This is a genomic window from Devosia sp. YIM 151766 (assembly GCF_030285925.1).
Lineage (GTDB): Bacteria > Pseudomonadota > Alphaproteobacteria > Rhizobiales > Devosiaceae > Devosia.
The window spans coordinates 1,137,120-1,250,367 of record NZ_CP127251.1 but is presented as its reverse complement, the minus strand read 5'-3'; the positions used below and the strand labels follow the sequence as shown (position 1 = coordinate 1,250,367).

The following is a 113,248-nucleotide window of genomic DNA, read 5'->3' as shown; positions in this document are numbered from 1 at the left end:
TGAATTTTACGGCATGACCGAGGTCAATCATCTGATCGGCAATTGCGCAGCGCTCTATCCGCGCCGGCCGGGCTCGATGGGAGTGGCCTATCCGGGGCACGATGTACGGCTGGTTGACGAAAACGGTGTCGAAGTCGAGCGTGGCTGCGAAGGCGAAATCGTCACGCGCATGGAGGCCCCGACGCGCTATCTTGGCTACCTCAACAATGCCGAGAAGGAAGCCGAACTGCGGCTGGGCGACTGGATGCGGACCTATGATCTGGCCGTGCGCGATGAAGATGGCTATTTCTGGTACAAGGGCCGCAGCGACGATCTAATCAAATCCTCCGGCTTCCGAATCGGACCAGCCGAAATCGAGGAATGCCTGATCGCCCATCCGGCAATTGCCGAGGCGGCGGTGATCGGCAAGCCCGACAAGGATCGCGGCAGCGTGGTTAAGGCCTTCGTGCAGCTGGCAAAGGGCTTCACCCCTTCCGATGCGCTGACCGAACAATTGCGCGAGCATGTGAAGAGTCGCCTGGCCCCCTACAAGGCACCGCGCGAGATCGCCTATGTCGAGGGCTTTGCCATGACATCGTCGGGAAAGATCAACCGCAAAGCGCTCCGATTGGCCGAAATCGCCGACCAAGAGCATTGACGCATCCAATTAGTACATACTAATATGTATGCATCAATTTGTGAGGGAGGACGCCATGAAGTTCGGCATCCACGCCGGCCTTTGGCAGCGCGCCTGGAGCGATGATCCTGCCCCTATCATGCGCCAGGCGGCCGAGCTTGGTTTTGATGGGGTGGAACTGTCCCTGCTCGGGGTCCGGCCAGAGGATGCAGCGGCGCATGCTGCCTTGGCGCGCGACCTCGGCCTGAGCCTGACCTGCTCCACCGGCCTGGGGCGCGGCGAAGATCCGGGCGCGGCTGACGCCGCGCAGCGGAAGGCCGCGGAAACGGCGCTTGTAGCGGCAATCTGGACCGCTGCGGCCATGGGCGCGCGCAATCTGTCCGGCGTCGTAGCCAGTCCCTGGGGCTATTTCGAGCCGTTGGAAAAGGCTGACCGCGCCAGGCGCGCCGCCGAAACGCTGGCGCGGCTTGATCCGGTGCTGCGCGATGAGGGTGTGGTGCTGGGCATCGAGGCGCTGAACCGCTTCGAATCCGACCTGACCAATACGGCTGCCGAAACGCGGGCCATCGCCCTGGACACGGGAAGCCCCCATATCGGCGTGCTGCTCGACACCTTTCACATGAACATCGAAGAAAAATCGCCGCCGCAGGCCATCGCTGCGACCGGCTCGGCGCTGGTGCATTTCCACATTTCGGAAAACGACCGTGGCGTGCCGGGCTCCGGCCAGCATGATTTTGCCGCCGATGCTCAGGCGCTGAAGCAGATCGGCTATCGCGGCTGGGTGGTGGCCGAAATGTTCGTCACTGCCGGCCATGCGGCCAGCGCCGATGTGAACATCTGGCGCAACATCGAATCCGATCCCACCGAGGCCGCACGGGCCACGCTGTCGTTCATGCGAAGGACTTTTGCCCAATGAGTGTGACCCAGGACTATTTTTCCCGGCTGCTGGCCGTCATCGGAACGCGCAAGGACGAGTTGAACGCGCTGGATGCCGCGCTGGGTGATGGCGATCACGGCACCACCATGCTGCGGGGCCTCACCAGGGCGGCCGCTGCCGCGCCGGGACTGGGCGCAAAAGCGTTCATGAGGGCCTCCGGCGGTGCAGCCGGCACGCTGTTTGGTCTCGTCCTGGTGGCGATTGAGCGCCATCTGGGCGATGGCGCCGATCTGGCGACTGAATTGCAGCTGGCAGAAACCCGAATTCGTGAGCTCGGTCAGGTGACATTGGGCGACAAGAGCATGGTCGACGCCCTCGCCCCTGCCGTGGCGGCGCTTGGCGCTGGCGGCAACCTCACCGACGCAGTCGCTGCTGCCGCAAGGGGTTGCCTTGCCACGCAGGCGCTGGAGGCCCGGCGCGGTCGTGCCCAATATGTCGAGAACAAGGGGCTCGGCCATCAGGATCCGGGCGCCACGTCCATCGTAATCTTGTTCGAAGTTCTTCGTGAAATTCAGGAAAATCAATGACCAAGCTCTTCAACTCACAGGAGACCATGGTCGACGACATGGTGGATGGCTTCGTCACGGCCTATCCCCAGGTCATGCGCGGCCAGAACGATCCCCGCATCGTCGTGCGCAGCACGGCACGTAAGAATCCGGATCAGAAGGTCACTGTGCTGATCGGCAATGGCTCCGGCCATGAGCCCATAGCCATGGGCTTTGTTGGGCAGGGGCTGCTCGACGCAAATGTGGTGGGCGATGTGTTTGCCGCGCCGTCTGCCGATCTCATTCTCGATGGCATCCGCGAAGTGAATGGGGCGGCCGGCACGCTGCTGCTGATTTCCCAGCATTCCGGCGACGTCATCAATGGCCGCGCCGCCATCATGCTGGCGGAGGATGAAAAGCTCAACGCCAAGGCGTTGTTAATGTATGACGATGTCGCCTCGGCGCCCCCCGAGCGGCGGCAGGATCGCCGTGGCGCCCCCGGCACCATGTTCATTTACAAGATCCTTGGCGCCGCGGCCGAACTGGGGCTGGACCTCGATGGTCTGATCGCCTTGGGCGAAAACGTGCGCGACCGCACGGTCAGCCTCTCGGCCGCTATTTCGCCGGGCGTCTCGCCGCTGACCGGCAAGCCGATGTTCAGCCTGCCCGAGGGCGAGATCTTTATCGGCATGGGCGTGCATGGCGAGCCCGGCGCCGGCCGCATGCCGCACGGTCCGGTCGACAAGCTCGTTGAAGTCATCGTTGAAAAACTGCTGCTGGATCGCCCGATCGCCACAGGTGGGCGGGCCGCGGTCATCATCAACGGCATGGGGGGCACCACCATGATGGAGTTGCTGACCATCTGGCGGGAAACCCGCCTGGCCCTGTCGCGGCGCGGCATTACTGCCATTGCGCCGATGATTGGCAGCTTTGTCACCACCCAGGAAATGGGCGGCTTCTCGATCTCCCTGCTGGAGCCCACCCAGCAGATGCTGGACTATTGGTGCGCGCCATCGGACAGCCCTGCCTTCCCAAAAATCTCACTTCTGACCCAGGAGGCAGTGTCGTGATCCCCGCTCCCTTTTCTGCGCACGAACTCATTCGCGGCGTGGCTGTCGACCAGGGCAGCGGCCTTGCTGCCGCCATTGCGGCGGCGCGCGGGGCCGCTGCCCGCGATGACGACCTGCATGTCTTCAAGCGCATCGTGGTGGAAACCGTCAGCCCGCTGGCGACGACCCTGCTGGTCGATTCCAGCCATGGCCCCGGGCTGATCGGCAAGATGGCGAAATCCTGCATTCCGATGCTGGCCTTCGAGGCCGACGTCTATCATATCGCCGACGAAGACCGCATCACGCGGCTGCCCGACGATCTGCAGATCGAGCAGTTTCCGCAGCTGGGCGCGCCGGTACTGAAGTTCTTTCTATATTATGGTCCCAATGACCCAGCCGAGCTGAACCAGCGTAAATTCGATCTGGTGCGCTCGATCGGCGAGCGCTGCCGGGCGCATGGCACGACCTTCCTGTTCGAGCCGATCGTTTATGATCGCGCTATTGCCGATGGCAATTCGACTGAGTTCGCTCGGCTGAAGCCGACGCTGGTGCGCCGCGCGGTCGAGGATTTTGTCGACCCCAGCTACAAGATCGATATCCTCAAGATCGAAATCCCGGTCACGCTGGATTTTGTCGAAGGCTTTGGCGCGCCGGTGTTGAGCCGGAGCGAGGCCGAGGCAGCAGTGGTCGATGTGGCCACTGCCGCCGGCGATATGCCCTACCTCTATCTGAGTGCCGGGGTGACCTTCGAGCGCTTCATCGACGGGCTGTCCTTCTGCAAGGCTGCCTCGGGCACTGCCGCCGGCTTCATGTGCGGCCGGGCATTGTGGAGCGATGCCGTCGGCATTTTTGGAGCCGGAGGCGCCGGGGAGATGGAACGCTGGATGCTGACCACGGGGCGTGAGCGTCTGGCGCGCATGGCCGAGGCCATCGCATGAGCATGATCGAATTCCTGCCTGAAGTAGCCGATTTCCTGAATGCGGTTCAGGGCCTGCGAATCGATGGCCAGCGCGTGGCTGCGCCCGAGACCATCGCGGTCATCAATCCGTCCACCGAGGCGGAAATCGCACGGGTCGCCAGCGCTGATGCTGCCCATGTCGATATGGCTGTTGCCGCAGCCCGCCAGGCCCTGTCGGGGCCGTGGGGCACCATGTCCGGCCATGACCGCGGCGTGCTGCTCTGGCGTCTGGCCGACGCCATCGAGGCAAGGAAAGACATCTTCGGCCAGCTCGACGCACTCGACAATGGCAAGCCCTTTTACAAGGCGCGCGATGTCGACGCCGTCTATTCGGCCCGCCATTTCCGCTATTTCGCCGGCTGGGCTAGCAAGATCGAGGGGCGCACCATTCCAGTATCGGAGCCGGGACGCTTCAACTATACCAGCGTCGAGCCGGTCGGCGTTTGCGGCCTGATCACGCCATGGAACTACCCTACGCTGATGGTTGCCTGGAAGCTGGCGCCCGCGCTGGCGGCCGGCAATACCATCGTGCTCAAGCCCGCCGAACAGACCCCGCTCAGTGCGTTGTATCTAGCCGATCTGGCACTGGAGATCGGCTTTCCGCCTGGCGTGCTCAATGTGGTGCCCGGCCTCGGGGGAACCGCCGGTGCGGCGCTGGCGGCGCACAAGGGCGTCGACAAAATCGGTTTCACCGGCTCGACCGAAACCGGCCGTCGCATCGTCGCGGCCTCCACCGGCAACCTCAAAAAGGTCTCGCTGGAACTGGGCGGCAAAGCGGCCAATATCATCTTCCCCGACGCCGACCTGGCGAGCGCAACCGACGGCGCATTCTGGGCGCTGTTCGGCAATAACGGTCAGTCCTGCACCGCAGGCGCGCGGCTTTTCGTGCATGCCTCGATCCGCGAACAGGTGCTCGCCGGACTGATCCAACGCGCCAATGCGCTTTCGGTCGGGCCGGGCATGGCTCGTGCAGCGCATGATCTGGGGCCGATTATTTCGCAGCCGCAGATGGATAAGGTGTTGTCCTACGTGGCCCAGGGAGAGGCAGAAGGCGCCCGGCGTGTGGCCGGTGGACACCGTCTCGATCAGCCGGGCTACTTCGTGGCGCCGACCATTCTCGATGGTGTCAGCGATGCGATGGCGGTCGCCCGCGAAGAGATTTTTGGACCGGTGCTGGCGGTGCTGTCCTTCGAGGACGAGAGCGAAGTGCTGGCCCGTGCCAATGCCACCGAATTCGGTCTGGCGGCGGGCCTGTGGACCAATGATCTGTCGCGCGCTCATCGCATGGCCGCGCGGCTGCAGGCCGGCACCATCTGGATCAACACCTGGGGCGACACCGATGCGGCCTCCCCCTTCGGGGGCATGAAGCAAAGCGGCTATGGCCGCGAAATGGGACAGGAAGCCATCGCGCTCTATTCGCAAACCAAGAGCGTCTGGCTCGGGATCAAGGAATCTGATTTGATCTAATCAATTTGTTTCTATTGAACGGGTGATCGGATGGACAGCAAAGCTCTACCCAAATACCAGGCCGTGCATGACGAGGTGTTGAACCGGCTGGAAGCTGGCATGTATTCGGTCGGCACGCGATTGCCGACCGAAGATGCGCTGGCCAAGGCGTTCGACGTCAGCCGGGTGACCGTGCGCAAGGCGCTCGATATGCTGGTGCAGACCGGCTATGTCACGGCCCGGCAGGGTAGCGGCTATGTGGTCTCGACGCTGTCGCCGCCCTCCACGACCTGCCTGGTCTCCTTCACCGATCAGGTGATCCGCGAAGGGCGGATGCCGGGAGCAAAATTGCTGGGCATCGAAGCGCCAGCCAAAATGCTGCCGCCCGATGTTGCAGCCTTGTTTGACGGCGACGTCACGCTCATCCGCCGCCTGCGTACCGTGGATGGCAAGCCGGTGATGCTGGTGCGCACCTGGGTGCCGAGCCATCTGGTTGCCGGCATCAACGCCGCCGACCTTCCCGAAAGCGGTCAGGATCAGTCCATTCTGCGCATTTTGGTGCGCCGCTTCAAAATGCAGTGGTCGCGGGCCTGCGAGGTTATCAGCTCGCTCATTGCCGATGCTGAAGTGGCCGAACTGCTGGCCGTACAGCCCAACACCCCCATTCTGTCACAGGCCTGCACGGCCTTTGATGAGCAACAAAAGCCGGTCTTTTACGACCAAGTCTATCGGCAGTCGCCGATCACCTACAATCTCGACAAGGCGGCGCCCAATCGCTCCGCCGGTCAAACGGCAGGATAAGTATAGAATGACCTTCACCATCGGCCTGATCACAGCGTCGCTGCCTACCTATTTCCCGGATCAGCATGGCGTATACGATCAGGCTGTGGCGGGGTTGGAGCAGCTGGCAAGGGCCGAGAATGCGCGCTTGGTGGTGGCGCCGACGGTTCCCATGGATGCCCGGCAGGCTCGGGACACGATGGCATATTTGCAGGCCGAAGGGGCCGATTTCGTGCTGCTGCTGCATGGCGGTTTCACCATGGGCGACGTGGCGCGCGCGCTAGCGGCCTACGACATGCCCCTGGGCTTCTGGGCGACCCCCGAACCGGTGCATGAAGGCGATATCCAGCTCAACAATTTCGTGTCGCTCAATATGAGCATGTCGATTGCGCGCGGCGTGCGCGATGTCGAACGCCATCCTGTGCGGTGGTATTTCGGCGCGCCTGACAGCCCTGCCCTGGTGGCGGAATTGCGCGAGACTATTCGTGCGCTGACCATGCGCAAAGCGCTGCGCGGCGCACGAATTGGTGTCGTCGGCGGGCTGGCGCCTACCTTCTACAACATGGCCGTGCGCGAGGACGAATTGTTCAGCCGGCTCGGCGTGGAAGTAGAGCAGATCGACATGCATCTGCTGACCCGGGCGATGGCCGCATTCGCCGACGATGCGGTCGCCGAGGAATGCGCTGCGATGGCGACGGCGGCGGCGGTCGATGGCGTGTCAGACGAGCACATGGCGCTGAGCGCCCGCATGGTTCTGGCGCTGCGCAGCCTAGCGGCCTCTGGTGATTATGATGCCCTGGCCGTGTCGGACTGGCCAGCGCTGCAACAGGATCCCGGCTTTTATCCGGGTGCGGCATTCAGCTGGCTGGAGGAGCGAGACCGGATGCCCGTTGCTTCCGAAGGCGATGTCATGGGCGCGGTGACGCAACTGGTCGCCAAGACGCTGACCGGCAAGGTGGGGTGCCTGCTTGACATGACTTCGCCGCAACTGGCCGAGGACCGGATACTGATGTGGCATGGCGGTGGCGGGCCGCTCTATCTGGCCGACGGCCCGGCGCGCTGGATCAATCATCCCATGATGGGTCGCGGCTCGGCTGAGGGGCCCGTATTCGGCGCCATTGCGGACTATCGTTTTGCGCCCGGCCCGGTGACTATCCTGCGGGTGGGGGGCAGCGGCTCCAGCCAGTTTGCCTTTGAAGCCCAGGTGGTCGCCGCACCTGAATCGGGCTTCTCCGGCTGCCGCGGCTGGGTCGCCAATTTTGTCGCGGATGGACAGTCGCGCAGTGCCGGCGACATTGTCGGCGCGGTGCTCGGTCACGGTGTCGAGCATCACTTCATCCTGATCCCGGGCCACTGGCAGCAGACACTGAACGAATTCGCCAGCTGGGCCAATCTCGCCCCGCTGGAGATTGTCCCGCGTGGCGGCAGTTTCGCTCGACCCAACCTCTAAATCTGCGTTTTGAGTTGACAGGGTCAAACCTTCAGCATTAATTTGTACTATCGAATTGGATGCAACCAATTCGTCGTTATTGGAGGGCGCGCGTGACCGAAGTTCGGCTCAAGGCGATTCGCAAACAGTTCGGCGGCTTCACGGCAATCGAAACCATTGACCTCGACATCCAATCCGGTGAGTTGGTGGCTCTGCTGGGGCCGTCGGGCTGTGGCAAGACCACGACGCTCCGCATGATTGCCGGACTCGAGACGCCCAGCGCAGGCGAGGTTCTGTTCGACGGCAGGGACGTGTCCGATGTTGCCGTGCAGAAGCGCAATGTTGGCATGGTGTTCCAACGCTACGCGCTGTTTCCCCACATGACGGTCGAGCGCAACGTCACTTTCGGCCTGGATGTGCGCAAGCTGCCGCGCAAGGAAATCAACGAGCGCCTCGAAGAGATTCTTGAGGTCGTTCAGCTCACCCAGTTCCGCAAGCGTTTCCCGGCCCAGCTCTCGGGCGGGCAGATGCAGCGCGTCGCCATCGCCCGCACCCTGATCACCAAGCCGTCCGTGCTGATGATGGATGAGCCGCTGGCGAACCTCGACACCAAGCTGCGCGGCGAGATGCGTCGCTTCATCCGCGAGCTGCAGCAGCGTCTCGGCATCACCACCATCTTTGTGACCCACGACCAGGTGGAGGCAATGGAACTGGCGGACCGTGTCGCGGTCATTTTTAATGGGCGTCTGGCGCAATACGGGCCGCCGCAGGAGCTGTATCAGCAGCCCAGTTCCACCGATGTCGCCGATTTCATGGGCGCCAGCAATATCTATTCAGCCAAGCTCACCGCCGCTGATCGCGCCGAGACATCGTTCGGTAACATCGCCATCGCGCCGCAACCCGGTCTGACTGTGGGTGCTGCGGTGCATGTGATGCTGCGCAGTGAGGGAATTGATCTGTTCCCTCAGAGCGAAGCGCCCAAGGACATTCGAAACCCCATCAGCGGTCAGATTACGGCGCGCGAGTTCTTTGGGGCTTCGGTGCAGTACGTGGTGGCAGTTGGTGGCGCTGAAATTGCCGTCGCCGAACAGTCGCGGCGGCTGCTGGACGTCGGTCAGTCAGTTGTTCTCTCGGTCCAGCCGGAACGAGTGTGGACGATCGCCCGCTAGCCGGGCGAACGAGATTTCAAGTTTTTCACGAGGAGGAAAACCAAAATGCATAAACTAGTCCTAGGTGTTTCAATCGCTGCGCTGCTGGCCGTCGGGGCTGTGCAGGCCCAGGATCAGTCGGCCGCCGAGTTCCGTGACAGCTTCATCGCTGGCACAGTTGACTGGAACGCCGTCTCCACCCGCGCCAAGACTGAGGGCAAGGTCAACCTCTACTACTATGGTGGCAACGACCCGCTCAACGTCTGGATGGACAGCATCGTTACCCCGGCCATGGCCGAGTTGGGTGTCACCCTTAATCCGGTGCGCATCACCGGCACTAAGGACGCCGTGGATCTCGTTCTTGCCGAACTGGGTGCCGGTAAGACTATTGGCGAAGGCAGCGTCGACGCCATCTGGCTGAACGGCGAGAACTTCTCCACGCTGAAGAGGCAGGACGCCCTGTTTGGCGCCTTTGCGCCACTGCTGCCCAATGCCAAGAACATCGAGTGGAATCCCGAGGATCCCCGCTCACTTCTCAATCTACGCGACTTCGGTGTGCTCACGGATGGAGCCGAGATGCCGTGGTCGGGCGAGCAATATGTCTGCGCAGTCAATACTGATCGCGTGGCTGCCGAGCAGGTGCCGCACACCTTCGAGGAATTGCAGACCTATCTGACGGCAAATCCGGGCAAGTTCATTTACGTCAAGCCGCCTCACTATATCGGCAACACCTTCGTCCAGCAGGCCATCTACGCACACAACCCCGATGGTACCGGCGCAACTCCATTCCAGCAATCCCTCGATGAGCTTGGTGCAGCGGAACTGGCTCGCCTGATTACTCCGGGCCTGGAATATCTCAAGGCTATTGAACCGCTGCTGCTGGGCGGGCAGAGTGGTTCGCCGCGCTATCCGGAGGATCAAGCTGCTCTTGATGGCTTGTTCCTCAACGGCGAGATAAACTTCAACTGCAAGTTCGGTCTTTATGCCGTGGCCACCGGTCTGGCACAGGGCACCTATCCCGAGGGGGCGCAGGAGTTTATTTTCCCCGAAGGGAACATGATCAAGAACAAGAACTACATCGCCATTCCGGCCAATGCCCCCAATCCGGCAGCGGCCTTGGTGCTGGCGGACTACATGACCACGGTCCCGGCTCAAGTCACCAAGCTGCAGATCACCGGCATGCCGGCAGGTATTGATCCGTGGCTGCTGAGCGACGAAGACGCGGCGGCGCTGGCGGCGGCCTCTCCGGGCCACACTGGCGTCACCGGCGAGGAACTGGACGCCAATATCGCGCCCGACACCAACGCCACACTGGTCGACGTCATCGAAGCCACCTGGCTTGAATATATCGAGCGCCGCAGCACCGACTCGATTGAAGCCATCGTTGCCCGCGCTGCGGAAAACCTGAGCAAGTAGGTTGTCCATCGGGTGGCCCGGCAATCGCCGGGCCCCTCCTCCCACATTGTCCCGGATTGTCTGATATGGCGCGCTCTTCCGACAGTGCACTCAAGGAAAGGCTGTGGCTTTGGCTACAACTCTCCCCGGTGCTGCTCATTCTCACCGTGCTGTTCGGTGGTGCACTCGTCCTGGCCGTCGTGCAGTCGCTCGGCTTTGCGCCGTGGTTCGGCGTCAACAGCTTTCCGGACTTCCAGTATTTCGGCGCACTTTGGGGCTCGTCGTCGTTTTGGGCGTCGCTGTGGCTGACGCTATACTATGCCACGGTTTCGACGTTGATCGCCCTGGTCATGGGCATTGCCCTAGCTCTGGCGCTGGTGCGCACATTTCCCGGCAAGCAGCTCTATAAATACATCTACAAGCTGCCGCTGATGATCCCTTATACGGTCGGCATCGCCTTGGCGGTGATCATGCTGGGCAATGGCGGGATGATTTCGCGCCTGGCCGCATTTTTCGGCCTTATCAGCGATCCTTCCCAGTTTCCGCAAATCCTCAAGACCCATGCCGGGTGGGGCATCATCGCAGTTTATGTCTGGAAGCAGATCCCCTTCATCACCTTGTCGATCTATGCGGTGATGCTCGGCGTGGGCCGGGAGACAGAAGAGGCCGCCGCCATCTTGGGTGCCAATCGCTGGCAGATCCTGTTTAAGGTGACCTTGCCGCAGATCATGCCCGGCGTGGTGTCATCGACGCTTATCTGCTTTGCCTTCAATGTCGGTGCCTTCGAAGCCCCCTTCATCCTGGGCGGCGGCTTCCCCGATACGCTGCCGGTCGTCGCCTGGCGCTTTTTCAACGATGCCGACTACACCCTGCAGCTTCAGGGCATGGCCACGGTGGTCTCCATCGGGCTGGTCGCTGGCGTGATCCTGTTTTGCTACCTCGCCATTTATCGGCGCTTCGAACGTCGGATCGGGAGGAACTGATGGCATCCAAGGCTTCCAACACTGCAGCGAGCACTCGGCTTTCGCCTTTCCAGATAGCCTATCTGCTGCTGATCGCCGGCTTCATCATCGGGCCGTTTCTGCCGCTGATCATCCAGAGCCTGGCCTTTCGCTGGGCGTGGCCGGATCTGCTGCCCGGCACCTGGTGGATGGAGCAGCGCGCCAAATCGCCCTTGCCCCTGGCCTGGGACTATGTGCTTTCGCCCTATAGCCGCATCTGGGAGGCAACCCTCAATACAGTGCTGATCGGCTCCATCGTCACCGTCATCTGCCTCGCCATCTGTTTGCCCGCCGCCCGCGTGCTGGCGCGGCAGAAGTTTCGCGGCAAGTCGGGATTTGAGTTTTTCCTGTCGCTGCCGCTCATCGTGCCCGAGGCGGCCATCGGCATCGCCCTGCTGATGATCTTCATCCGCCTGGGCATTGCCGGGAGCTATACGGGCGTCATCATCGCCCACCTCATCCCGACCATCCCCTACATGATCCGCATGCTGACGGCGGTCTATCAGGGGCTGGGCAAGGATTTTGAAGAACAGGCCATGATCTTGGGCGCCAGCCGGTGGCAGGTGCTGCGCCTGGTAACGCTCCCCATGCTGCTGCCGGGTGTGGTGGCGGGCGCATTGTTCACCTTTCTGGTCTCCACCAACATATTCCTGCTCACCTTCTTTTTGGGCCAGGGCAAGATCATCACCCTGCCGACCCTGCTCTTTTCCAAGATTTCGGGCGGCACGCTGGACGCTTCTGCAGCCGGTATCACGCTGGTGGTCACGCTGCCCGGGATCATTCTGCTCATCATCTCCGAGCGCTTCATCAAGGAAGAAGCGTTTGGCAAGGGCTTCGGCAATTAGGAGTTTTTCATGTCAGATCACGCCACGCTTGCTCGCTTCCCCCAGCTCTCCGCCGAACTCTACCAGAGCCGCCTGGCCCATCCGGGGCACGGCGCGCGGGTCATTATCGATACCGATACCGCCAATGAGATTGATGACCAATATGCGCTGGCCTGGGCGTTGCTGTCGCCGGAGCGCATGCGCCTTGAGGGCGTCACGGCGGTGCCGTTTTCGTTTGCGCATCACCGCGACGGCCTGATCCGGTCGGTCCAAATTCTCAAGCAGGGCGGCCCAGCCAATCCCGAAGAAAAAAACTTCATGGGTGGGCTGGCCGGCTGGGCGCAGCGCATGGTCGATACCGGCCGCGACCCGGCTAAAACCCTGTTCACCCTGCCCGCGGAAGGAGTCGAGCTGTCCTATCAGGAAATCCTGCGTGTCTTTGAGAAATGCGGGGTGAATCCGGAAGGCAAGGTATTCCGGGGTTCGGCCGGCTATCTGGAGTCGCTCGATACGCCGCTCGATACGCCGGCAGCGCGCTTCATCATCGACCGCGCCCGGCGTCGGGACGAAGGGCCGGTCTATGTGCTGGCCATGGGTGCGCTGACCAATCTCGCCTCGGCGCTGCTGCTGGCGCCTGATATCATCGACAATCTGGTCGTGGTCTGGACGGCGGGCTTCCCCAGCTATGCCCCCTTCTCCAATCTGCCATCGCTCAATCTGGTTCAGGACAAGCTGGCTTCCCGGCTGCTGTTTGATTGCGGGGTGCCGCACATCTACCTGCCCGGCTATCACGTCGGCGCGCAACTCAAGCTGTCGCTGCCGGAAATGGAGGCCTTTGTGAAAGGCCAAGGCGCCATCGGTGACTATCTGCATCACCTTTACACCCACAATCCGCTGCATGAGATGTTCGCCATCACCGGCGCCGAATCCAAGACCTGGGTGATCTGGGACATGATCAACGTCGCCTGGCTGCTGGACCCCACTTATGTGTCCACCTTCGCCACCACCTCGCCCCGGCTGGATGAGGGGCTGTACTGGCGGCAGGATGCCACGCGCCATCCCATGATTGAAGCCTATGATCTGAACCGCGACGCAATTTTTGAAGATTTCTACGCCTGCCTGGCAAGCCAGGACAGCAAGCAGGCTTAGAACCTGTCAGGGAAAAGCGGGTACCGGCTTTTGTGGCGCGGAAACGCGACTAAACATCCACTTGGGTCTTTTCGGTGTTTCGACTTAACACTGAAATGACCTAGCCCGGAGTGAGGGCGGCAAGGTGGCGTTCTATCTCCGACACCTTGTGTCGCACCAGATCACTGGTCAGTTCAGCCTTTAACACGTTGCGCGTCGACGTGCCCAGGAGCGGCCTCAGCACGCCCAGCGCCCGCGGTGGCGCCACGATAATGACATGGCGGCTGCCGTGGTTCTCGGCCATTTTTCCAGCAAAACCGCTATGTCCTGAAGAAAGCTCGCCTCCTCCGGGGAATGAAGATCTTTCTCCCCTGCCCCGCTGCGCGCGGTGCTGTGACTTTCGTAGACCCTGGCGGGCCTCTCCTCGCCAAGCTGTCGCGTCGTACTCTTAGGCGCATGCCTATGCCTTGCCGGCTATGCCGTCTGTACGGTCAAAATGGAGCGCGCTCCACTGGCACAGGCATGCCGCCGGAGGCCATGACAATTCGACTGATGCGCATATTCGACTCCTTGGCGCGAGGTACGCCAAGGCTGCGATATAGGCATGAACAAAAAAGAGAACAAAAATCACATTGGTCAGGCCAGCCGACTGTCCTGCAGGTCTCGCATCGCTACATATGATGTGACCGACGAACGCATCGTGATCTGCGGGTCAGCGTCGGTCGCGGATTCAGTTTTCCTGACCTCCTCGACATGATCCCGTGCCAGCTTTTCGGCGCGTGCAAAACTTAGCTTCCCTTCTTTCATAACGTCGTCCGCCGGTCCGATTTCAGCTTGACGATATCCAGCGCCATGACGCCAGCGTGAGATGGACCCCGGCATCGATTTGGCGCCAGTGTTCCCTCAACCAATCTGCCCCGTGCAGCCGGGGTGGTGATCGCAGTTCAGTGAGGGTTTTGGCCACCTCAGACTCCAAACAGTCAAATATCAGTAAAATATACAGCCCTGCACAACGGCGCACGGCGTAGCACAAATTTCCTTTCATCTATTGATATATAACTAATTTTCTTGTGAATGCCAATGAAGACATCAAGCCATTTTTCAGCCCTCTCACGGCGGGAACAGGGTTCGATTCCCCTTGGGCGTACCATTCAACTTTCCCTGTATTCAATACATTGCGCCGCTGCTCCGTGTCCGGGCGGGCGGGCATGGTCAATGCAGGGTCGTCGGCGGGATGGTGGCGCCGAGGGCGCTGACGCAATAAATCTGGTTGGTGGCGCGTTCGACCAGGCCGAGATTGAGCAATTGTTCGCCCAGATCGGCAGGAAGCGAGCAAGGGCCGTCCTGGCAGAGAATGGCGAGTGCCTGTCTTTGGGCGAGAGTCAGTCCGGTCCAGATGAGATTCATTGCAGCCTCCCTATGCCTGTGGAAACGCGAAAGAATTCCGGAGGTTCCGGGAAAATCGGCTGGCGCTCCTATGGAGGATGGGTGGGGTCTTTTTTCTTGGATCGTCACAGAGCCCTCGCGTCAAGCGCGAGGGTGACGAGGGGGTGTTTTTTAGACGCGGGGGGATTTTGGGCGCGCGGGTGACGAGAGGGGGCGGCTTGCTATGGCTCCCCGCCGGAAAAGAAAGGAAACGGAGTTTCCTGCGGTCGCGGGAATGACCTTGTGGGGAAAGCTGGCTGACGGGCGAGGCCGCCGGATGTGCAGAAACCGCAGCACCCCCACCCCGGCCTTCCCCTCAAGGGGGAGGGGGCGAAGGGGCTCACGTCCTGAGGCAGACTCTCGAAGTGCCCGATATAGGCACTGCCCCTCAAGGGGGTGCTGAGGGGCGGGTTTAGGCGTCGGTTTTTTCTATGTGGTGCCGGCCGATGGGGACGATCATGGGGGTATTGGAGACCGGATCGACCATGATCCTTGAGGTCATGCCGAAGACGTCCTTGACCACGCGTTCGGTGACGACGTCCACCGGGCGGCCTTCGGCGACGATCTCGCCGGCTTTCATGGCGACGATGTGATCGGCGTAGCGGCAGGCGAGATTGAGGTCGTGCAGCACCACGACCACGGTGCGGCCGCTGTTTCTCACCAGGTCGGTCAGCAGATCCAGCACTTCGACCTGATGGTTGATGTCGAGGAAGGTGGTGGGCTCGTCGAGCAGCAGCAGATCGGTTTCCTGCGCCAGGGCCATGGCGATCCAGACGCGCTGGCGCTGGCCGCCGGACAATTCGTCCACCGGGCGCTCGGCCAGTTCGAGCGTGTCGGTGGCCATTAGCGCCTGGGCGACGGCTTCGTCGTCCTGTGGGGTCCAGCGGCGGAACCAGCCCTGATGCGGATAGCGGCCGCGGCCGACCAGATCGGTGACGGTGATGGCGTCGGGGGCGATGGGGCTTTGCGGCAGCACGCCGAGAATGGCGGCGACTTCGCGGGTCGGCATCTGGTGGATGGGCTTGCCGTCGAGATAGACGGCGCCGCGCGTCGGGGTTAGCAGCCGCGCCAGGCCGCGCAACAGGGTGGACTTGCCGCAGGCATTGGCGCCGACAATGACGGTGAGCTTGCCGGCGGGCAAGGTGAGATCGAGCGCCGAGACGATCCGGCGTTCGCCGTATCCGAGATCGAGGCCGGCAGCGAGCAATTGGTGACTGGCGGACATGGGTTCAATGCGCTCCGATCAGTTGACGCGGCCGGACCGGCCCGAGGCCATCAACAGCCATAGCAGGAACAGCGCGCCGCAGGCACCGGTGACGACGCCGACCGGCAATTGGGTGGCGGGCAGCAGGTGCTGGGCGACGAGGTCCGATACCAGCATGACCAGCGACCCGACCAGGGCGGCTTGTGGAAAGCCCCGCCCTGCCCCCTTGAGCAGCGCGCGCGCCAGGGGGCCGGAGACGAAGGCGACGAAACCGACCGGGCCGACGACCGAGGTGGCGAAGGCGGCAAAGCCCACGGCGACCAGCATCAGGCCGAGGCGGGTGAATTCGACCCGGGCGCCGAGCGAGCGGGCGGTGTCATCGCCCAATTCCATGGCATCGAGGCTGCGCAGCAGCGTCACCATCAACGGCACCAAAACGGCCAAGGCCAGGCCGAGAACCAGAATGTCGCCCGGACGCGCCGCGTTGAGGCTGCCGACGAGCCAGCCCATGGCCTGTTGCACATCGTTGAGGCGGGCGCGGGTGAAGAGATAGGAAATCACCGCAGCAAGCATGGCGGCCATGCCGATACCGATCAGCACGACACGATAGGCGGTGACGCCGTTGCGCCAGGCGAGCAGGTAAATGGCCAGAGCGGTGAGCACCGCGCCGCCAAAGGCGCCGAGGGACACGGCCAGACCGGTCCAGCCCAGGATGATGATGCAGAACACCGCCGCGGCGCTGGCGCCATGGGCGATGCCGATAATATCGGGGCTGGCCAAGGGGTTACGCAAAAGTGTTTGGAAAATGATTCCGGCCCAGGCAAAGGCAGCGCCGGACAGGACGGCGAGAATGGCGCGCGGCAGCCGCACTTGCAGGACGATGAAATCGACGCCGCGATCGGTCAGCCCGGTAAAGGGCGACAGGAGCGAGCGGATCACCCCGTCCACTGGCACCGGATAATCGCCAAGGTTCAGCGCCAGCGCGAAAGCGACGAGCAGCGCCGCAAGCAGGCCGACGGAGACGGTGCGCCGGCGGCTGGCCGCGCGGGCGCGGGTGGCGACAATGCGGCCGGTATCCAGGGCGAGGGTCATAGCGCGGCCAGCTTGCGGCGCCGGACCAGCGCGATGAAGAAAGGCGCGCCGATAAAGGCGGTGACGATGCCGACCTGGACTTCGCCGGGCGGGGAAACGACGCGGCCGATCACATCGGCGCCGAGCAGCAGGATCGGAGCCATCAGCATGGAATAGGGCAGGATCCAGCGATAGGAGGGGCCGGTCACGGCGCGGGCGACATGGGGCACGGTGAGGCCGATAAAGGCGATGGGCCCGGCAGCGGCAGTGCCGGCGCCGGCGAGGATGACGGCGGCGAGGCCGGCCAGGCCGCGCGACAGGCCGATGCGCTGGCCCAGGGCCCTGGCCACGTCGTCGCCCATGGACAGACCATCCAGCAGGCGGGCGGTGGCCAAGGCGAGAACGATGCCCAGCCCGAGAAAGGGCGCGACCTGAAGGAGGATATCGATGGAGCGGCCGGCAAGCGAGCCGACCTGCCAGAAACGCACTTCATCGAGAGTGCGCGGGCTGGTGAGCAGGATGGCATTGATGATCGATTGCAGCACGGCGGTGATGGCGGCGCCGGCCAAGGCGAGCTTGACGGGGGTGGCGCCTTCGCGGCCGAGCGCGGCGACCGAATAGACCACCAGCATGGCGGCGCCGGAGCCGACAAAGGCCAGCCAGACATAGGCGGAGAGCTGGGTCATGCCGAAAAAGGCGACGCCGAGCACCACGGCCAGGGCCGCGCCGGCATTGATGCCGAGAATGGAGGGATCGGCGAGCGGATTGCGAGTAGCGCCCTGCAAGACGGCGCCGGCCAGGCCAAGGGCGCTGCCGACCAGCAGACCCACCAGCGTACGCGGCAGGCGCAGGTCCCAGATGATGCGGTGCTCGGTGATGCCGGCATCGAAGGCGGTGAGCGCCTGCCAGACCAGGTCATAGGGAATGGGGCGCGCGCCAATGGCGAGCGAGAGGGCGGCAATGGCGCCCAGGCCGAAGGCGAGCATGAGCAGTCCGAGCGAGAGCCGGGCTGCCTTGTGCGCGCGATGGGAAACCGGAGCCGCCATTGCCGGCGCGATCAGGGCGCGACGTCGGGATCGGCAGCGTCGATCGCCGCGGTCAGCTCTTCGAGAGCCTTGGCGAAGGCATGGCTGTTGCGAATCCAGAAGGCCGGCCAATCGGCGACCTGGCCGGCGGCGGCGGCGGGATTGAGCGTCCAGGTGGGCTGGGCGAGAGCGGCCTGCAAGGTGGAGGCGGAGCGATTGTCGACCAGGATCAGGTCCGCCGGGTATTTATCGGCATTTTCCCAAGAGACGGTCTCGAAATAATTATTGCCGGTGGCGTCGACGCCTTCGGGCGACACCAGATCGAGGCCCCAGGACTGGAGATCGAGCAATTCGGCGGCGCCGGCCGGATCGGCCACATAGAGCGCGTCGGAGCCGGCATAGACGGCCAGGACGGTCAGACCCGGCTTGGCGGCGACGGCCGCCTTGAAGGCGTCGCGGGCGGCGTCGAAATTCGCCCGGTCGGCGGCGATGTCGGCCTGGGTGAGATCGGCGCCGAGGCGCTCGGCCAGCACTTCGTAATCCTCGATCATGCCGACGATGGAATCGGTGGCGGCAATGCCGGTAATGGGAGCGATCCGGGTCAGAAGGGCCGTCAGATCCTGGCCGCCAGACCAGGCTTCGTTGCGGTCCCACCACTCGCCGACGATCAGATCGGGCTGGAGGGCGGCGACCTTTTCGATGTCGACCTCCGACCAGGTCTGGCCGACAATCTCGATACCGGTGAGGTCGAGGCCTTCAAGGGCCTTGGCGTCGGCCACGGCGCTATCGGCGAAGATGCCGACGGGACGGATGCCAAGGGGGATCAGGCCGGCAGCGGCGTCCTGGTGGGCGACGATGCGCGCGGGCATCGCGTCCAGGGTCACGGTCTGGCCGTCGGCGCCGGTAAAGCTCCAGCTTTCAGCAAAAGCCGGCAGGGCCGTGGCAGCGAGAAGGGAGAGGGTGAGGGCGCAGATGCGGAACATGGCTTTTACCATCCGGTTCGGGTGGCCGTTCCCTAAACCCCGTAAGATGAGCGGTCAAGTCATGTTATAGAATATGGGGCGCGGCCGGGACGGCGGATGGCAAGTCGAATCCGTCGCCCCCCCTCGCCCCCTGCTCCCTCATGGGAGGGGCGGAATGCTATGCCGGCCGGCGATATTGATAGATGCCGACATCGATGGTGCCTTCGGTGAAGCCGGCCTCGCAATAGGAGAGGTAATATACCCATTTGCGCTTGAAATGCTCGTCATAGCCCAGCGGGGCGATCATCGGCCAGCGCTCGAGGAAGCGTTCGCGCCACAGCCGCAGGGTACGGGCATAGGACAGGCCGAAGGTTTCGACCTTTTCGAGCGCGAGACCATAGCGCTCGCCAAATTCCCGCATCACCTTCTTGGTGAGCAGCATGCCGCCCGGAAAGATGTAGCGCTGGATGAAATCGGGGCCGGAGCGATAGTGCTCGAAATCGTCTTCCTGAATGGTGATGGCCTGAATGGCGGCGGTGCCGCCGGGCTTCAACCTGTCATGGAGGGTCTGGAAATAGCTGGGCCAATTGTCCTCGCCCACCGCCTCGATCATCTCGATGGAGCCGATATGATCGAACTGGCCTTCGGTGTGCCGATAATCCTCGAAGACGAGAGTGGCATATCGATCGAGGCCCTGGCGCTTGAGACGTTCAAGCCCGAATTTGAGCTGTTCGGCGGACAGGGTGATGCCGCGCAGCTTGGCCTTGTAATCGCGGGCGACGGTCTCGGCGAAACCGCCCCAGCCACAGCCGATTTCCAGCACCGACGAGCCTTCGGTGACGCCGGCCATATCGGCGACGCGCCGATATTTGGCCAATTGCGCTTCCTCCAGGCTCTGGTCGCCTGAGGTGAATACGGCCGAGGAATAGGTCATCGAAGGATCGAGCCATTGCCCATAGAAGTCGTTTCCGAGATCGTAATGCTCGGCAATGTTCTTCTTCGAGCCTTCCAGAGTGTTGCGGCGCGAGACGTGGAAATGCAGGTCCGACGCCGCCTTGTGGAAGAAGCCCTTATTGGCATTGTCGAACATGTCCTGGTTCTGCAGGAAAAACCGGAACAGCGCCGTCAGATCGTCGACGTCGATATCGCCATTCATATAGGCGGCGGAAAATCCCACCGTGCCGCGCTTCATGGCCTCGGCGATGACCTGGAAATTGTTGAGGCGCAACGTGGCGTGCTCGCCGCTATTGCCATGGCCCACCGTGCGGGTGCGGCCGTTCGGAAAAACAACCGTCAGCGAGCCATGGGCCGGCCGGCCAATCAGCCGCATGCCGATGGCCTCGACAAGCCATGAGGTAAAATGCGTCCATAGGGAAACGCCGGATTCAGTATGGTCTACGGCAGTTTTGGTCATTGCGCCGCCTGGTCCAATTATCGCGTTAACGCGGCGACGGGCCTCATGCTGTCGCCAAATCTACAGCGTCAGGGGCATTGCGGGCCGGGCGAGGCACCCCTCCCAATGACGCCGTACCAATAGTTTAGCGGCCACATTCTCAGATGCAAGCGGCAGTTCATATGAGCTGGGTGGGTTGAGGGAACAATGTTTTCCGGCTTGGAGCAGATCCCGAATACGTCACCTCTCGTCTCTCTAGCGCTTGACCCGAGGGTTGTGTGCTTGTGGGGTTTGCCGCGAGAGCCCTCGCGTCAAGCGCGAGGGCGACGAGCCGAGAGGGAAGGTGAAGAGCCGGGAGGGAGGCGCCATCGCGGCGTTTGACCACGGTGCCATCGCCGCGAAATACCCGCTTTACCGGGCCGGGCGGGCGATGTCGGTCAGGCGGAACTGGACCTGTTCGCGGCCCTGGTAATGGTCGAGCGAAAGCGAGCCGGCGAAGTGCAGCGGCTGGTCGGCATCGCGCAGCAGCGTGTCGCCAAGCGGCGTGCCGGCGGCGCGGAAGGCGATGGCCTTGAGCCGGGCGCCATCGTCGGAGGCGAGGCTGAAGCTGATATGGCCGCCCTTGCCGACGATTTGCGGATAGCGGGCGCGGTGGGCGGGAAACACGAAGAGCGGCGAAGGATTGCCGGAGCCGAAGGGTCCGGCTTTTTCGATGCGGTGCAGCAGGTCGAGCGTGGCGCCGCGCGCCGTCAGAGCGGCATCGACCTTGAGGGCGGAGGCGGCGCGAGCGGATTTGACGCTGGAGCCGAGCCTGTCGGCGAGAAAGGCGCGCAAGGGGCCGATTTCTCCGGGGCGCAGGGAGATTCCGGCCGCCATGGCGTGGCCCCCGCCCTTGGCAATCAGGCCGGCTTCCACTGCCTGGATGACGGCAGAACCGAGATCGACCCCGGGCATGGAGCGGCCCGAGCCGGTGCCGGCGCCATCGGGATGCAGCGCAATGGCGAAGCTGGGGCGCTCGAAACGCTCGCGCAGGCGGGCCGCGACCAGGCCGACCACACCGGGATGCCAATTGGCGGAGGCGAGGACCAGAACCGGCGGCCCCTCCCCTGCCCCGATTTCGGCTTCGGCGGTGGCGCAGGCTTCTTCCACCGCCTCGACTTCGATGCGTTGCCGCTCGGTATTCAGCTCATCGAGCTGGGCGGCGATGATCATGGCCTGATGCTCGTCGTCCAGGGCGAGGAGGCGCGTACCGAGGGCCGCGTCGCCGATGCGGCCGCCGGCATTGATGCGCGGGCCGATGAGAAAGCCGAGATGATAGGGATTGAGCGGACCGTTGATGCGGGCGGCCAGGCCTAGGGCGGCAAGGCCGGGCTTGTCGCCGCGACGGGCAATTTCGAGGCCGCGCAGGACGAAGGCGCGGTTGAGGCCGACCAGCGGCACCACATCGCAAATGGTGGCGAGGGCGACCAGATCGAGCAATTGCAGCAGGTCCGGCAGGCCTGTATCGCCGCGCTGGCGCAGAAGGCGGTTGACCGCGACCAGCACCATGAAGGTAACACCGGCGGCGCAGAGATAGGAGAGGCCGGAAATATCGTCGGGCCGATTGGGATTCACCAGGGCGGTGGCCGGCGGCAGGTCGTGGTCGGAAAGGTGATGGTCGATGACCAGCACGTCGACGCCGCGCTGGCGGGCATGGGCGATGGGGCCATCGCTGGTGGTGCCGCAATCGAGGGTGACGATGAGGCTGGCGCCGGCATCGATCAGCTTGTCCATGGCGGCGATATTGGGGCCGTAGCCTTCGAAGATGCGGTCGGGGATATGGACCTGCGGCTCCAGGCCGAAATGGCGGAGAAAACGGGTCATCAGCGCGCAGGAACAGGCGCCGTCGACGTCATAATCGCCGAAAAGGGCGATGGATTCGTTGTCGGTGATGGCCTGGCTGAGGCGGGCGGCCAGATCGTCCATGGCGGCGAGCGTGGAGGGATCGGGCATCAGGGCGCGAATAGTGGGATCGAGCCAGGTATCGGCCTCATCGATGCCGACGCCGCGCCCGGCAATGATACGGGCGAGGATGTCCGGAATGCCGGCGCGCTGGCCGATGGCGGCGGCATTGCGCGATGCGGCGGCGTCAAGGCGATCCACCCAGGCGCGGCCGGTGACCGATTGGGCAATATCGAGGAAGAGACGCGGGGTTTCGGGCATGGGTGAGGGTTAGGAGATTTTGACCGGCCTGGGAAGGCCCCCCTCACCCGTCTCGCGCTCCGCGCGATCCACCTTCTCCCCAAGGGGAGAGGAACAAGAGGGGGGGCGGCTGAGGAAGCTTCTTTATCTGGCGTGGCGGGCCCTGATCCATCTGGTGGTCTGGCTCCAGCTGCGCATGACGATGGTGCTGGTTTCGACGGTATTGCGGCGCAGCCTGACGCCGTCGACCAGCGAGCCATCGGTGATGCCGGTGGCGGAAAACAGCACGTCGCCGGCGGCGAGATCGGTGACATCGTAGATGCGGTTGGGGTCCTCGATGCCCATTTCCTTGGCGCGGAGGCGCTTTTCCGGGCTGTCGAGGATGAGCTTGCCCTGCATCTGGCCGCCGATGCAGCGCAGGGCGGCGGCGGCCAGCACGCCTTCCGGGGCACCGCCGGAACCGAGATAGATGTCGATGCCGGTATCCTCGGTATTGACCGAATGGATGACGCCGGCAATGTCGCCATCGCTGAGCAGTTTTACCGAGACGCCGGCGGTGCGCAGCTCTTCGAGCAGCCCGGCATGGCGGGGGCGATCGAGGACGATGGCGGTGATTTCGGAAACCGGCACGCCCTTGGCCTTGGCGAGCGATTTCACGTTTTCGGTCGCCGACCAGTCGATATGGACCGTTTCGGGGCCGTAATCGGCGCCGATGGCAATCTTGTGCATATAGACATTGCGGGCGACGTTGAGCAGGAATCCGCGCTCGGCCATAGCCAGGACGACGATGGAATCGGGCTGATTCTTGGCGCAGAGGGTAACGCCTTCCAGCGGATCGACGGCGATATCGACTTCCGGCCCCTGCCCGCCGCCCACCTTCTGGCCGACAAAGAGCTCGGCGCATTCGAACTGCTCGCCCTCCCCGATGACGATGCGGCCGGAAATGGCGACGCGGTCGAGTTCGGCCTTCATGGCGGCGACGGCGGCGTCGTCGGCGGCCTTTTCATCGCCCTTGCCGCGCCATTGCGCGGCGGCGATGGCGGCGCGCTCGGTGACCCGGACCATTTCGAGGGCCAGGGTCCGGTGCAGATTGGACGAATCGCGGCTGTCTTCGACTTTGCTCAGCTTCATCATTCCCCCGAGGCCGGCAGATTGCGGTCAGAGCTTTTCGATACGGATCAGCTGCGGCTCGCCGATTATGAACCCATCGGCGGCGATCTGCGCAAGCGCATCGCGCACCGAGGATTCCAAAGTCTGTTGCGTGATCATCACCACGGTGCGGCTCGACGTACCGTCGGGCGCGATGGTCTTGGCCCCCAGATCCGAGCGCTGGATGACGGAATCGATGGAAATCGACTTGTCCCCCATGCGCGTGGTGATGGCCGCCAGCGCGCCGGGTACATCCCTGGCATTGAGGCGCAGATAGAAGCCGCCCTCATGGGGGCGCATCGGCGCTTCAGAAAAGGGCAGCAATTCGGCGCTGGGGACGCCAAGCGGCGGCACGCGGGTGCCGCGGGCAATGTCGAGAATGTCGGACAGCACCGAGGAAGCGGTGGGCGGGCCGCCGGCGCCGGGACCGGCCAGCAGCAGTTCGTGCACATGGTCGGTTTCGAGGGCGACGGCGTTCATGACGCCATCGACGCCGGCAATGGCGCTGCCCTTGGGCACGAAAGTGGGGTGCACCCGCTGTTCGACGCCGTCGCCGACGCGTTCGGCGATGCCGAGCAGCTTGATCTTGTAGCCGAGATCGGCCGCCACCTGGATATCGTGCTGGGTAATGCCGGAAATGCCCTCGACGCGCATGCGGTCGGGGGCGATCTCGTGGCCGAAGCAGAGGGTGGCGAGAATGGCAAGCTTGTGGGCGGTGTCGTGGCCTTCGACGTCGAAAGTGGGGTCGGCCTCGGCATAGCCGAGCGCCTGCGCATCCTTGAGGCAATCGCCAAAGGAGATGCCTTCATTGCCCATGCGGGTGAGGATGTAATTGCAGGTGCCGTTCATGATGCCGAAGACCTTGGCGATGCGGGCGGAGCCCAGGCCCTCGCGCAGGGTCTTGATGACGGGAATGCCGCCGGCCACGGCAGCCTCGAAGCCCAGCTGGGCCCCGGATTCCTCGGCCATGCGCGCCAGGGCGACGCCATGCTTGGCGAGCAACGCCTTGTTGGCGGTGACCACCGGGCGGCCGATTTCAAGCGCGGCCTTGACCGCGGCAAAGGCCGGACCGTCCTCGCCGCCGATCAGTTCGACGAACAGGTCGATGCCGTCCCACTTGGCCAGGGCGACGGGATCGTCGAACCATTCGAGCCCGGAAATATCGATGCCACGGTCACGCGAACGCGAGCGCGCGGCAACGGCGACGACCTCCAATTGACGGCCCAGTTTGCGCGTCAGCTCGCCGCCATCCTTTTGCAGGATGCGCACCAAAGTGGCGCCGACATTGCCCAGCCCGGCCACGCCGATGCGCAAGGGCGCCTGGCGGCCGGTCTCGCCCAAATCCGCCATGGCCTTGAGGATGCGAGCGCGCGTTTCGGTGCGGGGCTCGCGGCCATCGCGCAGGTCGAAAACGAAGAGCGGATCGCCGGCGACGATGCGGCCGAAACGGGTGGGCGTCCAACCCCTTGCGGCAATGAAGGATTCGACGGCTTGGCGGAAAGATTGAATGTCGCTCATGGTGGCGACATCTGCATAGGAAATCGCCTAGAGGTCAATAGGAGTTTATGGGGCATACACCCGGCGACGGCGGTCCACGTCCCCGCTTTCGCGGGGACGAGATTGCAATATGTGAACATTCAGCGGGAAGACGAGCCGTTCGCTCAGACCGCGCCGCTCAGCGGCACCACATTGCCCTGCCCGATCCGGCCGCCCAGCAGTTTCCTGACATTGCGGGCGGCCTGGCGGATGCGCTGTTCGTTCTCGACAAAGGCGAGGCGGATATATTGGTCGCCATATTCGCCGAAGCCGACACCGGGGGCCACGGCGACGCCGGTTTCCTGCACCAGCAGCTTGGCGAATTCGAGCGAGCCGAGATGGGCATATTGGGCCGGAATGGGAGCCCAGGCGAACATGGTGGCCTTCGGCACCGGAATGTCCCAGCCGGCGCGGCCGAAGCTTTCCACCATGACGTCGCGGCGATGCCTGTAGACCTTGCGGACTTCCTCGATGACCTCGTCCGAGCCGTTGAGGGCGGCAACTGCCGCCACCTGAATGGGGGTGAAGGCGCCGTAATCGAGATAGGATTTGACCCGCGCCAACGCGGCGATCAGCCGCTCATTGCCTACGGCGAAACCGACGCGCCAGCCGGGCATGGAATAGGTCTTGGACATGGAGGTGAATTCGACGGTGATGTCGATGGCGCCCGGAACCTGGAGCACCGAAGGCGGCGGCGCGTCGTCGAAATAGATCTCCGAATAGGCCAAGTCGGAAAGGATGAAGATATCGTTGGCCTTACAATACTTGACCACCTCGGTGTAAAAATCGAGGTCGGCGGTATAGGCGGTGGGATTGGCCGGATAGTTCAGCACCAGGGCGATCGGCTTGGGGATCGAATGGCGCACCGCCCGGTCGAGCGAGCGCATGAAATCCTCGTTCGGATCGGCCGGCATGGAGCGCACCACGCCGCCGGACATGATGAAGCCGAAGGAATGGATGGGATAGGTCGGGTTGGGCACCAGCACCACGTCGCCCGGGGCGGTGATGGCCGAGGCCATGTTGGCGAAGCCCTCCTTGGAGCCGAGCGTGGCCACGACCTGGGTATCGGGATTGAGCTTCACGCCGAAGCGGCGGCCGTAATAGCTGGCCTGGGCCTTGCGCAGGCCGGGAATGCCGCGCGAGGTGGAATAACGATGGGTGCGCCCGTCCTTGACGGTTTCCTGCAGCTTTTCGACGATATGGGGCGGCGTCGCCATGTCGGGATTGCCCATGCCCAGGTCGATGATGTCGACGCCTTCGGCGCGGGCCTTGGCCTTGATCGGATCGATATGGGCGAACACGTAGGGGGGGAGACGGCGGATGCGGTGGAAGTCTGCGCTCATGATTTCCTCGGCGGTTCCGAAGCGGAACCTGATCTGACCGCGACGCGCCCAAATGCGCCGCGCCTCACTAAGAGAGGCTCAATTATCGCGGAATTATGGTTTTAGACGGGTTAAGCGCCCGACATTTCGGGCGGAGACAGATTTTTTCGGCTCTTCCCGGCCACGCCGTGGCCATCGGGAAGAGCTATCTGGCGTTTGCCGCTGCGGCCGCCATGGGTGCGACCACCGGATTGCCGGCGAGCGATGCTCCAAACCCTGCAATTGCGAACGGAGACGCCATGTCTCTTGTCCTTGGTCTCTTGCCCTTGAGAATTGTCTTCTGATACCACGTTCGGGCGCGGTCACTGACTTAATATGGTCTTCGGCAAACCTTGTAAATGCCAATGGGCTCTTACATGTAGGAAGCCGGCTGTGAACGCCGGGGAATCATTTTCGGGTAGGTGCATGAGCAAACGCGTCGCGATCGCCACTATAGGTACCGCCGGTGATGTCAGGCCCTATCTGGCGCTCGCCATCGAGCTGAAAAAGAACGGCCACGACGTGGTGCTCGGCACCAATTCGGATTTCGAGGACCTGGTTACCGCACACGGAATCGAATTCCACAATCTGGGCACCAATATCCAGAACTGGTTGCAGGAATCGCGCTTCGATACGGCGATCAGCCAGATGAAGCTGCACCATTTCCCGCAATTGCTGCGGGAGGGCCAGGCGCTGGTGGAACGGGCGGCGCGCAATTCCTGGACGATGTCGCAAGGCGCCGACGTCATCGTGGTGAACATCAATACCAGTTTCGGCATCGACATCGCCGAGGCGCTGAACGTGCCGGTCATCATGACGGCGATGCAGCCGCTGAACCCGACGCGGGAATTCCCCGTCTGCGCCTATGAGGTTCCCGACCTCGGCCCGACCTTCAACAAGCTCAGCTATATCGCCATGAATATCCAGCAGGGCTATTACGACCTGCCGCGCGACCGGGTGCGCAAGGAACTGATGGGGCTGGGGCCGCGCAAGCGGGGCGGCATCTTCAAGGACAGCCTGGGCAACAATCTGCCGACGCTCTACAATTTCTCGTCCATCGTTTCGCCGCGTCCGCGCGACTGGCCGCAGACGGCGGTGGTCACCGGGTTCTGGTTCCTCGACGACAACAGCGACTGGACGCCGTCGCCCGAATTACAGCATTTCCTCGAATCCGGGCCGCCGCCGGTCTATATCGGCTTCGGGTCGATGCCGTTCGGCGCGGAGCGGAACACGCAATTGCTCAAATCGGCGCTCCAGCAATGGGGCGGCCGCGCCATCGTTTCGCGGGGCTGGGGCGGCATCAATGCGGATGCCCTGCCCGACACGGTCTTTGCCGTGTCCGAGGCGCCCCATGACAAGCTGTTCCCGATGGTGGCCGCCGTGGTGCATCATGGCGGCGCCGGCACGACGGCGGCGGGCCTGCGGGCCGGCAAGCCGACCTTCACCCTGCCCCAGGCCTATGACCAGCGCTATTGGGGCCGCCGGGTGCGGGCGCTGGGTTGCGGGCCGGCGCCGGTGCGGCTGCGCACCCTGACGCCGGAAATACTGGCCGGGGCGCTGCATGAGCTGACCACCAACGAGGCGATGAAGACCAATGCGCGGTCCATCGGCGAAATTCTTTCGGAAGAAGACGGCCTGGCCACTGCGGTCAGTTTCATCGAGGCGACCATCGACGCGGCCAAGGCAGGCTCGCGCCGCTTTTCCGTCACCACCTGAACCGGCTCCGGCACGCCCGGCCATCGACAACGCCGCTGGCCGCCGAAAAGACCAAAGGGGATAAAAGCGGTGAAAATTTGCCTGGTTGGAGCGGGGGGCGGCATCGGCCGGCAATTGCTCAAGACCTTCAGCGCCGGCCATGAGGTCAGCGCGGTCTACCGCACCCTGCCCCAGCATCTGCCCAGCGGCATCGAGGCGGTGCGTTTCGAGGACGAGGACGGCCTGGCGCAGGCCGTGCACGGCGCCGAAGTGGTGGTGCATGCGGCGCTCAATACCAGCAAGCGCGGCCAGGCCTTCATCGCCGCCAATCGCGACGTCACCGAGCGCTTGCTGTCGTTGATCCGGCCCGACCAATGCCGGCTCTTTGTCTATTTCAGCTCGCAGGTGGTCTATGCCGCCCTCGATCCGGTGCAGCATCCGGTGCAGGGCGAAGACGCCGAATTGGCGGATCGGCCCGGTCTCGACTATTACACCCGCCTCAAGTTGCAGGAGGAGGAGCGGGTCATCGCCGCCTGCCGCGAAAAGGGCATCGACTATCTGATCGTGCGGCCCACCGTGGTGATGGGCCCCAATATGCAATGGTCGAGCGGCATTGTCGCAGCAATGCGTATGGCGCCGTTCGGGCTCAAGGGACGGACGATCAACCTGATCCATGTCGAGGATCTCAGCAAGCAATTGCTGGCGCTGATCGAACGCGGCGTGGTTAATGATGTGGTCAATCTGGGCGATCTCGATGTCAGCTCGGACGATTATTTCCGCTATGCCGCCAGCCTGGCGCACCGGCCGATGCTGTTTGCGCCCAATTGGCTGACCGGGGCAGCGGGCAGAGCCATTCCGTCGACGCTCTGGTTCTTCGCCCATAATGTGCGAGTGGATTCGGAGAAGGTGCGGCGGCTGAGCGGCATTGCCACCAATCGGCAATTGGCCGAATTCTTCGAGCCGCCGGCGCGGATCGTGGAGGCGCGTTCTCTCGACGACATCCGCGAGCTGGTGCGCAGCGGCACGCCCTATCACGCGATCGGGCGGGGCTATTTCCTCTGGTTCAACGACAAGCTGACCACGCACCAATTGGTCATGGAGCATTATGCCGGCATTGTCAGGCTGGACGGCGACCTGTTGACGGTGCGGGCCGGAACGACCTTGCGCGCCATGCTGGAGCATCTGACGCCGCTGGGCATGACCTTGGCGACCTTGCCCGAATTCGTGGACATTTCCGCCGGCGCCTGCTTCTTCGCCGAAGTCCATGGCAGCAGCGCCGATTACATTTCGGTCTATGACCTCATCACCGCCATCCGCTATGTGGACCGCGACGGGGAAGAAAAAGCCAGCCAGCGCGACGAGCACGAATGGGACCGGCTGCGCGAAGGCAATGGCATCGTCGTCACCGAGGTGACGTTCCGGTGCCGGCCGAACCACCGCCTCGCCAATGTGATCGAATGGCATCCCGACAGCCGGCTGGAATCCTATGTGGAGGGCGGCTATCTCGCCAATCTCAGCACCACGGTGCACTGGTATCCGCGCAGCAGGGAATTGATGGTCTATAATGTCAATCCGCTCGAGGGGACCCATCCGAAGGATCGCGGGCCGTTCGCGCCGATGCGCGGATCGCCGGCGGCGATGCAGAAGCTGCTGCTGTCGTTGCGGCTGCGCGGCAGGCTGCGCATCGTCGGCTCGTCCGAGCAGGTGCTGGCGCCATGGACGGGGGTGCCGGCCAAGCATCTGGTCGGCAAGCTGTTCCGCGACGCGCGGCGGCGGGTGCGCAATATGGAGGTCTGCGTGCCCGATACCTGTGCCGCCGATTTCATCAGCCGGCTGCGCCAGAAGCTGCCGGAAATGAGCCTGACGCCGGGACAGGGCGTGGGGGTGCGGTTTACCCGGCAACCGTCCACCGGCCGCGGCTTCGTCTGGGTGGAGATGACATCGCGCAATATCGAGCAGATGCATGCCCTGATCGAGATGGCCCGCGCCGCCTGCGGCGAATCCTTCTGGCTGCATCGCGGCAAATATGTGCCCCGATGGATCGGCACCGAGCACCTGTTCATTCCGCGCAGCCCGGGACTGGCCTGGACGATGCCGGGCGAAATCGAAACCAGCGCCAGGCGGGAACCGCGCTGACCGCCGGCCGGCTCGCCCGGATTTGACGACGCATTATCGCGGTCAAAACAAAAATGGCGGCCCGAAGGTCGCCATTGTCGTTGCGGGGATAAAACCGCCTAATGCGTGATGCTGGCAGCGGTGTCGTCGGCGGCTTCCACCGTGGCGGCGACGGCCGGCTGCTCATCGAAGTTCCATTCGATGGGCTCGGGCTTGCGCACCAGAGCACGCTCGATGACCTGGTCCATGCGGGAGACCGGGACGATCTCCATGCCTTCCTTGACGATATCCGGAATCTCCTGAAGATCGCGGACATTTTCCTCGGGGATCAGCACGGTCTTGATACCGCCCCGCAAAGCGGCGAGCAGCTTTTCCTTGAGGCCGCCAATGGGGAGCACCCTGCCCCGCAGCGTGATCTCGCCGGTCATGGCGACATCGTTGCGGACCGGAATGCCGGTCATCACCGAGACGATGGCCGTGGCCAGGCCGATGCCGGCCGAGGGACCATCCTTGGGCGTGGCGCCCTCGGGCAGGTGGACGTGGATGTCGCGTTTATCGAAGAGCGGCGGCTTGATGCCGAAATCGATGCTGCGGGACCTCACATAGGCGGTCGCGGCGGTCAGCGATTCCTTCATCACTTCCTTGATGTTGCCGGTGACCGACATGCGGCCCTTGCCCGGCGTCATCACGCCTTCGATGGTCAGCAATTCGCCGCCAACCGACGTCCAGGCCAGACCGGTCACCAGGCCGACCTGCGACTCGGCTTCGATCTCGCCATGGGTGAAGATGGCGGGGCCGAGATATTTGGCCAGACGCTCTTCGTCGATCTCGATCGACTTGACCTTGGTGCGGACGATATCGGTCACCGCCTTGCGCATGAGCTTGGAAATCTCGCGCTTGAGATTGCGGACGCCGGCCTCGCGGGTATAGCCGCGAATGACCTTCATCAGCATCTCGTCGGAGAGCTTGAACTCGCCATGGGCCAGCCCGTTCTCCTTGGCAGCCTCGGGAATGAGGTGCTGCTTGGCGATGGCGTGCTTTTCCTCTTCGGTGTAACCGGAAAGGCGGATGATCTCCATGCGGTCCATCAGCGGGCCGGGAATGTTGAGCGTGTTCGAGGTGGTGACGAACATCACGTCCGAAAGGTCATAATCGACCTCCAGATAGTGGTCGTTGAACGTGTTGTTCTGTTCCGGATCGAGCACTTCAAGCAGGGCCGAGGACGGATCGCCACGGAAGTCCTGGCCCATCTTGTCGATCTCGTCGAGCAGGAAGAGCGGATTGGACTTGCCGACCTTCTTGAGCGACTGGATGATCTTGCCGGGCATGGAGCCGATATAGGTGCGGCGGTGGCCACGGATCTCGGCTTCGTCGCGCACGCCGCCAAGGGCCATGCGGACGAATTCGCGGCCCGTCGCCTTGGCGATGGACTTGCCCAGCGAGGTCTTGCCGACGCCGGGGGGGCCGACAAGGCACAGGATCGGGCCCTTGAGCGAGCCGGTCCGGGCCTGCACGGCCAGGTATTCCAGAATGCGCTCCTTGACCTTTTCGAGACCGTAATGATCGGCGTCGAGCACTTTCTCGGCCAGAGCCAGATCGCGCTTGACCTTGCTCTTCTTGCCCCAGGGCAGGCCCAGAAGCGTATCGAGATAGTTCCGGACAACGGTGGCTTCGGCCGACATCGGGCTCATCGATTTGAGCTTTTTGATCTCGGCATCGGCCTTGGCGCGGGCTTCCTTGGAGAGCTTGGTCTTGGCGATGCGTTCTTCGAGCTCAGTGACCTCGTTGGCCCCGTCTTCGCCATCGCCCAGCTCGCGCTGGATCGCCTTCATCTGCTCGTTGAGGTAATATTCGCGCTGGGTCTTTTCCATCTGCCGCTTGACGCGGGAGCGGATGCGCTTCTCCACCTGCAACACGCCGATCTCGCCTTCCATGAGGCCGATGACCTTTTGCAGGCGCTCGATGACCGAGACGGTCAGCAGCAGATCTTCCTTTTCCGGAATCTTGATGACGAGGTGGCTGGCAATGGTATCGGCCAGCTTGCTCGCCTGCTCGATCTGGCCGACAGCGGCGACCACTTCGGAGGATATCTTCTTGTTGAGCTTGACGTAGTTCTCGAACTCGGATTGCGCCGCGCGAGCCAGAGCCTCGATCTCGGTGGCGTCTTCTTCGGGCTCGGGAAGCACGGAGGCCTCGGCCTCGAAATATTCGTCCGTCTGGAGATAGCGGTCGATATTGGCCCGGTGCAGGCCCTCGACCAGCACCTTCACGGTGCCATCGGGCAGCTTGAGCAGCTGGAGAACGGTGGCGATAGTGCCGGTGGGATAGATCTGGTCGGGCGCGGGATCATCATCCTGCGCATTCATCTGCGTCACGACGAGAATGTGCTTGTCGTCGCGCATGACTTCTTCCAACGCCTTGACCGATTTTTCGCGGCCGACGAAGAGCGGCACAATCATGCCGGGGAAGACGACGATGTCGCGCAGAGGGAGAACCGGATAGACCCGGTCCCGGCTGGTTTCGCCGGTGGAAGTAACTTCCGACATCACATTTCCTTTCCGAGGCGCGCCGGAGGAGGAATTTGTAGCGCGCCCGTATTGCGACTGCCCAAGCGAAAAAGCTGGGCGATTCAGGTTAATAAATAGGGTGGACTACCCGAGCCGCAAGTCAACCTTTGCGGAATTGTGACAGTTACCCATACTACGCACAGGAGATATGTCCGCAAAGCGGCAACAGTGATGTGCCTTGGCTTCATAATGGATGCGGCAAAGCGCGCGGATGATATTGGCCCATGGCGGCTCAGTCGTTCTCGCGCCGCAGATCGTTCAGCAGGCGGACCAGCCCCGCCTGGCGGCCAACGCCGGTCTTGCGCAGCCCGGCCTTGATCTGGTCGCGCACCGTATGGACGGAAACATCCCGCTGATGTGCGATCTCGTCGGCCCGCAATCCGTCTCCGATCAGGATGGAGACGGCGATTTCGCTCTCGGTGAGGCCATAGCGCTCGCGCAGGATGCGGCGCAGGGCAGGAAGGGTTTCGTCCAGATTGACCGATACCAGCAGATGCGGCTCGCCGGAGCGGGTATCGATGCCGACGGGGATATAGCCCAGGCGCTCGCTTTCGATGCGCGCGAACCGAACGATGCGCAGATTGCCTTCATCGTCCTGGGCCCGGGCGCTGCCCGATAGCGCCCCCTTCACCCAGCTCATATTGGCCAGCGCTTGACTCAAAGCCGCATCGGCCTCGGGATCGACCAGGGCGATGCGGCCGGCATGGTCATAAGCGAGCACCTGTCCGGTTTCGGCGAGCGCCAGGGCGGCCCGGTTGGCGTAGCGGACCTGGCGGCGCTTGGTCACGACGAAGACAGCGCCGCCCCGGCCCGGCGCCGATGGAGCACCGAGGGCGGTATGGGCGCCGGCATCGAAGAGCGTACGGCCGATTTCCAGCGCCAGGCACATATGCGGCGCCAGCAGGCCAAGGGTCCGCACCCATTCCTGTTCGCGATGGGCATGGCGCTGCGCCATATTGCCGCCAAGCACGAAGAGCCGCGAACTGTCCCGCGCCAGAACCACGCCGGCGCCGGTCCGCACATCCCCTTGCGGCCGCACCCAGTCATTATAGAATTCGGTGGTGAACAATTGCTCTTCCGGCATGCATTCGGCCGATGTGACCGGCTGGCCGATCGGCGCCCGACCCAGGCCCGGCGCCCAGGCGTTCAGCTTGCCGTAATGATCGACATAGGACTTCATGAAAGCCGGATCGTAGCCATGATGCAGCGGCTCCAGCGCCAGATCCGTCGCCAGATCGTAGCCGTAGAGATGGGTGCTGATCATACCGGTATGGGTCGACAGCCGCGTGAGAAATTCCTGCCAGCGCGACTGGTCCAGCGCGGCGGCGAACAGCACCGACGTGACTTCCGCAAGCTGTTCCGCAGTCAGGCTGGGCACGCTTCATCTCTCCCGGATAGGCATTCCGCATAACACTTGCAGACAAGCCGGCTAAAGACAAAGAAAAACGCCGGGCGCAAGGCCCGGCGTTCCGAATGACATCGCAGGGGCTCAGGCGGAGGCCGGAGCTTCTTCCTTTTTGCGCTCGGAATAGATGTAAAGCGGGCGAACGTCCTTGCCGCGCACCACGTCTTCCGAAATCACCACTTCCTCCACCCCTTCGAGCGACGGCAGGTCGTACATGGTGTCGAGCAGGATGGCTTCCATGATGGAGCGGAGGCCGCGGGCGCCGGTCTTGCGCTCGATGGCCTTCTCGGAGATGGCCTTGAGGGCGTCCTCGTGGAAGGTCAGCTCGACTTCTTCCATCTGGAACAGGCGCTGATATTGACGGACCAGAGCGTTTTTCGGCGCGGTGAGAATTTCGATGAGCGCCGGCACGTCGAGGTCTTCCAGCGTCGCCAGATTCGGCAGACGGCCGATGAATTCCGGGATGAGGCCGAATTTCACCAAATCCTCGGGCTCGACCTCGGCCAGGACCTGGCCGATGCGGCGATCGTTGGGGTCCTTCACTGTGGCGGCGAAGCCGATGCCCGACCCCTCGCCGCGAGCGGAAATGATGCGTTCCAGCCCGGCAAAGGCGCCACCGCAGATGAACAGGATATTGGTGGTGTCGACCTGGAGGAATTCCTGCTGCGGATGCTTGCGGCCACCCTGCGGCGGCACGGAGGCGACGGTGCCCTCCATGATCTTGAGCAGAGCCTGCTGCACACCCTCGCCCGATACATCGCGGGTTATCGAGGGATTGTCCGACTTGCGGGAAATCTTGTCGACCTCGTCGATATAGACGATGCCGCGCTGGGCCTTCTCGACATTGTAATCGGCGGCCTGGAGCAGTTTGAGGATGATGTTCTCGACATCCTCGCCCACATAGCCGGCTTCGGTCAGCGTGGTGGCGTCGGCCATGGTGAAGGGCACATCGATGATGCGCGCCAGCGTCTGGGCCAAGAGGGTCTTGCCCGAGCCGGTGGGGCCGATCAGCAGGATATTGGACTTGGAGAGTTCGATATCCTGGTTCTTGGAGGCGTGATGCAGGCGCTTGTAGTGGTTGTGGACGGCCACGGAGAGCACGCGCTTGGCGCGGCCCTGGCCGATGACGTAATCGTCCAGCACCTTGCAGATTTCCGCCGGCGTGGGCACGCCCTCGGAGGACTTGACCATGGAGGTCTTGTTCTCTTCGCGGATGATGTCCATGCATAGCTCGACGCATTCATCGCAGATGAACACGGTCGGCCCGGCAATGAGCTTGCGCACCTCATGCTGCGACTTGCCGCAGAACGAGCAATAAAGCGTGTTCTTCGACGTTTCGCCGTTGGTCGTCTCTTTGGACATCAGTCACTCCCGGAGGCGAATGCCTCCAAATTCAAGCGCTAACGAAAACCGTAACGCTCAAGACATAAAGAAAGTCTAAGCCGAAACGACCTTAGAGGCCGTTCCGGCTGGGTGCAATTGCGTATGGATCACAGTCCACGGCGCTTCCGCAATGTGCTTAACGCAGATCAAGGTCAGGCGGATGCCTCGGGGACAGCACGCTTTTCGAGAACGGTGTCGATCAGGCCGAACGCCTTGGCTTCCTCCGGCGAGAGGAAGCGGTCACGCTCCAGCGCATTCTCGATTTCCTCGTAAGTGCGGCCGGTATGCTTCTCGTAGATCTGATTAAGACGGCGCTTCAAGCCCTCGACTTCCTTGGCATGAATCAGAATGTCGGTCACCTGGCCCTGGAAGCCGCCGGAGGGCTGGTGAACCATGACGCGGGAATTGGGAAGCGAGGTGCGCATGCCGGGCTCACCGGCGGCCAGCAGGAGCGAACCCATGGACGCGGCCTGCCCCATCACCATGGTGGCGACGGCCGGGCGGATGAACTGCATGGTGTCGTAGATGGACAGACCAGAGGTCACCACGCCGCCGGGTGAATTGATATAGAGCGCGATTTCCTTTTTCGGATTTTCCGATTCGAGGAACAGCAATTGCGCCACGATGAGCGAGGCCATGTTGTCCTCGACCACGCCGGTGACGAAAATGATGCGCTCGCGCAGCAGGCGCGAATAGATGTCGAAGGCGCGTTCGCCACGGTTCGACTGCTCGACCACCATGGGAACGAGCGTATTCATGTAAAGGTCGTGCGGATCCCGCATAGTTTGCCCCTTGGCCCGCTCGCCCGGGTCGCGGACCGGAGGCGGGCTTGGTTGGTTGGACGACGCCCCTGCCCGAACGCGCTCGCAATGACAGGCAACGTGTCTAGAAAAACGAATCGGCGCGACTGGCCGATTGCAGGCGATACACCCTTAACGGGCGGTAAAGGCACAGATAGGCCGCAATGAGGCGAGCTTCAATAGCGCGGGCGCCTGTTGATGACAGTAAGGTGAATTGGGCCCGGCCCCGCAGCGATCAGGCGAAGCCGACGACGACGCCCTTCTTCTTGAAATAGGCCTGCATGAGCTTGCGGCCCTGGCGATTGGGCTGGGCCAGCCTGGCCGTCTCGAAGGTCGCTTCCTTGAGGCCTTCGCGGGCCATCGCCTCCTTGAGGGCGGCGATATGCTGGTCCAGGTCCTCATTGTCGTTCTGGATCGAGGCATAGATGGCATCGATGGCCTGGGAAACGGTGATGTCGCTCACGAAAAAAGCTCCTCGAAACTGTTGCCCCCTTCCCTAGCGATTTTTTCGTCGGGAGCAAGGCGGGATCATGGGGCGGTCCGGGCGATGTGGAAAGGAAAAAGGGGAGGCCGAAGCCTCCCCCTTGCGTTGACGCGGCCGGTTCGCCTCACTCGGCGGGAACGGCATCGATATCGAGGTCTTCGATGGACTTGCCATGGTCATAGGCCGCCTGGTTGAGAATGCCCTGGCGCTTGGCGACGATGGTGGGGACCAGCGCCTGACCGGCGACGTTGACCGCGGTGCGGCCCATATCGAGGATCGGATCGATGGCCAGCAGCAGGCCGACGCCTTCGAGCGGCAGGCCGAGCGTCGACAGCGTCAGGGTCAACATGACGGTGGCGCCGGTCAGGCCGGCAGTGGCCGCCGAGCCGATGACCGAGACGAAGACGATCAGCAGATAATGCTCGATGCCCAGGCTGATGCCGAAGAACTGGGCCACGAAGATGGCCGAGATCGCCGGATAAATGGCCGCGCAGCCATCCATTTTGGTGGTCGCCCCCAGCGGCACGGCGAAAGAGGCATATTCACGCGGCACGCCGAGATTTCTTTCGGTGACGCGTTCGGTAACCGGCAGGGTGCCGATGGACGAGCGCGACACGAAACCGAGCTGGATCGCCGGCCAGGCGCTCTGGAAGTAGCGGATGGGGTTCAGCCCATTGGCCTGCAACAAAACCGGATAGACCACGAAAAGCACGAGGACCAGGCCGATATAAATGGCGGCGGCGTACCAGCCGAGCTGGGCCAGCGCATCCCAGCCATAGACGGCAACGGCATTGCCGAGCAGGCCGATCGTGCCGATGGGGGTCAGGCGAATGACCCACCACAGGATCTTGTGGATGATCTTGAGAAAGGAACGGTTGAAGGCCAGAAACGGATCGGCTGCCGGGCCGACGCGCAAAGCCGCGATGCCGACGACGATCGAGACGATCAGGATCTGCAAGACGTTGAAGTTGAGGCTGGTGGTGGCGCCGCTATCGGCAAGGCGGGTCGAGGCCTGCAGGCCGATGAAATTGGCGGGGATCAGGCCCTTGAGGAAATCCAGCCACGAGCCGGTAGAGGCAGGGGCGCGGGCGGCGGCTTCGGTGACGGCCGTATGCACTCCGGGCTGGATGATGAGGCCGAGCGCAATGCCGATGGCCACCGAGATCAGCGCGGTGATGGCGAACCAGAGCAGGGTCTGCCAGACGAGCTTGGCGGCGTTGTTCAGTTCGCGAAGATTGGCGATGGAGGCGACGATGGCGGTGAAGACCAGCACCGGCACCAGGGCCCGCAACAGCGACACGAAAGACGAGCCGACCGTCGACAGGGTGACGGTCAGCCAATTGGCGTTGCCGGCGGCATCGGGACCCATATTGCGGGCAATGAAGCCGAACAGCAGGCCGATGACCATGGCGGCCAGAACCTGGAAGCCAAAATTGAGATAAATCGGCTTGGACGCAGGCGATGCGGAGCCGGCCGGGACGGTGGTTGGCATGGATATGACCCTTCGGTGACAGGAGGCCGCCGCCAATCCTGGCGCGCCGCCTCACAATTGCCTCGACAATACGCCCCGGAAAAAACGAATGCAGCGCATAGCGTTCCGTTTCGTTGCAGCGTGGAAGATTTTTCTGCTGCGCCGATGCGAGCCGCCGAAATAGCTTCTCAAAGGCGGCGCGTGGCCAGGGTCAGCAGGGCCGCGAGCATGGGCAAGGCGGCGAGGCTCGCGCCGATCGCAATGGCAAGAATGCCGGGGCCGGGATCGGTCCAGGCCAGCCAGGCCAGCGCGATAGCGCAGAGCCCGGAGGCAATGCCCGATCCCTTGTGCACGAGGCGCCAGGCCCGATCCGACGCGATGGGCCAGGGCATGCGCAGACCGCCATAGGAATGGCGCTCGGCCTCGAACAGGACGACGGACAGGATCAGCAAGATGGCGGCCAGGCCAAAACCGGTAATGCGGAACAGGTCGAAATCCGAGCCGATGCCGAGCAGCAACAGGCCCAATTGGCAGGCGGCCATGACCGAGAGCAGCAGAGTCAGGGCCGGGTCGAAGATGTGACGGGTCTTGGCGAGATGGTTTTTGGTGAGAGCCCGGCCGAGCAGGAAGAAGGCGGCCATGAGGGTCAGTTGCATGAGCGGGGGGACGGCCAGGGCGATGTCGCGCGGCCACAGCCAGTCTGGAGCGCTGCCCCGCCAATGCGCGGGGAAGAAATAGCTTGCCGGGATGTGGATCAGGGCGACGCCGGCAATGGCGAGGGTGACGCCGAACAGGAGGAGATGGAAGCGGGTGACGAGGCTGGGCATGGACGGGTTGTGGGATCGCAAGAGCCCTCGCGTCAAGCGCGAGGGTGACGATGGGGGATGTGACGGTGGCAATGGGGGGTGTGAGGGTGGCGGACATTTGATGTCAGATCACCCATCAATCGTCACCCTCGTGCTCGACACGAGGGCCCTTATCTCACGATATCATCCCACAGATCCCGCCAGTCGGGATTGTGCTCTTCGATCAGCGCAACCTTCCACGCCCTTACCCAGTGCTTGAGGTTTTTCTCACGCTGGATGGCGAGCGGGACAGTTTCGTGCACTTCAAAGTGCACCAATTGCTTGATTCCATGCCCGTTTGTATAGCCATCCGCGACACCTTCGCGGTGCTCCCAAATTCTACGAACAAGGTTGTTGGTTACGCCGACATAGATTTTGCCGCGCGGATGGTTTGCGAGGATGTAAGTGTAGCCCGCCATGGCTGGATGGTTGAGTTAAAGAGCCCTCGCGTCAAGCGCGAGGGTGACGATGGGGGGTGTGAGGGTGGCGGACGACGGGAGGTTGCGAGGGTGATGGCCGAGCGCGCGGTGACGCCGGGGCTGTGACGGCGGCGTCAGGGGGTGACGGCCGGATCGGTGGCCGCGGTCGGGAATAGCGGCCAGGGCAAAGTAAAAGGGGCCGGTTTCCCGGCCCCTTGAAAATTCGCAATATGCTCCGAAGCTTAGCGCTTGGAGAACTGGAAGGAGCGGCGAGCCTTGGCCCGGCCGTACTTCTTACGCTCGACGACGCGGCTGTCGCGGGTCAGGAAGCCACCCTTCTTGAGGATCGGGCGCAGGCCCGGCTCGAAGTAGTTCAGCGCCTTCGAAATGCCGTGACGGACGGCGCCGGCCTGACCGGACAGACCACCACCGGCAACGGTGACGTTGACGTCGTATTGGTCGAGGCGGTCGGTAGCGACGATCGGCTGCTTGACGATGAGCTGCAGAACCGGACGGGCGAAATACTTGGCGAATTCGCGACCGTTGACGGTCACCGTACCCTTGCCCGGCTTGATCCAGACGCGGGCGACGGCGTTCTTGCGCTTGCCGGTGGCATAGGCGCGGCCGAGGCTGTCGAGCTTCTGCTCATGCACCGGAGCGGTGTTGGCAGCGGGAGCCGCAGCGGAAGTGCCGAGGTCTTCGAGAGAATTGATGGTTTCGGCCATGTTACTTCACCCGCACGTTTTTGGAGTTCATCGCAGCAACGTCGAGCTTTGCCGGGCTCTGCGCTTCATGAGGATGCTCGGCGCCAGCGTAAACACGCAGGTTCTTGAGCTGGGTGCGGGTCAGCGGACCGCCCGGCATCATACGACGCACGGCGTTTTCGAGGACACGGCCCGGAAAGCGGCCTTCCAGCAGCTCGCGCGCGGTGCGATCCTTGATGCCGCCGGGATAACCGGTGTGCCAGTAGAAGCGGTGCTGATCCAGCTTGCGGCCGGTCAGCCTCACCTTGTCGGCATTGATGACGATGATGTTGTCACCCATGTCCATATGGGGGGTGAAGGTCGGCTTGTGCTTGCCGCGCAGGCGCGAGGCGATGATCGAAGCAAGACGGCCCACGACCAGCCCTTCGGCGTCGATGAGGACCCATTGCTTTTCGATGTCGCTCGGTTTTGCCGAGTACGTGCTCATATCGAATTCCCTAGATTCAGGCAGCCGGCCCATGCAAGGACCGGCCAGTTCGGGGGCGGGTGTATGGGGGAATCGACCCACCGTCAAGAGGCTTTGAAAAAGCATTCAATTTCAAAGGCTTGCATAAGCGGTATTATAATACCGCTTATGCAGTGCGATATCGATATGCCTACCGGACCCGCCGGAGGTCAGCGACATAGCAGGCGGCCAAGCCCGCCAACATGAAGGCGAGGGCCTGGTGCCCGACGGCCAAGGAAATCGGCACGCTGGCGAGCAGTGTGGCGATGCCCAGGGCAACTTGCAGCAGCACCACCAGCCCTATGCGCGGCAGCCAGCCATGCACGCCGGCAAAGCCGCCATCCTTATGACGCCGCCAGATCAGCCAGCCAATATAGGCGACGATCAGGTAAGCCAGGCCACGATGGATGAATTGCACGGTCAGCGCGTTCTCGAACAGATTGCGCCAGGCGGGGTCCATGACGAACAGGCCCTTGGGGATAATGGCGCCGTCCATGAGCGGCCAGGTCTGGTAGCCCATGCCGGCATCGAGACCGGCGACGAAGGCCCCTGCCGCGATCTGAAACATGACCATCAATACCAGCAACACGGCGGTGACGGCATGGAAGGGGGCGACATGACCGAGAACGCGGCCCGGCGTCAGCGAACGCGCCACGTAAAGGAGCGCGACGAACAGCAATGAGGCGGCGGTCAGGTGAGCGGCGAGGCGGTATTGGGAGACGGAGGTGAGTTCGGTCAGGCCGGAGGTCACCATCCACCAGCCGAGCGCGCCCTGAAAGCCGCCGAGGACGAACAGCCCGGCGAGCGGCCAGGCCAGATCACGCGACAGCCGCTTCTGGAACAAGAAAATGGCGAAGGGCACGAGGAAGACGAGACCGAGCGCGCGCGCCAGCAGGCGGTGGAACCATTCCCAGAAGAAGATGAATTTGAAATCGTCCAGATCCATCCAGGAATGGACATAGGTATATTGCGGAATCTGCTTATAGGCTTCGAACTCCTCCAGCCATTCCGCCTCGTTGAGCGGCGGGATGGTTCCCGAGATGGGCTTCCAGGAGGTGATGGAGAGGCCGGATTCGGTCAGGCGCGTAATGCCGCCAACCACGACGATGAGCAGCACGAAGGCCGCAAGGCCATAAAGCCAGATGCGAACCGGCCGCAGACGGTCGCTGGCAAAGCTGACTTGGCCGGGTGCGGCATCTTGCAGAGAGGTCACAATGCTAATTCCAGTATCAGTAGGGCTGGGGGAGTGGTAAGCCCACCGCACCTATCCCGCAACAGTCCAGATGCCGCACATGACCCAGCGTAATCGTAAATTGATCGGCGCCTTCCTGCTCGTCGGTTCGATCATCCTCTGGTCGGTGCTGGCGACCTGGATCTATCTCGCCCTGCCCGAGGGGCTGCCGGGACTGGTCCTGATCGGGTTTTTCATCGTGGCGGGCATGGGCTGGCTCTTGCCCGCCATGGCGATCATCGCCTGGATGGCGAAGCCGGAGCCGCAATAGACCGGCGCCGCCCAGGGCGTGACAGCCTCATCCCATCGCCCGACCCAATTGGGTGAACAGGCCGCCGCTGGCGAATACCTCCACATAGCGCCGCTGCTGGAAATGGCCATTGAGCGACACCCGCGGCAATTCCGTCAGGCGTTGCAAGTGGTGGGGATACAGGCCCCCGGGGCGGGTGGTGACGGCGGTGCGAAAGCCGGCGTTTCTCGCCAGGTCGAATTCGCGCCGGCCACAGGATAGCGGGCCGCCCAGCGGATAGGAAAAATGGGCGGGGCGGATGCCGAACTGGGCCTCGATGACCTCCACCGACTGGATCATCTCGTTGTGGGCCTGCTCAGCCGGAAGCTTGGCCAATTCGTAATGGTTCACGGTGTGGGCGCCGATAGTGCAGAGCGGATCGCCGGCAAAGAGCCGCAATTCCTGCCAATCCATGATGAGATCGCGGCATTGCCGGTCCAGGTCATAGCCGTAATTGCCGGTGAACTCGGCCAGGAGCGCCAGCCGCTCCGGCTCCGGCAATTTGCGCAGGCGCCAATAGAGACGGTTGAAGGCGTCGTTCTTCTCGGCAATGGTTCGGGTGTCGACATATTCGGTGTCACCGTTCTCGGTGAAGGCCAGAGCGTCCTGCCGGGCGATAATGTCCTCTATCGCCTGCCACCAAAGCTGGCCGACGCCATCCACGAAAGCGGTGGGCACATAGAGGGTGAAAGGCGCTTCGTGCCGCTGCAGGATAGGCAGAGCATGGCGGAGATTGTCCCGATAGGCGTCGTCGAAGGTGAGGACGACGAAGCGGCGGCCCCGTTTCGGCGCGGCGAGACGTTCCAGCGCTTCGTCCATGCTGACGATGTCCAGGCCGAGATCGCGGAGGCGCTCGAGACAAAAATCGAGGAAATCCGGCTGCACCTGCAAAATGGCATTGGGAGAAAAATCGGCGGGTTCGTCCGGCAGGACGCGATGCAGCGTGAAGATCACGCCGCGCGAGCGCGACAGCAGGTTGAACAATGCCGGCATCCGCGACAGCCAAAGCAGTTCGAAGGCAGTGCGAATGGCGGCGTATTTGAGCCCCATCAGGCGGCGACCGGCTCGGCCAGGGCAGCAAGCTCGACGCGGGGCAGACCGGCTTCTTCCAAACGCCTGCGCGTGGCTTCGGCGCTTTCGACATCGTCTTTTTCACCGGTGACCAGGACGATGCGGCCACCCAGTTCGGAGAAGGCACCGAGCATGGACTTGCGATCGGCGCGGCCGGTCATCACCACCACGACTTCATAGATATCGCTCAACGCCTCGGTCAGAATCTGTGGGCGGTTGGAGTTGCGGGCGATAGAATCGCCCTGCCCCCAGGTCACTTCGGCGAAGCTGTTGTCGGCGGACTTCTGCACCACGTCGCCAAAGCCGGCCTCGCCGGTGCTGAGTTCGGTGATGCCCGGATTGCCGGTGCGAAGCCCTGACCCGGCGTCGATCAGCGCGACGCTCAGGCCCTTGGACAGCGCGTCGGCCACCAGTTCCTCGGCCATCTGGCGGCTGGGCTGATTGTCTCCATGATCGGCCAGCAGCAGCAGATGGGTTCGGCCGAGCACAAGGTCGGACACCAGATCGGTATAAGGCAAAAGGCGGGCAAGCGGACCGCGGGGCGAGATGGGCTCGTCTGCCACGTCCGGCGTTTCGGCCATTTCGCTGTCATTTTCTCCGGAACCGGCTGGTGCCACCATCAGGGTGTGAATGAAGGCGTTTGCCGCCTCGGCGGAGGGGGGCGGCTCTGCCGGCGCGATGTCCGCCCGTTCGGCCTGGAGCGGCTCTTCCGGCAGGACGAGGACAGGCTCCTCCGCCGATGCCAAGGCGGGGTCGGCAAAGGCGTCCGGCGCCGTATCCGGCTCCTGCCAGCGCTGATCGGGCTGGAGCTCGGCCTCATCGAAGGGGGCAGTTTCCAATTCGTCCTGCCGAACGATGGGCGCACGCATTATCGGCACCAGAGCGCGTCCCGACATCAATTCGCCGAAAGCCACGATGCCGACCTGAACGGCGACCGACATGATGCCGATCGCGACCATGACCAGCGAGGTCTTCGGCGAGGCCGGGGTGACGGACGGCGCGGCTACCGAGACGACGCGCACGTCCGGCAGGGCGGAGGTCGCATCGACGCGGGAGGAGGCTTCGTTATAGCGCAGCAGATAGGCTTCGAGGAGATCGCGCTGCGCCTTGGCCTCACGCTGGAGGCCGTCGAGAGTGACGTTGTCCCTGGTGGCCGTGGAGGCGCTGACCTTGGCGCGGTCGAGTTCGGCCTGGAGCGAGGCTTCCAGATCCGCTTCAATCTGCGCTTCGGCTTCCAGGGCGGAAGCGACGCGGCGGCCTTCCTGGCGAATCTGATTGTCCAGTTCGGAAATCTGCGCATTGAGGGCGCGGATGGCCGGATGGCTGGCGAGCAGCGTGGCGGAGCGCTGCGCCATTTCGCCCTGAAGGCGCGCCTTTTCCTGGCTCAATTGCTGGATCGCCAGTGAATTGCGCACATCGGTCACGGCTTCGATGGGCTGGCCGCGATCGATCAGGCCGCGGATGAGCGAGGCGCGCGACAGCGCCGCGTTCTTGCGCTCCTGCGCGGTGGCGACCTGGGCGGCGATTGTGGACAATTGCTGGTCCAGCAGGCTGGTATTGTTCTGGCCGATAAAAAGATCATTGGCGACCTTGAAGTCGGCGACGGCGGATTCGGCCTGCTCCACCGAAACGCGCAGACGGTTGATCTCGTCCAGCAACCAGCCCGACGCCTCGGCGGTGTCGGAAATGGACAAATTGGCCCGCCGCGCCACATGGGCATTGGCCAGGGCGTTGGCGATGTCGGCGGCAAGCTGCGGGTCGGTCGAGCGCACCAGCACCGAGATGATGGCCGAATCTTTTTCCTGAACCACGGTGAGGCGATCATGAAGCGATGTGATCACGGTTTCGTCGACGCTGTTCGGCGTGGCGGCGCGCCGGCCGATCAATTGGGTGATCATGCCCAGCGGCGAGAAGCCGGCCGCTCCCCCGTTGAATTCCGGGACGGAGCGCAGATCGAGCTGATCGATGACGTTGAGCAAGGTGTCGCGCGACTTGAGCAGTTCGATCTGGCTGGAGACGACGCCGGGCGTATTGCCGTTATAGCTCGGCGGCTGATCGTTGGCCGGGCGCAAATAGGCGCTGGCCCGCGATTCCACCAGAATCGCCGCCCCGGATTCATACAGGCGCGGCTGGAACATGAGCACGACAAAACCGGCCACCAACAGAGCGAGCGTCACCAGCAAAATGCGCGGCAGCCGGCGGATGATGGCCGCCAGCAAGGCAGCAACATCAATCTTGGCGTCCTCGGACGCCGGGAGCTCGTAAGACATGGCAATACCTCGAAGTTCATTTCCAGCTAACGCCATGCGTGGTCAAAATTCGGTTAATTCGCGTCGCATTCCGCGCCTATATCCCGGCGTCATAAGGACAATCTTAACCATAGGCGGACAGATTGGAGCCAACTCGAACGCATGGGATTCTTATGCGCTGGCTATCCATTCTAATCCTGGCCCTGACATTGACGCTTGGCGGCTGCGCCACCAATAGAAGCGCCACCTATCTGGTGGAAACCAATGGGCCCTATCAGCTCGATACGGGCGATGTGGTGCGGGTGACCGTCTATGGCGATGCGGAGCTGAGCAAGAGCTATCGCGTCGGCGATGAGGGAGCGATCGCCTTTCCGCTGGTCGGCGCGGTGGCCGTGCGCGGCAGCACCACCCAGGATGCCGGCAAGCGTCTCGCCCGGGCGCTGGCCAATGGCTATATGCGCAATCCCGACGTTGCGGTCGAGATCGAACAATACCGTCCCTTCTATATCCAGGGCGAGATCAAGACTGCCGGGCAATTCCCCTATGTTCCCGGCATGAGCGTGCGCGCCGCGATCAGCACGGCGGGCGGCTTCACCGAGACGGCGGACCGCAATCGCGCCGTGGTTTACCGCCAGCAGGACAACCAGATGGTCAAAGGAAACGTCGAGCTCGATTTCCCGATCTATCCGGGCGATACGGTTGTCGTTTCCGAACGCTGGTTCTAGGCCTTGTCGGGGCCTCCGCTCAAAATCCTGCAAATATTGCGGGCGCCGGTGGGCGGATTGTTCCGCCATGTCGCCGATCTGACGCGCGAATTGGCGGCACGCGGCCATGACATCGGCATCGTTGTCGACATCCTGGCCAATGATGCGCAGACCGAAGAATTGCTGCGGGGGCTCGACGCCCATGCAAGGCTCGGCATTCATCGCCTGCCGATGCCCCGCCTGTTCGGCAAGGGCGACCTGACCACGCCATTCGCCGTCACGCGGCTGGCGCGACGCCTCGAGGTCGATATCATCCACGGCCACGGCGCCAAGGGCGGGTTCTATGCCCGGCTGGCTCTTTACGGCCGAACCCGCGCGAAAGCCGTCTATACCCCGCATGGCGGTGTCCTGCACTATGCGGCCGATTCGCGGTCCGGCCGGCTGTTCCACCAGATCGAGCGCCTGTTGATGGCCAGGACTTCGGCCATCATCTTCGAAAGCGCCTATGCGGAAAAAACCTATACGGCGCTGATCGGAGCCCCGACCTGTCCGGCGGAAATCATCCATAACGGTCTGCGGCCCGAGGAATTCGAACCGGTGCCGGCGGCAGCCGATGCCGCCGATTTCGTGTTTGTCGGCGAATTGCGAACGCTCAAGGGGATTTTCCCGCTGGTTGAGGCGCTGGCAACGGTTCCGGGCGCCAAGCTGGTCATGGCCGGCGATGGGCCGGAGCGGATGGCGCTGGAAGCCAGGATCGCCGAATTGGGGCTGGCCGACCGGGTGCGGCTGGTCGGCTCTCAACCGGCGCGGCGGGTTTTCACCCTGGGCCGCTGCGTCATCGTGCCGTCACTGGCGGAGTCCCTGCCCTATGTGGTGCTGGAGGCGGCGGCGGCGCGATTGCCTTTGATCGCCACCCGCGTGGGCGGCATTCCCGAAATATTCGGGCCGATGGCGGCGAGCCTGGTGCCAGCCGGCGATTCAGCGGCGCTGGCGAAGGCCATGCAAGAATTCATCGATAGCCCGGCGCAGTCCGAAGCCGCGATGCTGCAATTGCTGGCCCATATCGAAGCCCGGTTTTCCGTGCGGCGCATGACCGACGCCATCGAGGAGACCTATCGGGCGGGTCTGGAAAAAACCGGTGCCTGACTTCATCGAGTTTAAACGCCTCTGCACGAGAATGCCGGGTCAAGACTAATGCCGGTATTCTCGTAATGTTTCGCGTAGACGCTAAAAAGGCCATTGAAGACCACGCCGCCAAGCCGGGCGGGACACCGCATCTTTCGCCGCGCGCCGAGGAAATCATCGCCCGCCCGGTGGACGGCACGCTTTCGGCCGCGGTGATTTCAGGAACAGCGCAGGTGGCGGAGGCGCTGCTACTCGCGCTTTTGGGCTATGGCATTCACGCGGCCTATGTCGCGCCGGGACAGGACGCGCTCTATATCCCGATCATCCTGACAATGGTGTTGCTGGCCAATATCATGTTCAACGCCGTGCGCTCCCACCGCATCACGGCTTATCGCACCACATTGTCGCAGTTCGGCCGGGTGCTCGGGGCCTGGACGGCGGTGATGGTGACGCTGACTGTGGGATTGTTCCTGTTCAAGGCCGGCGACCTGGTCTCGCGGTTCTGGCTGCTCACCTGGTACGCCTCCGGCGCACTGGCTCTGCTGGCATATCGCAGCCTGTTGCGGGCCCTCGTGCTGCGCTGGACCGATGAAGGCCGCCTGAAACGACGCGCGGTGATCGTCGGCGGCGGCGCCGACGCGGCTCTGCTGATCGAGCAGATCCAGGCCGGAGCCGAAAAGGACATCAACCTGCTCGGATTGTTCGACGACCGCGTCGGAGAGCGTTCGCCGGACCTCGTCTCGGGCTATCACAAGCTCGGAATGGTTGCGGACCTGGTCGAGTTCGCCCGCCGCACCCCCGTCGACCTCGTCATCGTGTCGATGCCGCTATCGGCGGAAAAGCGCGTGCTGGACATGTTGACCCAGCTCTGGGTGCTGCCGGTGGACATTCGCCTGTCCGCCCATATGAGCAAGCTGAAATTCACCGACAAGGCCTATTCCTATGTCGGAGAAGTGCCCGTTCTCGACATAGCCGACCGGCCGATCTCGGACTGGAACCGGGTGTTCAAATGGGTGTTCGACAAGCTTGTGGCGCTCACCGCGCTGATCCTGCTGTCGCCGGTCATGCTGGCCACGGCAATCGCCATCAAACTGGAAAGCCGCGGCCCGGTATTCTTCGTGCAGAACCGGCATGGCTTCAACAACGAGACCATCCGCATCTACAAGTTCCGCTCGATGCGCACCGACATGCTCGACAATACGGCCGCCAAGCTCGTCACCAAAGACGATCCCCGCGTCACCCGGGTCGGCAAATTCATCCGCAAGACCTCGATCGACGAGCTGCCGCAATTGTTCAATGTGCTCAAGGGCGAGCTGTCCGTCGTCGGCCCGCGCCCGCATGCACCACAAGCCAAGGCCGAGAACCAGCTCTATTACGAGGCGGTGGAAGGCTATTTCGCCCGTCACCGCGTCAAGCCCGGCATGACCGGCTGGGCCCAGGTCAATGGCTGGCGCGGCGAGACCGACACGATCGACAAGATCATGCAGCGGGTCAATCACGATCTCTACTATATCGAGCACTGGTCGATCCTGCTCGATGCCTACATCGTGTTGCTGACGCCGTTCCGATTATTCAATTCCGAAAACGCCTATTGAGCCCATGATGGACGGCACCCGGCTCCAAGTCACCGGTTTTCTCGCCCTGGCCTTTCTGGGGACGTTCGCGGCGGCGGCGGCAAGCGCCGACAGTGAGCTGTGCATGGAATGCATAAAGGTGCGCGTCGGGCCGCCGGTAACGGTGCGGGGCCCGTTTCCGGACGAACTCGACGCCCCCTTCACCGCCCTCAAGCTGCCCGATGGATCGTTTCGGGGGTTCAGCGCCAATGGAGCGACCTATGCCATTGACGGTCCCACCTTACGGGACATGGACAACCCCCGCCGTGCCGTGCTGGAAGCCGGCATTGCAGGCAGCAAAAACGAATGTGGGCGCTGGCTGACCTCGGCCATGCGATCCGGCGGCGCGGTCCTCGGGCTGGTGCATCAGGAAAGCATCTGCGATTACGGCCCGCAGGGGCAGACCGACAAGTCGATGGCCATCGCCACCTCATCCGATGACGGTCTCACCTGGACGGATCTGGGCACGATCATCACCGGGCGGGATGCGCCGCAGCGGGGCCGGATCACCGGCGAGGGCGATTGCACGATGATCGATGGCCTCGATGGCTATCTCTACGCCTATTGCCTGCGGAATTCCGACTGGCAGACCATCGCGGCCAGAACGCCGAAGCACGACCTCACGGACTGGCGGAAATATCACGAGGGCGCCTGGAGCGAGCCGGGCCTTGGCGGCCAGGCGACAGCAATCGGCTTTGTCGGGCCCGGCGTCGGCTATTTGCGGGATCGGGGCTGGGTCGCCGCGCTCACGACCGATCCGTGGTTCGGAGGATTGCGGCTATCGTTGTCGACGGACAAGGTGTCGTTCCTCGATCTGGAAGAGCCGCTTCTGGCCATTGACGGTTCCGAATGGGACCGGCCGGCAAATACCGATCTGGTCGCCTATGGGACCATCCTCAATCCCGACGACGGCAGCAACGCCGTCGATGGACGCTTCCTGTTGAGCTATATCTATGTGCCGCCCGGCAAGGGCTTCGAGAGCCGCTATCTCGTCCATCACGAGGTGGCGCTGTCGGTGGAAGACGAGCCGATGGCGGTTCAGGCAGGCATAGCGCTGAGCCGCTTTTTGGAGCCTAGACAGGACATCTATCTCACGTCCACCGGGCCATTGACCGGAGACCGGCGCGCTTATCGCCACGACAAGATCATCGCCTATATGCTGACCCGGCCGCCCCAGGGCATTGCCAGCATCAAGTTCGCCGAATGCGCCCGGGACCGGTTCGGGCATCTGGACCAGATGCTTGCCGACGAGGGTAGCTGCGAGCCCGCGGGCTATGTCCGGGAGCGAACCGCGGGCTGGCTATATGCCGCCGAGCAAGAGGAAAGCGTGCCGGTCTATCGCTGTATCGAGCAGCGGACGGGAACGCATTTCGCGTCCGGCGCGCCGGATTGCGAGGGACTGGGCACAATGGAACATCTGCTCGGCTACGGGTTGGCCCCATGAGCATGACAGGCACTCGCCGCGAGGCACCTGAGACCGAAATCCGCATAGCCGGCCTGCGTTTCGCCGTCTTCACCACGCGGAACCTGGTCTTCCTGCTCGCCGTGCTGGCGATGAACTACACGCTGCTGCGGCCCTCGCCCGTCGACCTGTTATACGTCCTGTCCTTTCTCATCACGCTGTTCCTGATGACGCTGCTGGAAAAGCAGGAGGTGACGCGACGATCGGTGACCTTCATTCTCATCGTTGCCGCGTGGGGTCTGTCCTGCCTGCTGGCGTCGCTACCGAATTTCAGCGAGGATGGCGTCGCCTTCGAGCTGCTTTCCAAGACCTTCGCCATCACGATCGGCATTATCAGCGTCTTCGTGTCGATGAGCTGGAAAAAGCGCCACTTCGAGATTTTCATGAAGGTTTACATCGTCTCCTGCGTGATCGCCTCGATCCTGGGCACGATAGGCTTCCTGCTCCAAACCGAATTGCTGACCTGGGACGGACGCGCCAAGGGCTTCATCGATGACCCCAATATGTATGGTTCGTTCCTGCTGCCGGCGGTGGTCTTCTGCGTCTATTTCCTCTTTCGTCCCCGGGGAAACAAGGTACTGCTTATCGGCGCCATGGCGATCGTCCTGCTCGGCATCCTCCTGTCCTTCTCGCGCATCGCCGTCGTCGCGGTGATGATCTGTCTGTTCGCCTATATTTTCTTCCACAATCGCCGGCGGCCGCGCCGGCTGGTGCTGACCATCGGCAGCCTTGTCGTAATCGGCGTCGTGCTCTTCGCCTTTGCCAGCCTTACCTCGGCCGAATTCACCGAAAAGCTCCTGGATCGACTCACCTTCGCCAAGTCCTACGACCTGGGCGAGGAAGGCCGCTATCACCGCTACCTGCTGGTATTGCCGATGATCATGGAGAACCCGATCGGACTTGGGGTGCTCCAACTCGACAAGATCTTTCCAGAGCCGATCCACAACATCTGGCTGAGCTCCTTCGTCAATTATGGCTGGACCGGCGGCATCGCCTGGCTGGTTCTCGCCTTCGGGACGGTGGGCGTTTCCATCCGCAATTATCGGCGCACGCGGAACGAAATAACGATCGTGCTGCTGATATCGCTGATCGGCATCGTCATGTGCGCGTCGCTGCATGAGGGCGAGCATTGGCGCCAGATGTGGCTGCACTTCGGGCTGATCTGGGGGATGAACACGTTCAATTTCGACCTGGGCGCGGGGCCGAAGGCGCGTCAGATTCCACCAGCCAAACGATCTCTGCCGCGCCGGGCCGGCGCGTCACGGCCGCCCATCAGCACTGCCGCTTCGACCAGCACAGGGCATGTTCAGCGCCCGATGGCATCGCCGAGATAGTATTCCGCCAGCTCGGCTGTCCCCGCTGCGAATCCCGCCATATGGGTTTGCGCGAGATCGGTCTCGGCATGGGAGCCGATCCAGGCGAGCAAAGCCATGCGGCGCAGCATGATCATGTCGTCGATGGAGGCGATGTCGTCCTTATCGAGCGGGCGCACGGCCTGATAGCTTTCGAGCCAGGCAGCCTTGAGCGCCGGCACCGTCGCATGGGTCTCGTGGAAGGAAATGGCGGCGGCAAAATCGTAGGTGAACCAGCAGAAGCCGCAATCGTCGAAATCGATCAGGCTGACATCATCGCCATCGACCAGCAGGTTGCCCAAACGCATATCGGCGTGGATGAGGCCATAGCGACCGGCGCCCAGCCCGTAGGCTGCGAGCCGGCGGCGAAGCGCGGCGTCCAGGCGGTCGAGGAGTGAACGGATATCGGCCGTGACACCCGGGGCAATTCGCCAGTCGCCCCAGAGCCCATCGCTGTCGAGGATATTGCCGGCGCTCCAGCTCTGACGCGTGAATGCCGCCGGGCGCTGCCAATGGGTCGCATGCTCGTGCATGCGGGCCGCATAATTCCCCAATCTGCCGAACAATCCAAGCAAACCGCTGTCCGGACTCGGCTCGTGGCCGGCGAGGAAGCGGAACAGCACGGCCTGCCGCAAGGCCCCGTCCGGCGCCAGAAAACCCTGGAGCAATTCGCCATTCCTGCCGGCAACCGGCTCGGGGATCGGCAGGCCGGTATCGCGCCGCAGGGCGGCCAGCCAGGCCAGCTCGCTCTCGATATTGGCGATGCTCTGGTAATCCGGCCGATGTACACGCAGCGTATAGGAAGCGCCGCCCGCTTTATCGAAACGGAAGGTGTGATTCTCGGAATAATTGATAATTCGCGGCACGGAGCCGGCCAATTGCGGCCAGAGCGGAATTGCGGCTTCAATGTCGCGCGCCTGCAATTGCATGATCGGCTCCAGCCCGGCGGGAACGATCCGGCCTTATAGACGGGCCTTGAGTGGAATGGTCGGAGCGGCCGGATTTGAACCGACGACCCCTTGTCCCCCGTTCCCGCGCCAACGGGGAAATGTCAAGGAGGCCAATACGATGCGAGGAGTCGTTTTTCAATAGCCGAGATGGCAGTCGGCGACACACCGGCACAGAAGGCAACCGCATCGTGGAAGATCTGACCCATACCGCGCCGGCCCGCTTTTGGTACTCTCGTGTGTACTTTGACATAAAAACAGGCGCCGAACCCGAAGGCCGGCGCCCACTCTCATGACAGCTCATAACGTTAGTCTTCGCTGCTATCCGTGTAGATGATCACGGTGCCATCCTGACTGTTGTTGATAGCAACGATGTCCGACACATCAACCGAATTGCCGGTCAAAAAGTCATTCAACGTCGAGTTGCCGCTAATGGCGTTCTGGAGCGCGGAAATGTTGCTGGCATTGCCGTTCAGCGCCTCGTTGAAAGCTGTGGCGTCGAAATTGGCCACGTCAGCCACATCGACAATTTGCACATCACCAACATCGGAAACGTCGCTCAGATCAGTATTGCCGGCTTCCATCAGCGATAGCAGGTCCGAGAAGTTCCCCACATCGCCCACGTCGCTGGACGCGTCGCCCCCAACGTCACCCGAGTTTGTCACACCGCCGACGGCGTTATCCACGGTGTCGCTGATCGTTCCATCAACAGCATTGTCGACAGTATCATTCAGTCCATCGACCGCGCCGTCAACAGTGCCGCTTACTGAGTCAAGCGTATCATTGAGAATGTTGCTGTCTTCACTATCCTGTGCCAGCACAGCACCAGTCGAAAAAGCGAAAGTCGCAACGGAAGAAAGAAGAATATTGCGGAACGAGCTCATGCTAGTTCTCCATGTTCTTTTGTCTGAGATAAAAACCTGGTCAGGTTTCGCAGAGACAATCCGCGGCACGGCGCTTTTGTTCCGATTTTGTGATGACGACCGCGCGATGTGATTTCTCATGCTAATGGGTCCGCTATCGAATCCTTGGCGTCCCATTCTCGCCCCAGTTCGCGTCCCCGCAGCCTCCAGCGCTGAACGTTCCCCATGTAACGCGAATTGGTTAGGTGGATGCAGGCAAAGAGCGTAAGTTGCCGGCGGCGCTATGATGTGCCCGACCTTGAAAGGTCAAATCCCATGCCAGTCGATATTGCCCCCCCGCCCCCGGTTGTTCCGACCGGGAGGGCTTCGTTCAGTTATCAGCGAACCGTCGCTTTCGTCCTGGGTTTCGGTCTTGTTGCCGCCGTCCTGCAGATCGCGCTCACGATGTTCGGCCCGGCCATCTAACCCGCCATTACCAATCGGAGCCTCGGAATGGGATCATCTACCCTCATAAGCATCCTGATCACCTTCCTGGTGGTCGTGCTGATTTTGTGGCTGACCCAGCGCCTGCCGGTCGACGGCCGCGTTCGGCAGATAATTCAGATTGTAGTAATCGTGGTGGGCATCATCGCGCTGCTTCGGTACCTGGCCGTTTTCTAAGGCGCCGCGATGGAACCTCGCCGGCGCTCACAAATTCCGTTTGATCAAAACGGAGGTGAAAATGAGCGACGGCGAAATCAGACAAGGCGGCTGTCTCTGCGGCATTGTGCGATATGAAGTCCGTGGCGCTCCGTTCCGAACCGGGCTTTGCCATTGCGCCGATTGCCGAAAGGTCACGGGCTCATCGTTTCTGGCCTATGCCGATTGGGCGGATGGTCAGTTCCAATATACCGGTGACGTTAAAACCTATGACGGCCGCTCGTTCTGCCCGCGGTGCGGCTCCCGCCTGTTCAGCATCGGAGACCATCGCGTCGAAATCTATTTGGGCACGCTCGACGATGCGCCCAGCGGCATTGTTCCGATGGTCGAGGGCTGGATCAAAAGACGAGAGGCGTGGCTTCTGCCGCTCGACGCTGAGCAACATGACGAAGACATCGGATAGCGGCAACTGTCTTCAAATCGGCGCTCACGATCACAAACCGGGAACGGTAACGTATTGCCATCGTTTGAGAAATGAGGTTCGAAAACGACGGAGACTTGCCATGATGACGATCAGCAAGAAACGCAGACTGACGTTAGGCCTGAAATCCGCACTCGTCGTCGGCGTGGCCGTGATCCTCTTCACGCCTAAAGATATCGAGCTTCCAGACCTTGGCGCCTTCCCGCTGATCAGCCAGGCATATGCCGGCGAAGTCAGCGGTTCCGAACCTAAGCCGTGATGATCCCGTCGTGCAGCATCGGCACGCCCAGAAGGCCCTTAATGGCGGGTCAGCGCCGGTTCCGTTATGATCGCCTCCAAGCAATCTAGCCCCGGAGACCAATGTGAGCGCTGAATCGGAGAACTGGCGCGCCGCCCGCAAAGCGGGTGCGATGGCCATCGCCGGGTCGATGATCGTTACCGCACTATTGTGGCTCGCGATCCTGTATTTTGGCCCGTCAATCCAGGGGATAGACACCGTTAGCAGCAGGATGATCTTCGCCCTGAAATGTTGCTGCGTCGCCGTGCTCTTCTGCCTCGTGATGGGCGTCGAGGCGGTAGCGCATGAGCGGCTACAATCACCCGCATTTGATCCTTTGGCGGGACATGAAACGAGGCGGCTACGGGTCAATCTCCGTTTTCTCCAGAACACCCTGGAGCAGTTCGTGGTCTTTGCATTCGGTCTGTTTGGGCTGGCCGCCTATGCGGACGACGAACTAGGAATGCGGGCTGTTCTCGCGACGACAGTCGTGTGGATATTGACTCGTTTCGCCTTCTGGATCGGCTATCACCACAGCGCGGCGATGCGGGGCTTAGGCGCCCCGGGGATGATGGTGAGCATGCTGGCGCTGATATATGTCGTCTGCCGAGTTAGCTTCGATATCGCCGGCTGGGCGGGCGTTGTCGTTTTCGGGATAGCCTTCGCGGCGATCGAGGCCCTGCTCTTTCTCAAGACGCGCCAGCTCTAAATTGGGTTGAAATAAAGCTCGTCCGGCTCGTCGCCTTGTTCTTTGGCCTGTCCGACCAAGCTGTCGAGCGGCGTGGTCAGGGTCCAGCGCACCCGGCCAGGCTCCCGCTCAAGAGTTGATCGGCCATTCAAGGCGAGCGGCACGACGCGCTCCAGCACCACTGTGCCAAAGCCGCGACGGACAATCGGTTCCGCGGGCTCGCCGGATTCGGCCGGAAAGGTCTCCTCCCAAACCAATTCAAACTGGCTCGCGTCCGGCCGATCGTCGATAATCTGCCACGCAATTCTTACCTGCCCCCGAGCGCTCGCCAATGCTCCATATTTGGCTGCATTGGTGCCGAGTTCGTGCATGGCCATTCCCAGATGCTGAACGGCATTCGGCGCGAGAGTGATCAGCGGACCAGAGAGCGTAACCTTTTCGTCGTGCCCGAATATGGTGAGGTGTTCCTGCACGAGCTCGAACAGACTGGCACCGGACCAGTCCGAATTGACCAACAGGTCATGCGATCGGGAAAGGGCCATGATCCGGGCGCGCACCTGGCCCTCGAATTCACTCGGCGCAACAGCCCGATTGCTGGATTCTCGGATGATCGAGAGGATTACCGCGAACTGGTTCTTGACGCGATGATTGACCTCGCGGAGCAGGAGGCTGATCCGTCGCTCCGCCTCTTTGGCCTCGCTCACATCGCGAGCGATCTTGGAGGCGCCGACAATACCGCCATTGGCATCTTTGATCGGTGAAACCGTTATCGAAACCGAGATCAACGTGCCATCCTTTCGGACGCGGGTGGTATCAAAGCTCTCGACTCGCTCACCCCTTCGCACCCGCTCGATGATGTCGGTTTCTTCGCTCTGCAACCGCTCGGGAATGAGCATAAGGATCGAGCGTCCGATCGCTTCCTCGGCGGAATAGCCGAACATCCGCTCGGCAGCGATGTTCCAACTCGTGATCTGGCTGTTCAAATCCTTGCTGATGATGGCGTCAAAAGAACTATCGACGATGGCCGCGAGGCGGGCATTTGCAATGGCATCGATATCGTTTGAGATTTGATCCATTGCCCATGATATCTGGTCCAAGGCCTGATTGTCGATCAAGCAATGCGGCGGACACGGATCAGTTGATGTGGAGCGCTGCGGGCGCACCGTCGGCCCGGGCAACATTGTGCCGCACGGGATCGAGCTCGTGACCCAATGGTAACGATCTGCTGACGCGTGAATGGCGCGGGCATCATCTTGCCTTTTGCCATTGCTATGTCAGGCTCCGGTCAGGCTGGGAGGGGTGAGAATGGCTGCGGAAGAAGAGCCCGTGGTGGCGACATGCCATTGCGGGCAGGTCGAAATAGTCTTGGCGAAAACGCCCGATGTGGTGGTCGAATGCAATTGCAGCCTTTGCACCAAATATGGCGTGCTTTGGACCTATTATGAGGCTTCAGACATCCTTGGGATGCCAGAGGGCAGCATAACGGATAGCTACGCCTGGAATGGCGAGAACGTGGACTTTCACCGCTGCTCAAACTGCGGCTGCATTACCCACTGGATGCCAAGATCAGCGAGCCGCAGCAGACGGGGGATCAATGCGAGGCTGCTCCCCAAAACCTTGCTGGCCTCTGCCAGGCTGAGACACCGGGATGGTGCCGAAACGGGAAAATATCTCGACTAGGCAACCTGTAACCGACGCGTTCCGAACGCTTGGGCGATCCTTACGGCTGCGGTCTTGCCTCTCATCGAGCCCGTTGCATTTGACGGCGGGCTTGACGCAAGAGACGGTACGCTGCGGATGGCAAGGGCGGCAGGACTCGAACCTGCAATCTACGGTTTTGGAAACCATCGCTCGACCAGTTGAGCTACGCCCGACAAGGACGCGCCTGCTGATATTGATTGATCAGATGACGGCGACGGATGCCCTCCGATCCCGAAATCAATCGCCCTCAGGCAGCATCCCGGAAACTTTGAGGTTTGATGGTCGGAGCGGCCGGATTTGAACCGACGACCCTTTGTCCCCCAGACAAATGCGCTACCAGGCTGCGCTACGCCCCGACTGCGCGGAGACATAGACAGACTGGCCTTTTGAGGCAAGCCCTGTTTTCCCGGGAAAAGGAACAAACAGTAAATACCTCGTGGAAAAGCACAGTTGGCCCGACGCTGGCCAGATGGCTATGAGTTCTGGAGCTAGCCATGTCCGCTGGCGAGGGGAATCCCGTAACCTGGACACGGCCAGTGATTGCGCCCATTCTGAACTCCGGCTCCCCTTCAGCGTCGCTGCAAAAGGTTGGCCGGGACGAAAAAGGTAGGAAAAATGAAGCCTAAAAACATCGGATTGCTACCGGCCCTCAGCGTGTTAGCTGCCATCTGCATCACAGGTGCGGCGGTAGCGGAAACTTCTACTGATGTCACAATCCAAAACGGTGATCGTGCCGTGCCGGCCACAGTGGTTGTTCCAGATGGCGACGGTCCTTTCGCAGCAGTCGTCATGAATCATGGTCATGGCGGCGGACGCCAGGAAAACGGCGGATTCGGCGGAATAGCCAAGGCCCTCGCCGACAAGGGAATCCTGACGATCCGGATGGATTTCCCGGGCTCGGGAGACAGCGAGGAGCCCTTCACCGAGGGCTATCTGTCGAACATGATTTCCGATTCCAACGCGAGCCTGCAGTACGTGCTGGACAATTATGAAGTGGATGAAAACCGCCTTGGCATCTTTGGCTACAGCATGGGCGGCCGCATCGCGCTGACCATCGGGAGCGAGGAAGGCAATCCATACCGAGCCATGGGATTGCTGGCACCTTCTGCCGACTGGGGGCAGGAAATGATGGCCGACTTTCTGGGAGGGCAGGAAGAGTATGACCGACTGTATGAAGAGTCCGGCAGCGACAAGGGCTATGCGGAATTCGTCACCCAGTGGGGACAGACACAAGAGTTGAGCCGAACATGGTTCGACGAGATGATTGCCTCCAAGCCCCTGGAGACTATCGGAGCATACGACGGCGCCATGATCGTCGTTTATGGTGACCAAGACGATGTTGTTCGCTCGGGCGTCAACGAGGCTGTGCTCGAAGCCTATCCTGATGCGACCGCTATCGTTGTCCCGGAAGCCGACCACGGATACGGGTTCTACAGCGACCAGCCTGAGGTCACCGCACTTGTTGAAAAAACCTTCGCGGATTTTTTCGCTGAAAACCTGGAATAGCGGCGGACTAAGTTACAGGCCGTGGATGGAGTGATCTTCCACGGTCTTGTGCCGGGATTTGCAGCGGCAACCGTCCGCTGGTCTATTGTGGAGGCGCAGGCGTATCGGTCGGTCCGGCCGGCGCAGCCACCCCTGAATCATTGCCGCGGTTCTCTGATTCCGTCGACGTTTCTGCCCCTTCGTCTGATGGCGCCTGGTACAATGTAGTAGCCACCACGCCAGCGAAAATCACTACAATTGCGGCGACGGCTATGGCGATAAGTATTTGTCGGTTTTGCATTGGGGGTCTCCGTTCCTCGGACGTTCAACAGAGATCGCCGGGGTGAGTTCCACCCTCGCTGTCGAGATGATCTGCGGTCTCGCCCTATGGAGCCTAGCATCCGTCCGTCAGCAGGTGGAAAGGCATTGGCCATTGAAGCCGATGTAAGCATTCCTTCCGATATCGCGCGCATTTCATAAATCACGGTTCGGCGGTTTGGTCGCATCGATGTCTGGGTGAACAATGTAGGATTGCGCCACCGAAGAAGGTAAGCCCGGCAATGGTGAACCGGACATGCACCGAGAAAGGAGATATTCCAGGTTGTCTGCTCCCATGACCGACAGCGGGCTGCGCACGGCGGCGCGGCGCGGCACAAATCGGAATTCGCCGCTCGAAAATCGCCGCTCATCGGGTGCCCGCACGGCCGAGAATTGATGGATCGATTGGGTAACTCACGGGTTTCCGGTCATTCCCAGAAGAATAGAGACCATCATGTTCACCCGTGCACTCATGCTGACCACAGCGCTGGTCTTTGCCGGCCCTGCCATGTCGCAGGACAATGCAGCGGCGACAAGCGCCGCGGCTGCCACGAATATCACCGATCCGGCGCAGTTCAGCGCCATCGCCTCGGTCAGCAACATGTTCGACATCGAGTCCAGCAATCTCGCGCTCGAAAAGTCCAGACGCGACGATGTCAGGGCGTTCGCCGAACAGATGGTCGCGGACCATACGAAGGCCGGCGACGAGATGGCCACGGCTGCCGCTGAGGAGGGCGTCATGCCGGCAAGCCAATTGGACCAGCAACACCAAAAACTGTTGGATGACCTGAACGACCTCGATGGCGAGGCGTTCGACGCAGCTTATATTCTGGCCCAGCAGCAGGCTCACGATGACGCCGTGGCGCTATTCGAAGGTTATTCCACCAATGGCGCGGCCGGACCGCTGAAGGAATTCGCCGCTGCGACGCTGCCGACGTTGCAGGAACACCAGGCCCATGCGCGTGACCTTTCGGCGCAATGAGCCGCTGAAATTCACTCGACCGGGGCCCGCAAGGGCCCCTTACTTCCTGTTCCGCCACTTGATCTTGTTCCGCGCAGGTATCACAATCCTTAACGCGGACAGGAGGCCATCATGGAACAGGAACACATGGTGCGGGACGTTAGCGTCCAGGTGGACGAGCAAATCCACACGGCGACCTATTTTGTCGAGGGCGGCACCATCCACGCGAATATCGGCGATCAAAGCTATTTTTTACCGGTTGGCCGAATTCCTGCGGAAGAGACCGTCCGCTCGTTACTGATCGAGAAACTGCGCCGGAAAAACTTTCGCACCGAGATGGCGCGGAAATGGTTCGGCAGCCGTTAGAAGAACCGGCCCCAGGGATGGATTTAATCGGAACATCCGCTGCGCCCGGCATCCGTCCGATCAGCCCGAATTTGCGCCATCGGAGAGGGGCTGATAGGGGATGGATCGTGACGTCGAATATAGGAGGCAGCAATGGCCAACGACAACGATAAGGAATTGGAGTTCATCGGCAATTTCGGCCTGTTTGCCGCAGCCCTGTGGATTCTCGGTGCGGCGGTGGTGATGGTCGCGGCGGCGATGGGCCAGCCTCGAGTGTAACGTCCCAGCCATAGCATGCGCCGGCAGCCGGCAGAGCGTGGCGATCAACGCCGCGGGGCGAACAGGATTATCGCCCCGCCCTCGCCTCCCGGTCAGATATAGGAAATGTCGGTTTCCGCTGGCGGGGGCATCTGCACCGGCGGCCTGCCCCGGACATCGCGGCGGAAGTCGCTGGGCGCCATGCCGGCAACCTTGCGAAACGACTTGTTGAAGGCGCTGAGCGAGCCGAAGCCGCTTTCCATGGCAATGGCAAGCACACTCGCCTCATCGCGCATCAACATGGCCTGGGCGTATGAAAGGCGCAGCAGGTTGATATAATCGTTGAGCGTCATGCCGGTCGATTTCTTGAACACGGTCATGGCGTATTTCGGATGGATGTCCGCCGCTACGGCAATATCGACGGAATCGATTTCCTCGCGGAAATTGTCGGCGATATATTCGCAGATGCGGACCACGATGGGCGAGGTATGCTGATCGAGCCCGCCGGCATCGGTCACATATTTGCTGTCGGGCAGCAGGCCATAAGGCGAAAAGCGGATGCGCTCGATGCGCAAGAGCAATTCATCCACGGCCAGGCTGGCCTTCATCGGATCGCCGGACCGCGCATAGATATTCCATCGCGCGAAATTGATGGGATCGGATTCATCGGTGGCCTGGGTCAGAAGAGTGGCCCCCTGCATCAGCCGTGCTTGCACGTCCGGCGGCAGCCGCAGCCGGAAGAAATGCACCAGCGGCAAATGGCAGCCGGCATAGATGAGATCGTCGGAGGCGTCGTCCAACCAATGCGGCTGTCCGCCCCAGAACAGCGCCAGATCGCCCTCCGAAAAGGTTACGTCATGGCTGCTCATATTATAGTGGGCCCAGCCCCGGACGATGAAGTTGACTTCGACCTGTGCATGCCAATGAGGGGCCCGCATGACCAGCGGGGCAGCATGAAACGTCTGTAATTCGGTGGGAAGGCGTTCTACGCCGTCCGCCAATGGCTCATAATAAGTACGACTAATCTTACTTTCCGCCAAATCAGGATACCCAATGAGAGCGACGGTACTTTACCAGCCGTTAGCTTAGATAGCGCTCGTAACAAGAGCAAATGAAAAGGGAGGAATATAATGTCTGGTAACACTTCGCGGTGGACCCGCACGCTGGCCGTTGCGCTGGCCGGCATCAGCATGGCGACCATGAGCGCCGCTTCGGCCGCCGAAATCACGGTCTGGGCCTGGGACCCGAATTTCAACGGCGCCACCATGAACAAGGCCGGCGAAATCTACGCCGCCACCCATCCCGATACATCGGTCACCGTCGTCGACTTCGCCAAGGCGGATCTCGAACAGAAGCTGCAGGCGCAGCTCGCTTCGGGCACCACCGATGGCCTGCCCGATATCGTGCTGATCGAAGATTACGGCGCCCAAAAATATCTGCAGTCATTCCCGGGCGCCTTCGAGCCGCTCAATGATTATATCGATTATTCGACTTTCGCTCCCTATAAGGTTGAACTGGCGACATTGAACGGCCAGACCTATTCGCTGCCCTTCGATTCCGGCGTGACCGGGCTGTTCTACCGCTCCGACATCCTCGGGGAAGCCGGCTATACCGCGGCCGACCTGGAAGGCATCACCTGGGATCGCCTGATTGAAATCGGCACCGATGTGAAGGAAAAGACCGGCCAGATTCTCTTGCCGTTCGATCCCAACGATGCCGGCCTCATCCGCATCATGCTGCAATCTGCCGGGTCCTGGTATTTCGACGCCGACGGCAATGTGACCCTCGCCGACAATCCGGTGTTCAAGGCGGCGCTCTCCACCTATCAGGACGTTGTCGCCTCGGGCATCACCAAGCCGGTCGCCGGCTGGACCGAATATACCGGCTCCTTCACCTCCGGCGACACGCTGGCTACCGTGACCGGCGTGTGGATGGTCGGCACGATCAAGGCCAATGCCGATCAGTCAGGCCAGTGGGGTATCGCCCCCATCCCCTCGCTCAGCGGCGTCGAAGGCGCGACCAACGCATCGAACCTGGGCGGTTCGAGCTGGTATGTGCTGTCCTCGGCCCCGAACAAGGAAGAAGCCATCGACTTCCTCGCCAGTGTCTGGGGCCAGGATGCCGATTTCTACCAGGAAATCCTGGTCAACCAGGGTGCCCTGGGTTCGCTGCTCTCGGCTCGCGAAGGCGAAGCCTATTCGGCGAGCGACGATTTCTTCGGCGGCGCGCCGGTCTGGCAGGGCTTCTCCGACTGGCTCGGCGAGATTCCGGCGGTCAATTACGGCCTCTTCACCAATGAGGCCGATTCAGCCGTGGTCGCCCAGATTCCCGCCCTGACCAGCGGCGGCGATGTCGACGAGATCGCCGCAGCCATTGACGCCCAGGTGCGCCAGCAGGTTCAGTAACACCGTCTTTACCGGAGGCGGCCTGCCGCCTCCGGCCTCCCGAGCCTCCCGCGCACAATGCGGGAGGCGTCGGTGGCGTGTCTGTCGGTACCAGGATCGCTGCATTCCGCTCACGCGGAACAGGCGGAGGGAGCGACAGCTAGGCCGGTTGGGGGCTTGGAACGAGGGGGCGCAGGGTGGCGCAATCGCAAATCGCACGCAGCGAACAGATCAATGGCTGGGCATTCATCATGCCTGCCCTGATATTGCTCGGCATATTCATGATCTATCCGATCCTGTGGTCGCTCTGGATGAGCTTCCAGACCGGTCGCGGCATGGCCTTCAGCTTCGGGGGTTTCACCAATATAATGCGCCTGACGCAGGACCCGGTATTCCTGCGGGCCCTGACCAATACCCTGACCTTCCTGGCGATCCAGGTGCCGATCATGCTGATCCTGGCCCTGCTGTTCGCCAATGCCCTCAATGACAGCCGGCTATGGGGGCGCTCCTGGTTCCGCACCGCCATCTTCCTGCCCTGCGTCACCTCGCTGGTCGCCTATTCGGTGGTGTTCCGCTCCATGTTCGCGCAGGACGGCATCATCAACCAGATGCTGATGGGTATCGGGATCATCGGCAGCCCTATTCCGTGGCTGGCCGATCCTTTCTGGGCCAAGGTCGTGATCATTTCGGCCATCACCTGGCGGTGGACCGGCTACAACATGATCTTCTATCTGGCCGCGATGCAGAACATCGACCGCTCGATCTATGAAGCGGCCAGGATCGATGGCGTACCCGCCTGGGCGCGCTTCTGGCACATCACCGTGCCGATGCTGCGGCCCGTTATTCTGTTCACCACGGTCATTTCCACCATCGGCACGCTGCAATTGTTCGACGAGCCCAACCTGCTGACCCAGGGCGGCCCCTCCGACGCGACGCTGACGCTGTCGCTCTACATCTACAATCTGAGCTTCAGGTTCATGCCCAGCTTCGGCTATGCCGCGACCGTTTCCTACGTGATCGTGGTGCTGGTGGCGATCCTCACCATCATTCAGTTCCTCGTGGCGAAGGATCGTCGGGCATGAGCAATCCAGTCGCCCTTCTCGGCCGTGGCGCCCAATATGTCTTGCTGTCGCTGGCCGCCTTCATCTCCGTCTTCCCCTTCTTCTGGATGCTGATCGGCGCCACCAATAGTTCGGCCGACATCCTCAAGGGCAAGGCCAGTCCCGGCCTGGCGCTGCTGGAGAATTTCAGCACGTTCTTCACTTCCGTCGACATGCCGAGAATCCTGTTCAACTCGTTCTTCATCGCCGGCGTCGGCACGATCCTGACGCTGCTGGTCTCGTCACTGGCCGGTTACGGTTTCGAGATTTTCCGCTCGCGGATCCGCGAACGGATTTTCGCCGGCATGCTGCTGATGCTGTCGATCCCGTTCGCCGCCCTGATGATCCCGCTGTTCATCATGATGGCCAATTTCAAGCTGATCAACACGTTCCAGGCGATCATCCTGCCGTCGATCGCCTCGGTCTTCATCATCTTCTATTTCCGCCAGGTGACGAAAGCCTTCCCGCATGAATTGCGCGATGCGGCCAAGATCGACGGGCTGAAGGAATGGCAGATTTTCTTCTATGTCTATATGCCGGTAATGCGCTCGACCTATGCCGCCGCCACCATCATCGTCTTCATGGCGAACTGGAACAATTACCTCTGGCCGCTCATCGTGCTGCAAACCAACGAAATGAAGACGCTGACCCTGGTGGTGGCCGGTCTCACCTCCGCCTATACGCCCGATTGGGGCGTCGTCATGGTCGGCGCCATCTTCGCCACCCTGCCCACTCTCATCATTTTCTTCCTGCTCCAGCGCCGCTTCGTCGAAGGCATGCTGGGCGCGGTCAAATAAGGTGCAACATCCATGAGCAGCGTGAAGCTTAGCGGCGTTCGCAAGTCCTTCGGCACGATCGAAGTCATCAAGGGGGTGGACCTCGACATCGAGGCCAAGGAATTCGTGGTGTTCGTCGGCCCGTCAGGCTGCGGAAAATCCACCCTGCTGCGCATGATCGCCGGGCTGGAGGCGATCAGCGACGGCGAGCTGGAAATCGGCGGCCAGCGGATGAACGATGTCGATCCGTCCAAGCGCGGCGTCGCCATGGTATTCCAGACCTATGCGCTCTACCCGCATATGACGGTGCGCGAGAATATGGGCTTTGCCCTGCGTTTCGCCAAAGTGCCCAAGGACGAGATCGCCCGGCAGGTCGAGCATGCCGCCCGCATTCTGGCGCTGGAGCCGTTGCTGGACCGCTATCCCAAGCAATTGTCCGGCGGACAGCGCCAGCGCGTGGCCATCGGGCGCGCCATTGTCCGCCAGCCGGAGGTGTTCCTGTTCGACGAACCGCTGTCCAATCTCGACGCCGAATTGCGCGTCCATATGCGGATCGAGCTGGCGCGGCTGCACAAGGAATTGCAGACCACCATCATCTATGTAACCCACGACCAGGTGGAAGCGATGACGCTGGCCGACAAGATCGTGGTGCTGCGCGACGGTATCGTCGAGCAGACCGGGCGGCCTCTCGATCTTTACGACGATCCGGCCAATCAGTTCGTGGCCGGCTTCATCGGGTCGCCCAGAATGAATTTCATCGCCGCGAAAGTGGTCGAGAAATCGCCTGCGGGCATCGTTGTCTCACTGCCCCAATTTGCCGATGTCCGGCTCACTCTCCCGATTACCACGGCGGAGGTGGGAGAGGACGTGACCCTGGGCGTCCGGCCCGAGCACTTTGGCGCAGCCGGCGCCGGCGCGGCTGACCTCAATGTGGAGATCGACGTGGCCGAGCACTTGGGCACCACCAGCTATGTCTATGCCCGCACCGATGGCGATCCGCTGATCATCGAGCGCGAGGATTCACGCCACGAGGACAGCGCCGAAAACATCACCGTCTCCATCGATCCCGACAAAACCTATTTATTCGACCACCAGGGCCGGCGACTTCGCTAGACCGCCCTACCCGCTCCGAGACCTCATGGTGAGCTTGTCGAACCACGAGGTCATCCACCAGCAGATCGTGCCACGACCTCGTCCCTCGACAAGCTCAGGATGAGGTCCACTGATAGGACCACAAAATGACTTCGAAAATCCGCTGGGGCATTATCGGCCCCGGCAGCATCGCCAAGGCATTCCGCGGCGGGCTTGAAGGCAGCGAGCATGGCGTGCTCGCGGCAATCGCCACGCGCAATCCCGACAGGCCGGGCCTGTCCGAGGACTTTCCCGGCATCCGCATCGTCAAGGGCTATGAAGCCTTGCTGGCGGATCAGGACATCGACGCGGTCTATATTGCGGTGCCTCATACCGGCCATGCCGAATGGGCCATCAAGGCCGCCAGGGCCGGCAAGCACGCGCTGGTGGAAAAACCATTGGCGCTGTCGGCACATGAGGCCGACGCGGTTTTCCACACGCACCGCCAGGCCGGCACCTTCGCCGGCGAAGCCTTCATGTATCGTCTGCATCCGCAGACCGCCAAGATCATCGAATTGGTGCGCTCGGGCGTGATCGGCGACGTGCGGATGATCCAGTCGAGCTTTGGCTTCTCGATGGGGAAATTCCAGCCGCAGCACCGTCTGTTCGCCTCCGAACTGGCGGGGGGCGGCATCATGGATGTGGGGTGTTATCCGGTCTCGATGGTCCGCCTGCTGGCGGGGGCCGCGACGGGCAGGCCCTTTGCCGATCCGGTCAGGGTCGCAGGGACGGCCCATCTCAATGCCGAAGGCACCGATGATTGGGCGGCGGCCATGCTCACCTTCGAAAACGGCATCGTCGCGCAGGTTTCCTGCGCGGTGATGGCCAATCTCGACAATGTGCTGCGCATCCACGGCGCGGATGGCCGGATCGAGGTGCCGGATTTCTGGTTCGCCGGCGGCAATCGCGACCAGGGCCTGGGCAGGATCGACGTTATCAAGAATGGCCAGACCGAGACTATCAGCGTCAACGAAACGGCCCATGTCTATTCGTTCGAAGCCGAAGCGGCCTCGCTCGCCATTCTCGAAGGCCGGCAGGAATTTGGCGCGCCGGGCATGAGCTGGAACGATACATTGGGCAATCTGCGCGTGCTCGACAAATGGCGCGCCGATGCCGGGATCGAATTCTCGGTCGAAAAACCACATGTCCGGACCAGAACGCTCGACAATCGCCCGCTGGGCGCCAATAGCGGCATTATTCCCAAGCGGTCGATTCCGGGCCTGTCAAAGCAGGCTTCTGCCGTGGCGCTTGGCTTCGAGGACTTCCACACATTCGCCTCGGGCGCCATCCTGCTCGACGCGTTCTGGGAACGCGGCGGCAATGTCTTCGACACCGCCTATATCTATGCTGGTGGCTATACCGAAAAGCTGTTCGGCGACTGGCAAAAAAGAAGCGGCGTCCGCGAAGAGACGGTGCTGATCGGCAAAGGCGCGCATTCGCCGCTGGTCTATCCCGATGTCATCGGCAGGCAATTGACGCAATCGCTCGACCGCCTGCAGACGGATTATGTCGACGTCTATTTCATGCATCGCGACAATATGGACGTGCCGGTGGGCGAGTTCGTCGACGCCATGGACGCCGAGGTCAGGGCCGGCCGCATCCGGGGGCCCTATGGCGGCTCGAACTGGACCAAGGAGCGCATGGACCAGGCCATCGACTATGCCAAGGCCAATGGCAAGACGCCGCCACAGGCCCTCTCCAACAATTTCGCCCTGGCCGAAATGCTCGATCCGATCTGGGACGGGTGCGTCACTGCCGCGACGCCGGACTTCAAGCAATGGCTGACCGACCGGCAGGTCACCAATTTCTCCTGGTCCAGCCAGGCGCGCGGCTTCTTCACCGACCTCGCCGGCCGGGACAAGCGCGACAATGATGAATTGGTCCGCGTCTGGTACAACGAGCAGAATTTCGGCCGCCGCGACCGGGCGATCGAACTGGCCGGCAAGCTCGGTCTTTCGCCGATCCACGTGGCGCTGGCCTATGTGCTGGCCCAGCCTTTCCCCAGCGTCCCGCTGATCGGCCCGCGCCGGCTGATGGAGCTTGAGGACAGCCTCAGGGCCTTCGAAATCCAGCTAACGCCCGAACAGGTGCAATGGCTCGAACAGGGCTGAGCGGTCTTACCCATGCAACGTCAAGCCCCGGCGCAAACCGGGGCTTTTTTGTTTCGGAATTATTCCTGAGCAAAGGTGGCCAGCGGCGTGGCTTTGGCCAATTGCACCATTCTGAGGGCCGCCACGAAGGCCAGCATGGCGAACGCCGCCGCCATGATGAAAAGCGGCACGATAGAAGCCAGGATATGCCCGCTTTCCGTGGCATGGGCATAGCCGGCGGCATTGGCGGCCACACCGGCCAGCGCCGCACCCAGGGCATTGCCGGCCGATTGGGTGGTGGGCAATAGCGCCGAAGTACGGTCGCGCTCGCCGTCGCTGCTGGCTTCCATGATGGTGAGCATGATGTAGCCGTTGGACATGCCGAAGCCCAGGCCGGTCAGCACCTGGCCGATCAGCAAAATCGGCAATTGTGTCCATTCCAACCCAATCAGCACCAGAATCAGGCCGGCGGCCAGCGATAAGGGGCCGGAGCGGATCAGAATGCGCCTGGTGGAGCGCTGGCGGGCATTGGCGGCCAGGATCGAGGAGAGGCTCCAGGCAACCGACATAACGGCGGCGGTAATGGCCGCCTGGGTCGGGCCATAGCCCCAGAGCTGCTGCAACAGCATGATGAGATAAACCGCCGAGGCGGCGCCGGCGACCGGCATCAGCAGAAAAACCCAGAGACCCGAGCCGACGGCGGTGCGCAACGAGAACGCATCGGGCGGCATCAGCCGTTCAACGGAGCGCCGATCCAGCCAGACGGCGGCCGTCAAAAGGATGGCGGCGGCGACCAGCAACAGGACGGCCTGGAGCGGCTCGGCAACGGCCGCCAGCGCCACAAGCATGGTGCCGGCGCCGATGGCGAGCAGGCGCAGCCCGGGAAAGCCATGCTTGTCCGTCGGCTTTTCGCCGCGCGGCACCACCAGCAGCACCATGGTCACGAAAATCAGCACGAAAGGCACGTTGATGAAGAAGGCGGCGCGCCAGGAAATCAGCTCGGTCAGGGCCCCTGCCCCGGCGGGACCGCCAAAGGCGGCCACTGCCCACACGATGGCCTGCATGCCGAAGACCTTGGGCACGAGGCGGCTCGGAAACAATTCGGGAATCAAGGCGAAACACAGGGCGGCGACCACCCCTTCGCCAAAACCCTGAATGGAACGTCCGACGAGAACCTGGTTCATGTCCCCGGCAAAGGCCGCGATCAGCGTTCCCGCCAGGAAAACTGTGGCGAGACCGATCAGCGAGCCGCGCGAGCCCAATCGGCGCTTCAGCAGCGCTGCCGCCGCGCCGCCCACGATGGCGAAGACCAGATAAAGCGTGGTGGCCCAGGAAATGATCTCCAGCCCGCCCAATTCGTGCACGGCCGATGGCAGGGCGGCCGAGGACAGAAAGGCATTGAATGCAAAAAGCGTGACGCCGAGGGCGAGAATGGTCGTGACCGCGATATAGCGCGGCCCGAAAATTTCGGCCCAGCGGCCTTCGACAATATCCGACATGATGGAACCTATTAAGCAAGTGGATGCTTGTTTAATTAGCTTCGCGCGGAAAGGCAAAGCAATTCCATCGCCGCCGGGATGCAGAGCGGTTACATCCTTGTGCTTACTTGTCGCCGCCGCTGCACTGCCCTACGTTCTCCATGCAGGTTCGCCTGCATTGTTCTCAGGGCGGGGTGAAATTCCCCACCGGCGGTTAAGGCAGAAATGCCAAGCCCGCGAGCGCCTTCGGCCTGGTCCGAGGGGTCAGCAGATCCGGTGTGATTCCGGAGCCGACGGTTAAAGTCCGGATGAAAGAGAACGGGACCAAGCGCCTTGCCGGGCGCGCGCGGCCTATTGGGCGGCGCTCTGCCGGCCTGTCGTCTCCCGTAACCCTGAGGAAACTGGTTACGGAAAGGACGACAATGAGCCAGATTTCCTCTTCGCGAAACGCAGCACTATCGGGCGCTTTTTTCATGCTGGCGGCAAGCCTTGCCTTTGCCGGCTCCAATACGTTGCAATCGGTGCTGCCATGGCAATTCGGCATGAGTTCGACCGGCATGGCCTTCTGGCAATATCTGATTGCCTCGATCCTGGCGCTGCCGCTTATCCTACGGATCGGCCTCAGCAATTTACGCACCACACATCCCATCGCGCATGAGATCAGGGCCTTCGTCTCGGCGCTGGGCGTGCATGTTTTCGTCTATGGTTTTGCCGTGGGGGTGCCGATCTGGCAGATGGTGACGCTGCTGGCCACCGGCCCGCTTTTCATCATTATCGGCTCGGTGCTGTTCCTGGGTGAAAAAGTCTCGGCAGCCCGGATTTCCGCGGCTTTGCTGGGATTTGTCGGGGCGATCATCATTTCGGGCGGGGGGGCCGAGGGATTGAGCTGGCTGACGCTGGTGCCGATCGTCGCAGCGGCTCTATGGGCCACGACCGACGTTTTGACCAAATATCTAACATTGCGCGGTGATCGGCCGGAAACGCTGACGATTTCACTTCTGGTGCTGATGACGCCGAACCATCTGGCCATTCTGCTGGTCGTCAATGCGCTGGGCGGCGTCTTGCCGGCGGGGCTGGCGACGGGTTTCCCGTTCGCGTTGCCGGAAGGTAACGGCTTGTGGTTGTTACTGTTTTTGGGCGCTCTGACAGCGGCGGCGCAATATTTGCTGGCCTTTGCCTATCGCGATGCCGACGCCACCTATCTGCAACCCTTCGCGGATGTGAAAGTGTTGCTGGGCGGGCTGGTGGCCTGGATCGCGCTGGGACAGGAGCCGTCGGTCTGGTTCTGGCCGGGCGCCCTGATGATCGTCGCCGCCTCGGCCTATATCTTCTGGACGGAGAACAGAGGCGAGCCGGAACAATTGGCACCGGCCTAGAATCCGGAGCGAGCGGCTAACAGATTGTTAGCGTTTGAGCCTGGCAAAAGGCGAGATCGGGTGACCGTCTCGCCTTTTGCTTGCGCAAAAGGCCATTCTGTTCCAAGTCTGGAACAAACGTTCCAACGGAGCCCGCCTTTGCCCGATCTGTCCATCATCGCCGCACCGGATTTCGACAGCTTGCGGACCGCTATCCTGGAGCGCAAATCGACGCTGCCGAAACGGCTGGTGCAGGTGGCAGCCTATGCACTGGATCATCCCGACGAGATCGCCTTCGGCACGGCGGCGAGCATTGCAAATGCGGCCGGGGTGCAACCGTCGACGCTGGTGCGGTTCGCGCAATCCTTCGGCTTCGAGGGATTTTCCGGTTTACAGCAGATTTTTCGCGCCCGGCTGCGGGAGCGGACCTCGACCTATGAGGACAGGCTGCGCAAGCTGGCAGCCGAGGGGGTGGAGGCGGAGGAAAGCGCGGCGATCTTCAACAGCTTCGTGGCGGCGGCCCATGCCAGCCTCGATGCGCTGGCAAGCGCCATCGACCCCGATGCCTTCGAGCGGGCGGCGGAAATCCTGGCGCGGGCCGAAACGATCTATCTCATCGCCAAAAGGCGCGCGTTCCCGATCGCGGCCTATATGGCCTATGCCTTCGGCAAGCTGAAAGTGCGCTGCCAATTGGTGGGGACCGAGGCCGGCATAGACGACGACCTGCTGGCCATGGCCGGGCCGAAGGATGCCGGCTTCGCGGTGAGCTTTTCGCCCTATGCCCCGGAAAGCGCCATGCAGGCGCGGACGCTGGCGGGCAACGGCATTCCGCTGGTGGCGCTGACGGATTCGGCGCTGTCGCCGCTGGCCGAATGCGCCGATGTCTGGTTCGAGCTGGTCGAGGCCGATCATGCCGGCTTCCGCTCGCTATCGGCCAGCATGGCCTTTGCCATGGCGCTGACCGTATCGGTGGCCGAGAAGCGGCAGCGCCGGTGATATTCCGTAAATAGAATGGACGTTCTATCTTGTACGGCTTTGGAATTCATGTTTCATTGAGGCCATCGTTTCCACATAGCGGGCGCAGGGAGGATGGTGGTGTCCACCGGCCAAAGTAAAGTCACGGAACAAGAGCTGGACGTCATCACCATCGGGCGGGCCTCGGTGGACCTTTACGGTCAGCAGATCGGCACCAGGCTGGAAGATGTCGGCAGCTTCGCCAAATCGCTCGGCGGCTGCCCCAGCAATATTGCGGTGGGCACGGCGCGGCTGGGCCTCAAATCGGCGCTGATCACCCGGGTCGGCGACGAGCAGATGGGCCGCTTCATCCGCGAGCAGCTGGAGCGCGAGGGCGTCGAAACCAAGGGAATCGTAACCGATCCCGAACGGTTGACCGCCCTGGTGCTGTTATCGGTGGAAAACGACACATCGTTTCCGCTGATCTTTTATCGCGACAATTGCGCCGATGCGGCGCTGGACGAGGGCGATGTCGACGAGGCCTTCATCCGCTCGGCCAGGGCCGTATTGGTGACGGGGACCCATTTCGCCAAGCCCAATAGCGACAAGGCGCAGCGCAAGGCGATGCGGATTGCGCGGGAGAATGGCGGCAGGGTGGTGTTCGACATCGACTACCGGCCCAATCTGTGGGGGCTGGCCGGGCACGATGCCGGGGACAGCCGCTATATCGCCTCGGACGAGGTTTCAGCGCATCTCAAGACGGTGCTGCCCGAATGCGACCTGATCGTCGGCACCGAGGAAGAAGTATTGATCGCGGCGGGTGCCGGCGATCTCCACGCTGCGCTCAGGACGATCCGGACCCTGTCCTCCGCCGTGATCGTCCTGAAGCGCGGGCCCATGGGCTGCATCGTCTATGACGGGCCGATTCCGGACGATCTGGAAGACGGCATTGTCGGCGAAGGCTTTCCCATCGAGGTCTATAACGTGCTGGGGGCGGGCGACGCCTTCATGAGCGGGTTCCTGCGCGGCTGGCTGCGCGGGGAAAAGCATGCCACCAGCGCCACCTGGGCCAATGCCTGCGGCGCCTTCGCGGTGTCGCGGCTGCTCTGTGCCCCGGAAATCCCGACCTGGACGGAACTGCAATTCTTCCTTGAGCATGGCAGCCCCGAGCGGGCCCTGCGCAAGGACGAGGAAATCAACCATGTGCACTGGGCGACGACGCGGCGGCGGAATATTCCCAAGCTGATGGCCCTGGCGGTGGACCACAGGGTGCAGCTGGAAGAAATGGCCGGCGGCGATACCGAGAAGCTGGCGCGGGTGCCGGACTTCAAGGTGCTGGCGGTGCAGGCGGCGGCACAGGTCGCCGATGGCCGCGACGGCTTCGGCATGCTGATCGACGACAAGTTCGGGCGCGACGCGCTCTATGCCGCCGGCGCGCTGCCGAATTTCTGGATCGCCAGGCCAATCGAGCTGCCCGGCTCGCGGCCGCTGCAATTCGAATTCACCCAGGATCTGGGGTCGCGGCTGGTCGAATGGCCGGTGGATCATTGCATCAAGGTGCTGTGCTTCTTCCATCCCGACGATCCGGAGGCGCTGCGGCGGGAGCAGATCGGAAAACTGCGCTCGGCCTTCGACGCGGCGCGCGCAATCGGGCGGGAACTGCTGATCGAAATCATCGCCGGCAAGAACGGGCCGCTGCACGACGATACGATAGCACGGGCGCTGACCGAGATTTACGATGCCGGGATCAAGCCGGATTGGTGGAAGCTGGAGCCGCAGGCCAATCCAGCGGCATGGGCCAGGACCGATGCGGTGATCGAAGCCCGCGATCCGCTGTGCCGGGGCGTGGTGCTGCTGGGACTGGACGCGCCGCAGGCGGAGCTGGAGGCGGGGTTCGCCGCAGCCAAGAGCGCGCGGACGGTGAAGGGCTTTGCCGTGGGGCGGACCATTTTCGCCGATGCGGCGCGGGCCTGGCTCGATGGCAAGATGAGCGACGCGGAGGCGGTGGCGGAGATGGCACGGCGCTTCGGGGCGCTGGTGGAGGTATGGGAAGGGGCGTAGGTGGCGCGCGCAGCGCCGGATGAGGGAGCTTTGGAGCGGGTGGAGAACCCCCTCACCCGCCCTTCGGGCACCCTCCCCCTGAGGGGGAGTGGAATATGGGAGAAACGGCAATGAGCCAGAAGACGGTACGATTAACGATGGCGCAGGCCGTGGCGCGTTTCCTGACGGCGCAGAAGACCGTTATCGATGGCGTGACCCTGCCGATCTTCGGCGGGGTCTGGGCGATTTTCGGGCATGGCAATGTGGCCGGGCTCGGCGAGGCGCTGCATGGGGTGAAGGACATTCTGCCCACCTATCGCGGGCAGAACGAGCAGGGCATGACCCATGCCGCCATCGGCTTTGCCAAGGCCAATTTTCGGCGGCGCTTTATGGTGGCCACCACCTCGATCGGGCCCGGGGCGCTCAACATGGTGACGGCGGCGGCCCTGGCGCATGTGAATCGCATTCCGGTGCTGCTGCTGCCCGGCGACGTATTCGCCAACAGGCTGCCGGACCCGGTCCTGCAGCAGGTGGAGGATTTCGGCGACGGCACCATTTCGGCCAATGATTGCTTCAAGCCGGTGAGCCGTTATTTCGACCGGATCACGCGGCCGGAACAGATCATCCCGGCGCTGCGACGCGCCATGCAGGTGCTTACCGACCCGGCGGAATGCGGGCCGGTGACGCTGAGCCTGTGCCAGGACACGCAGGCGGAAGCCTATGATTATCCCGAGAGCTTTTTTGCCGAAAAGGTGTGGGTGCCGCGCCGGATCATGCCCGATGCCGACGAATTCGCCGAAGCGGCGGCGGCGCTGAAACTGTCCCGGAAGCCGGTGATCATCGCCGGCGGCGGCGTGCTATATTCCGAGGCCTCGGATAGCCTCGCGGCCTTTGCCGAGGAACACGGCATTCCGGTGATGGAAACGCAGGCGGGCAAGTCCTCCCTGCCCCACGACCATGAGCTCAATATGGGCAGCGTCGGGGTGACCGGCACTTCGGCATCGAATGTGCTGGCGGAAGAAGCGGACGTGGTGCTGGCCATCGGCTCGCGATTGCAGGATTTCACCACCGGCTCCTGGGCGCTGTTCAAGAACGAAGACCTCAAGATCATCGGGCTCAATGTGCAGGTTTTCGACGCGCACAAGCACAATGCCATGCCGCTACTGGCCGATGCGCGGGTGGGGCTCGAAGCGCTGGATGCGGCGCTGATGGGCTGGCAGGTTGATTCCGCCTGGACCGGTAAGGCCTTGCAGGCAAAGGAAGATTGGCTCAAGGACGCCGACGCGGCGCGGGCCGCCACCAATGTGGAACTGCCCTCGGACGCGCAGGTGATTGGGGCGGTGCAGCGCGGGCGCGGCAAGGCGGTCCTGGTCTGCGCTTCGGGCGGCTTGCCGGGCGAATTGCACAAGCTGTGGCGGGCCGATGGGCCGGGTTCCTATCACCTCGATTACGGCTTCTCCACCATGGGCTACGAGATCGCCGGGGGCCTCGGCGTGGCCATTGCCCGGCCCGACCAGGACGTGGTGGTGATGGTGGGCGACGGCTCCTATCTGATGATGAATTCGGAGATCGTCTCGGCGGTGATGATGGGGGTGAGGCTCACCGTGGTGGTGCTGGACAATGCCGGGTTCGGCTGCATCAACCGGCTGCAAATGGCCACCGGGGGAGCGAATTTCAACAATCTGTTCCGCGACACCTATCACATGGATATGCCCAATGTGGATTTCGCGGCCCATGCCGCCGCCATGGGGGCCAAGGCGAAGAAGGTGGCGTCCCTGGCGGAGCTGGAAGCCGCTCTGGCCGACAGCGAGGGCGCGGCCGGCGTGCATGTCTTCGTCATCGACACCGACCCGCTGATCACCACCGAGGCCGGCGGGCATTGGTGGGACGTGGCGGTGCCGGAAGTGAGCGAGCGGCCGAGCGTCAATGCGGCGCGGGAGGCCTATGTGAAGGCGCTGAAGGCGCAGCGGGCGGGGTGACCCCTCAGCATCCAAGGCGGGAGAATAGAGGATGAAAGCCAAACTCGGCATGTCGCCCATTGCGTGGTGGAACGACGATCTGGTGGAATTGAGCGATGACGTGTCGCTGGAGGAATGTTTGCGGCAATCGCGCTCGGCCGGCTTTACCGGCATGGAGAAGGGGCGGCGGTTTCCGGACGATCCGGAGGTGATGCTGCCCATTCTCAAGGCGGCGGACGTGACGCTGTGCGGCGGCTGGTTTTCCGGGACGCTGGTGGACGAGGATCTTGCCGTCAACCAGGATCGCATCGCGCCGATGATCGCGCTGTTCAAGGCGGTGGACGCGCCCTGCATCGTCTATGGCGAGGTGGGCCGCTCGATCCAAGGCAGGCGCGACGTGCCGCTGGCGCAGAAGCCCAGGCTGTCCGACGACGAGATGAAAGCCTATGCGCGCAAGGTGACGGCATTCGGCGAATGGTGTGCCGAACAGGGCATGCCGCTATCCTATCACCATCATATGGGGGCGGTGGTGGAGACGGAGCCGGAGCTGGATGCGTTCATGCGCTATTCCGGGGCGGGGATTCCGCTGCTGCTCGATGCCGGGCACCTGGCCTTTGCCGGCGGCGAGGTATTGCGGGCCATCGACAAGCACCATGGCCGCATCAACCATGTGCATGTGAAGGATATTCGCCGCGCGGTGGTCGACGGGCTGGACCGGACCCGGCAGAGTTTCCTCGACGCGGTGGCTTTGGGCGCCTTCACGGTGCCGGGCGACGGCTCGCTGGATTTCGAGGCTATCGTGCAGCGCCTCGCCGATCATGGCTATGAGGGCTGGTTCGTGGTCGAGGCCGAGCAGGACCCGGTGCAGAACCCGCCGCTGAAAATGGCGCAGGTGGGCCATGCCGAATTGATGCGGGTGATGAATGCAGCCGGCTACGAGGTCGAGACGCAGGGATTCCCAAAAGACTGAGTCTTTTGAAGGGGCTGTGCTAGATATCTGGCGCATTGAATCAAGCGAGGAAGCGGCATGGCGCTCAAGCAAAACGACCTGAACTGGTTCCGGCCGCTGTGGCGGCGGGTGGCCGTGGTGCTGTTTCTGGCGGCGTGGCTGGTCTGGGAAGTATTGTTCACCGGCGAGCAGCTATGGATGATCCTCGTGGGCGCGGCCCTGGCCTATGCGCTCTATAATTTCTTCTATGCCTTCCCCAAGGAGAATTCCGATGGGCAAATCCCCCCTCCTCGTCCGAGCGACGAACAAGACCGGCAAGATCCATGAGGTAACGCCGGAGAGCGCCGGCTGGACGCATGTGGGCTTCGGCCTGCACAAGCTGGCGCCGGGCGAGGCCTATGGCGAGGCGACGGGCGAGCGCGAGGTCTGCCTGGTGCTGGTCGGCGGCAAGGGGCGCTTTGCCGTGGATGGCGAGGATTTCGGCGAACTGGGCGAGCGCATGGGCCCGTTCGAGGGCGCGCCCTGGGCGCTTTATGTGCCGGCGGGGCGGCATTGGGCCGTGGACGCGACGACCGAGCTGGAACTGGCAATATGCTCGGCCCCGGGCGGCGGGGATTTCGCTGCCAAGGTCATTCCGCCGGGCACCCATCAGCGCATCAGCCGCGGCAAGGGCGCCAATGTGCGCCATGTCTATAATATCATGCCGGAGGACGACGCCTCGGCCCATGCGCTGCTGGTGGTGGAGGTGATCACCCCCGAGGGCAATACCTCCTCCTATCCGCCACACAAGCATGACCAGGACAATCTTCCGCATGAAAGCCAGCTGGAAGAGACCTATTATCACCGCATGAACCCGCCGCAGGGCTTTGCCTTCCAGCGGGTCTATACCGACGACCGGAGCCTCGACGAGGCCATGGCGGTGGAGGATGGCGACGTGACGCTGGTGCCGCGCGGCTATCATCCGGTGGCGACGACGGCGGGCTATGACCTCTATTATCTCAATGTCATGGCCGGGCCGAAGCGGGTGTGGAAATTCCACAATGCGCCCGAGCATGAATGGATGCTGGAATAGCGGCCGCGACCCCATGGTTCGACAAGCTCACCATGAGGTCTTTGTGACGGCGGGTGCGGGGCTCAGCGGCCCTGGAACACCGATTTGTCGGCCAGCGGACCCAAGATCTCGCTGACCTTGACCGCCCTGCCCTGCTTGACCGATTTGAGCGCCGCGTCGGCCAGCGCCAGGGCGACGAGGCCGTCAGCGCCGCTGGGCGTGGCCGGAGATTTCGATTCAACACAATCGATGAAGGCGCTGATTTCGCGGGCATAGGCCTCGGTATAGCGGGTCATGAAGAAATCGTGCAGCGGCGGACGGGTATAGCCCTCGGCATTGGCGATCTCGATGGAGACCGGACGCTGGTTTTCGGCGGCGATAGCGCCCTTCGAGCCATGCACCTCGATGCGCTGGTCATAGCCATAGGTGGCGCGGCGCGAATTGGAAATGGTGGCGTGCTTGCCCGAGGCGGTGGAGAGCATAAGCGAGGCGCTGTCATAATCGCCGGCGGCGCCGATGGCCGGGTCCACCAGGACGGAGGCCTGGGCGGAGACGGTGTCGATCTCCTCGCCGAGCAGGAAGCGGGCCATGTCGAAATCGTGAATGGTCATGTCGCGGAAAATGCCGCCGGACCGCCTGATGTAATCCAGCGGCGGCGCGCCGGGATCGCGCGAGACGATGGTGATCATTTCGACCTCGCCGATTTGCCCTTCGGCAATGGCGGCCTTGATCGCCTGGAAATGCGGATCGAAGCGGCGGTTGAAACCGACCATGAGGGTGGCGGCGGCTTCGTCGACGACCTTGAGACAGGCCTTTACCCGCTCGACATCGAGATCGATGGGCTTTTCGCAGAAGACCGCCTTGCCGGCACGGGCGAAGCGCTCGATGAGGTCGGCATGGGTATCGGTGGGGGTGCAGATGACGACCGCGTCGATATCGCTGGCGGAGAGAATGGCGTCGATGGTGCGGACTTCGGCGCCATATTGATCGGCGAGAGCGGTGGCGGCCTCGGCCATGGCATCGGCGACGGCAACCAGCCGGGCCTTGGAATTGGCGGTCACCGCCCGGGCGTGAACCTTGCCGATACGGCCGGCGCCGAGAAGACCGAAACGAACTGTCATTTTCGAGAAACTCCACCCATCTGGGCCGGGAATGAGCCGGCCGGAATTATGGTGGAATGGATAGACGATTTCCGGTGGTTTTGGAATGAGAATTCCAATGATGGGGGTGGATGGTGTGAATCAGCGGGACAGGCTCGGTCAGGCTCGGATTGGTAGCTTGGGGGCAGCGACCTCGTGGTTCGACAGGCTCACCATGAGGTCTATGAGAGGCCCTATCCCTCGAAGACCTCATCCTGAGCCTGTCGAAGGACGAGGTCGATAGAACCATGGCTGCGCTCGGCCCAGGGTTGTTTGGCGGCGGATGTTTCGACGGGCGGGAAGGGGTAAAAACGCGGTCGCGGCCAGGCTCAATGCTCGCGGGCACGTTCCAGCAGGCGCTTGCATTCGAGCAGTTCGCGCAGGACGTCGGAGAGCTTGTCGCGCGCTTCCTGGTCGAGGGCGGGGCTGGCGAGCAAGGCGGCTTCTTCGAGTTCGGCTTCGTCGCTGGCGGCCTCGGCCTCTTCGATCATGGGCAGGATTTCATCCAGCCCCTTGCCCTCGCCCACGGCGATGACATAGCGCGCGCCCTGATCCTTGAGGATGCGCTGGACGCCCTTGATGGTGAAACCCTGATCGTAGAGCAGGTGGCGGATGCCGCGCAGCAGCATCACGTCTTCGGGCCGATAATAGCGACGGCCGCCGCCGCGTTTCAGCGGCTTGATATTGGCGAAGCGGGTTTCCCAGAAACGCAGAACGTGCTGAGGAAGATCGAGCTCCTCAGCGGCTTCCGAAATGGTGCGGAAGGCGTCCGGCGATTTCTCCAAACCACGGTCTCCCCCCGAACGCCAGACGATCCCAGGGTCGCGCGTCCGGTTGTTTGCGCATCGGCTTCGCCCACAAAGCCGGGCACTTTCCAGGCCCGATGCCTTGGCTGGAAAGCCTTACTTTCCAGCGCCGACCATAGACTTGTTAATCTTGGACTTCAACACATTGGAGGGTTTGAACACAAGAACCTGCCGGGGCAGGATCGGCACTTCCTCGCCGGTCTTGGGATTGCGCCCGATGCGCTCGTTCTTGGAGCGGACCTGGAAGGAACCGAAAGAGGAGAGCTTCACATTGGCGCCCTCCACCAAGGCGTCGGAAATCAGTTCCAGCACCCGCTCGACCAATTCAGCCGATTCGGTCCGCGACAGGCCAACCGAACCATAAACCGCCTCCGCCAGATCGGCCCGCGTTACCGTTTTCTGCGTCATTCGCACCCCCGTTTTGCCATGGTCAAGCTTGCCCTGCCCGGCAAGGACACGCATCCGTGCCTTACCTGATGATAGGGAAATTCTTTCCCAGAACGGCGCCGCCTTGGCTCTGCGGCGATTACCGCGACGCCGGGTTCCTCAACCCAGCAAAGACACTAACGCCTTGAAACGCTTGAGGTCAATGTGCAGGAGAGCCTTACCAGCGAATGAGGCACGCGCCCCAGGTAAAGCCGCCGCCCATGGCTTCGAGCATGACCAGATCGCCGGGTTTGATGCGGCCATCCGCCGTCGCGGCGCTGAGCGCCAGCGGTATCGAGGCGGCGGAGGTATTGGCATGGACATCGACCGTGACCACGACCTTTTCGGGCGGCAGGCCGAGCTTGGCGCCGGCCCCGTCGATAATGCGCTTATTGGCCTGATGCGGCACGAACCAGTCGAGATCGTCCACCGAATAGCCGGCCTGCTCCAGGCTGGCATAGACCACGTCGGTGATCTTGCCGACGGCATGGCGGAACACTTCCGCGCCCTGCATCCGGACATGGCCGGTGGTGCCGGTGGTGGAGGGACCGCCATCGACATAGAGCTTGTCCCAATGGCGGCCATCGGACCGCAGGGCCGATGAGAGGACACCGCGCTCGGGCTCGCCCTCGGCCAGTTCGAGCCGCTCGATGACGACGGCGCCAGCGCCGTCGCCGAACAGCACGCAAGTGGTGCGGTCGGTCCAGTCGAGCAGGCGGGAAAAGGTCTCGGCGCCGATGACCAGCACCCGGCGGGCCAGGCCGCTCTTGATATAGGTGTCGGCGGTGGTGACGGCATAGACGAAGCCGGAGCACACCGCCTGAATGTCGAAGGCGAAGCCGTGATGCATGTCCAGCTTCATCTGCACCAGGGCGGCAGCCGATGGAAAGGTGTAATCCGGCGTGGTGGTGGCGACGATGACCAGGTCGATATCGGCGACGCCGAGGCCGGCATCGTCGAGAGCGGCGCGGGCGGCGGCGACGGCGAGGTCGGACGTGAATTCGCCCTCGGCGGCGATGTGGCGCTGCCTGATGCCGACGCGCTGCTGAATCCATTCGTCGGAGGTGTCGACGGTTTTGGCCAGGTCTTCGTTGCTGAGGATCGTGGCCGGCAAATAGCTGCCGACACCTTTGATAACGGAGCGGATGGTGGTCACGCCGAATTGGCCTCGGTATCGGAAGGCTCTTGCGAGCCCGCCTTGTGAATGGGGAAGCGTTGCATTGTATCGCCGACCTTGTCGATCAGCCGGCTGCGAGCCATTTCGTAGGCCAGGCCCAGGGCGCTCTTGTAGCCGATCTCGTCGGTGCCGCCATGGGATTTGATGACGATGCCGTTAAGGCCCATGAACACGCCGCCATTGACGGTGCGCGGGTCCATCTTGCGGCGCAGGGCGTTGAGGGCGGAGGCGGCGAACAGCGCGCCGATGCGGCTCATCAGATTGGCCTTGAGGGCACTGCGAAGATAGGAGCTCACCTGCCTGGCGGTGCCCTCGGCGGTCTTGAGGGCGATATTGCCGACGAAACCTTCGGTGACGACCACATCGACGGTGCCCTTGCCGATATCGTCGCCTTCGACAAAGCCGTGATAGGTGAAGCCGGAGCCGCTGGCCTGGGAGAGAATGCGGCCGGCCTCCTTGATCGATTCGAGGCCCTTCACCTCCTCGGTGCCGACATTGAGCAGGCCGACCGAAGGCGAATCGGAGTCGAAGAGCGAGCGGGCCAGCGCCGAGCCGAGAATGGCGTAATCGACGAGCTGCTGCGAATCGGCGCCGATGGTGGCGCCCATGTCGAGGACGATGATATCCGAGCGCTGGGTGGGCCAGATGGCGGCGATGCCGGGACGGGAAATGCCATCCATCGGGCGCAGGCAGAAAGTGGCCATGGCCATGAGGGCGCCGGTATTGCCGCCGGAAATGGCGACATCGGCCTCCCGGTTCTTCACCGCCTCGATCGCCATCCACATCGAGGACGTGCCCTTGCCCTTGCGCAGGGCCTGGCTGGGCTTTTCGTCCATGGCGATGACGGTCTCGCAATGGCGAATCTGGGAGACGGGCTTGAGCGCCGGAAATTCTTCCAGCAATGGCTCGATCGCGCCCGCGATGCCATGAAAGATGAAACGCGTGTTCTTGCGCTCCTTGAGGGCCATATGGGCCCCGTGGATCACGGCGCGGGGAGCGTTGTCGCCACCCATGGCATCCACGGAAATCGTTATTGAATCGGTCATTTCAGCCCGTTTTTCGGCCCCTCAGGGCAGACCAGCAAACATATCCCATCATCGAGTCGGTGCAAGCCCCGTAGCGTCAGTCGGTTTCGCCATCATTGCGCTTGAGCCCGGCCAGCTTGGCGAAGGGCCCCGCATCCGGCTGGTCCCGGACCAGGCCCAGACTGTCCAGCGACTCGCTGTCCTTGCGGGGATAGGGATCGAGCGCCAGGGCGAGGGTTTCCAGCAGCAGGGCGCTGAGGTCAACCTCCGGGCCATCGATATGATCGGGAAAATCGTCATCTTCAAGGTCGATGAAGCTCTCGCTGCCCGGCGCCGGGTTGTCGCGCGGCGCCGGCAGGAAGATGCGGTCTATGGGCTCGGAAATGGTCGCGGGCACCGGTTCGAAGCTGACCACCGAGGCCTGGGCGATTTCGGCATCGAGATGGCCCTGGGCGCGCAGGCCGCCGCGCAGGGGAACGATGGTGAGCCGTGCCGTGAAGCGGTCGACCGCAAGGATGTTCAGCGCGGCGGCAATGGCGGCGCGGCTATCGGCATCGGCGTCGACATCGACGGAACGGCCGCCGGCGGGGAGCTTGTCGATGCGCACGACGGCATCGAAAATCGGCGGCTCGGCGCGGCTCACGCGACGGCCTCGAAATGGACATTCCCGCCCATGATGGCTTGCGCCGGCTGGGCGGCGAGCGCCGCGTCATGCTCCAGCACATAGGCCGCCAAAGCCCGGACATCGGGGCTGTCGGCGCCGTCGAAAATATTGCGGGAGATGACGGTTGCGAGGGCCTCGGGATCGCCGCGGTCCAGCGCCTCGTTGAGGGCGGCGAGCAGGCCGAAGAAGATATTGCCCATTTTCTGGATCTTCTTGGGGACGCCCATGTCTCCCGCGCCCATTTCGCGCAGCGAGCGGTCCATGTCCTTAAAGAACAAGTCGAACACCGCCTGGCTGAATTGCTTGGCGCCGCCCGGCTCCTGCCGCAGGCGGCGGAATAACAGCGCCATATGCAGGCTGATCATGTCGAAGCGGCCGGTCACCGTGTCCGGGACGCCCCAATCCGCATAAAACACCGGCTGCCGGGATTGCGCCACAATGGAATTATAGACGGCATAAACCGGCTCTGTGGCACTGTTCTTGCGAAACAAAGACAATATCATGGGGATTGCACTCAGCGTCGGTATCGGTCAAACACGGTCGGAATTGGATGCCGGATCAATGCCAGCTTGCCAGACGGCTCAGTTGACCGCTACACATTCCGGCGAGCAATGGGCCCGCGCCTTGTTGTCACGCCTATAGTCGAGAGCCATCGGGAAAGTCAAATTCATGCCCCTGCGTCTTGCCAAAGCCTCCGTCGCCGCTGCTGTCCTGGCAATTGCGCTCGCCGGCTGCACCAGCAGCACGTCGCTCGTCTCCAAGCGCACCCAGGGCTATGAAATTCCCGCATCCGCCTTGCAGCAGATCCGCCCCGGCCAGAGCCAGCAATTGGTGCAGATGGTGCTCGGCTCGCCGCAATCGACCAATACGTTCGGCGACCAGACCGCCTGGTATTACGTCGAGACCAAGGTGAACCAGACGGCGTTCGGCCTGACCATGATCCAGGAACGCACGGTGCTGGCAGTGTATTTCGACAAGAACAAAAAGGTGACCGAGCGGGCGGTCTATTCGCTCGAGGACGGCCGCCCGATCAATGTCGAAACGCGCCGCACGCCATCCTTCGGCCAGGACAAGACCTTCATCGAGTCGATCCTCGAATCGTTCTGATCGGATCGCAAGTTACAGAATTCAAAGCCCCGGCCGAGTGCCGGGGCTTTTTTGACTCCTTTGACCCCCTTCCCTTGAGGGGGGAGAGAAGGAGCCGCTGGCGCTGCTGGCAATTGGAAGAGACCGGACCGTTTCAGGCCAGGTCGATACCAGCGCTGCGGGCGATGGCGTCGAGGGCGCCGTTGACGAGGCCGGAGGCGTCGTCTTCGTAGAAGGCGCGGGCGACGTCGACATATTCGGAGATGACGACCCGGGCGGGGATGTCCTTGCGGCGCAGCAATTCGAAGGCGGCGGCGCGCAGGATAGCGCGGAGCGTGGCATCGACGCGCTCGATGGGCCAGCCTTCGGCCAGGGCCTTGTCGACGGAAGGATCGATCTGCAATTGGTGCTTGGCGACGCCGGTGACGATCTGGCGGAAGAAATCGGCGTCGGCGGGCAGATATTGCTCGCCCTCGATCTCGCGGCCGAGATGGAAGGCACCGAACTGGGCCAGCGTGTCTTCGAGGGAAGCGCGGCCCACATCCATCTGATAGAGCGCCTGCACGGCGGCGAGGCGCGCGGCGCCGCGCTGATTGGCGGCGCGGGGAGTGATGGTGTCGCGTTTCGGATATTCAGTCATCTGGGGCCTGTTATAGTCGCGCTTTACCAAAAAGCGCTCAAGTGAGCTTCGCTTTTATGCCGGCCAGGACAAGGGCGGCGCGCGCGGCGTCTCCTCCCCGGTCCTGCCCGTTTACATTGGCCCGGATCAATGCCTGGGCCTCGTTGTCGACGGTGAGAATGCCGATGCCGAGGGGCAGCGCATCGACCACGGCCAGTTCCGCCAAAGCGCGGATGCTTTGGCTGGCGACGCCGACATAATGGTTGGTCTGGCCGCGAATGACGCAGCCCAGGGCGACGAAACCGTCATAATTGTCGGTTTCGAGCGCCATGGCGATGGCGACGGGCACTTCCATCGCGCCCGGCACGGCGATGATTTCATGACTGGCGCCGGCGGTTTCGAGCGCGGCGATGGCGCCACGCTTCATCTCATCGGCGATATCGGGATAGGCCCTGCCCTCGACAATGAGGAAATGCAGCCCCCTGCCCGCGCCCTCGGGCACCGGGAAACGCACACCGTAGGAATCCATGGTCAATCTCCGTCAACCGAAGCGATTGGCGCGATCATAACCCATATCGGCGCGAGGCGGCAGCAAAGGCTGCGGCCGCGATGAATGAATGCTTCCAAAGGAGCCGGCGCGGGGATCAATCGTCCTCGCCCTTTATGTCCCGCTGATCCTCCGCCAGTTCGGCGAGGAAGGAACGAAAATCGTCGGCGGCGGAGAAGTTCTTGTAAACGCTGGCAAAACGGACGAAGGCGACGTCATCGAGCCCCTTGAGCCCTTCCATGACATATTCGCCGATCTGGTCGGAGGTGACTTCCACGTCTCCCAGGCTTTCCAACTGCCTGACAATGCCGGAAATCATGCGCTCGACGCGTTCGGGATCGACCGAACGCTTGCGCAAGGCGGTATTGACCGAGCGGGCCAGCTTTTCCCGATCGAAGGGGACCTTGCGACCGGTCTTTTTCACCACGGTGAGGTCGCGCAATTGCACACGCTCGAAAGTGGTGAAACGGCCGCCGCAGGCATTGCACACGCGGCGGCGGCGGATAGCGCCCGAATCTTCGGTCGGGCGGCTATCCTTCACCTGGGTGTCGTCATTGCCGCAATAGGGGCAGCGCATCAGAAAAAGCCCTCTTTAAGCGGCGTTATCGGGTTGAAACCCGCTTTCGCGGGAATGACCCGGTGGTGGTGATGGCCGGGCGCGTTCACGCGGAACACGCCCTCATGGCCGCCAGTTCACCCATAGATGGGGAAGCGCGCGGTCAGCGCCTTCACCTTTTCGCGCACGGCGGCTTCAACCACAGCGTTACCTTCGTCGGAATTGGCCTCGCGCAGGCCGTCCAGCACTTCCACGATCAGCGCACCGATCTCCTGGAATTCGGCGACGCCGAAGCCGCGCGTGGTGCCGGCGGGGGTGCCGAGGCGAATGCCGGAGGTGACGAAGGGCTTTTCCGGATCGAAGGGAATGCCGTTCTTGTTACAGGTGATGAAGGCGCGGCCCAGGCCCTGCTCGGCGCGCTTGCCGGTGGCGTTTTTGGGGCGGAGGTCGACCAGCATCAAATGGTTGTCGGTGCCGCCCGAGATAACGGCGAGACCCTGCGATTTGAGGGTTTCAGCCAGGGCGCGGGCATTGTCGACGACCTGGCGGGCATAGGCCTTGAACTCGGGCTGCAAGGCTTCCTTGAAGGCCACGGCCTTGGCGGCGATGACATGCATGAGCGGGCCGCCCTGGAGACCGGGGAAAACCGCCGAATTGATCTTCTTGGCGATGGCCTCGTCATTGGTGAGGATCATGCCGCCGCGGGGGCCGCGCAGGCTTTTATGGGTGGTGGTGGTGGTGACATGGGCGTGGGGCACCGGCGAGGGATGTACGCCGCCAGCGACCAGGCCGGCAATATGGGCCATGTCGACCATGAGATAGGCGCCGATGGAATCGGCGATCTCGCGGAAGCGCTTCCAGTCCCACAGGCGGGAATAGGCCGTTCCCCCGGCCAGGATCAGCTTGGGCTTGTGCTCCTGCGCCAGGCGCTCGACCTCGTCCATATCGAGCAGGTGATCGTCCTGGCGAACGCCATAGGAGACGACATTGAACCACTTGCCGGACATGTTGACTGGCGAGCCGTGGGTCAGGTGACCGCCGGAATTGAGATCGAGCCCCATGAAGGTGTCGCCGGGCTGGAGCAGCGCCAGGAAAACGGCCTGGTTCATCTGCGAGCCGGAATTGGGCTGCACATTGGCGAAACCGGCGCCGAAAAGCTGCTTGGCGCGTTCGATGGCGAGGTTTTCGGCAATGTCCACATATTGGCAGCCGCCATAATAGCGCTTGCCCGGATAACCCTCGGCATATTTGTTGGTCATGATCGAGCCCTGCGCTTCCAAGACGGCGCGGGAGACGATGTTCTCCGAGGCGATCAGCTCGATTTCATGCTGCTGGCGGCCGAGTTCGAGGTCGATGGCCTCGGCGATCTCGGGATCGGTCTGGGCAAGGGAATTGGAGAAAAATTGCGGAAAGAGCGAGGGGGAGGTTGCGGCGCTCATGGGACAATGACCTCGCAAGAGACGAAACGGATGGGCATGACGGCGCTCTTATCACGGCGCGAAGCGCGATTCCAAGGCCGGGCGGAGTGAACTGATTTCATGGGGCTCCCCTGAATTGCGGATGGGTGCCCAGGCGAGCGGCTCTACAAGGTTCGCGTTCCCCGATGGTTCCCCATCTTTTCTCGCCAGTCGCGCGAACGGGCCTGTTATGGCGCAGAATGGCGCGGAGGGAAAGGGGGGGGGGTGGATTGGGGGGCCGTATTCATGGGAAGCCGCAGGCCATGCCCCGGCGTGGAAACGGCAGCCCCGCTCCTCGCGGGGGTGACGTCGACGAAATTGGAGGATCAGGCGTATTTCGGGCCTGGCGGCGAGGGGGGCGCGGGGCGGTTGAGCTTGCGCTGAAGCTTGGCGAGGGCGAGCCGCTGCATATGGCTGCGGGCGGCGTTGACGGGGGCGATGACGATGACTTCGGTGCCAGTCGCCTCATCGATGGCGGCGACGCGCATCTGTTGGCCGATCTGGACGAATTCGAACAGGACTGCGCCTTTGGTCATGGGGCCTCCGCGCAAGAGGCTAGCCGATTATGACCGGGGCGGGAAGGGATGGGAGCGAAAAGCGTGCCAGGGCCGGATTTTTGGCCCTGCGCTTTCCTCCCTTTGGGTACCGCTTTCGCGCTTCCAAACGCAGGCTCTTGAACGGAGGGATAGTGGGGATGTCGGAGCGAGAGCGAGGCTACCGGATGTGTAGGAACCGCAGCACCCCCTCCCCGGCCCTCCCCTCAAGGGGGAGGGAGCGAAGGGCCTCACGCTCGGAGAGGGGGCTGGGAGAAAAGGGGCCGATTGGGGAAAGAGGCGATGTGGACGGAGCCAGCGGCCCAGGTTGCGGTCATGCCGCTCAGCCTTCGAAGGTGATCTTGCCCTGTTCGTCGAACTGGTAGACGTCATCGCGGAAACTGACAATGCCCTGCTTGTTGGCCCAGGCGGTGATGTAGGTGGTGTGGATCGGCACCTGCGACTTGAGGCTGACGTCAAGGCGCTGGAGCGAGCCGAAGGTCTGATCGACCCGGCCGCGATCCCAGTCGCCATTGTCGCGCAGCAGCCAGGTGACCAGGTCGCTGACGCCTTCGACGCGGACGCAGCCGGAGGAATGGAAGCGGGCGTTTTCGCCGAACAGGGCCTTGCCCGGCGTGTCGTGCAGATAGACGTCGTGCTTGTTGTAGAAATTGATCTTGCAATGGCCCATCGAATTTTCGGCGCCGGGCTCCTGCCGATACATGTAATTCACCTGGGCATCGGTGATGTTGGCCCAGTCGATTGTCGCCGGATCGATCGTATTGCCGCTGCCATCGTAGATGAAGATATTCTGCTCGGCGAGGTAGTCGGGGTTTTCCAGCATGTACTTGGTCAGGTCCTGCCGGACCAGCGATTTGGGCACGTGCCAGTAAGGGTTAAAGTTGATCTGGTGAATCTTGCTGGCCAGGATCGGGGTGGCGCGCTCGACCCGGCCGACCACGGCTGTGTGGCGCTGCTCGACCATGGAGCCGCCAACGGCCTCGATGGTCGCGGCGGGGATATTGACCACGACATAGCGCTCGGTGAGCTGCGGCGCCATCTGCTGGACGCGGGTATAATTGAGGTAGAGCTGTTGCAGGCGGGTGGCGGCGGGAACGTTGAGCGCGTACCAGGTCGCCTCGTCGACCCAGCCATTGACGACCAGGCCATGGCGAGCCTGGAACACCCGGACGGCACGGTCGGTATCGGCGTCGAACATATCGCTGGCAAATTCGACCAGCGGCATATCGCCGGAGGAAATCAGGCGCCGCTTGAGCTGGACCACGGCGGCGTCAGCCTTGCCCAGATTGAGCTTGAAGGCGCGCTGGGGCACCTCTTCCCAGCCGCCGGCGGCGACGAAGGGCTCATATTGGGAAATCGCCAATTGCAGATTGTAGAGCGTGTCATAGGACAGGATCGGCTCATTGGTGGCGATCAGCGCCGCGGCGGCGGCGGTATTGCCCGACGGATCGGCGCTGCGCAGCACGCTATTGCGCGAGAACATGTCGGTGAGCGATTCCTGCGCCATGACCGGGAAGGCCGCAGAGGCCCCGGCAGCAGCCATGGACCGGATAAAGTTACGTCTGTTCAACCGCATTCAGTCACCCAAAAGACCATCCGCAACAGAGCGGGCGATAGCATTCCGAACCGGCACTCACAATCATGGTCAACGTCTTGTGAAAGGTTCGGGAGATGTCATCACCTTCTGGCAGGCAATGGTTTCAAACCACGTAACGGCGCTGCCGGAAATTTGCGGCACAAATAAGAAACGCCGGCCCAAAGGCCGGCGCTTGTCAGCAATTGTGGCATGGAGGCAACACGCCACCACTTGCCGAATATCGGTGCCATCCGGCTCCGCTCAGAGCTTGTAGAGAATCTGGTCGACCCAGAAGCGCTCCAGACGGGCGAGCGCCTTGTTGAGGCCGTCGAATTCCGCGTCGCCCAGGCCGCCGACCTTGTCGATGGATTTCAGGTGACGATCATAAAGTTCGTCGATGACCTCGGCCACTTCCTCGCCCTTGGGCGTCAGGCGAATGCGGACCGAACGGCGGTCGGTGCGCGAACGCTCCTGGAAGATATAACCGGTCTCGACCAGCTTCTTGAGATTGTAGGAGACGTTGGAGCCCAGGTAATAGCCCCGCGAACGCAGTTCCCCGGCGGTCAGCTCCGCATCGCCAATGTTGAACATCAGCAGGGCCTGGACGGGATTGATGTCATCCCAGCCCATGCGGTCGAACTCGTCCTTGATCAGGTCGAGCAGACGACGATGCAGGCGTTCCACCCGGGAAACCGCTTCGAGATAGAGTGGCTTCAGCCCTTCGCTACGTTCCGGAGTAAGCGCCTCGGCCGCGTTCGATTTCATTGCCATTTGTGCCTCACTGTAAAAACCTGCGTGCGATTTTTCGCATCTCATGAGGCCAAACTACGACCACCCGACTAAGATCGCCCTAAGCCATACGCTTAAAACTATCTTACTGGAAAGCAATGAGAATTTGGCTTAATGGGGCCTTACACCGGGTCAGAGAATTGTAACCTTTCCAAGGTGTGAAGACCCTTATGCCCGCCCTGCCCGGCGCGGAGCCACGGGGGTTCAATCGGCCTGGGCGCGGCTGAAACGCAGGCTCAGCCCGAAGATGAGGACGATGGAGGCGAGCAGGATGAGGCGCAGCGCGAAGCCGATAGCCGTCAGCCGGATATCGGGATGGCCGGTGACATAGAGGCCCAGCTCGATGGCGGTGGCGCCAACGAGCAGCACGGCGCCCCAAGAGGCCTTGATCCACAGCCCCACCGCCGCGAACAGGCGGACCAGCGAGAAGACGCCCAGATAGATGAAGGCGGACAAGCCCATGGCAGCGATCGGGCTGGTCGCGCCCATATTGACGCCAAGCAGGCGCGTGGCGTCGTTGAGGCCAAGCAATAGGGCCAGAACGGCGACGATGCGGATATAGAGGGCGAGACCGGGCGTCTGAAAGAGCATGCGGGTTGATAATACGGCGAAGGCACTGCGACAAGCTTTGCCTTGGATGGGACGGCCCTGGCTGTTAATCAGGGCCGACAAGGAGATGCCCCATGAGTGACGACTGGCCCAAGCACGATATGTCTTTTCTGGCGGGGCGGCGCTTGCGGCGCATGCGGGCGACGGCATGGAGCCGGGCCATGGTGCGCGAGACGGAATTGTTGCCGCGGGACCTGATCTGGCCGCTCTTCGTCATCGAGGGCAAAAACGAGCGAACCGGTATCAAGACCATGCCGGGGGTTGAGCGGCTATCGGTCGACCTGATGGTCGCGGCGGCCAGGGAGGCCCGGGATGCAGGCATTCCGGCGCTGGCGATCTTTCCCAATACGCCCGATCACCTGCGCAGCGAGAATGCGGCGGAAGCCTATAATCCGGACAATCTGATGTGCAAGGCGCTGCGAGCCATCAAGGAGGCGGTGCCCGATATCGGGCTGATCGCCGACGTGGCGCTGGATGAATATTCGAGCGACGGCCAGGACGGGCTGGTGCGGGACGGGGAAATCCTCAATGACGAGACCGTCGCGGTGATGGTCAAATCGGCATTGGCGCAGGCGCGGGCCGGCGCCGACATCATCGCGCCATCGGACATGATGGATGGGCGGGTGGCGGCGATCCGGGCGGCGCTCGACGCCGAGGGATTCGACCACGTGCAGATCATGTCCTATGCGGCGAAATATGCGTCGTGCTTCTATGGGCCGTTCCGCGAGGCGGTGGGTTCGGGCAGCCGGCTCAAGGGCGACAAGCGCACCTATCAGATGGATTACGCCAATGCCGACGAGGCACTGCGCGAGATCGAGCAGGATATTGCCGAGGGCGCCGACAGCGTCATGGTCAAGCCCGGCCTGCCCTATCTCGACGTGGTGCGGCGCGCCCGCGATGCGTTCGACGTGCCGCTCTATGCCTATCAGGTGAGCGGCGAATACGCGATGATCGAGATGGCCGGGGCGGCCGGAGCGATCGACCGCGACGCGGCGGTGCTGGAAAGCCTCTGGGCCTTCAAGCGCGCCGGGGCCAATGGGGTGCTGACCTATTATGCACTGGAAATGGCGCGCAAGCTGGGTGGCTAACCGGCCCGTTCGGTGGTGCCGTCTTCGGCGGCGAGCTGGGCGGGACGCTGGCCCCGGCGGGGGCGGCGGATGGCGCTGATGATGCCGGCCAGTGCCACGAGGCCCATGCCGCCCAGGGTGATGGGTTCGGGCGCATGGCCGAAAACCAGCCAGCCGAAAATCCCGGCCCAGACCAGGTGCATATAGGTCATCGGGGCGACGAGCGCCGCCGGCGCATAGCGATAGGACAGGGTGAACAGGTAATGCCCGAGCCAGGCGGAGACGCCGAGGCCGACGAACAGCACGATTTGCAGCAGGGTCGGCGCGGCGCCATGCAGCGTCCAGGGCAGGAAGATGCCGAAGCCGATGGCGCCCACCAGGGCGGAATAGAACAACATGGCCATGGTGCGCTCGGTATGCGCCAAGACCCGCGAGAGCAGGTTATATGCGGTGGCGAGGACCACATTGCCCAGCACGAAGACGACGCCGAGCGGATCGAGCCCGCCGCCGGGCCGGGCGATGAGCAGGACGCCAGAAAAGCCGAGCAAGGCCGCGCCCCAGGCGACGGGCGTGACCTTTTCCTTGAGCAAGGGCCCCGACAGCAGCACCACCAGCACCGGGCAGAGATAGACGATGGCGGTGGTTTCGGCGACCGGCATGCGCTGGAGGGCAAGGCTGACCAGCAAGGAGCCCAGCGCCAGGCTGACGGCGCGGACCAGCACCAGGCCGGTGCGCGTGGTGCGGACCATGTCGCGGCCATGGAGCGGCGCCACGAGGGCCAGCATCAACAGGCAATGGCCGATATAGCGGATGGCCGTCACCATGGGCACGTTATATTCGGTGATCAGCAGCTTGTTGGTGGTGTCGTTATAGGCAAAGAGCAGGGTGGCGCCCATGACGAGGACAAGGCCGCGCAAAGGCTGATGGGTCAGCGGCGCGGGAGAAGCGGCAATAGACATGAAGCTGTTCCGGAGGAGGCGCCGGGGGTCGCGGCGACTCGGGTAATGCGCCGAGCTTAGCGCTGGCGCCGGCAAGAAGACAGGTGCTGGCGCATTTCTCTGCACTTGCCTCTTGCATTGGCCCGGCGACATGACAATTTGTGGCGCATGAGCCAGGAATATGCCGCCCGCCCCTATCTGCCCGATCCCGCCACTGCCCCGGAATTGTTCGAGGGGCTGCTGACGCGGCGCGTGACCGCCTATGTCATCGACGTGGTGCTGATCGGCGCCATCACGCTGGGGCTCAGCCTGGTGGCGCTGGTGCTCGGCCTGTTCACCTTCGGGCTGAGCCTGCTGTCGCTGGCCTTCGTGGTACCGGCGGCCATCGTCATCTATTACGCCGTGACACTGGGCTCGCCGAAGCGGGCCACAGTGGGCATGCAGGCCATGGACATCGTGCTGACCCCGACGCGCGGACAGCCGCTCGATGGCTGGATGGCGATCTTTCATGCGCTGCTGTTCTGGGTGTCGTTCTGGATTTCCTGGCCGGTGACGATCCTGTTCGCGCTGTTCACCCCGCGCCGGCAGATGCTGCATGACCTGGTCATGGGCACGCTGATGGTGCGCCGCTCGCCGATGCTGCGGCACTGGCAGCGGGCGAACGATTATCACGACGGCGCGTGAGGCGTTGCTCGGGACGCCGCGCGGCGCTAGACTGGGCCAGTTCGCTTCATATAGGTCCTAGATGACCGATCAGACGCCGGAAACCACCCAACTCTTCCTGACCGCCGCCATGCCGTGCCCCTATCTGCCGGGCCGTATGGAACGGAAGCTGTTCACGCACCTGTCGGGCCGGCGCGCGGCCATGCTGCATCAATTGCTCAGCGATAACGGTTTCCGCCGCAGCCAGAACCTGATCTATCGGCCGGCCTGCGAGGAATGCAGCGCCTGCCAGTCGGTGCGGATCGTGTCGCAGGAATTCAAGGCGAATAAGCGCTTCCGCCGGGTGCAGCGCAACAATGCCGATATCGGGGTCGCCGTGCAGCCCAGCGTGGCGACGCTGGAGCAATACGACTTGTTCAAGCGCTATCTCGACGCCCGCCACGAAGGCGGCGGCATGACGCAGATGAGCTACCAGGACTATGAATACATGGTCGAGGACACGCCGGTGCAATCGGTGCTGGTAGAATATCGGCTGCGGGAACTGCCCGACCAGCCGCTGGTGGCGGTGGCGCTGACCGATGTGATGCCCAATGGGCTCTCCATGGTCTATTCGTTCTACGATCCCGACCTCGCCGATCGCAGCCTCGGCACCTTCCTCATTCTCGATCATATCGAGCAGGTGCGCTCGGCCGGGCTGCACTATGTCTATCTGGGCTATTGGGTGCCGGATTCACCGAAAATGGCCTATAAGGGCGATTATCGGCCGCTGGAAGTGCAATGCGGCGCGCAGGGATGGAAGCGGCTGGAGGCTTAGGCCGGGGCCTGCGGGAGAGCGAGTTTTTTTGCGGGCGGGAGCGCGCTTCGCTGGCGCAGTTTCTCATAGACCGCATGGTGAGCTTGTCGAACCAGGAAAGGCGTGGGCACGGTGTTACCGACCTCGTCCTTCGACAGGATCAGGATGAGGTCTGCGATCAGGCCGAGACTCCGGTCAAACCGCGATGTCGAAGACGATCAGGCCGTCGCGGCCACCTTCAAGGGCGGCGACGAGGCGGGCTCCGGCGGCCTGGTGGTCGGGGTGGACGAGATAGGCGTCGCGGGCGGCTGCGTCGGCGAAATCCATGATGAAGGCTTCGCTGAAGCCCTGGTCCTTGCCCTCGGGCGAGACATTGGCGCCGGCGCTCATGGCAAGAAAGCCCGGAACGACCTCACGCAGCGATGCGAGTTCGGTATAGATGGCGGCGCGTTCGGCTGCGGCGATCTCGGGGCGGAAGCGGAGGAGGACGATGTGGCGGATCAAAAGTGTGAATCCCTGGAATCGGTTAGCCGACAAACTTATTGTTGCGTGGGAAGCCCGTTGGCGGCTGGCGGCCGGCGGAGGCGCGGTCGCCGAGCCAGTCGGTGAGCTCTTCGGTGGGCTTGGTATAGGTGCGGCCTGAAGAATCCATCCAGGTGAGGCCGTCGGCGGCGTAGAAGGTCTTGATGTCGGACACGCCGCCATCCTTGTAGCGTTGCAGGCGCACGCCCTTGCCGCGGCTCATATTGGCGAGCTGGGCCATGGGGAAGACCAGGAGCTTGCGGTTCTGGCCGATGACGGCGACGCGGTCGCCCTCGCCGGGAACGATGAGCCGGGCCTCGTCGGGGAGCGAGACGTTGAGAATCTGCTTGCCCTTGCGGGTATTGGCGATGAGGTCGTCCTCGGGAACGAGGAAGCCATAGCCGGCGGAAGACGCGATTATGCGGTGCTTGCCGGGGCGATAGACGAAGAGATCGACAATGTCCTGCCCCTCCTCGATATCGACCATGATGCGGACCGGCTCACCCTGGCCACGCCCGCCGGGAAGCTTGTCGGCGCCCAAAGTGTAGACCCTGCCGCCGGTGGTGAGCATGAGCAGCTTGTCGGTGGTCTCGCAATTGAGGGCCAGCTTCAGCCGGTCACCGGATTTGAAGCCCTTGTCATCCACGGTGGCATTGTGGCCGCGCGGCGCGCGAATCCAGCCCTTTTCCGAGAGAATGACGGTGATCGGCTCGCGCTCGATGAAGGCTTCGGTGATTTCGGCGGCATCGGCGGCGGGAGCATCGCCGAGAATGGTGCGGCGGGCGCCCAGCGCATGGGGTGTCGCGCCATCGGCCTCGAACAGGGGATAGATCTTTTTCAGCGTCTCGACCTGCTTGGCGATCTCGCCCCATTGGCGCTTGTCGGAGGCGAGCAGGGTTTCGAGCTTGCCCTTTTCCTCGGTGAGGTTGGTGTGCTCCTGGCGCAGCTCGATTTCCTCCAGCCGGCGCAGGGAGCGCAGGCGCATATTGAGGATGGCTTCGGCCTGGTTGTCCGTGAGGCCGAAGGCCGCCATCAGGCTGGCCTTGGCGTCGTCCTCCTCGCGGATGATGCGGATCACCTCGTCGAGATTGAGATAGGCGACGATATAGCCTTCGAGAACTTCGAGGCGATTGGCGATCTGTTGCAGCCGGTGTTCGGAGCGGCGGACCAGCACGACCTTGCGATGATCGAGCCAGGCCTTGAGCGCATCGGCGAGGCTCATGACGCGCGGCACGGTGCCGTGATCGAGCACGTTGAGATTGAGGCTGAAGCGGACTTCCAGCTCGGTCAGCTTGAAGAGCTGTTCCATGAGGATGACGGCATCGACGGTGCCGGCGCGCGGCTCCAGCACCAGGCGGATATCGTCGGCGCTCTCGTCGCGCACGTCCTTGAGCAGCGGCAGCTTCTTGGCCAGCAACAGCTCGGCGATCTTTTCGACGAGACGGGCCTTGGGCACACCATAGGGAATCTGGGTGACGACGATCTGATAGACGCCCCTGCCCTTCTCCTCTTTTTCCCAGATGGCGCGCACGCGGAAGGCGCCGCGACCGGTTTCGTAGGAATGGACGATGGAGGCGCGCGATTCCACCATCTGCCCGCCGGTGGGGAAATCCGGGCCGCGCACCAGATCGTCCATGCTCGGGGGCGCGGAGGGATCGGCGTGGATCAGCTCGTCGGTGGTGGCGGCGGGATTGTAGATGAGCTTGAGCGCGGCATTGCACAATTCGACCAGATTATGCGGCGGCACCGAAGTGGCCATGCCCACGGCGATGCCGGTGGAGCCATTGGCCAGCAGATTGGGAAAATTGGCCGGGAGCACGACCGGCTCTTCGTCCTCGCCGTCATAGGTCGGCTTGAAGTCAATGGCATCTTCGCTGATGCCTTCGAGCAGGCGCGTGGCCACATCGGTCATGCGGCTTTCGGTGTAACGCATGGCGGCAGGGCTATCGCCGTCGATATTGCCGAAATTGCCCTGACCGTCGACCAGGGGATAACGCAGGGCGAAATCCTGCGCGAGGCGAACCAGGGCGTCATAGATCGACTGGTCGCCATGCGGGTGGAACTTGCCGATCACGTCGCCGACGATGCGGGCGCTTTTCTTGTAGCCCTGATTGGGGTCGAGCTTCAGCAGGCGCATGGCATGCAGGATGCGGCGATGCACCGGTTTCAGACCGTCGCGCGCGTCCGGCAAGGCGCGCTGGGTGATGGTGGACAGCGCATAGCTCAGATACCGCTCTTCAAGCGCCTGCTTGAGATCGACGATGCGCAGATCATCGGGCGGCGGGAGGCTATCGACGTCGGACATAGGCGGCTCGAAAATGAGAACGAATCAGGAGCAGAGTATAGCGGGCAGCGCGCGGAAGCCGAGGTTTTCCGCGCTTTTTGCCAGGGGATAAAGTGCCGTCCCGCCAGGGACGGAGCGGTTAAGCCCAGCGGTCGAACCAGTGGGGCACATAGGCAGCGCCCGGGCCGCGCGCGGCATTCTGCGACAGCCAGGAGAGGACGACGCAGATGAAGAGCACGATGGCGATTTCGAAGCCGGGAACGCCGGCTGCGAGATGGGCGGAGAACGCCAGAATGAGATGGTAGAAAAACCCGGCATAGGCCAATTGCGCCAGCCCGACCGGGCGGCGGACCAGCACGGCCAGGATACCGGCGAGCTTCACGAAAATCATCATCGTCACCAGATAGGCCGGATAGCCGACCCCGGCATAGCCGGCGGCGGAGCCCGCCGGATCGGTGATGTAGGAATAGACGCTGAAGGCATAGATCGCGCAAAAGGCGATCGTGCTGACCCAATAGACAATGCGAGCGACCATGCGAGTCTCCTATGTGGCCCAGGGGGCGCGATGCTTTAGGCGGATGCTAGGCCAGCCGGTGGATTTGGCAAGTCCCGCTCACGCCTGGCCGGTGAGCAGATCGATCAGCGGCTCGCGCGTTGCCGGCGGGTCGATGCGGCGGGCCGACCAGAGGTGCAGATCGAGGAAATGGCCGGTGAGGCGCAGGGCGTCGCGCAGATCGTCGGGAGACGCATTGCCGCGAGCCGAGAGAAAGCTGGGCAGCGGCAGGAGGCGGTCCTTGTACGGCGCGGCGGCGGCGCGGGACACGGCGCGGCCGGATTTGGGGGAAACGTGGGTCAAATCCTCGGTGACGCCGGTGGCGGCGCAGCTTTCCAGATCGAGCCCGAAGCCGAGCTCGTCCAGCAGAACCAGCTCGAAGCGGGCGAGCGCCGCAGCGTCGGGATCGTGATCGATGAGGTCGAGCGCCAGGGCGAGCAGGCGGTCGTGCGGATCGCGCTCGGGCAGCAGATGCAGATGCTCGCAGACGGTCTGGGCGAGATAGAGGCGCTTGCGGTCGGCGATGAGGCCGGCGGCGCGGGCTTGCAGCAATTCGACGGTGAAGGTGCCGAGATGGTCTTCGAGGCGGGCGCGCCAGGTGAGCTGGACATTATTGCCCGGTTGCAGGGTGGCTGCGAGCCTCGTGGAGCGGCCGCCGCGCACCAGACCGAGATGGCGGCCACGACCGGCGACCATGGCCTCGACAACGAGACTGGATTCGCCGTGGCGGCGGACGCCGATCAGCAGGGCTTCACCGGTCCATTCCACTTATTCTTCTCCCCCTCGGGGAGAAGGTGACGCGCAGCGCCGGATGAGGGGGGTTTTTGAGCAGGAGCCGAAGCCCACCCTCACCCATCTCGCGCGACGCGCGATCCACCCTCTCCCCGAGGGGGAGAGGAACAGGGTGTCAGCCCTTGCCATGGGGGTAGTCCAGACCCATTTCGCGGTAGCGTTCGGGGTCGTCGGCCCATTTTTCGCGCACTTTGACGAAGAGGAAGAGGTGGACGGGCACCTCGTACATGGCCATCAGCTCCTTGCGGGCCTCGGCGCCGATGGCCTTGATGACCTGGCCGCCGGCGCCTAGCACGATCTTCTTGTGGCTGTCGCGGGTAACATAGATCACCTGGTCGATCTTGTAGGACCCGTCCTTCTGGATTTTGAAGGACTCGGTTTCGACCGTGGCATTGTAGGGGATTTCCTCGTGGACGCGCAGGAACAGTTTCTCGCGCGTGATCTCGGCGGCGGTGATGGCCATGGTGAGATCGGTGAGATGATCCTCGGGGAAATGCCAGGGGCCGGGCGGAATGTGCTTGATGCACCAGGCGATGAAATCCTCGACGCCATAGCCCTTGAGGGCGGAGAGCATGAAGGTGGCTTCGAAGCGCAGGCGCTCGTTCAGGGTCTGGGAGAGGGCCAGCAGGCTCTCGGGCTTGACGGCGTCGATCTTGTTAAGGATCAGCACACGCGGCTGGCGGATGTTTTCGAGGCCTTCGAGCAGCGATTCAATGTCCGGGGTCAAACCCCTTTCGGCATCGACGATAAGGGCGACGAGATCGGCGTCCCCTGCCCCGGTCCAGGCGCTGTCGACCATGGCCCGGTCGAGCCGCCGCTTGGGCGCAAAAATACCCGGCGTATCGATAAAGACCAGTTGCGCCTGATCCAGCGTCAGCACGCCGCGCACCTGGCTGCGGGTGGTCTGCGCCTTGTGGGTGACGATGGAAACCTTGGTGCCGACCAGCGCATTGAGCAGCGTCGACTTGCCGGCATTGGGGGCGCCGACCAGGGCGATGAAGCCGCAGGAGGTGTCGGCCAGTTCGGAGGGGGTGTTCATGTGCGCTCCTTCCAGACCTTGTGACGGATCAGGAACAATTCGGCGGCCTTGTGTTCGGCGATCTTCTTGGATGAGCCGGTGGCTTCGACATGTTCGAAGCCGGCCAGATCGACGGCGATGGTGAATTCGGGGGCGTGATCGGGGCCGGTGCGCTGGACCAGGATATAGGCCGGCGGGTCAAGGCCGCGCGCCTGGGCCCATTCCTGCAAGGTGGTCTTGGCGTCGGCGCGGCTGGCATGGCCATCGACCAGAAAATCCTCGAACAGGCGCTCGATGAAATTGCGGGCCGGTTCGAGGCCGCCATCGAGATAGATGGCGCCGATGACCGCTTCGGTGACATCACCCAGAATGGCATCCTTGTCGGCGCCGCCGGAGCGGGCCTCGCTCTCGCCGAGGATCATTTCCTGGCCCAGATCGAGCTGACGGGCGATATCGGCGCAGGTTTCCTTGCGCACCAGCGTGTTCAACGTGCGGCTGAGATCGCCCTCATTGGATTCGGGATAGCGGCGATAGAGCATGTCGGCGACCACGAGGCCAAGCACGCGGTCGCCGAGGAATTCCAGCCGCTGATAGGAGCGCTCGATGCGTTTTCCAGGCGAGATGGCGCTGGAATGGGTCAGCGCCCGCTCCAGGAGATCGAGATCGGCAAAACGATAACCGAGGCGAAACTGGAGCTTTTCGTGGGTCCGGTCGCGGCGGCTCACGGCGCCGCCGTGGTATCATACGGCGTATCGCCATAGACGGACTGGAACATGCGGTCCCAGCGCACATTGGCCGGCCATTGCCAGATCTGCCAGGGCGGAAGATTGTCGCGTATGGAGAAGAAGCGCGCCTCGGCCTTGGCAATGAGATTGACGGCGGGCACATAGCCGACCTGGCTGAGCACACGGCTATCGGCCGAGCGGTCGCGATTGTCGCCCATCATGAAATAATGCCCGGCGGGCACGAGATATTCAGGGGTATTGTCGAGCGAAAGGTTGTCGCCGATTTCCTGAATGATGTGAGTGCTGCCTTCCGGGAAGGTCTCGCGGTAGACCGTGACATCGCGGGTATCGCCGGTGCTGTCGGTGTCCAGCGTCTTGCCGACCTCCTCGCGCTCGACCATCACGCCATTAATATACAATCGCCCGTCCTGCATCTGGATCGTGTCGCCCGGCAGGCCGACAATGCGCTTGATATATTCCATGTTCTGCGGAACCGGGCGGAACACGGCGACATCGCCGCGATTGGGATCGCGGCCGAGGATGCGGTTGCTGATCGGCAGCTCGAAATCGAGCAGGGCGAAATCGCCATAGCGGCCGAGCGAGAAGGAATGCTTGCCATAGCCCCAGACATATTTATTGGCGACGAAATAGTCGCCGATCATCAGCGTCTGCTGCATGGATGCGGTGGGGATGGAGAAGGGCTGGTAGAGGAAGAAGCGGATGACGATGGCGATCAGCAGCGCCTCGGCAATGACCACGAAGGTCTCCACCCATTCATTGGTGGCGGATTTTTGCGGCTTGGTCGCGGACTTGTCGGCAGGCTGCGTCATATTCTTCCCCAATTGGGCAGTGCGGAAGGGTTAGGCGTTTGTCCCAGCCGGGTCAACGGACTTGAACGGCAAAGCCTCGATGATCACGAAGGCCTGAGCCAGACCGGCATCGTCGGTAATGGTCAGGTGGATATGGGGTTCGTGACCGGGCGGCACAAGGCGGGCCAGGGCCCTGGCGGCGCCGTTGGTGAGCCGCATGGTGGGCTTACCGGAGGGAAGGTTGACCACGCCCATATCGCGCCAATAGACGCCCCAGGAAATGCCGGTGCCCAGCGCCTTGGAGCAAGCCTCCTTGGCGGCGAAGCGCTTGGCGTAAGAGGCGGCGCGCTGCGCCCGGCGGTCGGATTTCTGCTGCTCGATCCCGGTGAAGCAGCGCTGCACGAAGCGGTCGCCGAAGCGGTCCAGGGTGTGCTGCACGCGGTCGATCTGGATGAGGTCGGAGCCGAGGCCGATGATCATGTTCCACCCTCACCCGTCTCGGGCTGCGCCCGATCCACCCTCTCCCCGAGGGGGAGAGGAATAAGGGCATCGGCATATGCCGCAATATTCTTCTCCCCCTCGGGGAGAAGGTGGCGCGCAGCGCCGGATGAGGAGGATGCGGATGCGATCACTTCACCCCCTGAATGCCGCGGCTGCCGGGCTTGATCGCCGGGATGGCGGCCAGTTCGGGAGGCAGCTGATCGGCCGGATAGGCGGGGACCTTGAACTGGATCAGGCTGACCAGCGGCACACCGATCTCGGCCTCGCCGGCGGAACGGTCGATGAGGCAGGCGGCGGCGGCGACATTGGCGCCGATCCGGCGCAGCGTCTCAACGCATTCGCGGATGGAAAGGCCCGTCGAGACGATATCCTCGACCACGACCACCACATCGTCCGGCGCAATCTCGAAGCCGCGGCGGAGTTCGAACTGGCCGTCGACGCGTTCGGTATAAAGCGCCGGCACGCCAAGCTGGCGGGCGGTCTCGTAGCCGGGAATGATGCCGCCAATGGCGGGCGAAACCACTTTGGTGACGCCGGGCACCGCGGCGCGGATGCGCTCGGCCAGGGCCTGGCAGAGTTTTTCGGTCTGGCCGGGATATTGGAACACCCTGGCCTTTTGCAGGAAGACCGGGGAGCGCAGGCCCGAGGAGAGAATGAAATGCCCCTCCAGCATGGCGCCGCATTGGCGGAAAATATCCAGCACCTCGTCCCTATTCATCACGCGAACTCCTGTCGACCCTGCCGTCCCATTCGAGGGTGGAAATCATCCCCGCCTCGCGAATGCCCGCCCGCTGGACGGCGGAAAGGCCCGGGCTGCGCTTGAGCGTTGCCAGAACATCGGTCAATTGCGCAAGGTCACGCACTTCGATTTCGAAGATCATCTGGTGAAAGTCCGGCGAAATCATGCGCATGACCAGATTGTTGATATTGGCATCGCAGGCGGCGATGGCGGAGGAAATCTGCGCCAGCGAGCCGGGACGATTGACCGATTCCATCGAAACGATGGTGGGATAGAGCCTTTCGTCCTTATCGCCGAGGTTCCAGCGCACATCGACCCAGGCCACGTCGCTGTCATGCTTTTCGATGAGGGCATCGGAATGGATCGGATAGATCGTCAGCGGCATGTCCGGCTCGAGAATGCCGACCAGACGGTCGCCGGGCACCACGCCTTCGCCCGAGAGGCGGACCGGCGTGTGGAAATCCAGCGTCGCGAGGGCCGCCCGGGCGCGGGGGCCGGCGCGCTGGCCGCCGGGCACGCGGAAGCGGAACTGGTCGGTCGAACGCAGGGCGAACCAGCCATCGGCGGTGTCGGCCACCGGCAGGTCGAGCTTGCGGCGGCGCTTGCGGATGCCCTTGATCTGGGCCAGGGCATTGCCGAGCGGCTCGGAGCCGATCTTGCCCTCGCCCACGGCCACCAGCATGTCGCGTTTGGAGGGCTGGTCGAGCGCTTCGGCCAGGGCCTTGCCCTCGGCTTCGTCCAGCATGACGCCTTCGCGCTCCAGCATCATGTTGAGCACATGTTCGCCCAGCGCCAGGGCCCGCTGGGCCGCGGTCTGGCGCACGGCGCGGCGAATGGCGGCGCGCGCCTTGCCGGTGGCGGCAATGCCGATCCAGTTCGATGGCGGCCGATGGTTCTGGTCGCGCAGAATTTCCACCTCGTCGCCGGAGCGGAGCTGGGTGACGAGCGGCAGGATCAGGCCATTGATCTTGGCGCCGACGCAGGTATCGCCGATATCGGTATGCAGGGCATAGGCGAAATCGATGGGCGTAGCGCCACGCGGCAGGGCGATGAGGCGGCCGCGCGGGGTGAAGCAGAAGACCTGATCCTGAAACAGTTCGAGCTTGGTATATTCGAGGAAATCCTCGGAGGCGATGCCGGAGGTCAGGTGGCTGATGGTCTGCCGCAACGAGCCATAGGCATGCGATTCCATCTCGATGCGGCCGAGATTGGCGGAAGCGCCATCCTTGTAGAGCGCATGGGCGGCGATGCCGAATTCGGCGATGCGGTCCATGTCCTCGGTGCGGATCTGCAATTCCACCCGCTGGCGGCCGGGGCCGACAATGGTGGTATGGATCGATTGGTAATCGTTGTGCTTGGGGACCGAAATATAATCCTTGAAGCGGCCCGGCACGACCTTCCATTGGGTATGGATCAGCCCCACGGTGCGGTAGCATTCCTCCACCGAGCCGACGACGACGCGGAAGCCGATCATGTCCGAGAGCTGTTCCAGGGCGATCGACTTGCGCTCGATCTTGGAGAAGATCGAATAGGGCGACTTCACCCGCGCCTTGACCCGCGCCGTGATGCCGACATCGGCCAGCCGCTCGGTCAATTCGGTGGTGATGGTTTCGATGGCTTCCTGATTATCCGCCTGCATCTGGTCGAGACGGGCAATGATGGCGTCATAATGATCGGGCTGAAGAATGCGGAAGGACAGGTCTTCCAGCTCGCTGCGCATGTCCTGCATACCCATGCGGCCGGCCAGCGGCGCATAGATGTCCATGGTTTCCTGCGCGATGCGGCGCTGCTTTTCCGGCGCCATGAATTGCAGGGTGCGCATATTGTGCAGGCGGTCGGCGAGCTTGACCAGCAGCACGCGCACATCCTGGCTGATGGCCAGCAGCAGCTTGCGCAGGTTCTCCGCCTGCGCCTCTTCGCGAGACACCAGGTTGAGGCGCTCGATCTTGGTCAGGCCATCGACGATGGTGCCGATCTCGGGACCGAAAAGGTGGTCGATCTCGGCGCGGGTGGCGTCGGTGTCCTCGATAGTGTCGTGCAAGAGGCCGACGGCAATGGAGGCGTCGTCGAGCTTGAGCTCGGTCAGGATGGCGGCGACTTCGAGGGGATGGTTGAAATAGGGGTCGCCGGAGGCGCGCTTTTGCGAGCCATGCTTCTGCATGGCGTAGACATAAGCCTTGTTCAACAAATTCTCGTCGGCGTCCGGGTTATAGACCTGAACACGCTCGACGAGTTCGTATTGACGCATCATGAAGTTGGCCGCTCGCTCACGGATATGAACTTAGCGCCTGTGATGGAAATGAAAAGAGCGTCCGACGGATGCCGGTCATTCCTGATATGGCATTGCACGGGGGAAGATCAATGGCTCGGGCCGATATCGCCTCAAGCCCGGTGCGACATGACAAAACACCCCCGGTTTGAGCCGGGGGCGTAACATGTCTTGAATGCGGGCTGCCTTAGGGGGACGGCTCTCAGTCGTCGCGGCGCTCCGGCGGAGCCAGGCTCTCGATGCCGCGCAGCAATTCTTCTTCGCTGATCGTGTCGAAATTGATCGAATCGTCGTCGCCGGCGCTTTCGATAAGCGGCGCGGCGCTGGATTCGGGTTCATCGACCTCGACATATTTCTGCAGCGAGTGGATCAGGTCCTCATGCAGGTCTTCGGGCGAGATGGTGCCGTCGCCGATCTCGCGCAGGGCGACAACGGGATTCTTGTCGTTGTCGCGAGGCACGGTGATCTGGGCGCCGGAGGAAATCATGCGCGCGCGATGAGCGGCCATGAGGACGAGGTCGAAGCGGTTCTCGACCTTTTCAATGCAGTCTTCAACGGTGACGCGGGCCACGAACGTCTCCACAATAGGGGGAATGAGGGCCCGCAATACACGATGGCGCCGGCCATGACAAGGTTTACCGCAGAAAGCCGCTTATGTCGGCCGCCTTGTCGACAAAATGAAAATGTGCGAACACCGAATTAACCTTAGGTTTTCAGCGAAAATAATGACGTTCAGCCGCGTTTGGCGGCGCATTGCATTCAGGCAGCCCCCTGCCCTTTTGGAGCTTTCATGACCATTGATCCGCGCGAAAAGATCGCCCTTTTCATCGACGGTGCCAATCTCTACGCCACGTCCAAGGCCATAGGCATCGACATCGATTATCGCAAGCTGCTGACCGAATTCAGCGGCAAGGCCTATATGTTGCGCGCCAATTATTACACGGCGCTGGTCGAGGATCAGGAATATACCTCGATCCGGCCGCTGATCGACTGGCTGGATTACAATGGCTATACCGTGGTGACCAAGCCAGCCAAGGAATTCACCGACGCGACCGGGCGGCGAAAGGTGAAGGGCAATATGGACATCGAACTGGCCGTCGATGCCCTGGAACAATCGCCCTATTACGATCACCTGGTGCTGTTTTCCGGTGACGGAGATTTTACCGCACTGGTGGCCGCCTTGCAGCGCAAGGGCAAGCGCGTGACCGTGGTTTCGACGCTGACGACCTCAACGCCGATGATTTCCGACGATTTGCGCCGGCAGGCGGATTTCTTTCTCGACGTGGCCGATCTGGCCAAATCGGTCGGCCGGCCGCAAGCGCAACGGCCGGTCGAGGTTTAGACAAGGCGGTCGTGGTGAGCCGGTTGAACGATGGACGCGGCCGGGGGGTTACCGACCTCTTCCTTCGACAAGCTCAGGATGAGGTCTGCGGGAGAGCGGCGTACGATGGTCGATAGACCTCATGGTGAGCTTGTCGAACCATGGGGGCGCGGCCACGGGGTTTACCGACCTCGTCCTTCGACACGCTCAGGATGAGGTCTGCAGGAGAGCGGCGTTCGATGGTCGGTAGGCCTCATGGTGAGCTTGTCGAACCATGGGGCGCGCCCACGGAGTTGACGATGGCAGGATGACTTAGCCGCGACCGCCTTCCTTCATGATGCGGGCCTTGTCGCGGTTCCAGTCGCGGTCGCGGCTGGTGGCGCGTTTGTCGAAGTTCTTCTTGCCCTTGCCGACGCCGATGAGCAGCTTGGCCTTGCCCTGATCGTTGAAGAACAGCTTGAGCGGCACGATGGTGTTGCCGGCGCGGGCGACTTCCTGGTCCAGCTTGGACAATTGCTTTTTGGACACCAGCAATTTGCGCGGACGGCGCTCCTGGTGGTTGAAGCGATTGGCCTGGAGATATTCAGGAATATGGGCATTGATGAGCCAGAGCTCGCCGTTTTCCGGAGCGGCATAGGATTCGGCGATCTGCGCCTTGCCGAGGCGCAGTGATTTCACCTCGGTGCCGGTCAACACGATGCCGGCTTCCAGCGTGTCGCCGATTTCGTAATCGAAGCGCGCGCGCCGGTTTTCAGCCACCAGACCGTGGCTGATCCACCCATTCTTGCTTTTGTCGTTCTTGCTGCTCATGGAGCTTAGATAAGGCCGGCCTGCCGCATTGCAAAGTCCACCGTCTCTTCGCCGGCCGCAGACAGGGGCACGACGGGCAGCCGCATTTCGTTGGCACAGAGATCGAGGCGGCTGGCGGCGTATTTGACCGGCGCGGGGCTGGGTTCGACGAACATGTTCTTGTGAAGATGAACGAGCTGATTCTGGATGGCGCGGGCAGCGGCGAAATCCCCGGCCAAGGACAGTTCCTGCATCTGCGAGCAGAGGCGCGGCGCAATGTTGGAGGTGACCGAAATGCAGCCATTGCCGCCATGGGCGTTGAAGCCAAGGGCGGTGATGTCCTCGCCTGACAGCAGGATGAAATCCGCGCCGAGCTTGACGCGTTGCAGGCTGGCGCGGCCCAGATCGGCGGTGGCATCCTTGACCCCGACAATATTGGGATGCGCTTCATGCAGGCGGGCAATGGTGTCGACGGTGAGATCGACCGTGGTGCGGCTGGGAACGCTATAGAGAATGACCGGAATGCCCACGGCGGCCGCCACGGCGGAAAAATGCTGGAACATGCCCTCCTGGCTGGGCTTGTTGTAATAGGGCACGACGGACAGCACGGCATCGGCGCCGGACCGTTCGGCATGGCGGGCCAGCGACACGGCCTCGGAGGTGGAATTGGAACCGGCGCCGGCGACGACGGGCACGCGCTTATTGGCGACTTCGACGCAGATATCGACGATGCGGTTATGCTCATCGTGGCTGACGGTGGGGCTTTCGCCGGTCGTGCCCACCGGCACCAGACCATGGGAGCCCTCGGCAATCTGCCATTCGACAAAGCTTGCGAAGGCTTTCTCGTCCACGACCCCATCGCGCATGGGAGTGATGAGCGCCGTAATCGAACCTCGCAGCATTTATCGGTATTCCTCAATTGGGTGCCGGCGCAGCGGCCTGGCATTTTTACACGTTGAAATGGCCCAGCATCCGCCGATGCCGAACAGGTTGCAGCATACTTTTATCGGCTCAATGCCACAAGGCGCGTGAAACGCCTTGTGAGATGATATGCGGCGTCGGTAAATGAGAGCATGTTTGCCCTGTTCCAGCGCCGCAGAACCATACCGGCCGAGCATCCGGCCTTTGCGAACCTGCCCGTTCGTCCCATCTTGCTGCGGGATGCAAGGACCCGCGCCGCGGTGCATATGCGCGGCGCGTTCGCGCCGGATCGCCTGCCGGTTGTCTGCGTGGCGGGCTATCATCGCAATATGAGCGATTTTACCGATTTCGCCGATTATTTCCGCTTGCTGGGGCCGAGGAACTGGCCGACCGTCCTGGTGGACCTGCCCGGGCGCGGGCGGGCGGACAACCGGCAGCGGCTTTCCGATTACGGCTCGCTGGCCGATGCGCGCGACCTGGCCGATATTCTCGCGGCCCTGGGGATCGGCAAGGCGATAATGCTCGGACAGGGGCATGGCGGGCAGGTGGCCATGGCCCTGGCGGCGGCGCATCCCTTGCTGATCGGCGGCACGATCCTGCTCGATGCCGGACCGGTGACGGATTCGCGCGGCATCGTGCGACTGCGCAATAATCTGGCCCATGTGACCAGCCTGCGCGGCAAGGCAGCGGAAGCCGGATTTCGCCGCATGTTGTCGGGCGATCATCCGGGGCTGCCGGACCACCAGCTCGACGCCCTGGCTCTGCGCACGCATTATTTCGGCAGGAGCGGGCGATCGCGGCCCCTGTTCGACAGCAGATTGATCGACTTGCTGAAGGATTTCAGTTTCGATGACGTGCTGGCGGCGCAATGGCCGCTCTACGATGCGTTGAAATGCGCGCCGCTAATGCTGCTGCGGACGCAATTGACCGATCAATTGCGCCGGGAGACGTTCGAGGAAATGGTGCGCAGGCGAGCCGATGCGACAATGCTTGCCATTGTCGGCCAGGGCTCCCCTGCCCTGCTCAGCCAGCACGAAGAGATCGAGGCCGTGGCCGAATTCGTGTTTCGTACCAGCGCCGGAAGGGCACGAAAAGCGGCATAGGGCCTTCATGGATCGCCTTGGGCGGCCAAATCAGTCGTCGGCATTGCGCACATTGACCACGATGCGCCGATTCTGCCGCTTGCCTTCGGCGCTGGCATTGTCGGCGATCGGCTGGGATTCGCCATAGCCGACGGCATAAAGGCGGGTGAAGCTGACGCCGCGCTCGATCAGCGCCTTGACGACAGCCTCGGCCCGCGCCACCGAAAGCGCCAGATTGAGCCGGTCGTCGCCGTCGCTGTCAGTATGGCCTTCGACATAGACCAGGGTTTCGGGGCAGAGCGCCAGGGCCGCGGCGAAACGGTCGAGCTCGGCATTGGCGCTAGGGGCGATAATCGCATTTCCCGACTGGAACAGGATGGCGTTATGAGCGGAAAGCTCGGCAAGGCGCTCCTGGCACAGCAGCGGCTCGGACGCCACCGTCAGCGCAGTGAACCAGCCCGGCAAGGCGGCGAAACCGGCTTCGATGGCGGCTTTTTCGGCGGCGCTGGCGGCCGTGCCCGTCAGGCGCCACGTGCCGGATGCGAAAGCCAGGCGCCCTTCATGCAATTGCAGCAAGGCGCGCATGCCGGCCTGCGCATTGCTGGCAAAGTCCGCCGGCGCGCCGGGCGCGACGATCAGGGCTTCGGCCTCGGCGCCGGCGAGACTCGCGAGATAAGTGGCGGTGGCGCTGGCGGGGACCTGACCATCGAGGACGATGACGCCATCGGCGGCGCGTGTGGCCGCGAAGCGATAGGCGGAATCGAAGGCCGGCATGGGCGCTTCGGCCGGGACGTCCGCCTGGCTGGTTTCGGGCCGCATATCGTCGGCCTGCGGACTGGTGCTGGTCGAATTGTCATCGCGGCGCGGCGGCGGCAATTCGACGATGGAGCCGGATTGCGCCACCAATTGTTCATGCTGGCGCGCATTTGCTGTGCTGCTGGAATGGCTTATGGCGCCAGGCTCAACCAAGATGTTGAGATGGATGGAAATAGGCGTGACCGGTACGGGCATCGGCATGGCCAAGGCCGCCATGGTGCCGCCCAGCATTGTTACCACACCCGGCGCCACCCATTTGACGAGGTCCCTGATCATCCCGAATCCATTGAAAAACCGCAACTTTTCAAACGGTAGATGATTTGCGCAATGGCAGAAAGGGGAATGGCGCGGCGGTCTGGGGGATATGCCGGCGAAGTGAAGGCGTTCCGGCACAAGCCATCATGGTGATGGCTCGTGGTGGCCGCGACCTCGTCCTTCGACAAGCTCAGGATGAGGTCTATGGGAGGCTGTGCAAGCGGAGCCCACAAAAAGAAAGGCCCGGCAGAGCCGGGCCTTTCCGAATTCAGCAGTAATCCAAGGATTACTTGAATTCCTTCGAGGCCTTGAAGGTGACCTTGTAAGCGCCGTTCTGGTGAACTTCAGCACCGAGCGACGATTCGAACTGACCACCCGGCTTCCAGGCCAGTTCGGCCTTGCCGTAGAAGTCGGTAGCGGTCGGAGTAACCTTGTTGCTGCCATAGACGCCGATTTCACCGGAAAGTTCGATGGTTTCGGTGACGGCAGCCACGAGCTGAGCCGCGATCTGGTAAGTTTCGTTATTGTTCGTCGCGGTGTCTTCGTCGAACCAGCGACCACCCAGGTTGATCTTCACGCCTTCGATGACGGCAGCACCGATCGAAGCGCCGAAGCCGGCCTGATTGGCGATGGCAACACCGGCATTGGTACCGCCATTGGCTTCACCCGACAGGGCGATGGTGAACATGTCGAAGTTGCCTTCGACCGAGCCCAGGACGTTCCAATAGGTGTCGTTGTTGGGATTGTTGTTGCTGTAAGCACCGGCAACGCGAACCTTGAAGGCGTCGAAAGTGCCGGTCACGCCAGCATGGACAGCCCAATCTTCGACGATACCGTCAAGGACACCACCGGCCAGGGCGGTGACGTGGGCGGTGATGCCGTCACCGGCATATTCGACCACACCGACGAGGGTACCGGCAGCCTGAGCGCCAGCAACCTCATCATAGAAGACGGGGTTGCCGAAATCACCAGCAGCGGCGCTATCGAGGTTTTCAAGGCCGGCCTTGACGGTGACGCCATTGCCGAGGCTCGACACGACCTGGATCACGTGACCACCGGTCTTGGGGTGGTTCTTGGCGAACATCACGCCCTTGTCGACGGCGTCGGAGTTGAACAGGCCGAGCCAGTTGAACGGCTCGTCATCGTTGAAGTTGGCAACGGAGCCCTTCTTACCAGCCATGATGGTGGTGGTGTCGCCAACCTGGACAAAAGCTTCGTCGATGACGAAACCACCGTCACCGGCAGTCATATCACCGCCGGCAACGCGCCCGACATAGCCAGGAGTGCCCGGAGGAGTGGGGGGCAGAAGACCGTAACCTTCGTTGGTCACGTTCCACTGCTGCACGGACTTCAGCTTGATGGTCGCCGATGCCGGACCGAAATCGCTGGACGCGGTGCCAACGAACTTCAGCCAGGTCTCAACCTTGGAGCCCCAATCGTTGTTGTAGGTCGTGCCGGCAAAGACGAAGTCGCCGTTGTCAATGATCTGACGGTTACCAGCCCAGGTGTCGACGCCACCGTTGAAGTTGCCGTTGTAGTCGCCCCAGTTGAATTCGTATTCAACCTTGCCGGAGATGGCCAGGCAGTTGTCGGCGGACGAGATGGTCAGGCCGGAAATGCCCAGCGAGTCGCAGACGTCCAGCGAGGTGAGCACGCCCAGATCGGCGGCGAAGCCGGCGGTCGAGAGACCGGCAGCGGCAACAGAACCGAGGATAAGGCTCTTGAGTTTCATTGGTTGACCTCCAAAGTCAGTCATTTTTTGGTGCCGGTTACCCAGCGGTTTGTCGAAACGCGACCACACAATTCGTGGTGCTGTGTGTTGCCGTCGCGTTGCGACCGACAAACGATCCCATGCATGGATTCGCAAGGCCCACTCTACGCATGGAAAAACCGGAAGCAATCGCGGCAAGCCGGTTTTGGGGCTGACACAATCTGGTTGCCCATGACTTGTTGCAGATTCAGCACACAGATGGAAACGACCTGTTAAGCGAATTAAAGAAATCGTTAAAATTGACGGCATCCGGGCGAGTGAGGGCGGAAATGCCGGGACGGCGGGCCTGCCGCAAGCGTGGCGGCGGCATGGTGGAAATGTGAAGGGGGCGTGGTGGGGGCGGTTTTATCGACCCCTGCCCTGCTGCCGGGACCTCGTGGCGGGCTTGGCGAACCATGGGACGCAGATTCGGTGTGTGCCGACCTCGCCCTTCGACAGGCTCAGGGTGAGGTCTATGGGAGATTGGGTGAGGCTGCGGAGATTGGATGGGGTCCGTGGGAGGCGGAGCCCATCAGGGCTCGTCTCTGGCCCAGACCTTTTCGCCATTCACCCAGGTGGATTGGACTTGCCGAGTTTCCGACAGGTGCACGAAATTGGCGATGGCGGCGCGGTGGAGGTGGCCGTGGGTTGGGGCGAGGCCCAAGGCCTGGGCCGGATAGAGCGCTGCCATGCGGAAGGCTTCCTCGGGGGTGAGGCCGATGGTGTCGATCATGAAATTGACCGCATCGATCATGTCGAGATCGGCGCCGGCCAGGGTGCCGTCGGCGAGGCGCAGCGCGCCCTGGGCGCGGGTGATGGCGCGGCCATTGAGCGTGAAGGATGCAATGTCGGTGCCGGTCTGGGACATGGCATCGGTGACCAGGAAGATGCGGCCCGGCCCCTGTTTGGCGCGCAGGGCGGCGGCGATGGCGGCGGGATGGACGTGGATGCCATCGGCGATGAGGCCGGCGAAAACCTGCGGGCTGTCGAGCACGGCGCCGACAATGCCGGGTTCGCGATTGCCGAGCTGGCTCATGGCGTTGAACAGATGTGTCGCCATTCGGGCCCCGGCGGCGAAGGCGGCCTTGGCGGCGTCATAACCGGCATCGGAATGACCGAGACTGACCAGGGCGCCGGCGGCGGCAAGCGCAGCGATCTGCTGCGGCGTGACGGATTCGGCCGCAATGGTGCAGAGCAGGTTGGGCAATGCCCGGGCGGCTTCGACAAGGCGGGCGAGGTCGGCATCGTCCATGGGGCGAATCAAGGCCGGATCATGGGTGCCCTTGCGCGCCTGCGACAGATGCGGTCCTTCCAGATGCAGGCCCAGAAAGCCGGGAACGCGGTGCTCATGGGCGGCAATGCCGGCGGCAATGGCGGCGATGTTGATCTC

Annotated in this window: 109 protein-coding genes, 1 tRNA gene and 2 riboswitches (2 of these 112 only partly in view); of the genes, 48 read left to right on the top strand and 62 right to left on the bottom strand. The window is 62.7% G+C overall.

The genetic code is table 11. From position 1 onward, the window contains the following. The 13 genes from O9Z70_RS05965 to O9Z70_RS05905 all read left to right on the top strand — a co-directional run. Positions 1-637, top strand: partial view of an AMP-binding protein gene (locus O9Z70_RS05965; protein ID WP_286021560.1) — the 3' portion only. Its footprint begins 1,022 nt before the window's first position; 637 of the gene's 1,659 nt are visible here — the last part of the coding sequence; its start codon lies beyond the left edge, outside the window; its stop codon occupies positions 635-637. 55 nt (positions 638-692) lie between these two features. Further along, a complete protein-coding gene (locus O9Z70_RS05960; RefSeq protein ID WP_286021559.1) occupies positions 693-1,532 on the top strand; it encodes a sugar phosphate isomerase/epimerase family protein in 840 nt (279 codons plus the stop codon). Next, positions 1,529-2,080, top strand: a complete 552-nt coding sequence (locus tag O9Z70_RS05955; protein WP_286021558.1) for a DAK2 domain-containing protein — start codon at positions 1,529-1,531, stop codon at positions 2,078-2,080. Before O9Z70_RS05960 ends, O9Z70_RS05955 begins: the two co-directional genes overlap by 4 nt. Continuing rightward, positions 2,077-3,108 carry a dihydroxyacetone kinase subunit DhaK gene (locus tag O9Z70_RS05950; protein ID WP_286021557.1) on the top strand — a complete coding sequence of 344 codons (1,032 nt, stop codon included), beginning with the start codon at positions 2,077-2,079 and terminating at the stop codon, positions 3,106-3,108. Before O9Z70_RS05955 ends, O9Z70_RS05950 begins: the two co-directional genes overlap by 4 nt. Further along, on the top strand, positions 3,105-4,025 hold the full coding sequence (locus tag O9Z70_RS05945; protein ID WP_286021556.1) for a tagatose 1,6-diphosphate aldolase: 921 nt from the start codon (positions 3,105-3,107) through the stop codon (positions 4,023-4,025). The genes O9Z70_RS05950 and O9Z70_RS05945 overlap by 4 nt, the downstream gene beginning before the upstream one ends. After that, entirely contained in the window at positions 4,022-5,512 is a 1,491-nt protein-coding gene (locus O9Z70_RS05940) for an aldehyde dehydrogenase family protein (protein ID WP_286021555.1), read from the top strand. The genes O9Z70_RS05945 and O9Z70_RS05940 overlap by 4 nt, the downstream gene beginning before the upstream one ends. A 30-nt stretch (positions 5,513-5,542) precedes the next feature. After that, positions 5,543-6,292: a GntR family transcriptional regulator gene (locus O9Z70_RS05935; RefSeq protein ID WP_286021554.1), complete on the top strand. Its 750-nt coding sequence runs from the start codon at positions 5,543-5,545 to the stop codon at positions 6,290-6,292. A gap of 7 nt (positions 6,293-6,299) precedes the next feature. Next, the gene (locus O9Z70_RS05930) at positions 6,300-7,721 is read left to right on the top strand and encodes an L-fucose/L-arabinose isomerase family protein (RefSeq protein WP_286021553.1); all 1,422 of its coding nucleotides are present in this window, start codon (positions 6,300-6,302) and stop codon (positions 7,719-7,721) included. 92 nt (positions 7,722-7,813) lie between these two features. After that, entirely contained in the window at positions 7,814-8,869 is a 1,056-nt protein-coding gene (locus O9Z70_RS05925; protein WP_286021552.1) for an ABC transporter ATP-binding protein, read from the top strand. A gap of 45 nt (positions 8,870-8,914) precedes the next feature. Continuing rightward, complete coding sequence (locus O9Z70_RS05920; protein WP_286021551.1) at positions 8,915-10,264, top strand: ABC transporter substrate-binding protein; 1,350 nt, start codon at positions 8,915-8,917, stop codon at positions 10,262-10,264. A gap of 65 nt (positions 10,265-10,329) precedes the next feature. After that, on the top strand, positions 10,330-11,226 hold the full coding sequence (locus tag O9Z70_RS05915; protein WP_286021550.1) for an ABC transporter permease: 897 nt from the start codon (positions 10,330-10,332) through the stop codon (positions 11,224-11,226). Further along, on the top strand, positions 11,226-12,089 hold the full coding sequence (locus tag O9Z70_RS05910) for an ABC transporter permease (RefSeq protein WP_286021549.1): 864 nt from the start codon (positions 11,226-11,228) through the stop codon (positions 12,087-12,089). The genes O9Z70_RS05915 and O9Z70_RS05910 overlap by 1 nt, the downstream gene beginning before the upstream one ends. 9 nt (positions 12,090-12,098) lie before the next feature. After that, a complete protein-coding gene (locus O9Z70_RS05905; RefSeq protein WP_286021548.1) occupies positions 12,099-13,217 on the top strand; it encodes a nucleoside hydrolase in 1,119 nt (372 codons plus the stop codon). A 100-nt stretch (positions 13,218-13,317) separates the two neighbouring features. Here O9Z70_RS05905 and O9Z70_RS05900 read toward each other — a convergent pair whose 3' ends face one another. The 11 genes from O9Z70_RS05900 to O9Z70_RS05850 all read right to left on the bottom strand — a co-directional run bounded on the left by O9Z70_RS05900 (position 13,318) and on the right by O9Z70_RS05850 (position 26,485). Next, on the bottom strand, positions 13,318-13,500 hold the full coding sequence (locus O9Z70_RS05900) for a host attachment protein (protein ID WP_286021547.1): 183 nt from the start codon (positions 13,498-13,500) through the stop codon (positions 13,318-13,320). A gap of 908 nt (positions 13,501-14,408) precedes the next feature. Then, a complete protein-coding gene (locus O9Z70_RS05895) occupies positions 14,409-14,603 on the bottom strand; it encodes a hypothetical protein (RefSeq protein WP_286021546.1) in 195 nt (64 codons plus the stop codon). Between the two features lie 430 nt (positions 14,604-15,033). Continuing rightward, the gene (locus O9Z70_RS05890) at positions 15,034-15,846 is read right to left on the bottom strand and encodes an ABC transporter ATP-binding protein (RefSeq protein ID WP_286021545.1); all 813 of its coding nucleotides are present in this window, start codon (positions 15,844-15,846) and stop codon (positions 15,034-15,036) included. 18 nt (positions 15,847-15,864) lie between these two features. Continuing rightward, positions 15,865-16,917: a FecCD family ABC transporter permease gene (locus tag O9Z70_RS05885; protein WP_286021544.1), complete on the bottom strand. Its 1,053-nt coding sequence runs from the start codon at positions 16,915-16,917 to the stop codon at positions 15,865-15,867. Then, entirely contained in the window at positions 16,914-17,882 is a 969-nt protein-coding gene (locus O9Z70_RS05880) for a FecCD family ABC transporter permease (RefSeq protein ID WP_286021543.1), read from the bottom strand. The genes O9Z70_RS05885 and O9Z70_RS05880 overlap by 4 nt, the downstream gene beginning before the upstream one ends. Positions 17,883-17,953: 71 nt before the next feature. Beyond that, positions 17,954-18,904, bottom strand: coding sequence for an ABC transporter substrate-binding protein (locus O9Z70_RS05875; protein ID WP_286021542.1), 951 nt, complete (start codon positions 18,902-18,904; stop codon positions 17,954-17,956). 157 nt (positions 18,905-19,061) lie between these two features. Further along, positions 19,062-20,297, bottom strand: coding sequence for an SAM-dependent methyltransferase (locus tag O9Z70_RS05870; protein WP_286021541.1), 1,236 nt, complete (start codon positions 20,295-20,297; stop codon positions 19,062-19,064). Between the two features lie 390 nt (positions 20,298-20,687). Then, a complete protein-coding gene (recJ, locus tag O9Z70_RS05865; RefSeq protein ID WP_286021540.1) occupies positions 20,688-22,478 on the bottom strand; it encodes a single-stranded-DNA-specific exonuclease RecJ in 1,791 nt (596 codons plus the stop codon). Positions 22,479-22,601: 123 nt separating this feature from the next. Next, positions 22,602-23,591, bottom strand: coding sequence for a class II fructose-bisphosphatase (glpX, locus tag O9Z70_RS05860; RefSeq protein ID WP_286021539.1), 990 nt, complete (start codon positions 23,589-23,591; stop codon positions 22,602-22,604). A 24-nt stretch (positions 23,592-23,615) separates the two neighbouring features. After that, positions 23,616-24,956 carry a homoserine dehydrogenase gene (locus tag O9Z70_RS05855; protein WP_286021964.1) on the bottom strand — a complete coding sequence of 447 codons (1,341 nt, stop codon included), beginning with the start codon at positions 24,954-24,956 and terminating at the stop codon, positions 23,616-23,618. A gap of 311 nt (positions 24,957-25,267) precedes the next feature. Next, complete coding sequence (locus tag O9Z70_RS05850; protein WP_286021538.1) at positions 25,268-26,485, bottom strand: LL-diaminopimelate aminotransferase; 1,218 nt, start codon at positions 26,483-26,485, stop codon at positions 25,268-25,270. A gap of 444 nt (positions 26,486-26,929) precedes the next feature. Between O9Z70_RS05850 and O9Z70_RS05845 the strand changes: the two genes are divergently transcribed. Beyond that, entirely contained in the window at positions 26,930-28,219 is a 1,290-nt protein-coding gene (locus O9Z70_RS05845) for a glycosyltransferase (protein ID WP_286021537.1), read from the top strand. Between the two features lie 69 nt (positions 28,220-28,288). After that, complete coding sequence (locus O9Z70_RS05840) at positions 28,289-30,334, top strand: NAD-dependent epimerase/dehydratase family protein (RefSeq protein WP_286021536.1); 2,046 nt, start codon at positions 28,289-28,291, stop codon at positions 30,332-30,334. 98 nt (positions 30,335-30,432) lie between these two features. On the opposite strand, the gene lon is transcribed toward O9Z70_RS05840, so the two are convergent. The 11 genes from lon to O9Z70_RS05785 all read right to left on the bottom strand — a co-directional run bounded on the left by lon (position 30,433) and on the right by O9Z70_RS05785 (position 42,109). Continuing rightward, a complete protein-coding gene (gene lon / locus O9Z70_RS05835; RefSeq protein WP_286021535.1) occupies positions 30,433-32,859 on the bottom strand; it encodes an endopeptidase La in 2,427 nt (808 codons plus the stop codon). A gap of 253 nt (positions 32,860-33,112) precedes the next feature. Further along, positions 33,113-34,258 (bottom strand): helix-turn-helix transcriptional regulator, encoded by a 1,146-nt coding sequence (locus O9Z70_RS05830; protein WP_286021534.1) that lies wholly within the window; start codon positions 34,256-34,258, stop codon positions 33,113-33,115. Between the two features lie 111 nt (positions 34,259-34,369). Further along, the gene (gene clpX, locus O9Z70_RS05825) at positions 34,370-35,647 is read right to left on the bottom strand and encodes an ATP-dependent Clp protease ATP-binding subunit ClpX (RefSeq protein ID WP_286021533.1); all 1,278 of its coding nucleotides are present in this window, start codon (positions 35,645-35,647) and stop codon (positions 34,370-34,372) included. 173 nt (positions 35,648-35,820) lie between these two features. After that, the gene (locus tag O9Z70_RS05820; RefSeq protein WP_286021532.1) at positions 35,821-36,450 is read right to left on the bottom strand and encodes an ATP-dependent Clp protease proteolytic subunit; all 630 of its coding nucleotides are present in this window, start codon (positions 36,448-36,450) and stop codon (positions 35,821-35,823) included. A gap of 253 nt (positions 36,451-36,703) precedes the next feature. After that, on the bottom strand, positions 36,704-36,931 hold the full coding sequence (locus O9Z70_RS05815; RefSeq protein ID WP_286021531.1) for a hypothetical protein: 228 nt from the start codon (positions 36,929-36,931) through the stop codon (positions 36,704-36,706). A gap of 145 nt (positions 36,932-37,076) precedes the next feature. Further along, complete coding sequence (locus tag O9Z70_RS05810) at positions 37,077-38,444, bottom strand: dicarboxylate/amino acid:cation symporter (protein WP_502870164.1); 1,368 nt, start codon at positions 38,442-38,444, stop codon at positions 37,077-37,079. A 167-nt stretch (positions 38,445-38,611) separates the two neighbouring features. After that, entirely contained in the window at positions 38,612-39,250 is a 639-nt protein-coding gene (locus tag O9Z70_RS05805; RefSeq protein ID WP_286021530.1) for an SdpI family protein, read from the bottom strand. Between the two features lie 149 nt (positions 39,251-39,399). Then, the gene (locus tag O9Z70_RS05800) at positions 39,400-39,687 is read right to left on the bottom strand and encodes a GIY-YIG nuclease family protein (RefSeq protein WP_286021529.1); all 288 of its coding nucleotides are present in this window, start codon (positions 39,685-39,687) and stop codon (positions 39,400-39,402) included. Positions 39,688-39,929: 242 nt separating this feature from the next. Beyond that, entirely contained in the window at positions 39,930-40,412 is a 483-nt protein-coding gene (rpsI, locus tag O9Z70_RS05795) for a 30S ribosomal protein S9 (RefSeq protein ID WP_286021528.1), read from the bottom strand. A gap of 1 nt (position 40,413) precedes the next feature. After that, positions 40,414-40,878, bottom strand: a complete 465-nt coding sequence (gene rplM / locus O9Z70_RS05790; RefSeq protein ID WP_286021962.1) for a 50S ribosomal protein L13 — start codon at positions 40,876-40,878, stop codon at positions 40,414-40,416. Between the two features lie 169 nt (positions 40,879-41,047). Further along, the gene (locus tag O9Z70_RS05785) at positions 41,048-42,109 is read right to left on the bottom strand and encodes a COX15/CtaA family protein (RefSeq protein ID WP_286021527.1); all 1,062 of its coding nucleotides are present in this window, start codon (positions 42,107-42,109) and stop codon (positions 41,048-41,050) included. Positions 42,110-42,188: 79 nt separating this feature from the next. On the opposite strand from O9Z70_RS05785, the gene O9Z70_RS05780 reads away from it, so the two are divergent. Then, positions 42,189-42,398 carry a DUF2842 domain-containing protein gene (locus O9Z70_RS05780; RefSeq protein WP_286021526.1) on the top strand — a complete coding sequence of 70 codons (210 nt, stop codon included), beginning with the start codon at positions 42,189-42,191 and terminating at the stop codon, positions 42,396-42,398. Positions 42,399-42,425: 27 nt separating this feature from the next. Here the strand turns inward: O9Z70_RS05780 and O9Z70_RS05775 are convergent, their stop codons facing one another. Together O9Z70_RS05775 and O9Z70_RS05770 are read right to left on the bottom strand one after the other, a co-directional pair. Next, positions 42,426-43,466 carry a polysaccharide deacetylase family protein gene (locus O9Z70_RS05775; protein ID WP_286021525.1) on the bottom strand — a complete coding sequence of 347 codons (1,041 nt, stop codon included), beginning with the start codon at positions 43,464-43,466 and terminating at the stop codon, positions 42,426-42,428. Continuing rightward, entirely contained in the window at positions 43,466-45,757 is a 2,292-nt protein-coding gene (locus tag O9Z70_RS05770) for a GumC family protein (protein ID WP_286021524.1), read from the bottom strand. The genes O9Z70_RS05775 and O9Z70_RS05770 overlap by 1 nt, the downstream gene beginning before the upstream one ends. 152 nt (positions 45,758-45,909) lie before the next feature. Between O9Z70_RS05770 and O9Z70_RS05765 the strand changes: the two genes are divergently transcribed. The 5 genes from O9Z70_RS05765 (at position 45,910) to O9Z70_RS05745 (ending at position 51,974) form a co-directional block, all read left to right on the top strand. Continuing rightward, complete coding sequence (locus O9Z70_RS05765) at positions 45,910-46,461, top strand: polysaccharide biosynthesis/export family protein (protein ID WP_286021523.1); 552 nt, start codon at positions 45,910-45,912, stop codon at positions 46,459-46,461. A 3-nt stretch (positions 46,462-46,464) separates the two neighbouring features. After that, positions 46,465-47,586: a glycosyltransferase family 4 protein gene (locus O9Z70_RS05760; RefSeq protein WP_286021522.1), complete on the top strand. Its 1,122-nt coding sequence runs from the start codon at positions 46,465-46,467 to the stop codon at positions 47,584-47,586. Positions 47,587-47,651: 65 nt separating this feature from the next. Further along, a complete protein-coding gene (locus O9Z70_RS05755) occupies positions 47,652-49,160 on the top strand; it encodes an undecaprenyl-phosphate glucose phosphotransferase (protein ID WP_286021521.1) in 1,509 nt (502 codons plus the stop codon). Positions 49,161-49,164: 4 nt separating this feature from the next. Then, complete coding sequence (locus O9Z70_RS05750) at positions 49,165-50,622, top strand: glycoside hydrolase family 183 protein (protein WP_286021520.1); 1,458 nt, start codon at positions 49,165-49,167, stop codon at positions 50,620-50,622. Beyond that, complete coding sequence (locus tag O9Z70_RS05745; protein ID WP_286021519.1) at positions 50,619-51,974, top strand: O-antigen ligase family protein; 1,356 nt, start codon at positions 50,619-50,621, stop codon at positions 51,972-51,974. The genes O9Z70_RS05750 and O9Z70_RS05745 overlap by 4 nt, the downstream gene beginning before the upstream one ends. On the opposite strand, the gene O9Z70_RS05740 is transcribed toward O9Z70_RS05745, so the two are convergent. Both O9Z70_RS05740 and O9Z70_RS05735 read right to left on the bottom strand, forming a co-directional pair. Further along, positions 51,947-52,921, bottom strand: coding sequence for a phosphotransferase enzyme family protein (locus O9Z70_RS05740; RefSeq protein WP_286021518.1), 975 nt, complete (start codon positions 52,919-52,921; stop codon positions 51,947-51,949). The genes O9Z70_RS05745 and O9Z70_RS05740 overlap by 28 nt on opposite strands. 326 nt (positions 52,922-53,247) lie before the next feature. Then, a complete protein-coding gene (locus O9Z70_RS05735; RefSeq protein ID WP_286021517.1) occupies positions 53,248-53,823 on the bottom strand; it encodes a hypothetical protein in 576 nt (191 codons plus the stop codon). A gap of 471 nt (positions 53,824-54,294) precedes the next feature. Between O9Z70_RS05735 and O9Z70_RS05730 the strand changes: the two genes are divergently transcribed. The 4 genes from O9Z70_RS05730 (at position 54,295) to O9Z70_RS05715 (ending at position 55,908) form a co-directional block, all read left to right on the top strand. Next, on the top strand, positions 54,295-54,462 hold the full coding sequence (locus O9Z70_RS05730) for a Thivi_2564 family membrane protein (protein ID WP_286021516.1): 168 nt from the start codon (positions 54,295-54,297) through the stop codon (positions 54,460-54,462). A 61-nt stretch (positions 54,463-54,523) separates the two neighbouring features. Continuing rightward, entirely contained in the window at positions 54,524-54,904 is a 381-nt protein-coding gene (locus tag O9Z70_RS05725) for a GFA family protein (RefSeq protein ID WP_286021515.1), read from the top strand. Between the two features lie 100 nt (positions 54,905-55,004). Then, on the top strand, positions 55,005-55,181 hold the full coding sequence (locus O9Z70_RS05720) for a hypothetical protein (protein WP_286021514.1): 177 nt from the start codon (positions 55,005-55,007) through the stop codon (positions 55,179-55,181). Positions 55,182-55,284: 103 nt separating this feature from the next. Continuing rightward, on the top strand, positions 55,285-55,908 hold the full coding sequence (locus O9Z70_RS05715; protein WP_286021513.1) for an MAPEG family protein: 624 nt from the start codon (positions 55,285-55,287) through the stop codon (positions 55,906-55,908). Here the strand turns inward: O9Z70_RS05715 and O9Z70_RS05710 are convergent. Then, entirely contained in the window at positions 55,905-57,002 is a 1,098-nt protein-coding gene (locus O9Z70_RS05710; RefSeq protein ID WP_286021512.1) for a PAS domain S-box protein, read from the bottom strand. The two genes, O9Z70_RS05715 and O9Z70_RS05710, sit on opposite strands and share 4 nt — an antisense overlap. A 190-nt stretch (positions 57,003-57,192) precedes the next feature. On the opposite strand from O9Z70_RS05710, the gene O9Z70_RS05705 reads away from it, so the two are divergent. Continuing rightward, entirely contained in the window at positions 57,193-57,567 is a 375-nt protein-coding gene (locus O9Z70_RS05705) for a GFA family protein (RefSeq protein ID WP_286021511.1), read from the top strand. A 300-nt stretch (positions 57,568-57,867) separates the two neighbouring features. Here the strand turns inward: O9Z70_RS05705 and O9Z70_RS05700 are convergent. Further along, positions 57,868-57,944: transfer RNA gene (locus O9Z70_RS05700), tRNA-Pro, on the bottom strand. Positions 57,945-58,203: 259 nt separating this feature from the next. Between O9Z70_RS05700 and O9Z70_RS05695 the strand changes: the two genes are divergently transcribed. The 4 genes from O9Z70_RS05695 to O9Z70_RS05680 all read left to right on the top strand — a co-directional run bounded on the left by O9Z70_RS05695 (position 58,204) and on the right by O9Z70_RS05680 (position 60,976). Next, the gene (locus O9Z70_RS05695) at positions 58,204-59,094 is read left to right on the top strand and encodes an alpha/beta hydrolase family protein (RefSeq protein WP_286021510.1); all 891 of its coding nucleotides are present in this window, start codon (positions 58,204-58,206) and stop codon (positions 59,092-59,094) included. A gap of 805 nt (positions 59,095-59,899) precedes the next feature. Then, the gene (locus O9Z70_RS05690) at positions 59,900-60,373 is read left to right on the top strand and encodes a DUF4142 domain-containing protein (protein ID WP_286021509.1); all 474 of its coding nucleotides are present in this window, start codon (positions 59,900-59,902) and stop codon (positions 60,371-60,373) included. 111 nt (positions 60,374-60,484) lie between these two features. Further along, positions 60,485-60,718 carry a hypothetical protein gene (locus O9Z70_RS05685; RefSeq protein WP_286021508.1) on the top strand — a complete coding sequence of 78 codons (234 nt, stop codon included), beginning with the start codon at positions 60,485-60,487 and terminating at the stop codon, positions 60,716-60,718. A gap of 132 nt (positions 60,719-60,850) precedes the next feature. Next, the gene (locus O9Z70_RS05680) at positions 60,851-60,976 is read left to right on the top strand and encodes a hypothetical protein (protein WP_286021507.1); all 126 of its coding nucleotides are present in this window, start codon (positions 60,851-60,853) and stop codon (positions 60,974-60,976) included. A gap of 92 nt (positions 60,977-61,068) precedes the next feature. Here the strand turns inward: O9Z70_RS05680 and O9Z70_RS05675 are convergent, their stop codons facing one another. Further along, positions 61,069-61,824, bottom strand: coding sequence for a helix-turn-helix domain-containing protein (locus tag O9Z70_RS05675; RefSeq protein WP_286021506.1), 756 nt, complete (start codon positions 61,822-61,824; stop codon positions 61,069-61,071). A 261-nt stretch (positions 61,825-62,085) separates the two neighbouring features. Here O9Z70_RS05675 and O9Z70_RS05670 point away from each other — a divergent pair, with 261 nt between their 5' ends. The 5 genes from O9Z70_RS05670 to O9Z70_RS05650 all read left to right on the top strand — a co-directional run bounded on the left by O9Z70_RS05670 (position 62,086) and on the right by O9Z70_RS05650 (position 68,457). Next, positions 62,086-63,360 (top strand): ABC transporter substrate-binding protein, encoded by a 1,275-nt coding sequence (locus O9Z70_RS05670; RefSeq protein ID WP_286021505.1) that lies wholly within the window; start codon positions 62,086-62,088, stop codon positions 63,358-63,360. Positions 63,361-63,590: 230 nt separating this feature from the next. After that, complete coding sequence (locus tag O9Z70_RS05665) at positions 63,591-64,421, top strand: carbohydrate ABC transporter permease (RefSeq protein WP_286021961.1); 831 nt, start codon at positions 63,591-63,593, stop codon at positions 64,419-64,421. Continuing rightward, positions 64,418-65,236 (top strand): carbohydrate ABC transporter permease, encoded by an 819-nt coding sequence (locus O9Z70_RS05660; RefSeq protein WP_286021504.1) that lies wholly within the window; start codon positions 64,418-64,420, stop codon positions 65,234-65,236. The genes O9Z70_RS05665 and O9Z70_RS05660 overlap by 4 nt, the downstream gene beginning before the upstream one ends. A gap of 12 nt (positions 65,237-65,248) precedes the next feature. Beyond that, positions 65,249-66,328 carry an ABC transporter ATP-binding protein gene (locus O9Z70_RS05655; protein WP_286021503.1) on the top strand — a complete coding sequence of 360 codons (1,080 nt, stop codon included), beginning with the start codon at positions 65,249-65,251 and terminating at the stop codon, positions 66,326-66,328. A 125-nt stretch (positions 66,329-66,453) separates the two neighbouring features. After that, entirely contained in the window at positions 66,454-68,457 is a 2,004-nt protein-coding gene (locus O9Z70_RS05650) for an aldo/keto reductase (protein ID WP_286021502.1), read from the top strand. A gap of 59 nt (positions 68,458-68,516) precedes the next feature. Here the strand turns inward: O9Z70_RS05650 and O9Z70_RS05645 are convergent, their stop codons facing one another. Further along, positions 68,517-69,935 carry an MFS transporter gene (locus O9Z70_RS05645; protein ID WP_286021501.1) on the bottom strand — a complete coding sequence of 473 codons (1,419 nt, stop codon included), beginning with the start codon at positions 69,933-69,935 and terminating at the stop codon, positions 68,517-68,519. 155 nt (positions 69,936-70,090) lie between these two features. Then, positions 70,091-70,238: riboswitch (FMN riboswitch) on the top strand. Between the two features lie 98 nt (positions 70,239-70,336). On the opposite strand from O9Z70_RS05645, the gene O9Z70_RS05640 reads away from it, so the two are divergent. The 7 genes from O9Z70_RS05640 to iolB all read left to right on the top strand — a co-directional run bounded on the left by O9Z70_RS05640 (position 70,337) and on the right by iolB (position 78,242). Further along, a complete protein-coding gene (locus O9Z70_RS05640; protein ID WP_286021500.1) occupies positions 70,337-71,290 on the top strand; it encodes a DMT family transporter in 954 nt (317 codons plus the stop codon). A gap of 138 nt (positions 71,291-71,428) precedes the next feature. Beyond that, on the top strand, positions 71,429-72,265 hold the full coding sequence (locus tag O9Z70_RS05635) for a MurR/RpiR family transcriptional regulator (protein WP_286021499.1): 837 nt from the start codon (positions 71,429-71,431) through the stop codon (positions 72,263-72,265). A 99-nt stretch (positions 72,266-72,364) separates the two neighbouring features. Continuing rightward, positions 72,365-74,284: a bifunctional 5-dehydro-2-deoxygluconokinase/5-dehydro-2-deoxyphosphogluconate aldolase gene (locus O9Z70_RS05630; protein WP_286021498.1), complete on the top strand. Its 1,920-nt coding sequence runs from the start codon at positions 72,365-72,367 to the stop codon at positions 74,282-74,284. Between the two features lie 110 nt (positions 74,285-74,394). Further along, positions 74,395-76,242, top strand: coding sequence for a 3D-(3,5/4)-trihydroxycyclohexane-1,2-dione acylhydrolase (decyclizing) (gene iolD / locus O9Z70_RS05625; RefSeq protein ID WP_286021497.1), 1,848 nt, complete (start codon positions 74,395-74,397; stop codon positions 76,240-76,242). A 31-nt stretch (positions 76,243-76,273) separates the two neighbouring features. After that, positions 76,274-77,191 (top strand): myo-inosose-2 dehydratase, encoded by a 918-nt coding sequence (iolE, locus tag O9Z70_RS05620; RefSeq protein WP_286021496.1) that lies wholly within the window; start codon positions 76,274-76,276, stop codon positions 77,189-77,191. A 57-nt stretch (positions 77,192-77,248) separates the two neighbouring features. Then, a complete protein-coding gene (locus O9Z70_RS05615) occupies positions 77,249-77,497 on the top strand; it encodes a hypothetical protein (protein WP_286021495.1) in 249 nt (82 codons plus the stop codon). Next, positions 77,442-78,242, top strand: coding sequence for a 5-deoxy-glucuronate isomerase (gene iolB / locus O9Z70_RS05610; protein ID WP_286021494.1), 801 nt, complete (start codon positions 77,442-77,444; stop codon positions 78,240-78,242). Before O9Z70_RS05615 ends, iolB begins: the two co-directional genes overlap by 56 nt. A 62-nt stretch (positions 78,243-78,304) precedes the next feature. Here iolB and iolG read toward each other — a convergent pair whose 3' ends face one another. The 7 genes from iolG to O9Z70_RS05575 form a co-directional block, all read right to left on the bottom strand. Then, positions 78,305-79,342 carry an inositol 2-dehydrogenase gene (iolG, locus tag O9Z70_RS05605; protein ID WP_286021493.1) on the bottom strand — a complete coding sequence of 346 codons (1,038 nt, stop codon included), beginning with the start codon at positions 79,340-79,342 and terminating at the stop codon, positions 78,305-78,307. 347 nt (positions 79,343-79,689) lie between these two features. Next, positions 79,690-80,145 carry a MerR family transcriptional regulator gene (locus O9Z70_RS05600; RefSeq protein WP_286021492.1) on the bottom strand — a complete coding sequence of 152 codons (456 nt, stop codon included), beginning with the start codon at positions 80,143-80,145 and terminating at the stop codon, positions 79,690-79,692. Between the two features lie 117 nt (positions 80,146-80,262). Next, positions 80,263-80,574 carry an integration host factor subunit alpha gene (locus O9Z70_RS05595; protein ID WP_286021491.1) on the bottom strand — a complete coding sequence of 104 codons (312 nt, stop codon included), beginning with the start codon at positions 80,572-80,574 and terminating at the stop codon, positions 80,263-80,265. A gap of 196 nt (positions 80,575-80,770) precedes the next feature. Then, entirely contained in the window at positions 80,771-81,739 is a 969-nt protein-coding gene (locus O9Z70_RS05590) for a beta-ketoacyl-ACP synthase III (RefSeq protein ID WP_286021960.1), read from the bottom strand. A gap of 5 nt (positions 81,740-81,744) precedes the next feature. Next, positions 81,745-82,815 (bottom strand): phosphate acyltransferase PlsX, encoded by a 1,071-nt coding sequence (gene plsX, locus O9Z70_RS05585; RefSeq protein WP_286021490.1) that lies wholly within the window; start codon positions 82,813-82,815, stop codon positions 81,745-81,747. A gap of 76 nt (positions 82,816-82,891) precedes the next feature. Then, positions 82,892-83,437: a YceD family protein gene (locus tag O9Z70_RS05580; RefSeq protein ID WP_286021489.1), complete on the bottom strand. Its 546-nt coding sequence runs from the start codon at positions 83,435-83,437 to the stop codon at positions 82,892-82,894. After that, entirely contained in the window at positions 83,434-83,949 is a 516-nt protein-coding gene (locus tag O9Z70_RS05575; protein ID WP_286021488.1) for a ubiquinol-cytochrome C chaperone family protein, read from the bottom strand. The genes O9Z70_RS05580 and O9Z70_RS05575 overlap by 4 nt, the downstream gene beginning before the upstream one ends. 178 nt (positions 83,950-84,127) lie before the next feature. Here O9Z70_RS05575 and O9Z70_RS05570 point away from each other — a divergent pair, with 178 nt between their 5' ends. Then, positions 84,128-84,565, top strand: a complete 438-nt coding sequence (locus O9Z70_RS05570) for an outer membrane protein assembly factor BamE (protein ID WP_286021487.1) — start codon at positions 84,128-84,130, stop codon at positions 84,563-84,565. 133 nt (positions 84,566-84,698) lie between these two features. On the opposite strand, the gene nusB is transcribed toward O9Z70_RS05570, so the two are convergent. The 8 genes from nusB to O9Z70_RS05530 all read right to left on the bottom strand — a co-directional run bounded on the left by nusB (position 84,699) and on the right by O9Z70_RS05530 (position 91,233). Next, positions 84,699-85,184, bottom strand: coding sequence for a transcription antitermination factor NusB (gene nusB, locus O9Z70_RS05565; protein ID WP_286021486.1), 486 nt, complete (start codon positions 85,182-85,184; stop codon positions 84,699-84,701). Between the two features lie 37 nt (positions 85,185-85,221). After that, on the bottom strand, positions 85,222-85,692 hold the full coding sequence (gene ribH / locus O9Z70_RS05560) for a 6,7-dimethyl-8-ribityllumazine synthase (RefSeq protein ID WP_286021485.1): 471 nt from the start codon (positions 85,690-85,692) through the stop codon (positions 85,222-85,224). Positions 85,693-85,807: 115 nt separating this feature from the next. Then, positions 85,808-86,287, bottom strand: coding sequence for a transcriptional regulator NrdR (nrdR, locus tag O9Z70_RS05555; RefSeq protein WP_286021484.1), 480 nt, complete (start codon positions 86,285-86,287; stop codon positions 85,808-85,810). Between the two features lie 116 nt (positions 86,288-86,403). Beyond that, positions 86,404-87,705 (bottom strand): serine hydroxymethyltransferase, encoded by a 1,302-nt coding sequence (gene glyA / locus O9Z70_RS05550; protein ID WP_286021483.1) that lies wholly within the window; start codon positions 87,703-87,705, stop codon positions 86,404-86,406. Positions 87,706-87,825: 120 nt separating this feature from the next. Then, positions 87,826-87,908: riboswitch (ZMP/ZTP riboswitch) on the bottom strand. 141 nt (positions 87,909-88,049) lie between these two features. Continuing rightward, positions 88,050-88,259, bottom strand: a complete 210-nt coding sequence (locus tag O9Z70_RS05545) for a DUF6898 family protein (RefSeq protein WP_286021482.1) — start codon at positions 88,257-88,259, stop codon at positions 88,050-88,052. A 340-nt stretch (positions 88,260-88,599) separates the two neighbouring features. After that, positions 88,600-89,853 (bottom strand): L,D-transpeptidase family protein, encoded by a 1,254-nt coding sequence (locus O9Z70_RS05540; RefSeq protein ID WP_286021481.1) that lies wholly within the window; start codon positions 89,851-89,853, stop codon positions 88,600-88,602. 261 nt (positions 89,854-90,114) lie between these two features. Then, the gene (gene ldtR / locus O9Z70_RS05535; RefSeq protein WP_286021480.1) at positions 90,115-90,624 is read right to left on the bottom strand and encodes a transcriptional regulator LdtR; all 510 of its coding nucleotides are present in this window, start codon (positions 90,622-90,624) and stop codon (positions 90,115-90,117) included. Between the two features lie 222 nt (positions 90,625-90,846). Next, complete coding sequence (locus tag O9Z70_RS05530) at positions 90,847-91,233, bottom strand: DUF6163 family protein (protein WP_286021479.1); 387 nt, start codon at positions 91,231-91,233, stop codon at positions 90,847-90,849. A gap of 92 nt (positions 91,234-91,325) precedes the next feature. Here O9Z70_RS05530 and hemB point away from each other — a divergent pair, with 92 nt between their 5' ends. Then, positions 91,326-92,339 (top strand): porphobilinogen synthase, encoded by a 1,014-nt coding sequence (hemB, locus tag O9Z70_RS05525; RefSeq protein ID WP_502870163.1) that lies wholly within the window; start codon positions 91,326-91,328, stop codon positions 92,337-92,339. Here the strand turns inward: hemB and O9Z70_RS05520 are convergent. Continuing rightward, complete coding sequence (locus O9Z70_RS05520; protein ID WP_286021478.1) at positions 92,336-93,277, bottom strand: DMT family transporter; 942 nt, start codon at positions 93,275-93,277, stop codon at positions 92,336-92,338. The genes hemB and O9Z70_RS05520 overlap by 4 nt on opposite strands. Positions 93,278-93,424: 147 nt before the next feature. Between O9Z70_RS05520 and O9Z70_RS05515 the strand changes: the two genes are divergently transcribed. Then, positions 93,425-93,940 carry an RDD family protein gene (locus tag O9Z70_RS05515; RefSeq protein ID WP_286021477.1) on the top strand — a complete coding sequence of 172 codons (516 nt, stop codon included), beginning with the start codon at positions 93,425-93,427 and terminating at the stop codon, positions 93,938-93,940. Between the two features lie 61 nt (positions 93,941-94,001). Beyond that, complete coding sequence (locus O9Z70_RS05510; RefSeq protein WP_286021476.1) at positions 94,002-94,733, top strand: arginyltransferase; 732 nt, start codon at positions 94,002-94,004, stop codon at positions 94,731-94,733. A gap of 174 nt (positions 94,734-94,907) precedes the next feature. Here the strand turns inward: O9Z70_RS05510 and O9Z70_RS05505 are convergent, their stop codons facing one another. From O9Z70_RS05505 to rpoZ, 11 genes are all read right to left on the bottom strand, one after another. Beyond that, a complete protein-coding gene (locus O9Z70_RS05505; RefSeq protein WP_286021475.1) occupies positions 94,908-95,216 on the bottom strand; it encodes a Dabb family protein in 309 nt (102 codons plus the stop codon). A gap of 22 nt (positions 95,217-95,238) precedes the next feature. Further along, entirely contained in the window at positions 95,239-97,539 is a 2,301-nt protein-coding gene (gene parC / locus O9Z70_RS05500) for a DNA topoisomerase IV subunit A (protein WP_286021474.1), read from the bottom strand. A gap of 118 nt (positions 97,540-97,657) precedes the next feature. Then, positions 97,658-98,053 (bottom strand): DoxX family protein, encoded by a 396-nt coding sequence (locus tag O9Z70_RS05495; protein ID WP_286021473.1) that lies wholly within the window; start codon positions 98,051-98,053, stop codon positions 97,658-97,660. Positions 98,054-98,131: 78 nt separating this feature from the next. Next, positions 98,132-98,839: a DNA repair protein RecO gene (recO, locus tag O9Z70_RS05490; protein ID WP_286021472.1), complete on the bottom strand. Its 708-nt coding sequence runs from the start codon at positions 98,837-98,839 to the stop codon at positions 98,132-98,134. Between the two features lie 139 nt (positions 98,840-98,978). Beyond that, positions 98,979-99,902 carry a GTPase Era gene (gene era, locus O9Z70_RS05485; RefSeq protein WP_286021471.1) on the bottom strand — a complete coding sequence of 308 codons (924 nt, stop codon included), beginning with the start codon at positions 99,900-99,902 and terminating at the stop codon, positions 98,979-98,981. Beyond that, a complete protein-coding gene (gene rnc / locus O9Z70_RS05480) occupies positions 99,899-100,606 on the bottom strand; it encodes a ribonuclease III (RefSeq protein WP_286021470.1) in 708 nt (235 codons plus the stop codon). The genes era and rnc overlap by 4 nt, the downstream gene beginning before the upstream one ends. Beyond that, positions 100,603-101,436 carry a signal peptidase I gene (gene lepB, locus O9Z70_RS05475; RefSeq protein WP_286021469.1) on the bottom strand — a complete coding sequence of 278 codons (834 nt, stop codon included), beginning with the start codon at positions 101,434-101,436 and terminating at the stop codon, positions 100,603-100,605. The genes rnc and lepB overlap by 4 nt, the downstream gene beginning before the upstream one ends. A gap of 30 nt (positions 101,437-101,466) precedes the next feature. Next, positions 101,467-101,895 carry a holo-ACP synthase gene (acpS, locus tag O9Z70_RS05470; protein WP_286021468.1) on the bottom strand — a complete coding sequence of 143 codons (429 nt, stop codon included), beginning with the start codon at positions 101,893-101,895 and terminating at the stop codon, positions 101,467-101,469. 148 nt (positions 101,896-102,043) lie between these two features. Further along, complete coding sequence (gene pyrE / locus O9Z70_RS05465) at positions 102,044-102,634, bottom strand: orotate phosphoribosyltransferase (protein WP_286021467.1); 591 nt, start codon at positions 102,632-102,634, stop codon at positions 102,044-102,046. Continuing rightward, complete coding sequence (locus O9Z70_RS05460; protein ID WP_286021466.1) at positions 102,627-104,906, bottom strand: RelA/SpoT family protein; 2,280 nt, start codon at positions 104,904-104,906, stop codon at positions 102,627-102,629. The genes pyrE and O9Z70_RS05460 overlap by 8 nt, the downstream gene beginning before the upstream one ends. Before the next feature lie 220 nt (positions 104,907-105,126). After that, on the bottom strand, positions 105,127-105,495 hold the full coding sequence (gene rpoZ / locus O9Z70_RS05455; protein ID WP_046105001.1) for a DNA-directed RNA polymerase subunit omega: 369 nt from the start codon (positions 105,493-105,495) through the stop codon (positions 105,127-105,129). A 219-nt stretch (positions 105,496-105,714) separates the two neighbouring features. Between rpoZ and O9Z70_RS05450 the strand changes: the two genes are divergently transcribed. After that, complete coding sequence (locus O9Z70_RS05450) at positions 105,715-106,266, top strand: LabA-like NYN domain-containing protein (RefSeq protein WP_286021465.1); 552 nt, start codon at positions 105,715-105,717, stop codon at positions 106,264-106,266. A gap of 291 nt (positions 106,267-106,557) precedes the next feature. Here O9Z70_RS05450 and smpB read toward each other — a convergent pair whose 3' ends face one another. Then, complete coding sequence (smpB, locus tag O9Z70_RS05445; RefSeq protein WP_286021464.1) at positions 106,558-107,055, bottom strand: SsrA-binding protein SmpB; 498 nt, start codon at positions 107,053-107,055, stop codon at positions 106,558-106,560. 5 nt (positions 107,056-107,060) lie between these two features. Beyond that, positions 107,061-107,936: a 4-hydroxy-tetrahydrodipicolinate synthase gene (dapA, locus tag O9Z70_RS05440; RefSeq protein ID WP_286021463.1), complete on the bottom strand. Its 876-nt coding sequence runs from the start codon at positions 107,934-107,936 to the stop codon at positions 107,061-107,063. A 171-nt stretch (positions 107,937-108,107) separates the two neighbouring features. On the opposite strand from dapA, the gene O9Z70_RS05435 reads away from it, so the two are divergent. Further along, a complete protein-coding gene (locus tag O9Z70_RS05435; protein WP_286021462.1) occupies positions 108,108-109,058 on the top strand; it encodes an alpha/beta fold hydrolase in 951 nt (316 codons plus the stop codon). A 30-nt stretch (positions 109,059-109,088) separates the two neighbouring features. On the opposite strand, the gene O9Z70_RS05430 is transcribed toward O9Z70_RS05435, so the two are convergent. The 3 genes from O9Z70_RS05430 to nagA all read right to left on the bottom strand — a co-directional run. After that, entirely contained in the window at positions 109,089-110,129 is a 1,041-nt protein-coding gene (locus O9Z70_RS05430) for an OmpA family protein (RefSeq protein WP_286021461.1), read from the bottom strand. A gap of 265 nt (positions 110,130-110,394) precedes the next feature. After that, positions 110,395-111,840 carry a hypothetical protein gene (locus tag O9Z70_RS05425; RefSeq protein WP_286021460.1) on the bottom strand — a complete coding sequence of 482 codons (1,446 nt, stop codon included), beginning with the start codon at positions 111,838-111,840 and terminating at the stop codon, positions 110,395-110,397. Between the two features lie 550 nt (positions 111,841-112,390). After that, positions 112,391-113,248 carry the 3' portion of an N-acetylglucosamine-6-phosphate deacetylase gene (gene nagA / locus O9Z70_RS05420; RefSeq protein WP_286021459.1) on the bottom strand. 312 nt of this gene lie beyond the right edge of the window, so the window shows 858 of its 1,170 coding nt (coding positions 313-1,170); its start codon lies beyond the right edge, outside the window — the gene reads right to left on this strand; its stop codon occupies positions 112,391-112,393.

What these genes read in the sequence shown, in the direction of transcription:
- O9Z70_RS05960 (WP_286021559.1), top strand. Translation starts at nt 693, where the DNA reads ATGAAGTTCGGCATCCACGCCGGCCTTTGGCAGCGCGCCTGGAGCGAT.
- O9Z70_RS05955 (WP_286021558.1), top strand. Translation starts at nt 1,529, where the DNA reads ATGAGTGTGACCCAGGACTATTTTTCCCGGCTGCTGGCCGTCATCGGA.
- O9Z70_RS05950 (WP_286021557.1), top strand. Translation starts at nt 2,077, where the DNA reads ATGACCAAGCTCTTCAACTCACAGGAGACCATGGTCGACGACATGGTG.
- O9Z70_RS05940 (WP_286021555.1), top strand. Translation starts at nt 4,022, where the DNA reads ATGAGCATGATCGAATTCCTGCCTGAAGTAGCCGATTTCCTGAATGCG.
- O9Z70_RS05935 (WP_286021554.1), top strand. Translation starts at nt 5,543, where the DNA reads ATGGACAGCAAAGCTCTACCCAAATACCAGGCCGTGCATGACGAGGTG.
- O9Z70_RS05930 (WP_286021553.1), top strand. Translation starts at nt 6,300, where the DNA reads ATGACCTTCACCATCGGCCTGATCACAGCGTCGCTGCCTACCTATTTC.
- O9Z70_RS05920 (WP_286021551.1), top strand. Translation starts at nt 8,915, where the DNA reads ATGCATAAACTAGTCCTAGGTGTTTCAATCGCTGCGCTGCTGGCCGTC.
- O9Z70_RS05915 (WP_286021550.1), top strand. Translation starts at nt 10,330, where the DNA reads ATGGCGCGCTCTTCCGACAGTGCACTCAAGGAAAGGCTGTGGCTTTGG.
- O9Z70_RS05910 (WP_286021549.1), top strand. Translation starts at nt 11,226, where the DNA reads ATGGCATCCAAGGCTTCCAACACTGCAGCGAGCACTCGGCTTTCGCCT.
- O9Z70_RS05905 (WP_286021548.1), top strand. Translation starts at nt 12,099, where the DNA reads ATGTCAGATCACGCCACGCTTGCTCGCTTCCCCCAGCTCTCCGCCGAA.
- O9Z70_RS05900 (WP_286021547.1), bottom strand. Translation starts at nt 13,500, where the DNA reads ATGGCCGAGAACCACGGCAGCCGCCATGTCATTATCGTGGCGCCACCG.
- O9Z70_RS05895 (WP_286021546.1), bottom strand. Translation starts at nt 14,603, where the DNA reads ATGAATCTCATCTGGACCGGACTGACTCTCGCCCAAAGACAGGCACTC.
- O9Z70_RS05890 (WP_286021545.1), bottom strand. Translation starts at nt 15,846, where the DNA reads ATGTCCGCCAGTCACCAATTGCTCGCTGCCGGCCTCGATCTCGGATAC.
- O9Z70_RS05885 (WP_286021544.1), bottom strand. Translation starts at nt 16,917, where the DNA reads ATGACCCTCGCCCTGGATACCGGCCGCATTGTCGCCACCCGCGCCCGC.
- O9Z70_RS05880 (WP_286021543.1), bottom strand. Translation starts at nt 17,882, where the DNA reads ATGCTCGCCTTCGGCCTGGGCGCCATTGCCGCCCTCTCGCTCGCCATT.
- O9Z70_RS05875 (WP_286021542.1), bottom strand. Translation starts at nt 18,904, where the DNA reads ATGTTCCGCATCTGCGCCCTCACCCTCTCCCTTCTCGCTGCCACGGCC.
- O9Z70_RS05870 (WP_286021541.1), bottom strand. Translation starts at nt 20,297, where the DNA reads ATGACCAAAACTGCCGTAGACCATACTGAATCCGGCGTTTCCCTATGG.
- recJ (WP_286021540.1), bottom strand. Translation starts at nt 22,478, where the DNA reads ATGCCCGAAACCCCGCGTCTCTTCCTCGATATTGCCCAATCGGTCACC.
- glpX (WP_286021539.1), bottom strand. Translation starts at nt 23,591, where the DNA reads ATGATGAAGCTGAGCAAAGTCGAAGACAGCCGCGATTCGTCCAATCTG.
- O9Z70_RS05855 (WP_286021964.1), bottom strand. Translation starts at nt 24,956, where the DNA reads ATGGCGGATTTGGGCGAGACCGGCCGCCAGGCGCCCTTGCGCATCGGC.
- O9Z70_RS05850 (WP_286021538.1), bottom strand. Translation starts at nt 26,485, where the DNA reads ATGAGCGCAGACTTCCACCGCATCCGCCGTCTCCCCCCCTACGTGTTC.
- O9Z70_RS05845 (WP_286021537.1), top strand. Translation starts at nt 26,930, where the DNA reads ATGAGCAAACGCGTCGCGATCGCCACTATAGGTACCGCCGGTGATGTC.
- lon (WP_286021535.1), bottom strand. Translation starts at nt 32,859, where the DNA reads ATGTCGGAAGTTACTTCCACCGGCGAAACCAGCCGGGACCGGGTCTAT.
- clpX (WP_286021533.1), bottom strand. Translation starts at nt 35,647, where the DNA reads ATGTCCAAAGAGACGACCAACGGCGAAACGTCGAAGAACACGCTTTAT.
- O9Z70_RS05820 (WP_286021532.1), bottom strand. Translation starts at nt 36,450, where the DNA reads ATGCGGGATCCGCACGACCTTTACATGAATACGCTCGTTCCCATGGTG.
- O9Z70_RS05810 (WP_502870164.1), bottom strand. Translation starts at nt 38,444, where the DNA reads ATGCCAACCACCGTCCCGGCCGGCTCCGCATCGCCTGCGTCCAAGCCG.
- O9Z70_RS05805 (WP_286021530.1), bottom strand. Translation starts at nt 39,250, where the DNA reads ATGCCCAGCCTCGTCACCCGCTTCCATCTCCTCCTGTTCGGCGTCACC.
- O9Z70_RS05800 (WP_286021529.1), bottom strand. Translation starts at nt 39,687, where the DNA reads ATGGCGGGCTACACTTACATCCTCGCAAACCATCCGCGCGGCAAAATC.
- rpsI (WP_286021528.1), bottom strand. Translation starts at nt 40,412, where the DNA reads ATGGCCGAAACCATCAATTCTCTCGAAGACCTCGGCACTTCCGCTGCG.
- rplM (WP_286021962.1), bottom strand. Translation starts at nt 40,878, where the DNA reads ATGAGCACGTACTCGGCAAAACCGAGCGACATCGAAAAGCAATGGGTC.
- O9Z70_RS05780 (WP_286021526.1), top strand. Translation starts at nt 42,189, where the DNA reads ATGACCCAGCGTAATCGTAAATTGATCGGCGCCTTCCTGCTCGTCGGT.
- O9Z70_RS05775 (WP_286021525.1), bottom strand. Translation starts at nt 43,466, where the DNA reads ATGGGGCTCAAATACGCCGCCATTCGCACTGCCTTCGAACTGCTTTGG.
- O9Z70_RS05770 (WP_286021524.1), bottom strand. Translation starts at nt 45,757, where the DNA reads ATGTCTTACGAGCTCCCGGCGTCCGAGGACGCCAAGATTGATGTTGCT.
- O9Z70_RS05765 (WP_286021523.1), top strand. Translation starts at nt 45,910, where the DNA reads ATGCGCTGGCTATCCATTCTAATCCTGGCCCTGACATTGACGCTTGGC.
- O9Z70_RS05755 (WP_286021521.1), top strand. Translation starts at nt 47,652, where the DNA reads ATGTTTCGCGTAGACGCTAAAAAGGCCATTGAAGACCACGCCGCCAAG.
- O9Z70_RS05750 (WP_286021520.1), top strand. Translation starts at nt 49,165, where the DNA reads ATGATGGACGGCACCCGGCTCCAAGTCACCGGTTTTCTCGCCCTGGCC.
- O9Z70_RS05745 (WP_286021519.1), top strand. Translation starts at nt 50,619, where the DNA reads ATGAGCATGACAGGCACTCGCCGCGAGGCACCTGAGACCGAAATCCGC.
- O9Z70_RS05740 (WP_286021518.1), bottom strand. Translation starts at nt 52,921, where the DNA reads ATGCAATTGCAGGCGCGCGACATTGAAGCCGCAATTCCGCTCTGGCCG.
- O9Z70_RS05735 (WP_286021517.1), bottom strand. Translation starts at nt 53,823, where the DNA reads ATGAGCTCGTTCCGCAATATTCTTCTTTCTTCCGTTGCGACTTTCGCT.
- O9Z70_RS05730 (WP_286021516.1), top strand. Translation starts at nt 54,295, where the DNA reads ATGGGATCATCTACCCTCATAAGCATCCTGATCACCTTCCTGGTGGTC.
- O9Z70_RS05725 (WP_286021515.1), top strand. Translation starts at nt 54,524, where the DNA reads ATGAGCGACGGCGAAATCAGACAAGGCGGCTGTCTCTGCGGCATTGTG.
- O9Z70_RS05720 (WP_286021514.1), top strand. Translation starts at nt 55,005, where the DNA reads ATGATGACGATCAGCAAGAAACGCAGACTGACGTTAGGCCTGAAATCC.
- O9Z70_RS05705 (WP_286021511.1), top strand. Translation starts at nt 57,193, where the DNA reads ATGGCTGCGGAAGAAGAGCCCGTGGTGGCGACATGCCATTGCGGGCAG.
- O9Z70_RS05695 (WP_286021510.1), top strand. Translation starts at nt 58,204, where the DNA reads ATGAAGCCTAAAAACATCGGATTGCTACCGGCCCTCAGCGTGTTAGCT.
- O9Z70_RS05690 (WP_286021509.1), top strand. Translation starts at nt 59,900, where the DNA reads ATGTCGCAGGACAATGCAGCGGCGACAAGCGCCGCGGCTGCCACGAAT.
- O9Z70_RS05685 (WP_286021508.1), top strand. Translation starts at nt 60,485, where the DNA reads ATGGAACAGGAACACATGGTGCGGGACGTTAGCGTCCAGGTGGACGAG.
- O9Z70_RS05680 (WP_286021507.1), top strand. Translation starts at nt 60,851, where the DNA reads ATGGCCAACGACAACGATAAGGAATTGGAGTTCATCGGCAATTTCGGC.
- O9Z70_RS05675 (WP_286021506.1), bottom strand. Translation starts at nt 61,824, where the DNA reads ATGAGCAGCCATGACGTAACCTTTTCGGAGGGCGATCTGGCGCTGTTC.
- O9Z70_RS05670 (WP_286021505.1), top strand. Translation starts at nt 62,086, where the DNA reads ATGTCTGGTAACACTTCGCGGTGGACCCGCACGCTGGCCGTTGCGCTG.
- O9Z70_RS05665 (WP_286021961.1), top strand. Translation starts at nt 63,591, where the DNA reads ATGCCTGCCCTGATATTGCTCGGCATATTCATGATCTATCCGATCCTG.
- O9Z70_RS05660 (WP_286021504.1), top strand. Translation starts at nt 64,418, where the DNA reads ATGAGCAATCCAGTCGCCCTTCTCGGCCGTGGCGCCCAATATGTCTTG.
- O9Z70_RS05655 (WP_286021503.1), top strand. Translation starts at nt 65,249, where the DNA reads ATGAGCAGCGTGAAGCTTAGCGGCGTTCGCAAGTCCTTCGGCACGATC.
- O9Z70_RS05650 (WP_286021502.1), top strand. Translation starts at nt 66,454, where the DNA reads ATGACTTCGAAAATCCGCTGGGGCATTATCGGCCCCGGCAGCATCGCC.
- O9Z70_RS05645 (WP_286021501.1), bottom strand. Translation starts at nt 69,935, where the DNA reads ATGTCGGATATTGTCGAAGGCCGCTGGGCCGAAATTTTCGGGCCGCGC.
- O9Z70_RS05640 (WP_286021500.1), top strand. Translation starts at nt 70,337, where the DNA reads ATGAGCCAGATTTCCTCTTCGCGAAACGCAGCACTATCGGGCGCTTTT.
- iolD (WP_286021497.1), top strand. Translation starts at nt 74,395, where the DNA reads ATGAGCCAGAAGACGGTACGATTAACGATGGCGCAGGCCGTGGCGCGT.
- iolE (WP_286021496.1), top strand. Translation starts at nt 76,274, where the DNA reads ATGAAAGCCAAACTCGGCATGTCGCCCATTGCGTGGTGGAACGACGAT.
- O9Z70_RS05615 (WP_286021495.1), top strand. Translation starts at nt 77,249, where the DNA reads ATGGCGCTCAAGCAAAACGACCTGAACTGGTTCCGGCCGCTGTGGCGG.
- iolB (WP_286021494.1), top strand. Translation starts at nt 77,442, where the DNA reads ATGGGCAAATCCCCCCTCCTCGTCCGAGCGACGAACAAGACCGGCAAG.
- iolG (WP_286021493.1), bottom strand. Translation starts at nt 79,342, where the DNA reads ATGACAGTTCGTTTCGGTCTTCTCGGCGCCGGCCGTATCGGCAAGGTT.
- O9Z70_RS05595 (WP_286021491.1), bottom strand. Translation starts at nt 80,574, where the DNA reads ATGACGCAGAAAACGGTAACGCGGGCCGATCTGGCGGAGGCGGTTTAT.
- plsX (WP_286021490.1), bottom strand. Translation starts at nt 82,815, where the DNA reads ATGACCGATTCAATAACGATTTCCGTGGATGCCATGGGTGGCGACAAC.
- O9Z70_RS05570 (WP_286021487.1), top strand. Translation starts at nt 84,128, where the DNA reads ATGCCCCTGCGTCTTGCCAAAGCCTCCGTCGCCGCTGCTGTCCTGGCA.
- nusB (WP_286021486.1), bottom strand. Translation starts at nt 85,184, where the DNA reads ATGACTGAATATCCGAAACGCGACACCATCACTCCCCGCGCCGCCAAT.
- ribH (WP_286021485.1), bottom strand. Translation starts at nt 85,692, where the DNA reads ATGGATTCCTACGGTGTGCGTTTCCCGGTGCCCGAGGGCGCGGGCAGG.
- nrdR (WP_286021484.1), bottom strand. Translation starts at nt 86,287, where the DNA reads ATGCGCTGCCCCTATTGCGGCAATGACGACACCCAGGTGAAGGATAGC.
- glyA (WP_286021483.1), bottom strand. Translation starts at nt 87,705, where the DNA reads ATGAGCGCCGCAACCTCCCCCTCGCTCTTTCCGCAATTTTTCTCCAAT.
- O9Z70_RS05545 (WP_286021482.1), bottom strand. Translation starts at nt 88,259, where the DNA reads ATGACCAAAGGCGCAGTCCTGTTCGAATTCGTCCAGATCGGCCAACAG.
- O9Z70_RS05540 (WP_286021481.1), bottom strand. Translation starts at nt 89,853, where the DNA reads ATGCGGTTGAACAGACGTAACTTTATCCGGTCCATGGCTGCTGCCGGG.
- ldtR (WP_286021480.1), bottom strand. Translation starts at nt 90,624, where the DNA reads ATGGCAATGAAATCGAACGCGGCCGAGGCGCTTACTCCGGAACGTAGC.
- O9Z70_RS05530 (WP_286021479.1), bottom strand. Translation starts at nt 91,233, where the DNA reads ATGCTCTTTCAGACGCCCGGTCTCGCCCTCTATATCCGCATCGTCGCC.
- hemB (WP_502870163.1), top strand. Translation starts at nt 91,326, where the DNA reads ATGAGTGACGACTGGCCCAAGCACGATATGTCTTTTCTGGCGGGGCGG.
- O9Z70_RS05520 (WP_286021478.1), bottom strand. Translation starts at nt 93,277, where the DNA reads ATGTCTATTGCCGCTTCTCCCGCGCCGCTGACCCATCAGCCTTTGCGC.
- O9Z70_RS05515 (WP_286021477.1), top strand. Translation starts at nt 93,425, where the DNA reads ATGAGCCAGGAATATGCCGCCCGCCCCTATCTGCCCGATCCCGCCACT.
- O9Z70_RS05510 (WP_286021476.1), top strand. Translation starts at nt 94,002, where the DNA reads ATGACCGATCAGACGCCGGAAACCACCCAACTCTTCCTGACCGCCGCC.
- parC (WP_286021474.1), bottom strand. Translation starts at nt 97,539, where the DNA reads ATGTCCGACGTCGATAGCCTCCCGCCGCCCGATGATCTGCGCATCGTC.
- O9Z70_RS05495 (WP_286021473.1), bottom strand. Translation starts at nt 98,053, where the DNA reads ATGGTCGCTCGCATTGTCTATTGGGTCAGCACGATCGCCTTTTGCGCG.
- era (WP_286021471.1), bottom strand. Translation starts at nt 99,902, where the DNA reads ATGAACACCCCCTCCGAACTGGCCGACACCTCCTGCGGCTTCATCGCC.
- lepB (WP_286021469.1), bottom strand. Translation starts at nt 101,436, where the DNA reads ATGACGCAGCCTGCCGACAAGTCCGCGACCAAGCCGCAAAAATCCGCC.
- acpS (WP_286021468.1), bottom strand. Translation starts at nt 101,895, where the DNA reads ATGATCATCGGCCTCGGCTCCGACCTCATCCAGATCGACCGCGTGCAG.
- pyrE (WP_286021467.1), bottom strand. Translation starts at nt 102,634, where the DNA reads ATGAATAGGGACGAGGTGCTGGATATTTTCCGCCAATGCGGCGCCATG.
- O9Z70_RS05460 (WP_286021466.1), bottom strand. Translation starts at nt 104,906, where the DNA reads ATGATGCGTCAATACGAACTCGTCGAGCGTGTTCAGGTCTATAACCCG.
- O9Z70_RS05450 (WP_286021465.1), top strand. Translation starts at nt 105,715, where the DNA reads ATGACCATTGATCCGCGCGAAAAGATCGCCCTTTTCATCGACGGTGCC.
- smpB (WP_286021464.1), bottom strand. Translation starts at nt 107,055, where the DNA reads ATGAGCAGCAAGAACGACAAAAGCAAGAATGGGTGGATCAGCCACGGT.
- dapA (WP_286021463.1), bottom strand. Translation starts at nt 107,936, where the DNA reads ATGCTGCGAGGTTCGATTACGGCGCTCATCACTCCCATGCGCGATGGG.
- O9Z70_RS05435 (WP_286021462.1), top strand. Translation starts at nt 108,108, where the DNA reads ATGTTTGCCCTGTTCCAGCGCCGCAGAACCATACCGGCCGAGCATCCG.
- O9Z70_RS05430 (WP_286021461.1), bottom strand. Translation starts at nt 110,129, where the DNA reads ATGATCAGGGACCTCGTCAAATGGGTGGCGCCGGGTGTGGTAACAATG.
- O9Z70_RS05425 (WP_286021460.1), bottom strand. Translation starts at nt 111,840, where the DNA reads ATGAAACTCAAGAGCCTTATCCTCGGTTCTGTTGCCGCTGCCGGTCTC.